This is a genomic window from Yoonia sp. SWMV100 (assembly GCF_056108365.1).
On sequence record NZ_JBWBAQ010000007.1, the window covers coordinates 1 to 111,934 of the forward strand.

Genomic DNA, 111,934 nt, shown 5'->3' on the forward strand with positions numbered 1-111,934 from the left:
TGTTCTATAACCCGAAACGCAAACATGCCAGAAACGGTATGCTGTCGCCCGTCGACTTTGAAAATAGACAGCATAATGCGAACCAAGAAGGTGTCTAGGAAACTAGGGGCTATTCAGAGCGGGAGATCCTAAAAAAGGCCACGGTGTTCTTCGCGAGCCAAAAGCCGTGAGGTTTAAGTTCATCGAAGAGCATCAATCTATGTTTTCCATTGGCCGGATGTGCCATGTCATGGATGTCAGTTCACGCGGCTTGCGTGCGTTCCGCAACCGCCCTGCCAGCCGTAGGCAGCGATCTGATTTGGTCACGCTGGCGCACTTCAAAGAGCAGTCGCGTTTCAGCCTGGGCAGTTACGGTCGCCCACGAATGACTGAAGAGCTGAAAGAGATTGGCCTGAATATCGGCCATCGCCGTGTCGGGCGTTTGATGCGCCAGAACGGCATATCAGTGATCAGAACCCGCAAGCACAAGGTGACGACGGACAGCAACCATAAGTTCAACATTGCGCCCAACCTGCTGGACCGAAACTTCATTGCAGATCAGCCAAACCAGAAATGGGCAGGTGACATCACCTATATCTGGACGCGCGAAGGCTGGTTGTATCTTGCCGTGATCCTCGACCTGCATTCTCGGCGCGTGATTGGCTGGGCGGTCAGTAACCGGATGAAGCGCGACTTGGCGATCAGGGCGCTGAAGATGGCGATAGCCTTCAGGTCACCGCCAAAGAACTGCATCCACCACACGGATCGTGGCAGCCAATATTGTTCGCATGATTATCAAAAGATCTTGCGCCATCACGGGTTCAAGGCGTCAATGAGCGGCAAAGGAAATTGCTATGATAATGCGGCGGTTGAGACGTTCTTCAAAACGATCAAAGCAGAGCTAATCTGGCGAGACACATGGGACACCCGCAGGCAGGCTGAGATGGCCATCTTCCAATACATCAACGGCTTCTACAATCCGAGACGCCGCCACTCAGCACTGGGCTGGAAAAGCCCTGTCGCCTTCGAACGAAAGGTGGCTTAAACGAGCACTTGGGGCGGCACTAAACCGCGACAGGTCCAGATGTCAGTTGATGGGCTTGCCAGCTACCAAGAGTACAAGATCCTCAAGCGTGACCTCATCACGCCTTCGATGCGTGTGATCAACAAGCTCTCGAATATCAACGTAGAGATGGAAAGCCGACTTCTCTATACGCTCGCATCGCCCGTCAGCAGTATTATTGGGCAGTCTGGCATCCTGGGAAGGTGGAGCGTCCGACCTTCTGGTGGCTTGCAACCAAGCCGTTTCGAGACCCGCAGTAGCGGGTTTTCTTTTTGCTTCCCTCTGGTAGTATCGCGTTGGCCTGAAGGGAGATAACATGAATTTGCTTAAAAAGATTATTTTGGTTGCAGCAGCCTTTGGAGCGACTTCTGTTGCTGCTATGGATATGACATATAAGCCCGCAGGAACTGGACAGGGCCGTATGGAGCAATGGCCGTCATCCATCACTCTGGAGGGGCCCGTCGAATGGGGTGATGACCAGAAGCTTCGGGAGATTTTGGCGCAGTATCCGGATGTGGAAGAAGTTGTTATTGGCCGCAGCCCGGGAGGAAGCCTTCATGCTGGCATCTACATGGCTGAAGTCCTCTACGAAGCAGGTTTACCGCTACGTTTGGAGGGACCAGCAGCCAGTGCCGCAACAGTAATTTCTCTCGGCGCAAAAAATCAGGTCACCTTTGGCGAGGCCAGCCAAAACTACAGAGGCACACAGCTCCTGTTTCATTGCGCTTACATACAAGGTGAAACTGTTTGTGACGGTCAAGCAACTAAAATTTTATCAGAAGCACTTGCCTCGTTCACACGACGAACCGCAGATGACTGGTATTCATTTCTGATGGAGGAAACGACACCTGACACAGTCGAACCCGTCAGAATGTTCTCACTGCTTAGCCGCTCGTGGCATTGTGCAAGTGAAGATCGGAGAGGAACAACTTGCTATCGAATTTTTGCGGATGAGGACCTTATCGGACCAATCGTAAGCCTTGGAAGGCAAGAGATCATTGAAGCCTCACGGCCAAGTCTTGATGAGGCGCTCGCTTATGTGTCTGAAACAGGTGTATCGGGTCGTTCAACGTTTAGGATTTTTGAGGCTTCCAACGGTTGGTTCGCGATTTCCCGCCAAGACACCAATGCGAGAATGTGCGCAGGATATCTTTCGGATTTTCGGGAGATGGAACTCGGTGGCTACCCCCCAGCCGATGCGTTTTGTTCATCTGGCGATAACTTCGTTCGTAAGTTTGATGGGGCGACTGGGGATGAAATTCCGGTAGGTAACGGGCAGATAATACCCGTTTACCAAGTTAAGAATGGCACGATGGATGGTTACATTCGTTTATACGCGACAAATAGCTTTAACGGAGAAATTTTGGCAAAAATTTCAGAAGGCGAAAGATTTTTTGTGGAGGTAGTTGGTGGCGACTTTTGGCGGGTACGTGACCAAGCTACTCGCAGTATAGGATGGATTTACGCAAACCATGAAATTGAGTCTCTCCACCGATAAAATTGACTAAAAATGTTTTTCTCGCACAATTCTCGCTGACCGCGTAACAGCGTTCATCAACCCACCAGTCTTTCGAGACTGGTGGACGCCAGCCTCGAAAGACTCCCCAAAATAGGGAGACGAGGCATGGACATCATGATTAGAGGAAGCTGCTGCTGCCAAGCCGTTCAATTTGAGTTGGCGAACCCACCGTCATTTGTTGGGACCTGCCACTGCTCGCGGTACCGTAAGGTTGGCGCGAGCACGAATGCATTTGTCAAACGCGAAGATGTGAAATAGATCGCAGGCAAAGACTGCGTGAATGTGTTCGAGGCGGTTGCGCCCTAAATCTACCCGCGCTCATTCTGCAAAATTTGCGGCACTCCTTGGGCGAAATACTATCGACTGAGCAAAGCTTTCCCATAGCCGCGAACACTCTGGATAGTGATCTGGGCCTCGTGAACCAATCTCACGAGTTTGTTGGTGAAAAGCCTTCATGGTATGAGATTTGCGATGATGCACCTCAGAATGGCGGGCACCCAAAGTCAGCATAGCGGACACTAAAGTCCTGCAGGTGATTGACCGCTTCGTCCCGCATAGCAGACGTTAATGCAGATTGCAGCGAACGGCAGGTATGAGCCCTTAGTGCCTTGTAGTATGTTTCGGCTACTCCCAACTCGACACGGTCTAAGCAAAGCCGCATATTCGTCAGCGTTTCGAACTAAGCCATTGGACTAATGCCTGATATCGCTTACAGTTCACCGTATATCGCCGTGCCACCTGCGCGACCGAAGCACCCTCAACCCGCGTTTGACCGGAAATCTCGCGCTTCTCGTCATCCGACCAAAATCGCTTCTTTCCCGTACTCATAGAGTGCCCCTAAGTGTCCACTATCGATGGTGGACACTTAGATCAGCAAAAATCAAACCGTCAGTGCGGGTTCGCCAAACGCTTACCACCGGACGCATACCCTGAAAGGAACAGACTGCAGTGATATCAGTCGAAGCGCGATCCATGCAACAACGCCTGGCCGCAGCATAAATCCGTCTGGGGTAAGGGGAAGTCCGTCAGTCAGCCGGTTTGTGCAACAAAGCCGCGCAAGACGAGATGTATCGTGCGCTTGGCGCTGAGTGATTGAACGCTCAGTGCGCCTCAGGCAGCTTGAACAAGCGTTTGGTAAGGCACTGAAGCGGGACAGTCTAACCCATCTGTGTCCTTCGAAACAACATTAGCTAAGACCTCTATTCTCACCAAATTCAACATATTGCCTGCGTTCGCTCTCGAAAATTTTAACATTTTGCCCTACATGGTCGGATGTGAAAAGTATCGGTTTCTCCAAATTTCGGTCGATAAACACATCAAAAGGATCAATACCCAACGAGGCTATATACTCAAACAAAATTGCACGATTTAGTCGATCTACTTTTCGTTTGCTTTGATAATAGTTTAAGTTTTCGAAAGGGAGTGCATCGCCGGTTTGCCGAAAAGACCAGCGATTGCTTTCTTTGCTCACGATAACCGATCTTTGCAGCGACTGATGCCACATTTGGAACATCGACTCTGGAAAAACAACCGGATGGTGCAGTTTTACTGGGGTCTGCAACATCTCGTTGGGACCCTCAGAACTCGAAATCTCCAAGACTGTCTTTGCGGTCCATTCATGCAGTGTCTGCGCCAGATAAGGCCAGCTTGAATTGCAAAATGTCTCAACAAAGACAAATTCTGGATTGCTTGACACTACCGAAACCCGGTGAGAGCCACGAAGTAGAAAATAGTCCTCCAACCACTCAATTGTCGGATAAAGATGACTATCAGGACCAAAGTAGTCGGCGACATTGGCCTCGTCGCCGTGTACTTCATAGAGTGGCCCATTACCTCGATACACAACATTTGCAGCCTCACCTCGAAAGTATGAAGCTACCTCTTCAATCGTGCTCTCAATGAAGATGCCCGACAAACAAGGATGGCTTGCAATCGTATCAAATGGATCTTTGGTGTTCATCTGCGCATCTGTCCGTCGTCAGTATTTTTGGAACCAAAGCGGGCCTAAACTGAGAGAGGGTCTGGCTCATCTGGTTGGTTTGATCATGCGGCGTGTTGGCGGTGATGCAAGCGTCGCGTTTCGAGTGTCTTTCGTTTGATCCTTTCGCGTTGTTTTAGAATGGCTTTATCACGGCCAAAATAGACGTCGGCAGGTGTGACGTTGTTGATGCTCTCATGATACCGCTGATGATTGTAGTGTTCGACGAAGGCTTCGATCTGAGCGTCAAGATCACCCGGCAGGAAGTCGTTTTCCAGCAGGATGCGGTTCTTGAGCGTCTGATGCCATCGTTCGATCTTACCTTGGGTTTGCGGATGATATGGCGCACCGCGAGAGTGTTTCATGCCTTTGTCGTTCAACCATTCCGCCAGATCCCCGGAGACGTAACTTGAGCCGTTATCGCTGAGCAAACGTGGTTTGTGAACAACGTGAACTTGGTCACAACCAGACGCCCGAAGAGCGAGATCCAGTGTGTCCGTCACGTCCGCATCTGAGACCTTGCCCTGCCTGGATTTGAAGGTCGGCTTTAGGATCGCCGCCATGAAAACCAGTAAAACGGGAGTCTCATCAATCAAAAATGCTAAGTTGTTGATTTCGCTGCACCCGCAGTCTCACTGTTTAGAAGTTCCGACACATAGATACGACGGCATCACCGTAATCCCCAGACCTGCGCGCATCATTTCCCACATGACAACCCCGCTGTCGGATGTCGCCTTAAACTGTTCCGGCATCAAATTGATCTGGTGCCCGGACAAAAATGAAATCAGTTCGGCATGTTCGCGCAAGCCAACAAACGCGTGCCCAGCCAGGTCTTCCGGTGTGCGCGGGCGGCCGATACGGTCAAGGTAGGATGTGGCCGCATATAACCCGGCGTCGAAATCACCGATCATCTTCGCGATCAGGTCGGGTTGGGTCGGACGCACATTGCGCACCGCAATATCGGCGTCGCGACGCGTCAGGTCCTCGATATGGTTGCTGGCAATGACCGTGACGTCGATCAGCGGGGCTATTTCACGCAGCTTGGCAAGGATCGGTGGCAGGTAGGCTGCGGCAAACAGATCGCTCGCGGTGATGGTCACCCGACCTGCGATATCTTGCGATTGACCGGATGCGACCATCGACAGGCGGCTGGCCGCGTCCCCCATCATTTTCACATATTCCAGCAATTCACGACCCGCGCTGGTGATCACAAGCGTTTTTCCGGCCCGTTCAAACAGCGTCACCCCCAATTCCGCCTCAAGCGCGGCAACCTGTCGGCTGAGGGTTGGCTGCGTCGCACCCATTGCACGCGCCGCCGCGCTCAGCGACCCTTCTTCGGCCGTCGCCCAAAACGCGCGGACCTGATTCCAGTCAAATGAGATCGCCTGCCAGTTCATACATTTATGTATATCAACCTTCCTAATTTAGGCAATTCATAGACAATAAAAGCATATGTAAACTCTCAGCCAATACGGAAAGCCATCCATAAGGACACCGCACATGACCTCTGCCATTTTCTGGGACAAAATCGCACCCAAGTACGCCCGCAAGCCTGTCGGCGACATCGCGGCGTATGATGCGACCCTGGACCGTACAAAAAACTATCTGACCGCCAGTGATCGCATTCTGGAAATCGGTTGCGGAACCGGCAGCACCGCGCTGCGTTTGGCACCTGCCGTCGCGCATGTGACCGCAACCGATATTTCTTCACAAATGATTGGAATTGCTGAAAACAAGCTGACGCCAGATGCCCCGCAGAACATCCGGTTTGTGCAGATGGACGCGCTCAGACCGCTTGCGGATGCGCCATTCGATGCTGTTTGCGCGTTTAACATTTTGCATCTGCTCGACGACCTTCCCGCTGCGGTCGCGCATTTGAAATCCCAAGTGAAACCCGGCGGCTACGTCATTTCCAAAACAAGTTGCGTCGGCGAGATGAACCGCGCACTTCCGTTTATCATTCGCATCATGCGTGCCTTTGGGAAGGCGCCCTTTGTCAATATTTTCACGATTGATACCCTTGAGACTGCATTCCGGCGCGCCGGATTCACGTTGATTGAAATCGGGCATTTCGGAAAAAATAAACCTGCGCATTTTATCGTGGCCCAACGCGCCCCATAAAAAAAGCGCGCCACCCTGAGGTAGCGCGCCCAATCTGGCCGTTTCAAACCAGTATCAATCGTCGTCGTTGTCGTCATCGTCTGGCAGGTTGAAGAAGCTTTCAGCGTCTTTGACGTCGCGCAGATCTTCTTCTTCCTCGTCGTCATCACCGCGTGGGTCAGACAGGCTGAATGTTTCGAGCCCCGACATCGACGATGGCATTTTTGGCTCTGGGGCCATGCCAAGCGATTGCTCTGTGCTGACCAGCTTGCGACGCTCGTCATCGGTCATCGCACCACCTTCGGCAGCCTTTTTCGCGTTGGCCTTTTGCACAGCGGCGTCCAGTTCAGACTGCTTACACAAGCCCAGCGCAACCGGATCAATCGGGTCGATGTTGTTGATATTCCAGTGCGTGCGCTCGCGGATCGCCTGGATGGTCGGCTTAGTGGTGCCCACCAGTTTGCTGACCTGGCCGTCGGACAGTTCGGGGTGGAATTTTACCAGCCAATAAATCGACGCCGGACGGTCCTGACGTTTGGACAGTGGGGTATAGCGTGGGCCACGGCGTTTTTCTTCGCCCGCAGACGCGGGGTTAAACAACAGTTTCAGCTTATGGCTTGGGTTCGCTTCGGCCTTGGCGATTTCGTCTTGGGTCAACTGTTTGTTGGCCACAGGATCAAAGCCTTTGACGCCAACGGCAACATCACCGTCCGCGATCCCTTGCACTTCCAATTCATGCAGGCCGCAAAAATCCGCGATTTGCTTAAAGGTCATTGTGGTGTTGTCGCACAGCCATACCGCGGTTGCTTTGGCCATAATCGGTTTATCGGACATCTTTCATCTCCATCGTCAGTAGTACAGACAAGCCTCTCCCGCGCCCTTAAGTTGGGCAGACTGCAGTGGCAGCCGGGTTCGCATTGTCGGGGAACTTGAAACCTATATAGTGAGCCAAACAAATTTAGGAAAGATCAAAATGCGCAGGCTTTTCGCCCTTATTTGCCTGATTGCGGGCCCATTGCACGCAGAAGACACCGCAGGCGACTTTGATTACTATGTGCTGTCGCTGTCTTGGTCCGCCAATTGGTGCGCCCTGCAAGGCGATGCCCAACAGTCGCCGCAGTGTGACGCGGCCCAAGATTTTGGCTGGGTCCTGCATGGGCTATGGCCGCAATATGACCGTGGGTATCCGTCGTATTGCCGGACGCAATTTAGCGCGCCAACGCGCGGGCAAACGAATGATATGGCAGACGTCATGGGAACATCGGGGCTGGCGTGGCATCAGTGGCGCAAACACGGCGTGTGTAGTGGATTGTCACCAGATGCATATTACGATCTGTCACGTGATGCCTATGCCCGCGTCATCCGTGCTGCCGTATTCCGGCAGATCGACCGGGAAATAACGGTGCCTGCAAGCGTCATCGAAGAGGCGTTTTTAAAAGAAAATCCAGATATGACAGCCGATCAAATCACCATCACCTGTCGTGACGGTTATATCCAAGAGGCGCGCATCTGCATGACATCCGACCTCGATTTCAGAACATGTGGCGCAGACGTCATCCGCGACTGCACTTTGTCAGACGCAACGTTCAGCCCCATGAGGTGAAATAAAAAAAAGCGCCGGATAACGGCGCCTTTTTCGAAATAGTGTGTCGTTTAGCTGGGCGGCGTCGGTTCTTGCTCTGCCAACATCGTGGTGCCGTCTTTCAAAACAATCACACCGCGCGTGTCCTGACAACGGGGGGTCCCGTCACGATTCAGGCGGGGTGACATGTACCCTTCGATACCGTCGTCAATGTACCAGTGCTGACAGCCGTCCGGATCGACCCAAATGTTAGCAAGCCCGTCGCGCAGCAAACCACCGCCGCCGCGACCGCCATCAAATCCGCCATCGGTAATACCAGATCCGTCGCTTGTTGCTTCACAACCAGCCATCACGCCAACTGCAAAAACCAAACAAGCTGCTTTCATCAAACCTGTCGTCATCATCATCGCCCTCATCACATGAATTGCCCATGGCAACTCATTACTGAAATATATTTATATCAGGTTAGCCCCTAACACGCAGTCCAATCGCTGGCTACATTGCTTTTTGTTGAAATAGTGTGGCTAAATGCACACCTCGTCCAATCCGACAACAGCGTGTGTCAGTGCGCTACTTGGGGCTGACAGTGCCTCGATCACGTCAAAATGGTGCTTGCCGGGTTCAATGGTCAACGCACAGCCCCACGCGCTGCCCAGTGATTTCGCCTGTTGAATAAAGACAGGACGTTCTTGCGCGCCGACCCATATTTTCACGGGTATTTGCGGCGCTGGCAGAAACACCGGGCTTTCACTTTTTGCTTCGGCGGGTGTGATTTTCAGATCGGCATTCATCGACGTTTGCATCAGGTCCGTCAAATCCGCCACCGGCGACACAGGCACAACACCAGCGCCCCGGCCTGACCACGGCGCAGTCGTGGCAGGGGATGCCATTCGCGCAACAAGCTGCCCACCGGCGGAATGCCCCACCAGGCGGATCGGCCCCAACACACGCGTACTTATCGCGTCAATCGCGCGGGAAATCTGTTCACCGATTTGCGCGATACCTACCGCAGGGCACAAATCATACGACGGCATCGCCACCGCCCAGCCATGCGCCAGCGGCCCCGCCGCCAAATGGGACCAAAACGATTTGTCGAACCGGAGCCAGTATCCGCCGTGCACAAATACGACCACCCCTTTGGCGAGGCGCGGTGGATGAAACAGGTCGTATTTCTGACGCGCGCCTTCACCGTATGGAATGTCTAATTCGCACAGCGCTTGCTGGCGAAAACTGCGCGCTTGGTTGGCCCACTTGTCCGGGTAGCTGTCGCCATCAGTGATGTACGCAGCGTTGGCAAAGGCATCATCAAAGTCCATATATCCCCCGGGTATCATTCACTGTTGCTACGTACCCCAGCCTAAAGGGATGCTGATGCAGCACAATGCCTGAATGTATCATTCCATTCACCACCAACCAAGCCAATGACGCCCAAAACTACCATGGAGCGAAATGTATTTAAGAATGCAAATCTAGGTTGATCAAATTTACATAAATGTCGCAAACTTGTAACATTTCTGTCCCCGAAGTCAGACAAAAGCACCGCAGCCAACCACTCACCGGTAGCGGCTTAATATCTGACACAAAGGCTCACTACATGCACCTCACCTACCCCCGCATTGCTCTCCTCGCTGTTGCTTTATGTACGAGTTTTCTGACACCCGCCGCCGCGCAAATGATCGAACTTCATACCGGTGACGGGCAACTATCGCTCAGAGGTGCGCTTCTCGACTTTCATAACGGCGTTTACACGATCAGCACTGATATCGGCGATGTACAAGTTCCCGCCACATTGGTCAGTTGCGTCGGCGACCCCTGCCCGATCATGGGTCAATTGCCGATTGATTTCACGATCAAAGGGTCCGACACCGTCGGTGCAGAACTTATGCCGCTTTTGGTGCGGGGCTATGCGGAAACCCAGCGCGCGGTTGTCGACAGCCGCACCGTGGGTGAACGCCAGTCACTTTTGACGGTGATCGGCGACGAAGGTCTGGGCGAAACCATTTTTACCACATTGATCGAGGATCTGGGTTCTAGCACCGGGTTTCGCGGGTTGCTGGATCAATCCGCACAAATCGGGATGTCATCGCGCCGGATCAAGACATCAGAAGTTACCGAATTTGCAGATGCCGGATTGGGCGACGCGCTGAGCTTTGAACAAGAGCACGGGATCGCCGTGGATGGTCTTTTGATGGTGGTCCACCCCGACAACCCCGTTGACGCCCTGACCGAACCACAAATTTCGGGACTTTTGTCCGGTGCAATCAGCAACTGGTCACAAGTGGGCGGTCCGGATTTGCCGGTCACTGTGTACTCTCGCGATGGCAATTCCGGAACTTACGCGACCGTGGCTGATCGTTTTCTGTCCCCGTTCAACACCGCGCTCGCGCAGGACGCACGCATCGTGACTGGCAATCTCGAAATGTCAGAATCGGTGTTTGGTGATCCCGGCGGTGTTGGCTATGTTGGGTTCGCCTTCAAGGGCGACACGAAACCTCTGGGTTTGATTTCGGCCTGTGGTATCGCGGCAGAAGCATCCGAATTTGCAGCCAAGACCGGCGAATACCCGTTGCAGCGCACCTTGTTCCTTTACACCACAAACGCAGAACTTCCCGCCCGCGCACAGGGGTTGCTGTCCTATGCAAAATCACCACAAGCGGACGGCATCATCGAAAAATCGGGCTTTATCGGCTTCAACATTGATACCCGTGATCTGCGCGTCGGCGCCGCGACCATTCGCAAAGAGATCGACAGCACCGAAAGCCGTCAAGAGGTGTCCGCCTTGCGCGAGCTGTACATCGACATGCTTGAATGGCGCCGCCTGTCGCCCACATTCCGGTTCCAAACCGGGTCATCAGACCTTGATAACGCGTCACGCCGTGACCTGTTGCGATTGGCAACCTATCTGTCGGAAACCCCAAGTATCGCAGAAATCGCATTGGTTGGTTTTACAGATACCGACGGCGCGTTTGAGGCAAACCGCACCTTGGGCTATGCCCGTGCCGAAACAGTATTGGGCAGCATCGCGGCACAGGTCGCGGGCACCGACTTCGACATCGAAAGCATAGCGATCAAAAGCTATGGCGAACTGAACCCGGTGGCCTGCAACACCGATTTCGCCGGGCAACGCCTGAACCGCCGCGTCGAAGTCTGGGTCCGTTAAGCAATTGCCGTGGGCAGGCCTGAACGCTGCCCGCGGCGCAACCACATTTCGGCCACGATCAGGTTTGGCACCCACGCCAGCCATGCAATGACGCTGTATGACGCATCAAACGGCAAACCTGTGGCGAAAACGATGGGAAGATACAACCGCAACGTCACCCCGCCAAAGGTCAGCGCAACGGATCGGATCATCCACTGGCGGTGCGCGTCGATCCGGCCTTGGACGGCCAGTATCACGGCGCGCGCCGTTATCGCCAGCCATAGAACTGCCAGAACACCAAACCCCCATGCCGCAACAGCGCCCGCCTCGGTCGTGACAGACATCACCAGACCGCCAATACCTGACACTAAAACCGCAACGCCGTACCCGCGCCCTATCCAGCGATGCACAGCAGGGCGGCGCATCCGCAGCCCACGCCAGAACTGAAACGGCGCAAGGGCCATCGCCACCGGGGCCAACCCGACATGGGCATAAAACGCGATCGGTCTTAGGTCTGCGTGATAGGCGACAAATTCGCCCGCGACCTCGGGCGACAGCACCCAAAACCGTGCTGACATCGCAGCAACCAAAAGCGAAAGCACCCAAAAAGCGCCACGGGAAATATATGTGAGAACCATAGAGACACCTTATTTTTGAATAGTAGCGTTAAACTTGACACTGTAAAGATCACAGCAAACTTGACACTGTCAAGTCATGTCTTCAAAACGGCGATATGACTGAAAAATCACCACACCATCACGGCAACCTCCGGCCCGCTCTTATCGCGGCCGGGATCGACATTTTGGAAACCGAAGGGTTACAGCACCTGTCATTGCGCCGGGTTGCCGCCAAAGTGGGCGTATCACATGCGGCACCGGCCCATCATTTTCACGGCAAAAACGGCCTTCTCGCTGCGATCGCCGCCGAAGGGTTCCGCACTTTCATACGCCTGATGAAAGAAGGTCGCAGCGCTGCCGGCCCCGACCCGCGTGCACAGTTGTTGGGGATTTGCGACGGATATATGACCTTTGCCCAAGACCACGCCGCGTTGTTCCAGCTGATCTTTTCACCCGAAATAAAAAACGATCCCGACGCCGATCTGCAATCGGTCGCCCAAGCGTCATTTGGCGTTCTGGTCGAAACCTGCGCCCTGTTTGAACCGGCCCCCAGCCACCCACTGGCAAATGAAATGATGATCTGGTCGCTGGTGCACGGTTTTGCCACGCTGCGGCGTTTTCATGGGTCCGTGCCACCTCAGTCGGCAACACCGATCACATTTGCAGACATCCTGCCGCAACTTACGCCCAGACGCCGCTAAAGATCGCGCGCCCCCCTGACGGCCAGGCGCTGCGAACACAAACGCGGCATACCCTGCATCTTTTGCGATCGCCTGCATCGCGGCCTGATCGGGCAGGCTGTCGGCAATCAGAACGCCCGCAGGGTTTGCGCCATCGGTCCCGTTTGAAATTGCGGCGTTACGTTGAAGTGGCATGGTCGTTTCGTATCTGTTGCGACGACGTTCATCAGCGCGAACCGCGCGGAATTGCATCTGCACAACGGCCCGCAAAAAATATTTCGCTGGCGACCAAGGATTGACGATCCAGCCGCGTCTCATCACGGTGATGCGCATGACAACCAGTGACGAAGATTTGGCCGACGCGGCCGCGAATGGGGATGGGGCGGCTTTTGCCAGCCTGCTTGATCGCCATTACGATCGGCTGTTTGCGTTTTGCTTTCGGCTGACCGGCGCGCGGGCAGAGGCAGAGGATCTGACCCAAGACATCTGCGCCGCCCTGCCCGCCAAACTAGGCAGCTACCAACGACGCGCCAAGGTAACGACATGGCTTTACCGGGTCGCGGTGAACGCGGCCCACGACCGCAGGCGCAAACGCGCCACCTATATCAGGGCCACCGCAGGGTGGGGTGATTGGGAAATCGCCCGCACCAACGCGGACCGCGAAACGCACGATCAAATCGACTGGCTGACCGCCGCGATGAACCAACTAAACGATGATCTGCGCGATACGCTTGCGTTGATCCTTGATGACATGACCCATGCCCAAGCCGCCGATATTCTGGGTGTGTCCGAGGGCACCATCAGTTGGCGCATATCCGAAGCCAAAAAGGCCCTGCGGGCCATCAAACAAAAGGAGGATGTCGCATGATGGATGATCTCGACGACCTCAAAAAGCTGATGCAAGACGCCACGCCACGGCCTGATGCCGCACGGCGCGCCGAAAATTTGGCTCTGGCTCGGAAAAACTTCGACGACCTCAAAGGATCGCGCCAACAGCCGCGTCCTACCCCTGTAACCGGCCGCCGCGCCCTTTGGACAGGAGTGACGACCATGCTGAACGCACTGACATCAAAGGCGGCCCTTGGCACCACCACCGCGCTTGTCGCTTGCGGATTTTTGTTTCTGACGCCGCAAGGCCAAAACCTGCTGACCCCGCCCGGTGCGACGGACCCGGTGATGGCCAAAGTGACCGAAACCGCGACGGATGATGCTTTGCCCGCAGCAGAGCAGCCGATCGCCGAACAAATTACCGCTGTCCCCGAGATAATGAACGCAGCGCCACCGGCGCCTGAAAGAATCGTGGCAGCACCAGACACCAACCTTCGCCCAATTGTACGTGGCATCCTTCCCGAAAACGCAGACGCAACAGCGGAGCAGGATATGCTCGCGGCGTCAGAGATCGCCCCATCAGTGTTGATGAGAGCGATGCCTGGCAGCGACCTCGCTGCGGAAGAGGTTTCGCCGCCACCTCCGCCTCTGCGCAGCCAAGCTCCTTCGGCACATCAAACCCTTGGCGTCGATGCCCTAACACGCGAACCACGCGTTCATATCATCCAGCCCGATGCCGAAGCCTTTGCCAGCTTTACACCAAATGCGTTGAAAATCACCTCTGATGACCCGGTTTCCACCTTTTCTATCGACGTGGACACAGCCGCCTATTCTGTGGTTCGGTCATCCTTGTCGCGGGGCCAACTGCCGCCCGCAGACGCGGTGCGGGTCGAAGAACTGATCAACTATTTCCCCTACGTCTACCCTGCCCCCGACGCAGGCGAGGGACCGTTCCGCACAACCGTCTCAAGCTTTCAGGCGCCGTGGAATGCGGAGACCCAATTGGTTCATATCGCGCTACAAGGGCAGATGCCCGCGTTGGACGACAGGCCACCGCTGAACCTTGTGTTTCTGATCGACACGTCAGGGTCGATGGACAGCCCCGACAAACTGCCGCTTTTGAAACAATCCTTCCGGCTGATGCTGGATCAGCTGCGCCCCGAAGATGAGGTCGCGATAGTGGAATACGCCGGCAGCGCAGGCCAAGTTCTGGCCGCGACCCCGGCGTCAGAACGCACCACAATTCTGCAAGCGATCCAATCCTTGGGCGCGGGCGGGTCCACCAACGGGCAAGGCGGGCTGGAACAGGCCTATGCGGTCGCGGGCGCAATGGCGACCGACGGCGAAGTCAGCCGGGTGATCCTGGCGACCGACGGTGATTTCAACGTCGGGATCAACAGCACGGACGGGTTGCAAGACTTTATCGCCAATAAACGCGAAACGGGAATATACCTGTCTGTCTTGGGCTTTGGGCGGGGCAACCTGGACGATGCGACGATGCAGTCGCTGGCGCAAAACGGCAACGGCACGGCGGCCTATATCGACACGCTGTCCGAAGCACAAAAAGTGCTTGTGGACCAGCTGTCCGGCGCGCTGTTTCCGATTGCGGGCGACGTCAAGGTGCAGGTCGAATTCAACCCGACCCAAGTCGCGGAATACCGGTTGATCGGCTATGAAACACGGGCGCTAGCGCGCGAGGATTTCAACAATGACCGCGCGGACGCGGGTGAACTTGGCGCCGGGCATTCGGTGACCGCGCTTTATGAAATCACGCCGGTTGGAAGCCCTGCACAGCTGTCTGACCCGCTGCGCTATGCGCCCGACACCGTCGCGCCCACCTCTGACGAGATCGGCTTTGTCAAACTGCGGTTCAAGGCCCCCGGCGAAAATGTCAGCCAACTGATCGAGACGCCAATCGTCGGCACAAGCATCCCCGGCACCGAAGCCAGTTTCGCCGCCGCCATCGCGGGATTCGGGCAACTTCTGCGGGGGGACACATACCTTGGTGATTGGGGATACGACGATGCCATCGCACTGGCCAACGCCAACCGCGGCGACGATGATTTCGGTTACCGAACCGAGGCCGTGCAACTGATGCGGCTTGCACAAAGCCTGTCGCAATAGGCGGATATGGGGAGGCTGGCGAACAAACTGTTTCAGGCGGCGACGCAGGTTTTTGTTGGTGCTTTCTGGATTTCGGTATGCACCCGGTCACCGCAAATACGCCTTGGTCTGCATGAAATCCCGCAGCGTCTGGCCCGTTACGGGCCGGACCGTCCCGGCGTCTTCGATGGTCACAATGCGGTCAAGCCGGAGCATGCGGAAATCTTTGCGCAGTTCGCACCAGCGCACGGCGGTCCAGACCCTTCCCCAGAACCAAACGCCAAGCGGGTGCAGGGTGCGGGTACTGCGGCCGGCTTCGTCGACATAGGTAATCGGCAGGCGCGTACGGTTTTCGGATGCCGCCCCATGTCTGTAAAATGCGCGCGCCAGCGACCAGCGCCACGATTTCATCTTGGGTGAACATCAACGGTGGCAATTCATAGCCATCGCGCATCAGGTAACAAACGACCGCCCCGATCAGATGCGCGATATCGCGATAGATCGTACGCGGCGATACCTCGATCCGTTCGGCCAATTGCGCCGCGGTGGTTAGCCGACCGCCTCGCGGCTGGGATACTGATCACCGGGCTGACCACAATGCCACCCGCAGCCTGGCAGCGCGCCATTGCAGCCTCAACGGTGTCCGGAACATGTAGATGGACGGTGTTGCCCCCATCTGACGCAGGTTTGCCCGGATAAAGGTGGCCGCCGACGGCCCGTTCTTGGGAAAACCGTGCGATCGGATTTGGTCCCATTGTGTCAATTTCCATCTTGAAGCCAAACACCTCATGATAAAAGCCTGCTGATGTTTCGAGGTCGGTCACTGGAATTTCTGTCCCTGCTACAACGTGGTTTACGGACATATATCATCGCGTTGTTGGGTCGATGGACAGCTTAGAACATACACCTCCTGACAGCGTTGTGTCAGGAGCTTGTCAGCAGGCCCAACAAATATTTTCAGGGCGCCGCCCCGCCCACTTGCAGGGCGCTGTCGCCACGCCCACCTAAGCTGTGCATTTCATCAAGGAGTTGCCAAATGCGTGTGCTTCTGACTTCTGCTGCCCTTATCGTCTCTGCCATTCCTGCACTTGCTGACAACACGTCTGGCACGGTCTTGGCCTTTGACCGCGTCGCCCATGTTCTTGTGCTGGATGACAAAACGGTCTGGAACCTACCGCCAGATTTGATGCTGCCCGAAAACCTAGCCGCAGGTGAAACCATTACCATTGAATATGATGGCGCCGGTGAAAACGGATACGGGGAAATAAACAGTATCACCCGAAATTAACTGGTAATGTGCAGGCTTGTACATCGACGCGGGCCTGCACATACCTTTGATCTCGAACGATTTCTGCCGATCAGCATATCCAACCCAAGCCCTGTGCGGTTTCAGCTTGTGGTTTGTATTCACCGCTGACCCACCGGTTATATCCATCCGCATCCAGTCGGGCAAAAAACGCGGGATAGTCGATCTCTCCGGCGTCAGGTTCGGACCGCGCGGGCGTTTGCGCAACTTGAACATGAACGACGCTGTCGCGCACCCGTCCCCATGTACCCATGACGTCACCCGTGATCCTGGCCGCGTGATACGCGTCGAATTGCAACCTCACATTCGGCGCATTCACGGCGGCGATCACATCGGTTGCCAAATTGAAATCGTTCAGGAAATAGCCGGGTATATCAACGGGGTTAATTGGTTCAATCGTGAGGCTTTGAGTCGGCGCTGCGGCTGCCGCCCAGCGCAAATTTTCAATGAATGTCGTTCTGGCCGCATCACCCGTGGCAGTGCCGGCCATGATATGCACGTGCGCGGCGCCCAAGGTCCTTGCATAGCGCACGGCGCGATTGAAATCGCTGCGAAACCGGTCTTGCAGCGCGGGCACAGCTGCCCATCCCGGCTCTGCGCCCGTGTAATTCGGTGGCGGGCAATTGATCAACGCCATGCGCAGTTCATAGCGGGCAAGCTGGGCGACCACATCTTGGGCATTCACATCGTAGGGAAACAATACCTCTACCGCATCGAACCCCGCGTCTTTGGCAGCGGCAAAACGATCAAGAAACGGGAGTTCCGTGAAAATCCACGTCAGGTTCGCGCAGAATTTCGGCATTCGTTTTCCTACTTTTCGGATTTCATACCGCGAAAAGGAGGACCTGCCAATCCAACTGTTGGAACGAATAAGCCCGCACAATGTGCGGGCTTATCACGTGTTTATCGCATCGATCGATCTTATCGTGTTGCGTTGAGCAATGACACCAGACCAGTCGCGCGGGAGTCATCAATTGCTGCCTGTGCAAACCGACGGTCCAACCGTTTGCGATCACCCAGTTCGTATGTCAGCGAGGCTTGAATGATTTCAATGCCGTCGATGTAAGTGTCGCCTCCAATCTGGCCATAGCTCGCATCGATCCACATACCATCCGTAATCTGATAGCCACCGCCGACGCTAAATGCATCCGCGTCGTCGGTGTCTTCACCGTACAGCGTTTGATAAGCGGCCGAGACGCGGAATTGCGCGCTGAACTGATAGCTTGCGGATAGACCGAACAAACCACCGTCCACTTCGTTGTTGCTGATGATAAACGTGCGGGCTTCGATCGCGCCCTGCTCATAATCCGCGCTGAAGTAGCTTGTTGTGCCGTCGAATTCAGATTCACTGTTGACCTGCACGCCCAACGTCAGCGCATCAGATGTCACAAATTCGCCGTAGATGTTTGTTGTGATGTTGTCTTGGTCGCTGTCTTGCTGCGATACGTGCACACCTAGCGCATATTGCGCTGTCTGGAACTGACTATAAACACCATAACCAGTTGTTGCATCAGCATCCTCGGCCTCGACGCCGAGCACTTCAAGACCAACAAGCGCTTCAGGCGAAAGCATGTAAGCTGCGCCAAAAGCATAAACGGTTGCAGATGAAGATTCAGAGTCAACTTCAACGTTCACATGCCGCACATCCGCCGACAGTAAAAACTGCGAAAATTCGTATTCAACCGCGCCTTGCAAGTTGCCGATGTTCAGGTCTTCGACACCATCAGCAGAGATGTTTGTGTAGTCATAGCCGATAAGGGCATAGTTGATGCCGTCGGCCATAGCTGGCCCTGCCAGAATTGCAGCGGCGGCGGTCAATGAAAGTGAACGAAGCATTGTAGCTCTCCAAATAATATACGTGTTAAAGCACCTAAACGCGCACCGAATAGTTGCAAGGTTCGCGTGAAAGACCACATCTGATGTAGGATTTTATGCAACATGTTTCGACAGATTTTGCATAGCTGCCATGCAATTTGCGCATACATTAAATCGAGTGACATCACCGAAACGGCTATAAAATTGCGCTGCGTAAAGCGATCAGGCTAAATCGGCGACCGGAATTACCGGAAAAAACGTCCCGCCCGACTTCACGCCAAGCCAGCGCGTACCGCCATGATCCGCCTCTTCACAGATATCAACCAAGCGATAAAACGATTTGCGGTCAATCAGCGCCTCAAGGTTTGTTCGGACCAAAACATATGGACTGGGCTCGCCTGTTTTTGGATCACGCGCGACGCGGATCGGATTGTCCGTTCCGGCCGTGACCGTATCCCCGACGTTGGTTTCAAACACCAGCGCGTCACCTTCGCGATTAAAATCGACCGCTACAAACGGGGCGTCATCGACCGTGATCCCGACCTTTTCCACCGGCGTCACCAGGACATAATCATCCCCGTCCTTGCGCAGAATCGTTGAAAACAGTTTGACTAACGCGGGCCGTCCAATCGGCGTGCCCATATAAAACCATGTGCCATCCCGCGCGATCCGCATGTCGATTTCGCCACAATGCGGCGGATTCCACAAATGTACCGGCGGCAAACCGCCCTTTTGGGCAGCGCGAGCGCTTTGGGCGATACTTTCTGCTGACGGGGTCACAATCTTTTGTGTGGTCATTGATTTTGCCATTGGGGTTCGGTGGAATATCTGTTGGTATAGTGATGATATAGTTCAATCGGAGGAAAGTCATGGCCGATCACGCCGATCTTGTTGCCCAAATCGAAAGTCTGGGCGCAAAACTGCAAGAAGCGCGCACCAGTATCGGCGCCCGATTTATTGGCCAACCGCGGGTTGTTGACCTGACCCTGACCGCGCTGATTTGTGGCGGCCATGCCGTTCTCATTGGGTTGCCCGGCCTTGGTAAGACGATGCTCGTGGATACGCTGTCAACCGTCATGGGCCTGAACGGCAACCGCATTCAGTTCACGCCAGATCTGATGCCTGCCGACATCTTGGGCTCGGAGGTTTTAGAAACCTCCGACACTGGCGCGCGCAACTTCAGGTTCATCGAGGGACCGATTTTTTGCCAGCTTTTGATGGCTGACGAAATTAACCGCGCCTCACCCCGGACCCAATCGGCGCTGTTGCAGGCGATGCAAGAAAAAGAAGTCACAATCGCGGGGCAGCACCGCCCGCTTGGGGTTCCGTTTCATGTTCTCGCCACGCAAAACCCGATTGAACAAGAAGGCACCTATCCGCTTCCCGAAGCCCAGCTCGACCGCTTTCTGGTACAGATTGACGTGCCCTACCCCGACCGCGCGACCGAACGCGATATCCTGATCGCCACCACCGGCGTCACCCAAGCAAAAGCAACAGCCGTCTTCACCGCGCAAGAACTGCTTGATGCGCAAACCCTGCTGCGCCGGATGCCTGTGGGCGAAAATATCGTCGAGATGATCCTTGATCTGGTGCGTGCTTGCCGCCCGGACGCTGATGCGCCAGACATCATTCGCCAAAACGTCAGCTGGGGACCCGGCCCGCGTGCGGCGCAGGCGTTGATGCTGACAGTGCGTGCGCAAGCCCTGCTTGATGGACGCTTGGCGCCCTCTGCCGAAGACGTGCTGGCGATGGCGGTCCCGGTTCTGGAACACCGGATGGCGCTGTCCTTCGCGGCGCGGGCGCGCGGTGAAAACATCGCAGACATCATTAACACCGTTGCGGCCCAGATCACGCAGGTCGCAGCCGCCGCATGACCGCACCGCTGACCCTTCGCGCCTCTGCCGAAACATTGGCCGCCCCGCTGCCCGCGCTGTTGGCGCAGGCAGAGCATTTGGCGACCACAGTTTTGCTGGGCGATCACGGACGGCGGCGCGCCGGGGTCGGTGATACGTTTTGGCAATACAGACCCGCGCAATCCCACGATGCCGCCCGCACGATTGATTGGCGGCGATCGGCGCGGTCGGACGCCAACTTTGTGCAAGACAAAGAATGGCAAATCGCGCAGTCCGTCCTGCTGTGGGTCGATCAAGCCGCCTCCATGCAATTTCAGTCCGGCGATCTGCCCAGCAAAGGCCACCGCGCCCGGATGCTGGGGCTTGCGACCGCGATTCTTCTGATCCGCGGTGGCGAACGGGTGGGATTAACCGGCCTACGTTTACCCCCCCGCCGGGGCGACGCGCAAATCATGCAGATGGCACAACTTCTGTCCGAAGACGGCGACACCGACTATGGCAGCCCTGAAACCCAAGGGATGCTGCCTCATTCGCGCGCCGTGTTTATCAGCGATTTTCTAGGTGACATCGCCCCCGTCGAAGACGCGCTGTTGCGCGCCGCCGACCGCGGTGTACGGGGTGCGTTGTTACAGGTTCTCGACCCGCAAGAGGAAGACTTTCCCTTTGATGGCCGCACGATATTCACGTCGATGACAGGCGCCGTCGAACACGAAACCCTGAAAGCTGGCGACCTTAAACAACGCTATCTGGCGCGAATTGCCGAACGCAAAGACCGCCTCGCGCAACTGGCACGCCTCACCGGATGGCAATTTCAGACCCACCATACTGGGCAAGCCGCCACAACCGCCCTGCTGTGGCTTTATGGCGCATTGGAACGGCACGCATGACACTCCTTTCTTTCCCTCGCTTTGTCCCAAATACTCAAAAGGGCCACGTCTGATGTGGGTGCTTGGTCCGATCGGGTTCACCGCCCCTTGGCTGCTTTTGGGTCTGGCCGCACTTCCGGTGCTGTGGGTTTTGCTACGCGCCGTCCCCCCCGCGCCGGTGCGGCGACGTTTTCCCGGTGTGGCTTTGCTGCTGGGACTGAATGACGATGACAGCCAATCAGACCGCACCCCTTGGTGGCTGCTCCTGTTGCGGCTTTTGGCGGTGGCAGCAATCATTATCGGCTTTGCTGGCCCGGTCCTGAACCCGCAAGCCGCACGCGACGGCAAAGGCGATCTTGTGATTGCCCTGGATGGCACCTGGGCCGGTGCTGCCAATTGGCAGGCACAAATCGACCGGGTTGATTCACTGTTGGCCGAAGCCGCCGTCGCAGATCGGCGTGTCGCGGTTATCACGCTCACCGACCTGCCCGCCGATGCGGTCCCGTTTGCGGCACCAACAGACTGGCAAAACAAGCTTCCCAACCTGAAACCACAGCCGTGGCAGCCTATTGATCCGGCTCCTTATTTCGCGACACAAGCGGGCAAGTTTGAAACCTATTGGGTCTCGGACAGCCTCGATTTCACCGGACGCGATACGCTCTTGGCCACGTTCGAAGCTGCCGGTCTGGTCACGGTCTTTCAAACGCCACGCCAAACGATCGCGCTGCGCCCCGCACGTTTCGAAGACGGTGAGGTCATCGTCTCAGCCACACGAACCCCTATCGGCGGCGCGGCTGAAACAACGATTGCGGCCATAGGGCTGGACCCCGCCGGGGTCGAACGACACCTTGCCACTGTCACTCTGGGCTTTGCGGCAGGCGACGGCGATGCGGAAACGGCCCTCGTGTTTCCCCCCGAACTGCGCAACCGCGTCACACGGTTTGAAATCACTGGCACGCGGTCAGCGGCTGCCGTCAGCCTCACCGACGATGCGCTCAAGCGGCGCGAGGTCGCGCTGATCGCGGGCAGCGATAACCGCGAAGCACTCGACCTGCTTTCACCGCTGTTCTACCTGCGCGAAGCCCTCGCACCCACCGCTGACCTGATCGACGGCACGATGGCGGATATTCTGGTCGCCAATCCGGATGTGATCGTGCTGGCGGATGTCGCGACAGTGCCCCAATCAGATGCGGTGCTGGACTGGGTCGAAAATGGCGGGATGTTGCTGCGGTTTGCCGGGCCACATCTGGCCGCCAGCGACCTTGGGCGCACCGCCGAAGACCCGCTACTGCCCGTCCGCTTGCGATCAGGCGGCCGCACCGTCGGCGGCGCAATGAGCTGGGGAGAGCCGAAGACCCTTGCGCCCTTTGACGAAAACAGCCCGTTTTTCGGATTGCCGGTGCCAGATGACGTTATGATCACCAGCCAAGTGATGGCGCAGCCCGATCCCAGCCTTGCCGACCGTGTGATTGCCCAACTCGCGGACGGAACCCCGCTAGTCACGCGCAAAACCGTTGGCCAAGGCCAAATTGTCTTGGTCCATGCCACTGCAAACGCTGAATGGTCGACCTTGCCGTTGTCAGGTCTGTTTGTGCAAATGCTGGAACGTCTGGCTGTTTCGACTCGCCCGGCAACCCCCGATGCGGCTGAACTGGACGGCACCACGTGGCTGCCCAACAAAGTGCTGGATGCCTATGGTCGCCTGAACGATGGCAGCGCACTGCCCGGTGTCGCAGGTGATCTGCTGGCAAGCGGTGTGACCGGCCCCGCGCTACCGCCGGGCCTTTATAATGGCGCGGATCGGCAGTTGGCGATCAATGTCATTCGCGCTGACACGGTTTTGAAACCTGCCGCGTGGCCGGCACGTATCCCGGTCGAAGGCATGGCCGCCGCGCGCGAAACCCGGCTCAAAGGGGGACTGATCGGCGGTGCAATTATGCTGCTACTGCTGGATGTCATCGCATCTCTTGCCGTCGGTGGCCGTCTGCGCGGTCCCCGTGCCGATGTGGCCGCTGCAATTGCATTAATGCTTATCTTTGCACCGGACGCGCAGGCACAAGTGTCCGATGATTTCGCAATCGGGGCCACGTCGCAGGTGGCATTAGCCTATGTCGTGACAGGCGATGACGCTGTCGACACTGTGTCCTTTGCGGGCCTGACAGGCCTTTCCCAAACGCTGTTTCAACGCACGACGATCGAACCGGCGACAGCCTTAGGTGTCGATCTGGAACGTGATGAACTGGCGTTCTTTCCGTTTATCTATTGGCCGATCACGGCGGATCAACCGCTGCCATCGCGCGAAGCCTATGTCAAATTGAACCGTTACTTGCGATCCGGCGGGATGATCATGTTTGACACCCGCGACGCAGACACCGCGCGTTTCGGGTCCGGATCACCCGAAGGGCGCAAACTGCAAGCGATCGCGCGGTCGCTCGACATTCCGGCGCTGGAACCGATCCCGTCGGACCACGTCGTCACCCGCAGTTTTTATCTGCTACAGGATTTTCCGGGCCGCTATGCCAGTCGCGATGTCTGGGTCGAAGCCGCGCCTTTGGATGCTGTCCAAACCGAAGGGATGCCGTTCCGCAACCTGAACGACGGGGTTACACCCGTTATCATCGGTGGCAACGACTGGGCCAGTGCATGGGCCGTTAATTCGAACGGCAGCCGTATGTTCCCCGTGGGGCGCGGCACGACAGGCGAACGCCAACGCGAAATCGCGCTGCGCTTTGGGGTTAACGTGATCATGCACGTGCTGACAGGCAATTATAAATCCGATCAAGTCCATGTGCCTGATCTGCTGGATAGGTTAGGGCAATGACACAAACGATCATCTTTGATCCGCTTTTGTCGTGGATCATCATTGCGATTGCGGCGGGGGTCGTCGCCTTGGGCTTTGGCGTTGCACTATGGCGCCGCTTACCCGGAAGCTGGATGCGCGGTTTGGCGGGGCTTGCGTTGATCGCGGCACTTGCAGGCCCGTCGCTGCAACAAGAAGACCGTGCTGCGCTGTCGGATATCGTGGTGCTGGTCGTCGACGAAAGCGCGAGCCAACGGATCGCGGGTCGCCCAGACCAAAACGCGGCAGCCATCGCCAACGTACAAGACGAAATCGCGCGCCAACCCAATACCGAACTGCGGATTGTGACGCTCGCTGATGGCGAAGGCGACACCGGCACCGCACTGATGACAAAGCTGTCCGAGGCATTGTCAGAAGAACCGCAAGCCCGCATCGCCGGAGTGATCCTGCTCAGTGACGGGCGGCTGCATGACATTGATCGCGCCCCCCGCCTGCCCGCGCCACTGCATCTGCTGTTGACGGGCACCCCTGACGATTGGGACCGGCGGCTGATCGTGTCGTATGCGCCGGCATTTGCGATTTTGGGCGAACAGGTCGTGCTGACCCTGCGGATCGAAGACCAAGGTGCCGCACCGGGCGACGCCTTTGCCGATCTTTCCATCGCGATCGACGGCGAAGCCCCGGTTGCGCTGTCGGTGCCCATTGGACGCGATATCGAACTGCCGATTGAACTGCCCCATGGCGGGATGAACGTGCTGCAATTTGCGACGCCCGGCGTTGATGGCGAACTGACGCCGCGCAACAATGCCGCTGTCGTGCAAATCAACGGCGTGCGCGATCGGTTACGCGTATTGCTGGTGTCGGGTGAACCACATGCAGGTGAACGCACGTGGCGCAACCTGCTAAAGTCCGATCCAACTGTTGATCTGATCCACTTTACCATTTTGCGCCCGCCTGAAAAGCAGGACGGCGTGCCAGTGAACGAATTATCGCTGATCGCCTTTCCGACCCGCGAATTGTTCCAAGACAAAATCGGCGATTTTGACCTGATCATTTTTGACCGCTACCGGCGGCGCGGCATTCTGCCCTCTGCTTATCTGGACAATATCCGGCAATACGTCGAAGACGGCGGCGCGGTTCTGATCTCGTCCGGTCCGGAATACGGTGCGGCAGAAAGCATTTATCGGTCGCCTCTGGGGCAAATTTTGCCCGGCGCACCGACCGCCCGCGTCTTCGAAGAAGGCTTTACCCCGCAGATCACCGATATTGGCGCCCGCCACCCGGTGACCGAAGGTTTGGCCGACCTATTTCCCAACGCCGCGGGCAACGGGCCGGGTTGGGGCCGCTGGTTCCGACTGGTTGACGTGCTGGTCCCGGCAGAGGCAACAACCGTGATGTCAGGGCTTGATGATCGGCCTCTGCTGATCCTCAACCGTGTCGGCGAAGGGCGCGTGGCGCTGATGGCCTCTGACCAAAGCTGGCTTTGGGATCGCGGCTATGAGGGGGGCGGGCCGCAGCTTGAATTGCTGCGTCGCCTCGCGCACTGGATGATGAAAGAACCCGAGCTTGAGGAAGAAGCGCTTTGGGCCGAGCCGACCGGTCAAACCATGCGGATTATCCGTCGCACACTTGGCGAAGACTCTGGCGATATAACGGTAACCCATCCTGACGGCACCGAGACGGTTTTGACGTTAGAGGAAGTGTCGCCGGGACGGTTTGAAACCCTGTGGAACGCGCCCGAAATCGGGCTCTATCGGTTGGATGATGGCACCTTGTCCGCCGTTATCGGCCTAGGGCCTGCGGCACCGCGCGAATTTGAACAAACCATCGCGTCGGATACGACACTGCGACCGCTGATAGATACGACAGGCGGCGGCGTCATGCCCGTGTCCGCGGGCGATATCAGCATCCGTGACGTTCGTCCCGGTCGCCCGGCATCAGGGCGTGGCTGGATCGGGATCACGCCGCGCGGGGCCTATCAAACCGCCGATATACGGATCACGCCCATCCTGCCCGCATGGGCATGGCTGCTGCTGGCGTCTGTACTGATTATCGGGGCGTGGCTGCGAGAAGGACGGCGTTAAACCGCAATACGTGGCGTCCCTGATACCGCTTTTTGATCTGCAAAAAACCGGAGTGTGACCGGGTGTTGGTATTGATCCGGATCGAACAGTTCGGCGCGTCAGTAAGGCCACGGGGTGCGGGTCGCGCCCAAATACCGCAATTTTAAAGTATTTTTCCCATCAAAATACTGCGCGGGATCGACGCGAATTCGCGGGTCCACACGATCCAGACCGCGACCGAGGTCGCGATCAACAATGCCGTCGGCCCAATCAACCACGCCAAAGCAGCAAGCGCAAAGTACATCGCCCGCAGCCCACGGTTAAAGTTCACCGCAGCACGAATGTTCAATTCACCGGCTTGGGCGGCGCGCGGGTATGCGCTGGGGTCCGCTGGGTCATTCGGGACAGCCGCCATCACCACTGCGCAATAGCCGAACACACGATTGGACCAGACAAATTTCAAAAACGCGTTGGCCAAAAACAGCACCACAAGGCCCAGCTTTACTTGCCAGATCACTTCGGGGATCGCGGTATCCGACACCTCGGCGGCGACCCCACGCAACGGATCGGTATTACCGATCAACGCCAAAACACCCCCCAGCGCCAGCAGACATGTCGACGCAAAAAACGACGTGCTTTGGCGCAAGCTGCCCAAAATCTGACTGTCAAAAATGCGCGGCTGACGTTCGACGAAAACCTTCATCCAGTCGCGTCGATGCTGCGACATAAGCACCGTGACCGATGGGAGCGTCCCACCAGAGCGGTCAATCAGCACGCCAAGGCTGTACCACGCCACGATCATCAGCGCGGCCGCAGCCCAGTCAAAGACGGTCAAAAGACCCAAGTGTTCGTATAATGTCATACGTTATCACTACCCATTCCCCAGAAGACTTGCCATATCCAAAAATTGGTAATATATTATTACCAATAACGGAGGCCACCCATGGAAATGCCCGCACCAAACGCCAGCGTCATCGCCCGCAAAGACCAAATTGTGCGACGTCTAGAGGCAGTTTTGCCCAAGGCCGCCGTCATTTCCGACGTCTCTGAAACACGCGCGTACGAATGTGACGCGCTGACCGCCTACCGCTGCCCGCCGCTGTGCGCGGTCCTGCCCAGCAGCACGGCAGAGGTCGCAGCCGTTCTTAAGATTTGCCACGAAATGGGTGTGCCTGTGGTGCCGCGCGGGTCGGGGACATCACTGGCGGGTGGCGCCCTGCCGACCGCTGATTGCGTGATTCTGGGCGTCGCCAAAATGAATGGTGTCATCGAAACCAATTATGCCGACCGCTATATCCGGGTACAAACCGGGCGCACGAACCTGTCGGTCACGGGCGCCGTCGAGGAAAACGGGTTCTTTTATGCCCCCGACCCGTCCAGCCAGCTTGCCTGTGCCATTGCGGGCAATATCGCAATGAACTCCGGCGGGGCGCATTGCCTGAAATACGGCGTCACGACAAACAACCTGCTCGGTGTCACCATGGTCTTGATGGATGGCACCATCATCGAGATCGGCGGCGCGCATCTGGATGCTGGCGGGCTGGATTTGTTGGGTGTGATCTGCGGATCCGAGGGACAATTGGGCGTCGTGACCGAAGCCACCCTGCGCATTCTCCCCAAACCCGAAGGCGCGCGACCTGTGCTGATGGGTTATGATGACAACGAAACCGCAGGCCAGGTGGTGACCGACATCATCAAGGCGGGCGTGTTGCCCGTCGCGATCGAATTCATGGACCGCCCCTGTATCGAGGCGACGGAAGCTTTTGCCAAAGCAGGCTATCCCATGTGCGAGGCCCTTCTTATCGTCGAGGTCGAAGGCTCAACAGCGGAAATCGACGCCCAACTGGCCCTGATCATGGACATCGCACGGTCCCACAACCCGGTAGAATTACGCGAAGCAAAATCAGCAGACGAAGCCGCACGGATTTGGCTGGGCCGCAAATCGGCGTTTGGCGCAATGGGCCAGATCAACGACTATATGTGCCTTGATGGCACGATTCCGGTGTCACAGCTGCCCTTTGTGCTGCGCCGCATTGGCGAAATGTCCAAGGAATACGGATTGGGTGTCGGTAACGTGTTTCACGCGGGCGACGGCAATATGCATCCGCTGATCCTGTTCGACGCCAACAAACCGGGCGATCTGGAACTTTGCGAAGCCTTTGGCGCGGATATTCTGCGGCTATGCGTCGAAGTCGGCGGCTGTCTGACCGGCGAACACGGGGTCGGGATCGAAAAACGCGACCTGATGACGGTGCAATATGACCCTGCCGACCTTGACGCGCAAATGGCGATCAAGGACGTGTTTGACCCAAAATGGCTGTTGAATGCGGCCAAGGTGTTTCCGCTGGCCAGTTCATCCGACAGACGTGCTGCATGACGGGGGCATTGCCCCCGGCCCTGACGGGCCTCCCTCAGGACATTTATACGCGAAAGAAGCCATGACCCCAGCAACAGAAAATGAACTGGCCGAGATGATCAAGGCGGCCGACGGCCCGTTACGTATCACCGGCGGCGGCACGCGCCCGATTGCCCCCACCGACGGCACGGCGCTGCACACCACCGGCCTGACTGGCATCTCGCTTTACGAGCCCGGCGCGCTGACCATTGTGGCCAAGGCAGGCACACCGCTGGCCGCGATCGAAACCGCGCTGGCCGCCGAAAACCAGCGCCTTGCGTTTGAACCGATGGATCACCGCGCGCTGTTGGGGACGACAGGCATACCCACCGCTGGCGGCATGGTTGCCGCAAATGTATCCGGCCCGCGCCGGATTTCAGTCGGTGCCTGCCGTGATTTTCTGCTGGGCGTGCGTTTTGTGGATGGGGCCGGACAAATCATCAAAAACGGTGGCCGTGTCATGAAAAACGTCACCGGGTATGATCTGGTCAAATTGCTGGCGGGGTCCTACGGCACCTTGGGCGTGCTGACCGAGGTTTCATTAAAAGTCCTGCCGGATGTCGCCACCCAAACCACAGTTGTGCTGGATGGGCTGGATGACGCGCGCGCCGTTGCCGCGATGTCCGCGGCGCTGGGGTCACCTTACGAGGTGACAGGCGTGGCCCATGATCCGGCAACAGGCAAAACACGGTTCCGCCTTGAAGGGTTTGACGCCTCGGTTGCCTATCGTAGCGACGCTTTGGCAAAGGTTTTAGCGCCCTTTGGCACCGCAACTTTGGTCGAAAACTTTGACTGGTCTGCGATCCGTGATGTCACCGCCTTTGCCGAAAAGCCCGGCGATGTCTGGCGCGTCAGTGTAAAACCATCAGACGCGCCCGCATTGGTCGCAAAGATGGGCGCAAAAGCCGTGCAATATGACTGGGGCGGCGGATTAATCTGGGCACTGACTGACGGCGGCGACCTGCGAGCGCGGCTGGGCGGGTTTGCGGGCCATGCAACATTAATGCGCGGCGGCGGTGGCCTGCCCGTTTTTCAACCCGAACCTGCCCCGATCGCAGCGATCACAGCGGGATTGCGGGCAAAATTCGACCCACGGGGCATTCTTAACGCAGGGGCAATGGGCTGATGCAAACAAACTTTACGCCACAACAGCTGTCCGATCCGGGCACCGCGCGCGCCAACGACATTCTGCGCGCCTGTGTCCATTGCGGGTTTTGCACCGCGACCTGCCCGACCTATCAGGTGCTCGGGGATGAGCTGGATAGTCCGCGTGGGCGGATCTACCTGATCAAGGACATGCTGGAAAACAATCGCACACCCGACGCAAAAACCGTCCAACATATCGACCGCTGTTTGTCATGCTTGGCCTGCATGACGACCTGCCCGTCTGGCGTGCATTACATGCATCTGGTGGATCATGCGCGTGCCTATATCGAAACGAACTATAACCGGCCGTGGTCGGACCGGGCCTTGCGCTGGATGCTCGCGCATATTCTGCCCTATCCAACGCGGTTCCGGCTGGCGCTGCTGGGTGCGAAAATCGGGCGGCCCTTTGCGCGTTTCATGCCGGACCCACGTTTGCGGGCGATGCTGGAAATGGCACCCAAAGTGATCCCGCCTGTCAGCCGCAATGACGACCCGCAGACCTTTCCAGCGCGCGATAAAAAGATGCGGGTGGCGCTGATGACGGGCTGTGCGCAAAAGGCGCTGAACACGGATATCAACGATGCCACCATCCGCCTGCTGACCCGTCTTGGCGCCGAAGTCGTGGTGGCCGAAGGTGCCGGGTGCTGCGGCGCGCTGACCCACCACATGGGCAAAGAATCCGAGAGCCACGCCGCGGCGGCAACAAACATTCGCGCGTGGGTGCGCGAAATGGACAACGGGCTTGATGCGATCGTGATCAATACCTCTGGCTGCGGCACAACGGTCAAAGATTACGGGCATATGTTCCGCAATGATCCGTTGGCACATGATGCCGCCCGCGTAAGCAGTATCGCGATGGATGTCTCTGAAATCCTGATGAAACTCGATCTACCGGTCGGCGCCGACAAAGACACCAAAGTCGCCTATCACGCGGCCTGTTCGCTACAGCATGGGCAAAAAATAAAAACTTACCCAAAAGACTTACTGAAGCGGGCCGGCTTCACTGTTCTGGAACCCGCAGACAGCCATCTGTGTTGCGGGTCAGCGGGAACCTATAATCTGATGCAGCCCGAAATTTCGGGGCAGTTAAAGACACGCAAGGTCGGCACCCTTGAGGCGTTGCAACCCGACATCATCGCGGCCGGCAATATCGGCTGCATGATGCAAATCGGTAGCGCGACACAGGTCCCCATTGTACACACAGTCGAACTGTTGGATTGGGCAACCGGCGGGCCAAAGCCACCCGCGTTATCAGGTGCAGGAAAAATGAAACACCCCGTGCCAATCCTGCGCTAACGCCACATTGCTGCCTTAACTGTCAGCGAAATTGATCCAAAGCAAAGGGGACAGCATGCGGCAATTGTTGATGTCAGCGCTTATGTTTTTGGCGACGGGCCTGCATGCGCAAGAATCCGACTTGGTCACCTTGCAAACGCGGCAAGACAGTCAAGGTTGGGAGGCCGTCGGCAGGCTTGATATTCGCGGAAAGGGGTTTTGCACTGCGGCCCTGATCCGCGAGCGATTGATTTTGACCGCCGCACATTGCCTGTTTGACAGCGATGGCAACGCCATTGACGCCAGCCGTTTTGAATTTCGCGCGGGTCTGCGCGATGGCCGCGCCGAAGCAACGCGCGATGTCATCCGCGCAATCGCACACCCCGAATATGTCCACAACCTGTCCTCCACAATCGGACCAGAGGTCGCGATGGATATCGCTGTTCTCGAGCTTGATCAGCCGATCCGAAGCACCCGCATACACCCCTATCTGATCGCGCAACGTCCGCTAACTGGCGATCAGGTTGGCGTGGTTTCTTACGGGCGCGGACGCGAAGAAGCGGCAAGTTTACAAGAAGTCTGTAGCGTCTTGGGCCGGCAAACCGGGATTATCGTGATGACATGTGATGTTGATTTCGGCTCGAGCGGTGCACCTGTATTTACGGTCCGCGACGGGGAAACACGGATCGCGTCCGTGGTGTCGGCCAAGGCGCAGGTGAATGGGCAAAAGGTTTCGCTTGGCACGTCGCTTGATGGTCCGTTATCTGCGCTGTTATCACATTTTGCGACCCTTGGGCCGGCACGTCCGGGCGGCACCCAACGCCTGCTCGGCACGATGGAACGCAATGAAACGGGCGCAAAGTTCGTGTCGGTCAATTAGCGCCACGTGGCCCTTGAAACCGTAAAACATGGTTCCCAAATACAATTTACCGAGGCGCCAATGCTGGGCCTCGCTAACTTTGGTCTGTCCCGATGGGAAGACCTTCAAAATGTTATCGCTTCAAAAAGGATGACCTGACATGCGTAGTTTTGATCTAACCCCCCTTTACCGTGCCACCGTTGGCTTTGACCAAATCGCTGATCTGATGGATCGTGCGCTTGCCTCTGATGTTGGCCAAAACACCTATCCCCCCTATAATATCGAAAAGACCGATGATGATGCGTGGCGCATCTCGATTGCGGTTGCAGGCTTCGCGGACAACGATCTTGCGATTGAGGTCAAAGATCGGTCGCTTCATGTCACCGCACGCAAGGCTGACGACGATGCGGATCGCAAATATTTGCACCGCGGCATCGCCACACGCGCGTTTGAACGCCGTTTCCATCTGGCAGACCATGTGCGCGTCACCGGCGCCAGCCATGAAAACGGGATGCTGCACATCGACCTGACCCGCGAAGTCCCAGAGGCCCTGAAACCGCGCAGGATCGCTATTACCTCTGCGGGGAAAACAGACGCAAACCTTGTCGAAGCAAAATCGGTAAACTGATAAAAAATGGGGGGCTCAGCAGAGCCCCCCATTTGCATTAGAACGCAATTGTTCCCTGCCAACCTGCATCCGGCTTTTCGTCGGTGATCGTGGCTTTGGCGATCTCATAGAAGAACTTGAATGGATTGTCTTCGGTCAGCGATACTTCGGCCAAGGTGGGCGTAAAGCAAAGCAAACGGACATCAGGGTCCTTTTTGCCGTCTTCGAACCACGCACCTGCGACCACGCTCCATACGTCGTCCAACACTTTTTCGTCGTGCGACATGGCCAGCACGCCGGCAATGTCGGCATAAATCGCGGCTGAGCGGTCAGCTACGATCAAGCGGGCGTCGGTCGCACCGGTTTCAGTGGCCTTTGCAAAGCTGGTGCCAGCAGCAGTGATAAACCAGATCTTGCCGTCTTCCGCATCGTCGCGGACCTGTGGGGACATCGGGGTAAACATTTTGCCACCGATGCTCAGCATGCCGTCGTTGACGTCTTCGATACGGTCCCAAAACTCTTTGCGCTGCTTGTCCATTGTTGTCTCTCCTAATCTGTTGGCCACGCGCACATGCGCGACCGTTCGGATGGACAACAGTTAAGTATCGATTTCGTTCCCTTTAGTGTGCTTCGGCCCAGTTTGCACCTTGGCCTGCATCCACCGCCAGCTTTACGTCCAGTTTAACGGCCGGATCGCTGGCGTTTTCCATCACATCACGCGCGGCAGTGATCAACGCATCGGCGCTGCCTTCATCCACTTCAAAGATCAATTCGTCATGGACCTGCAACAGCATTTTCGCTGGAATATCGCGGATCGCATCGGGCATCCGGATCATCGCGCGCCGGATCACATCAGCAGCCGTGCCTTGAATCGGCGCGTTGATCGCCGCACGTTTGGCAAAGCCAGCATGGGGGCCCTTGGCGTTAATTTCCGGCGTGTTGATCTTGCGGCCAAACAGGGTTTGCACATAGCCATGGTCTTTGGCAAAGGCGACAGTGTCGTCCATATAGGTGCGAATACCCGGGAACCGTTCAAAATAACGGTCGATAAACCCTTGGGCCTCGTTGCGGGGAATGCGCAGGTTACGCGCCAGCCCGAACCCCGAAATGCCGTATATGACACCAAAGTTGATCGCCTTCGCCTGCCGCCGGATGTCGGATGTCATCTGGTCCAGCGGCACATCAAACATTTCCGACGCGGTCATCGCGTGAATGTCGATGCCATCAACAAACGCCTGCTTCAGCGCATCGATACCTGCAACATGCGCAAGAATGCGCAATTCGATCTGGGAATAATCCAGACTGACCAAAACCTTGCCCGGTTCTGCAACAAAGGCTTCGCGAATGCGCCGCCCTTCTTCGGACCGGACCGGGATGTTTTGCAGGTTAGGATCGGTCGATGCCAAACGTCCGGTGTTTGCACCTGCAATAGAATAAGACGTGTGCACGCGCCCGGTATCCGCGTTGATATGACCCTGCAACGCATCGGTATAGGTTGACTTCAGCTTGGACAATTGCCGCCAATCCAGAATGCGGCGTGGCAAATCGTGGATCGTCGCCAGATCCTCAAGAACATCAGCCCCGGTCGAATAGGCACCCGTTTTACCCGTCGAAGGTTTTTTGCCATCCGGCATTTCAAGACCCATTTCGTCGAACAGGATTTCCCCCAGTTGCTTGGGTGATCCGACGTTAAACTTGCGGCCTGCCATTTCCTGAATTTCGTCTTCCAGCCCCGCCATTTTCTGCGCAAAAGCGTTCGACATCCGCGACAGCGTATCGCGGTCCACCTTGATACCGTGCATTTCCATTTGCGCCAGCACCGGGACCAGTGGCCGTTCCAACGTCTCATAAACGGTTGTCACTTGGTTCACGTGCAGCTGCGGCTTGAAATGTTGCCACAGTCGCAACGTGATATCCGCATCCTCTGCCGCATACTTCACCGCATCGGCAACAGGCACCCGGTCAAAGGTGATCGCCGATTTACCGGCACCCAACAGCGGCTTAATCGGGATCGGCGTATGCCCCAGATACCGTTCCGACAGCACATCCATCCCATGATTATGGATGCCTGCATGCATCGCATATGACATCAGCATGGTGTCATCAATCGGCGCAACCGTGATACCAACCAGGGCAAATATCTTGGCGTCGTATTTCATGTTCTGACCGATTTTCAGAATGCTAGCATCCTGCAAAACCGGCTTTAGCATTGCCAGACACCGGTCGATATTCATCTGCCCGGTGGCCGCGGCATCCGATCCAAACAAATCATCAGACGCAGAGGCCTTGTGAATCAGCGGGATGTAGCAGGCCTGCCCCGGTTCTACACACAACGAAATCCCGACCAAATCGACGATCATTTCGTCCAATCCGGTGGTTTCGGTATCCACCGCCACATAGCCCCGTTCGCGAATACGGTCGATCCAGACCTGCAACGCAGCCTCGTCAGAGACACATTCGTAAGTGTCCGCGTCAAACGGCACCGCCGCAGGGGTCGCAACATCTGCGACCTGTGGCGCGTCCTCGATCGTCGGGGCAACTGCCCCCAGTTTTTCGGCGATCCGCTTGGTCACAGTGCGGAATTCCATTTCCGCCAGGAAGCCCAGCAGAACCTCTGGATCAGGGTCGCGGATTTCAAGACTATCCAGATCAAACGGCAGATGCATATCACAATCAAGCTGCACCAGCCGTTTTGACAGTTCAATCTGCGCACGGTGTTCGATCAGCGTCTCGCGGCGTTTGGGTTGCTTGATCTCGCTTGCGCGGTCCAGCAGGCTTTCCAGATCGCCGTATTCATTGATCAAAAGCGCTGCGGTTTTAATCCCGATCCCCGGCGCACCGGGGACGTTATCAACCGAATCCCCCGAAAGCGCTTGCACATCGACAACACGCTCTGGCCCGACGCCAAATTTTTCGATCACGCCGTCACGGTCGATGCGTTTGTTTTTCATCGGGTCCAGCATTTCGACCCCGTCACCGACCAGCTGCATCAGATCCTTGTCGGATGAAATGATGGTCACCCTGCCGCCCGCATCGCGGGCTTGATGGGACAGGGTCGCAATAATGTCGTCCGCCTCGAAACCTTCGATCTCTTCGCAAGCGATATTGAATGCGCGTGTGGCTTGGCGGGTCAACGGCATTTGCGGGCGCAAATCCTCTGGCATCGCTTCACGGTTGGCTTTGTAAAGGTCATACATGTCGTTGCGGAAGGTGTGGCTGCCCTTGTCGAAAATCACCGCAACATGCGTCGCCGAATCCGGTCCGGCGTTGTTTTCAACATACCGCTGCAACATGTTTACAAAACCAGACACCGCACCCACCGGCAAACCGTCCGATTTCCGCGTCAGCGGCGGCAGCGCATGATAGGCACGAAAAATAAAAGCCGACCCGTCGATCAGGTGTAGATGACAGCCTTTGCCGAATTGCGTTGTCATGGTATCGCCCCTTATTGTCTGACGGAGTTTTGCCATGTTCCGACCGATCCTTCCAGTGATCATCTGCCTTGCCGGACCACTAAGCGCGCAATCCTCGGCGCCCTGCGGCCCGCACCAATGCGATTACGTGCTGGCATGTATCGGCATGGACGGGCTGCGGTATGATGGGGTGGCGATCGGAAACGGCCCGGTGAACACCATGCGCGGCCAGCTTGACACCGGTGTCACATGCACCGCCACGCGCATGCGATTCAACAAACCATATGCGGGCAAAATCACCCTATCGTGCGACGATGGTACACGCACGATGGCCAACTATGACGCGGCATATTTGGGCGCCGGGTACAGCTATGGGCAGTCTGTCACAGCCGACGGACGCCACGTGCGGATGTGGGTCGCACATGACATGATGGGCGCTCTACGCGATCAATCCGCCGATAGCCCTGCCAACGCATCCTGCACGGCGCAGACCGACTAAACCTTGCCCTCGAAATCCGCATGCACCAATTTGGCATCGCAATAGGGGCATTCAACAAATCCGACTTCATGCGGGATTTGCAGCCACACGCGCGGGTGGCCAAGGCCGGCTTCGCCACCGTCACAGGCAATACGCCAGTCGTGCACAATGCGAATCTCTGGGGCGGGTGTGGTCATGATTTCACCTGTCTGGTTGCCGCGGGGCGCTGCCCGCTTTAGATCAGTGCAGATATACCGCAGCGATGGCGCAGGGGAAAGACCAGCATGACCGACAACGCAATAGAAATTTCAGGCCTGAAAAAGACCTACGCCGCCACAGGGCGCAGCCCCGCCAAAGAGGCGCTGAAAGGCATCGATCTGAACATACCACGCGGGACGATTTTCGGATTGCTCGGGCCAAATGGCGCCGGAAAATCGACGCTTATCAATATTTTAGCTGGTCTGGTGGTGAAATCGGCCGGCACCGTGAACATCTGGGGGTTCGACCAAGACAAGAACCCGCGCCAGTCCCGCGCCTCTATCGGAATTATGCCACAAGAACCCCACCTTGACCCGTTTTTCACCCCTGCCGGGTCGCTTGACGTGCAAGCGGGGCTGTATGGCGTGCCAAAATCGCAACGCAAAACGGACGAAATATTGGAATTGATCGGGTTGACCGACAAGGCCAACGCCTATGCACGGTCACTGTCTGGCGGCATGCGCCGGCGGTTGCTGCTGGGTAAGGCGCTTGTGCATTCCCCGCAAATCCTTGTGCTTGATGAACCCACGGCCGGTGTCGACATCGAACTGCGCAACCTGCTTTGGCAGAACGTGCGCAAACTTAACAATGAAGGAATGACGATCATTCTGACCACGCATTACCTCGAAGAAGCAGAACAGATGTGCGACGACATCGCGATCATCAACCACGGAGAGGTGATCGTGCGCGACAGTACCGCCAACCTGCTGGGGCAACTCGACAGTAAAACGCTGGTGATCACCCCCGATCGGGCGGCGGACCTGCCTGCGCTGCCGCCGTCGATCATCGGTCAAAAGCACGCCAATGGCACGCTGACGTTTACCTACAAAAGCAGCACAACGCCCGCAGACGCGGTCCTGAACATTGTCCGGGAAGCCGGGATCAGCATCAAGGATGTAACCACCCAGCAAGCCGACCTTGAAGACGTGTTCTTGTCGCTCACGTCTTCGAAATAAAGGTCTTGTTTGCCCAATTACCCGCAGCGGGGTTAATTGGGCAACATCCGCCCCAGTTGTTTGCCGCCGATGATGTGCATGTGGTAATGCGGCACATCTTGCACGCCGTGGGTGCGTGTGTTCGACACGGCGCGGAATCCCTGCTTTAACCCTGTTAATTCACAGACCGCCGCAACCGCCTGAAAAAAACCCGCCTGCTCTTCGGCGGACGCATCCCGTGCAAAATGATCAAGGCTCATATAGGGGCCTTTTGGTATGACAAGCACATGCACCGGGGCTTGCGGCGTAATATCATGAAACGCCAAGGCGTGGGCGTTTTCAAAAACGGTGTTGTTCGGAATTTCGCCGCGCAAGATTTTCGCAAAGATATTCTGGTCGTCGTATGCATAGTCCATGGGGGCCTCAATCAACAAAAAGATAAGGGGTTTCGGCAAGGGTGCGGGCCAGGTCCGCATTCACACTCAGGAACTGACCAATCGCCGCCGCATTTTCATCAATGCTGGCGTTTTCACGCATACGCAGAGCGCCCGAAAACGCCGCATCACGCATGCTGTCGCGCTCATGAATAATATCACTTCGGATCGTGGGCAGTAGGCGCGCGACAACTGCGTCAGTGGTCGCAGGCCCCGCAAGACCCACACGTTTCGCATGGCCAGTCAGATAGTCGTCGTCAAAATTACATTCAATTTCCAGAAGGCGCACGTTCGCCCGATCCGCAAAGAAATCGGTGATCAGATCAAGGTTCGCAGTGTCCAGACAGATCACCAATCGGTCGGTTTGGTATTGATCAAACAGCATCCGCAACAGGGCGCGGCGATGACGGCCGCGCTTTTCGATCGTGGCTTCGATGCCGCCCAAATCAGGCAGTACCGTATCTTGTTCATTAAACAGGTATTCGACGGCGGCGATGTCCGTATGCGCACGAATGCCCGCAACAAGCCGCTTTGCCACATGCCATTTTTTACAGGCGATAATCATCAATTCGCGCGATCGGCCCAGCGTTGTCGCATTTTCCCAAAAGCGTGGCGCAAAACGGCGCCCATCCCGACCGCGGCCCGTCAAAAACTTAAACAGGTTCCGGCCTTCGTCCGAGATCACAAAGTCGGTGCGGTCGCTGGCATAAAGCGCACCAAGTTCGGTCCGTAATTGATGCGCGTCCGCGCTGATCTTGCGCGCGAACAACCCGTCCTGCCCCAGCAACAAATCAAAATGATCATTATAAAACGTGACCGGCATCCCGTAGTCAGTGAACATCAAAAATGTCAGGGTCCGGTTTTCCAGTTCGCGGTCTGGCACCAGATGGCGGACCAAGGTTTGGAAAAATGTCTCGTCGGGTATCCACGTGGTGCGGAAAAACCGCATCACATCGCGGCGGGTCGCGACAAATTCTTGCAAGGCTTCAACGGTGCGACGACGTAAACACCACCACTGACTGCCGATCATCACCTGAATATCATGGGGGATTTTGCGCGTCAGGCCCAGCTTTTGCTGCAAAGAAAGCGAGGTATAGAACTGCCATTTCTGGGTGCGTTCGTTAAAAAAGTGACGATAAATCAAACGCTCTTCGCGAAAGCCAGTTTTGATCCAGTTACTCTCGAAAAAGTCGTAGCTTTCGATAAAATCACGGTCATGCTGGTCCAGAAATTCGTGGACGTAAGCCGCGGATTTGATCGGCATGCAGTCGCCCGATACCATGTAGAAATGGCTGGCGCGCGGGAATGCGTCGACCGCCGCATTCACAGCATGCAACGTCGCCTGCACAAGGCTCCATTCGCCCCAGCCACATTTGATCCGTGTCTTGGCGAAAGCAACGTTCGGGTTGTCCGCAAGCCCAGCGCGGATCGCCGCAAAATCCGCCTGCGGGGCCGACGCATCAAAGTGTATCGCGATATAATCCCCTGCCGCCGTCAACTGTTGCGCCTGCTGCACAATCGCATCAGGGTTCTTGTGGCACAGAAGAATGAAGGCAATACGTGCCATCGCGGTTGCTTACTCCTAGATTTTATCGCTCGATTGCGGCTTCATACCGTGAACAGTCATTGAATAAACAGAGTTTCTTTGCTCTTAAAGGCGTATTGACAGCGACGTTTCCCAAAAGGAGATCACAATTGGCGAATTTTCCCGGAACGTGGATGACAACCAGCGAAAGCATGGTTTACCGGGTTGTACCCAAATGCGCATGCTCAACCATCGGCCAGATCATGTATTACTCAGACCATGGGCGGTTTTTTGATGGTGACATCCATGACGCTACAACAGGCATGCATAAATGGGCGCTGGACGACAGCCATGGCCCTATTGCCGACAACGTCGCCCACCACAAAAGCTATGCTTTTACCTGCGTTCGCAATCCCTACACCCGCATTTTGTCGTCGTTCTTTGACAAAATTTGCGGTGTCCAGCGGAACGGGAAATATTACCGGGGAAACCTTGTTCCTCTGTTAACCCAAAAATACGGGATCGAGGTCGGCAATCCAGAGACCGGGTTCGAATTCGACCAAATCAAAAGCTTTCGCCGGTTCCTGCTTTTTGCACGCGACAGCATCCGCTGGCGTCGTCCGATGGAGGCCGACATCCATTGGTCTGCCATGTCAGGCCATATTTCGACCTTTATCGTGAATGGCGGCAAATACGACCGGATATTCTGGACCGAAAAATTCAACGACGGAATGCAAGGGGTCTTGGACGACATTGAAACCCCGCATCAGATTGATCTCGCGACGATCCCGCGTTTCAACGAAAGCGAAGGTCACGGGCCCAAACGTCTGCATCCGGTGGAAGACTACTTTGACGACCTGTCGATGCATTTGATTTACGAGATGTATAAAAAGGACTTCCGCGTCTTCAAATACGACTTTGAAAATCCAGCCAACAAGATGCCTATCGGCGAAATTGATCTGGACGAAGTGCACGCCAAACTGGGTCAATAATTGCGCCTTTGGTGCCTAGAGCGGGGGCTTTGCGCCCCCCCTTGCACCGGCAGGCGTAGGCAGGACTGTCGATGACCGCCGCCGAAGACCCGGCCCCCCGACCCGAGGCGCCGGACACCCTAAGGTTGGGTGGCGTTGCAATCAATCCGACACCCCCCGACTGCTGAAACCCGGAAATCCGCTGGCCCTTTGACCAAGTGGCGCTAGCTATATCAATATCGTTAATGATCGGGAGCATCGCGTGACACTGGTATTGATCATGGGCAGTGGCCCCAACGTCATCGCATGCCGTGACTGGCAGCGTGATCCGTTTGATCAGATTGTAGCCATTAACAATGCCTGGCAGGTGCGCGCAGATTGGGATTTTCTGATCCACCCGGATGATTTCCCGAATGACCGTAAACCCGCCGCCATCACCGCGCAGCAAAAAGTTGTGACTGCCGCGGATTACGTTCCGCTGCAAAACAGTCGTGGCGGTTTTGTCTATGCGGGCGGGACGATGGCGTTTACTGCAGCCTATTGGGCACTTGCCGCGCTCAAACCCAAAGTTATGGCCTTTATCGGCTGCGACATGGTCTATCCGGCCCAGTCAAACACACATTTTTACGGATCCGGGACCGCTGATCCGTTGCGCAACGATGTGACGTTACGGTCGCTCGAAGCAAAGTCGGCCCGTTTTATGGTGATGGCCGCATATGACGGCTGTGCGGTGGTCAATCTGTCCGACCAGCACAGCCGCCTTGTGTATCCACGTGCGACACCAGCTGCCCTGACACACTGCGCCCCAGCCACATACGATTCGGCGACAATGGCGGCGGCCCTCAATGAAGAGAGACGCCTGAATTATTACGTCCCATCCGGCAAATACTGGAAAGAAGAAAGCCGCTTTGATCCCGCGGCCATCGACGCGCTTGACGCGCTTTGGCTTACAGCAGCCCGTGGTCCGCAAACAACGCCTTAAGGTCCGCTTCGGGGCGGGCGCCGATATGGCTGATCACCTCTGACGCGGCGAGGTTGCCCATTTTGCCGCAAGTTTCCAGATCATGGCCGTTGGACAGCCCCCACAGGAAAGCACCCGCGAACAGATCGCCGGCACCCGTTGCATCAACAATCTGCGTTGGCACGGCAGGCACCTGCCAACGTGCGCCGCCGGACACGATGTGCACGCCGTGTTCACTGTCGGTACAGGCCACAATCGCGACCTCGGACGCTGCCTGCGCTAGCGCGGCGTCGAAATCTTCGGTCTCGTACATCGACAGCATTTCGGCGCGGTTGCAAAACAGCAGGTCAACATGGTCCTTGATCATATCGCGGAACGCATCCCGGTGGCGCGATATACAGAATGGATCGGACAAGGTGATCGACACCTTCCCGCCCGCGCCTTTGCAGGCTGCAATCGCCTTGGCAAACGCTGCGTGGCTATCGGGCCCGTCAAAGCGGTAGCCTTCCAGATAGATCCATTCGGCGTCCGCCATCTGGGCGTCATCAATATCGTCAGGCGACAAAAACTCGGTCACGCCCAGATAGGTGTTCATGGATCTTTCGCCATCGGGCGTCACGATCACAATGCAACGGCCTGTTTCGGCCTCTTCGGTTTTTGCGGCCAACGCTGTTTCGTAAACGGCCCCCTGCGCGCGCAGATCATGGGCAAAAATTGCGCCTAATTGGTCGTCCTTCACCTTACCGACATAGGCGGTGCGGCCGCCCAGATGCGCGATCCCGGCAATGGTATTCGCCGCCGACCCACCGCTGATTTCTTTCGCAGGGCCGACGCGCGCATACAGCGATACGGCCCGGTCCATGTCGATCAGTTGCATAATGCCTTTGCCGATCCCGGCCTCGGCCAGAAACGCATCGTCAGCGCGCGCCAAAACATCAACCATCGCATTGCCGATCCCGACAACCTGAAACTTTTTCATAGGTTCTTTTCCTCAAACAGACACAGATCGCGGATTAAACAGGCCGCGCATTTTGGTTTACGAGCAACGCATGTATAGCGCCCGTGCAGAATCATCCAGTGGTGGGCGTGCTGCTGGAAATCAGCGGGAATATTGTCTTCGATGGCGCGTTCGACGGCATCGACATCTTTGCCGACGGCCACACCGCTTCTGTTGCCAAACCGGAAAATATGGGTGTCGACTGCCTGCGCTGGCTGACCCCACCACATGTTCAGTACCACGTTGGCGGTTTTACGGCCGACACCGGGCAGCGATTGCAGGGCGGCGCGGGAATTGGGCACCTTGCCGCCATAGTCATCAACCAAAATTTGGCTCATCTTGATGACGTTCTTGGCCTTTTGGCGGAACAGTCCAATGGTTTTTATATGCTCGGTCACGCCATCCAACCCAAGGTCCAGCATCTTTTGTGGCGTATCTGCGATTTTGAACAGCGCGCGTGTCGCTTTGTTCACACCTGCATCTGTGGCTTGCGCCGAAAGCGCAACAGCGACAACAAGCGTGTAGGCATTGACATGTTCCAGCTCACCCTTGGGTTCGGGCTCTGCCGCCTGAAAGCGCGCAAAGATCTCGCGGATCGTGTGATAATCAAGCTGTTTTACCATCCCGACCGTATGCCCTGCCGCGCCAAAGGGGGCAAGCGTCAGATGCGCAATATTCGGGTCGCGCCCGCCGCCTTATCCCCCTAATTTGATCCACATGGAACAGTCCGACACATATCATTACCACGTCATGCGCCGCGCGATTGCTGCGATTGATGCCGCAGGCGACACACAGCTTTCGTTGGCTGACCTCGCTGCCGACATGCAAATGAGCCCCGCGCATTTTCAGCGCCTTTTTTCCAGTTGGGTCGGCGTATCCCCCAAGCGGTATCAACAATATCTCACCTTGGCGCACGCCAAGTCCTTGTTGCGGGACCGGTTCACCACGCTGGACACCGCACACACTGTCGGGCTTTCGGGCAGTGGCCGCCTGCATGATCTATTTGTCCGCTGGGAGGCGATGAGCCCCGGCGACTATGCCCGTAACGGCGCGGATCTGGTAATATACTGGGGGTGGTTTGACAGTTTCTTTGGCCCTGCTTTGATCATGGGCACAAAGCGCGGCATCTGCGGCCTGGCCTTTGCTGCCGAATCAGGAACCGACGCGGCCATGGCTGACCTGCAATCGCGCTGGCCCGCGGCGCAGTTCACGCAAGATGCCGCATTTTTGCGGCCTTGGGCCGCGGCAACGCTGGGGATGGCGGGCGAAACGCAACTGCATATGATCGGCGCTCCTTTCCAGCTTAAGGTTTGGGAGGCCCTGCTGACCATCCCGTCAGGGCATGTCACCACCTATTCCGAAATCGCGAAATCCATCGGCAACGCCAAAGCGGTGCGCGCCGTCGGTACCGCCGTCGGGCGCAATCCGGTCAGCCTTTTGATCCCTTGTCACCGGGCGTTGCGCAAATCGGGCGCCCTTGGCGGCTATCATTGGGGGTTGCCGGTCAAGCGGGCGATTCTTGCTTGGGAATCCGCGCGTGCAGACGCTGCGCAACAATCCGCGGAAAATAATCTGGAACCAATCGGTCCATGACTGCGTTATTGGATAACAAAGCATAATGCGCCATACACCGCAGCATCTTGAACGGGTATTTTGCCCCAAATCAAATGGACCTAGATCGATGACATTTTCAAAACTTCCCCTGATCTTCGCAGCAGCCTCTTTCACTCTTGTTGCAGCATGTGAAGAAGGCGGCCCGAACGACTATCAGAAAACACAGCAAGGTGCGCTAATTGGCGCGCTGGGTGGTGCTGCGGTTGGCGCACTGACCAATAACGATGGAACAGTTCGCGACCGTAACCAGGCAGCGCTGATCGGTGCGGCACTGGGTGCTGGCGCAGGTGCGGCCATTGGCAACAACCTCGACAAACAAGCCGAAGAACTGCGCCGCTCTTTGCGGTCCGACATTGGCGTGTCCAACAACGGCACTGACCTGCGTGTTGTCCTGTCCCAAGACCTGCTGTTTGCCGTCGACAGCACATCGGTTTCCGGCGTGTCACAAAACGAACTTCGCATCGTTGCGCAGTCTTTGAACAACTACCCAAATACGACAGTCAACGTTGTCGGACATACCGATAACACTGGTGACGCCAGCTACAACTACGACCTGTCCCAGCGTCGCGCGCAGGCAGTTGCCGCTGTCTTGATGAGCGGTGGCGTGTCGTCGTCGCGTATCCGCGCCATTGGTGCCGGGGAAAACCAGCCGATCGCGAGCAACCTGAACGCCCAAGGTCGCGCCGCGAACCGCCGTGTTGAAATCATCATCACGCCAAACGGCTAAACCGCGCACAACGGTGACATCACAAAGGGGCCGCATGACTGAGGCCCCTTTTACGTTGTGAACCTGCGTCTGCGGTCATATAATTTGACCAATAGCGCGAGGCCCATCATGCCCTTTGAACCCATCCAACAAGAAAAGCTGTCCCATGGCGTCGTGCGCCAAATCGAAGGGCTGATCTTGCGTGGTATTTTGCGGCCCGGTGAGAGGCTCCCGTCAGAGCGCGAACTTAGTGACCGTATGGGCGTCTCGCGGCCCTCTCTGCGCGAAGCCTTGGCAGACCTGCAAGACCGCGGCCTGCTGGCGTCAAAAGCGGGCGCAGGGGTGTTTGTCGCGGATGTCCTTGGATCGGCCTTTGCGCCTGCACTGGTCAAATTGTTTGCAAGCCATGATGCTGCGGTGTTCGACTACATCGCCTTCCGCCGTGATATGGAAGGGCTGGCCGCCGAACGCGCCGCCCGTTTGGCCAGCGACACCGACCTGCAACTGATCGACACCATTTTCCAAAAAATGGAAGCCGCGCATAAGAAACGCAATCCCGCAGACGAAGCGCATCTGGACGCCGATTTTCACCTGTCGATCATCGAGGCAAGCCACAATATCATCATGTTGCACATGATGCGGTCGATGTATGAATTGCTGCGCGAAGGTGTATTCTACAACCGCTCTATCATGTTCAAACAGCGCACGACCCGCGACACCCTGCTTGATCAACATCGCAAGATCAACGACGCCTTGCAGGCCCACGACCCCGCTGCCGCCCGCGCCGCCGTCGAATCGCATCTGAATTTCGTCGAAACGTCTTTGACCGATCAGCAAAAATCCGAACGTAACGAGGTTTACGCCCTGAAACGTCTTGATCACGAAGTTTCGCGGTAGCGGGTCTTATCTTCGTCAACCAGACGCTTCCATAATACAATGCTGATCAACGCTTGGATCAAAATGCCGATCAGCACATAGGGATGCACCGCGCCGACCACGTGACTGGCATAGATCAACATATCCCAAAGCGCGTGCCAGATAATTACCACCCAAAGGCTCCCTGCGCGCAACGCAACGGGCGCAAGAAAGACCCCGACAAAAAACGCAAACGCGATTTGCTGGGCAACCGCATGCGCCACGGGCTGAACAATGGCGCTGGCCCCATGCAACAGGCCAAATAACACCGCTGATAACAACATTGCCGAAAACACGGGCAGCCGCTGCAACGCCGCGCGCAACAGAATGCCGCGAAACATGACCTCTTCGGTGAAACCGATCATGATGGGAACCGCCACGATCAGCACGGCGGTGTCCGCGCGTAAGGGCACCCCATCATTGATCTGCCATGCGCGCAGCGTGCCGATGCCGACCGCCCAAAGCAACGCGGCGGCTGGCAGCAACCAGAACAGGCCACGCCAACGCAAGCGCCCAAACCCGATGGCGGTCCAGCTGCTATAGCGGCGGACATAGACCACACAGATCAACAGCAGCAGCAGCTCTAGACCGAACAGCCGCCACAGCGCTGATTCAAGTCCCCCATTGGTCGCCGGCACGGAACTGCTCAACACTGCTACAGCACAAACAACACCGAAATAAACCGCAACAGCAATGAGCGCCCGGGACAGATGGGTCATGACCGCGCGTCCTTCGGCATGCGGGGTGTCATCGCAGACGCGCCAACAAAAAAGCCCGGCTGCGCAACGGCGACCGGGCTTTTAAAAACGCTGCAGGAAAGGGCCTGCTGCAATCTCACTTAGTGCATTTTTTCTGAGACGGTCGTGATTGCATCGTCAATCAACGTCCCCGCAGATTTTGCATCCATTTGCTGCGTAATCACGTCTTTTGCAGCACCGATCGCGACAGTAATGGCTTCGTCACGCACAGCTTTGACGGCAGCGGACTGCGCACTTGCAATCTGTTCCTCTGCCGCAGCAAGACGGCGGGTGATCGACGCGGCGATATCCGCTTTTGCAGCAATCGCAGCAGTTGTCGCCTCTTCCTTTGCAGCCGCAACAATGCGGTCAGCCTGGACCTGGACTTCTTTTTGCTTGCGCTCATATGCGGCGAGCAACGACTGGGCCTCTTCGCGTAGCGACTTTGCTTCGTTCAGTTCAGACCGGATCGCCTCTGCGCGCTTGTCGAGCATCGCACCAATCGCTGATGGCACCTTCATGTACAAAAGGATGCCCACAAAGATCAGGAACGCGATCAACACCACAAAGTTGGTGTTTTTCAATGACACGAATGGACCAGTCGCCGCCAAGGCAGGCGATGCGCCAAGGGCGAAGAGTGCGGTGAAAATCAAACGCATGACTTACCCTTTCATCCGTGCCGTCACCGCAGCGGTGATGGCCGTTGCGTCAGCCGTCGTACCCATCGCGGCAACCAATTCCTTGGCTGTTGCTTTGGCAACTTCGGTGACGGATTTAACAGCGCTCGCGCGAATTTCGGCAATCGCCGCTTCGCCTTCTGCTGCCTTGGCCGCAATTGTCGCATCTGCTTTTGCAAGCTCTGCATCCAATTCGACCTGAATTTCTGCTTTGGCTTCAGCAACGATTTGCTGCGCCTGAGCGCGCGCATCAACAAGGGCTTTTTCGTAAGCGGCCTCTGCGTCTGACGCTTTTATTTTCAGTTCTTCTGCGGCGGCCAGATCATTGGTGATCGTGCCGGACCGTTCTGCCAGAACCGCACTGATGCGCGGCAATGCGATGCGTGACATCACAAAGTAAGTCGCAGCAAGCGCAACAAGCAGCCAGAAAATCTGGTTTGGAATCCAATCCGCACAAAGCTGCGGCATACCGATAGCACCGCCTTGCGCATCTACGCAGGCTCCTACAACGGCGTCGTGTGTTTCTGTTGCCATAGTGGCCCCCGGATACCTTGTGATTTTACCGACTGGCGCGGATTACCGCACCAGTCAGCCGTAAGGATAACGGTGTGTTCTTATGCGAACTTCAGCAGAAGTGCTACGAGGAACGAGAAGATCCCCAGCGCTTCGGCGAATGCCAGACCGATAAACAGTGTCGCTGTCTGCGAAGCAGCAGCGGATGGGTTGCGCAGTGCGCCTGCAAGATAGTTGCCAGCAACGTTGCCAACACCAATAGCTGCAATGCCAGAACCGATAGCTGCCAGACCGGCACCAATGCTTGCGATATCGCCTTCCATGAGAATTCTCCTTACGATTGGAAGTTTAGAAATAGGTGGATGATCCCACCCATGTGGTAATTAGTGTGCGGGATGAAGCGCGTCTTTCAGATAGACACACGTCAAGATCGTGAAAACATAGGCCTGAATACCGGCCACAAGGACCTCCAGGCCGTAGATGGCGACGATCCCAAGGATCGCAGCCGGGCTTGCCAATGTCAGCGCGGCAAAGCCTGCGAATACTTTGATCACAACGTGACCAGCGGTGATGTTACCGGCCAAACGAACCGACAAGCTTACCGGACGCACGAAGTAAGAGATCACTTCGATGATCGCGATGACCGGGCGCAAGAACGCAGGCGCATCTTTCATCCAGAACAGACCCAGAAACGACGCGCCGTGCTTGACGAAACCCAGCACGGTGATCGCGATGAACACACCGAAACCCAGCACCGCAGTAATCGCGATCATGGATGTAGGGCTGTACGACATCGGCAGCAGGGCCAGATAGTTCGCAAACAAGACGAAGACAAACAGTGTCATGACAAAAGGAAAGTACTTCACGGCATCTTTGCCGGTCACGTCTTCGATCATCTTATAGACAAAGCCGTACATCAATTCGCCGACGGACTGGATACGCGATGGAATGATACCACGACCGCGGCTACCCAGAACGAAGATACCGATCACGCACAAAACAAGGATCGCCAGCCACAAGGTCAGTGTCGTTGGTGTGTACCAATGAACTTCGCCGTAACCAAACAGAGACTTGGGAATAAACTGATCCAGGGGATGGAAAACCAGACCACCTTCGGAATGTGCTTCAGTCGCCACGTGCGTCACCCTTTTCTTCGGCAGCCATCTGCTGCTTCATCTGAACCTCTTTGGCGGATCGCATCATGGTTTTTACGCCGGCTGCGAGGCCAAAAAATATGAACAGCACCAGAAAAATCGGCATGGTTCCCAGCAGGGTGTCCAGTCCGTATCCGATGCCAAAGCCGATCCCAAGACCGGCGACAAGCTCGATTACCATCCGCCACGCAAGCTGCGCCTGCGAATAGTGTTCTTCCGAATGATCCTTAATGATGTCCGGCTTTTTCAGCGCCGCGATCTTCGCATCAAGTGCCTTAAGGCGGTCAGCGTCGGACGGTTCAGACATCGTTATGGTCCCCTCGCAAGGTTGCGCAAGGTTTAGGCGGCGCCCACCTCAGAGTCAAGCAAAGGTGAACAGCCTCTATCATGCTGTATTATATGGATATTTTCGGAAATGCGGAACGATCAAGCAGCTTGAATCTGCCCCAAAGCCGCATAATCAATATTCAACCAAATGGTTGACGTTCGCATCACGACCCGCTTAATCAGCCTATGACCATGCACCTTGATCTTGTCTTTTCGGCGCTTGCCGACCCCACCCGCCGCGTCATCCTTGCGATGCTGCTAGAGGACGACATGGCCGTCACAGATGTGGCAGAACCATTTGCAATGTCACTTGCGGCGATTTCAAAACATTTGGGGGTGCTGACGGGGGCCGGCCTGATCAGTCAGGAAAAACGCGGACGCGTCAAATGGTGCAAACTGGAACCGGACGCGCTGCGTGAAGCGTCGGTCTGGATGCAGGCTTTTGGGCAGATGGCCGCCCTAGACCTCGACGCGTTCGAGGCGTTTTTGGAAAAAGAACTAGAGTGACCGGCGCCACGTTGATCGGGCACCGGCCATAAACTGTTTTAAAGTACGAATTGTACGATTGCCAAAACGATCACAACGAGGCCGACAAGATAAATAATATTCCGCATTTTTTAGTTTCCTTTTGCTTTCGCATTGATAACCTGCGGACCTGCCAAAAGGTTCCACAATTAATCACGCAATAATAAAAACAGAGCCACAATCGTTAACCCAAGGCCAATCAGGATCAACGCGGGCGGCGCGGCACCGCCCAATGCGACGTCCCACACGATCACCCATGACGGGGTCAGATACGTATAAGCCATCACCTTTGAGCTGGGCAGCCGCATCGCAGCAAACTGCAACAACGTGAACGTCGTGGCGCTTGCGAAAACAGCGGTATAGACAACTGTCACCCAGACAATTCCGGGCAGGCTTGACCAGTCGGTCGCCGCCAAGTCGCGCCAGCCAACCACTGTCAAAATCACCGCCCCTGCAACCAATGTGCCAAAGGTAAAGACCAGCGCGGGTTCGCCCCGGTTCAATTTGCGCACCAACGGCGTGTAAATCGCGTGCGACACACATCCACAAAACATGATCATCTCGCCGCGACCAATTTCAAAGCGCAGCAAGGCATCAAGATCCGCCCGAAAGATCACCCACATTGCCCCCAACGCGCCAATAGCCAGCGCCAAAGCCATGCGCGCCGTCAGGACTTGCCGTAACAACAGCCAGCCGAATCCGGCGGTCAAAACCGGCGTCAGGGTAAAGACCGCTGCCGTGCTGACCGGGGCTGCGGTTTTCAGCCCTTCGAACATCAAAACAAAATACGTGGTGAAAAATCCGGCTAAAACGACGTACCGCCATGGCGCCTGAAAGGCAGACTGCGGCACGCCGGTTGTCGCAAGTGCAATCGCACCAATGATTGCACCGGCAACCCAGAATCGCACGGCATTCAATGCCAATGGCGAAATTTCATTGGCCGACAACGCCCCCAACGCAAACGACCCGGCCACCAAAATCGAAAACGACAGCATCGCCAGATGCCCGGCACGTGACGGCATCATGCGCAATCGATGCCTTTGACCCGATCTTTGATGAACCGTAAAAAGGCCTGAACCTTGGTTGTGCGATGCAAATCGACATGGGTCACCAACCAGATCGGCGAACTCCAACTTTCATCGCGCGCGATTACCTCTGTCAGTTGCGGCAGATGACGCAGCATCGGGGCAAGGACAAACCCGATGCCAGCCCCTGCCAGCACCGCATCTTGCACATCGCGAAACTCGCTCGCGCGGTAAACCATCGCGTTTTCGGGCACATGTTCGCGCAGCCAGCGTGCGTCAGGGGCTCTGCTGGCCATATCGTCAGGGCCCACAAAAAAGTGGTTTTTCATATCATCGATGCCGGTCGGCATACCGTGACGCGCAATATAGCTGTCTGACGCCACAAGCGCGACCTGCAGCGGCATGAACGGCTGCACAACATTATCAGGTTCATCCGGCATGCGCCCGGCCCGCAAGGCCACATGCGCCTCGCCGTATTCCAGCCGAAAGACCCGCGTCCCCGTCCGGTAGCGCACCCGCACCTCGGGGTGGGCCGCCTGGAAATCGGCCATGACCGGCGTCAGGAACTCTGACAGCACGGACAATGACGTGATGACCAAATCCCCCGATACACCTTCGCCCTGCCCCTTGATGCGCCCGGCCAACTGGGTGAACTGATCATCGGTGGCTTGGGCGACCTGTAATAAATCTTGGCCCGCTTCTGTCGCGGTATACCCACGTGCGTGCCGCTGAAACAGCTTCACGCCCAGACGCTGTTCTAATGCATCAATGTGACGGATCACCGTGGCGTGGTGCACGCCCAACTCTTCCGCTGCACCACTTACGGTGCCTTTGCGGGCAACCTGAAAAGCTGTGCGAATTTCATCCCAATTGTCCATTGGCGCTCCTGTGCGTCAGAAAACATATCATCGCCAAAATCAGGTATTTCGTTCGCAGACACAAGGGTGATTCCAGACACACCCGATTTCGGCACGAAAGCACCCGCTCTGCAGCGGCAGCGCATGTTGACTCGTGGGCATCGCTCTATTAAACACAACGCAACACCCGGATAGCGCCAGCTTTCCGGTCCCCATATATCAGGGGATCGCCCTCCGTCAGCGCGTTGCGCCCACGGGGGCGCTACTGCATTAAGCTTTGCGTACTTATATACGCAGGGCAACCGAAACGACTAAGGGGCCATGGCCTATGTTTGAGAACCTATCTGACCGCCTGTCCGGCGTCTTTGACAAGCTGACCAAGCAGGGTGCGTTGTCTGATGACGACGTCAAAACCGCCCTGCGCGAAGTGCGTATCGCCTTGCTCGAGGCGGACGTGTCGCTGCCGGTCGCACGGGATTTCATCAAGGCGGTTCAGGACAAAGCCACTGGTCAGGCTGTTACGAAATCGATCACCCCCGGTCAGCAGGTTGTCAAAATCGTCCACGACGAATTGCAACATGTCCTGACAGGCGACGTTGAACCCGGTGCACTGAAAATCGACAACCCGCCCGCCCCGATCCTGATGGTCGGTCTGCAAGGGTCCGGTAAAACCACCACCACCGCCAAACTGGCGAAACGCCTAAAAGAACGCGAAGGCAAACGCGTGCTGATGGCGTCGCTTGACGTGAACCGCCCGGCGGCGATGGAACAGTTGGCAATCTTGGGTGTGCAGATCGGTGTTGACACCCTGCCGATCGTCAAGGGCGACGACCCGGTTGCGATTGCCAAACGCGCCAAAGTACAGGCCAGCCTGGGTGGTTATGACGTCTACCTGCTGGATACCGCTGGTCGCTTGCATATCGACGCCGAACTGATCGCCCAAGCCGCCGCCGTCCGCGATGTGGTCAACCCACGCGAAACGCTGTTGGTTGTTGATGGTCTCACCGGCCAGGACGCGGTGAACGTCGCACAAGAATTTGACGACAAAATCGGCGTGTCCGGCGTTGTCCTGACCCGGATGGACGGCGACGGGCGCGGTGGTGCGGCGCTGTCGATGCGGGCGATCACCGGCAAACCGATCCGTTTTGTCGGGATGGGTGAAAAGCTTGATGCGCTGGAAACCTTTGAACCATCGCGCATTGCGGGCCGTATTTTGGGCATGGGTGACATCGTCGCGCTGGTCGAAAAAGCCCAGGAAACCATCGAGGCCGAGCAAGCCGAACGCATGATGCGCCGTTTCCAAAAGGGTCGGTTCAACATGAATGACCTGAAAATGCAGCTTGAGCAGATGCTCAAAATGGGCGGCATGGAAGGGATGATGGGTATGATGCCCGGTGCCGCAAAGATGGGCAAACAAATGGCCGCTGCGGGCATGGATGACGGCATCCTCAAACGCCAGATCGCGCTGATCAATTCGATGACCAAAAAAGAACGGGCCAACCCCGATCTGTTGGCGGCATCGCGCAAAAAACGGATCGCGGCCGGGGCTGGTTTGGATGTGTCCGAACTGAACAAACTGGTGAAACAGCATCGGCAAATGGCCGATATGATGAAAAAGCTCGGCAAGGGCGGCATGTTGAAACAGGCGATCAAAGGGATGTTCAACAAAGGCGGCGACATGCCTGCCGGAATGCCCGACATGAACGACCCCAAAGCAATGGAAGCCGCCGCCAAGGCGCTTGGCGGCAAGATACCCGGCGGTCTGCCCGGTTTGGGTGGCGGCATGGGCCTGCCGCCCGGCCTGTCGGGTTTCGGGAAGAAAAAGTAACCGATGACCCCCGCCCCCACCCTTTCCACAGCACGGCTGGTCCTGCGCGGCCCGGAAAAACGCGACCTTGCGGCCTTTACCGCATGGGCAACGCGGTCCGTGCGTATGGAAACAGTGGGCGGGGCAGTGTCGGAACGCGATGCGTGGCGCGGATTCTTGGCCGGGATCGGTCATTGGAACTGGCACGGCTACGGTTTTTTCACCGTCACCGAAAAGAAAAGCGGCGTTGCTGCGGGCCGTGTCGGCATTTTGAACCACGTGGATTGGCCACAGCCGGAACTTGCGTGGCATATGTTCGACGGGTTTGAAGGACGGTCCTATGCGTTCGAAGCCGCCTGTGCGGTCCGCGAATGGGCGGGGCAAACTCTTGGTCTTGAACCGCTGATCTCGCTGATCGCGCCCGGCAACACACGCTCGCTTGCGCTCGCAACCCGGCTTGGCGCCACCGAAGAACGCCGCGATGTGATCGACGATGAAAAGGTGATCGTCATGCGTCACCTGCGCCACAACGACCCGCGCGCCACCGCCCAAGCTGCGGGGGCCATCACATGAGTCCAACACACAACGCACAAAAACGGGCGCTGCGCCGCCACGCCCATGTGACCCGCCCAACCGCAGGAGCATCCCATGTCTGACGCAACCCAACGCGCCGCCGAAGTGCTCAAAGCCCACCGTGAAAGCATCGACCGCCTTGACGCGATCCTTGTCTATACGCTGGGCGAGCGGTTTAAACACACACAAGCCGTGGGTCGCCTGAAGGCGGAACACGACCTGCCCCCGTCCGATCCTGCCCGTGAAGAACAGCAGATCGCACGGCTCACCGACCTTGCACATCAGGCCGATCTGGACCCTGAATTTGCCAAGAAATTTCTGAATTTCGTCATTCAGGAAGTTATCCAACACCACAAACAACACCAATCGTAGGGTGGATTTCAATCCACCCGCCCTGCCATCTAAGGAGAAAACACCATGGCTATGAAAATTCGTCTCGCACGCGGCGGCTCTAAGAAACGTCCTCACTATGCAATCGTTGCTGCTGACAGCCGCATGCCACGTGACGGCCGCTTTCTTGAAAAGCTTGGCACATACGCACCTATGTTGCCAAAAGACAGCGAAGACCGCGTGAAAATGGATATGGAGCGCGTGCAGTACTGGTTGGGTCAAGGCGCACAGCCAACAGACCGCGTTGCACGGATGCTTGAAACCGCTGGCATTCTGCCCAAGAAGGACCGCGCCAACCTGAAAAAAGGGACACCTGGCAAGGCCGCAACAGCACGCGCCAACGAAAAAGCCGCCAAAGCCGCGAAAGCAGCCGAAGCAGCAGCAGCGCCCGCTGAAGCACCTGCCGAAGAAGAAGCAGCCGCTGAATAAGCACACCTTTGCTGCCCGGCCCCGTGCCGGGCAGCATTTATAAAGGGACGCGTTATGTTTCGCCTGCTCCGCCTGCTGATTTTTACGGCAATCGCCTTTGTTGCGGGTACATTGACCGAACGAAACAACGCTCACACCGCTTGTCGCGACCAAGGCGGCGACTGGACCCAGAATTTTTGTGTAGGATCGGATATCCCATGACTGACCGCGTGATTGTTGGCACTCTTGGCGGCTCTTTTGGCATCAAAGGCGAAGTGCGTTTGAAATCCTTCTGCGCCGACCCGGCAGCCATCGCCGACTACACCCCGCTTTATACCGAAGACGGCCGCACCTTTACGCAGCTGATCCTGACCGGGCAGATGACCAACGGCTTTATCGCCCGCCTTGACGGCGTCACCACCAAAGAAGACGCTGACGCGCTGCGCAATGTCGCGCTATATGCCGAACGCGCCGCGATGCCGTCCCTGCCCGACGACGAATATTACTATGCCGACCTGATCGGCATGACCGTACTCGACACCGGCGGGGCCATGCTTGGCACTGTCAAACACGTGATGGACCACGGCGCGGGCGACCTGCTCGAGATCATCGTGCCCGGCCAATCCGAAACGGTTTTACTTCCATTCACGCAGGCGGTGGTGCCAACGGTGGACATAGCCGCGCGGCGGATCATCGCCAACCCGCCCGCAGGCAGCTTTCCCGAATAATCCACGCCCTAGGGCAGGTCGAACAGGCGGTCAAACGCCTGCCGCCCGTCGCGTGAAAACACGATAACGCGGGTGTCCCCGGCGCGCTTTGCCCAACCCAGCGCCTCGAATTGCTGCAAAAACGCGCGTCCCAAACTGCCCGCCAAATGGGACCGCCGGACGCTCCAGTCCAGACACTCACGACATAGCGGTGTGCGCCGCGCCTGCAACGCGGTCACATCAATATCAAAGTCCGTCGCAAAACGAACACCACTGTCAGTCAGGTGCAACCCGTCCGCCGCGAACGACAAATGCCCGCGCGCCAGCATACTATCATACAGCTGGGTGCCCAGATCGCCCGCCAAATGGTTGTAGCATACCCGCGCCGCGCGCAACGCTGTGTCTCTTGGCCCGGTGCGTTGGCGCAAGTGGCCCGCCCCGGCTGCCAGGCCCATCAGCCCTTCCAACACATGTGCCACGTCATCGCTCGCCAGTGAAAAATATTTGTGCCGGCCCTGCTTGCGCGGGCGCAACAACCCGCCGTCATGCAGCTTTGACAGGTGCGAACTGGCGGTCTGGATTGTGATCCCCGCCTCTTGGGCAAGCTCGCTGACGGTGAACGCCTGTCCGCCCATCAGCGCGGTCAACATATTCGCCCGCGCAGGATCACCGATCAGCGCGGCAATATGGGCAATATCAGGACCTTCTTTCATGGTTCGACCATAATCGAAGCATCACCGCCGATCAATATCGTAGTGTCCCATCATCGCCATACAAAAGGACATCCCATGCTGACCTGTGTCATCCGCTATCATATCGACCCGACCAAAAAGGCGCAGTTCGCGCAATACGCCCAAAACTGGGGGCAGGCGATCCCGCGTTGCGGCGCAGATTTGATTGGCTATTACGCCCCGCACGAAGGGTCCAGCACCCTTGCCTATGGGATATACAATATTGCCAGCCTTGCCGTTTACGAACAATACCGCACCCGTCTGGCCGTCGATCCGCTTGGTCGCGAAAACTATGCGTTTGCACAAAAAGAAAAGTTTCTGCTGCGCGAAGATCGCACGTTTCTGAAGCGCGTCAGCGATCCCCACGGGACAGGTGCCTGACATGATCGCCGTCATATTCGAGGTCATACCCGCCAAGGACCGCAAGGCCGATTATCTCGACATCGCTGCGCAGATGCGCCCGCTTTTGGATCAGGTTGCCGGGTTCATCTCGGTCGAACGCTTTCAAAGCCTGACGAACCCCGGCAAAATCCTGTCGCTGTCCTATTTCGAAAACGAGGCGGCAATCACGCAGTGGCGCAGGCTCGACGCACATCGCAGCGCGCAATCCAAAGGTCGTGATGGCGTTTTTGTCGACTATCGTCTGCGGATCGCGCATGTTGTCCGCGACTATGGCATGTTCGACCGGGCCCAAGCCCCCAAAGACAGCCAGACAGTGCATATCGTTGCTGACAAAACCCGTGGGGTGTGATCGGCGCGCGCGCGATCGGCCCCAACCCGCATGTTCCAATCGGCCGGACGCTTTGTCGCCGCACATGACCCAATAAAATAACGCATTCACCCATAATTGGCGGCACACCGCAGAAATAACTGTAGGGTTGCCGCCACAGCGCCCCACGTTCCCCCCTTTCCCCGCCGCGACGCATCGCCTAGAAACGCGCCATGTCAGACAAAACACCCCTTTCCCAAGGCAAAGCCGTTGGCCGCAAATCGATCCGCCCGACGTTGAAACCGCGCGAGCTGATGACGGACACGCCCGATATTGCGGGCGCATGGACCGCGCAAATCATCACGCTGTTCCCGCAGGCCTTTCCCGGTGTGTTAGGCGAAAGCCTGACCGGAAAGGCCCTGCATGACGGACGGTGGCAATTGCAAACCTATGATCTGCGCGAATACGGCATCGGCAAACACCGCAATGTCGATGACACGCCCGCAGGCGGCGGCGCGGGTATGGTGCTGCGCGCCGATGTGCTTGAGGCGGCGATTATCGATGCCCGCACAGCCGCGCGTGGGGTGATGCCAATGGTGTATCTGTCGCCACGCGGACGGCGGTTTGATCAATCCATGGCGCGACATTGGGCGCAGATGGATGGGGTGACCATGCTGTGCGGACGGTTCGAAGGTGTCGACGAACGGATCTTGCAGCATTTTGGAATTCAAGAAGTATCCTTGGGCGACTTCGTCATGACGGGCGGGGAGATCGCGGCACAAGCGATGATCGACGCCACTGTGCGCCTCTTGCCCGGTGTGCTGGGCAACGCCGACAGCGCCGTCGAGGAAAGCCATTCCAATGGCCTGCTGGAACACCCGCAATACACCAAACCCGCCGCATGGCAGGGGCACGCGATCCCCGATGTTTTAATGTCAGGCAACCACGCGAAGATCGCGCAGTGGCGGCGTGAAATGTCAGAAAAAATCACGCAAGAACGGCGGCCGGATTTGTGGGCCGCGCTTGAAGCATCTAAAAAAACATAACGCGTCGCGCAGGCGTATCCTTGCACTGTCACAAAACCTTGAGTTGCACCGCGCCCCAAAGCGCGTATCTCTCGGCATGTTACCTTGCGTAATGCGCGGGGCGTCTGACGGCGCTCGTTCTTATAAGGAATAAAGACATGCAACAGTTTTTAGGTGCGATCAGCCTGACATTGGCGACCATTGCGGCCGCAGATGCGGCGGCGGAAACATGGACTTTGGACCCGGCACAGTCGGTCGTGGCGTTCGGATCTGTGAAAAAAGACACCATCGGCGAAGCCCACACATTCCAGCGCCTGTCCGGCACAGTCGCCGACGACGGGACCGCGAACATCGACATCGACCTTACCTCGGTGCAAACGAATATCGATATTCGCAACGAACGGATCGCCGAAAATGTCTTTCAGGGCGCGACAACAGCGACCATGACAGCAAGCATCGACATGGGCGCGATGGCGACCCTTCAGGTTGGCGACAGTACAGTCACTGAAATCAATGGGGATTTGGCGTTTTTAGGGCAGGACATCCCGATCTATCTGGATGCGTTTGTGATGCGCACAGCAGATGATCAGGTCCTTGTCACCACCAATAGCATGATTTTTGTGACCACCGAAGAGGCTGGCATTGACGCAGGCCTGGACACGTTGATGCAACTGGCAGACCTGCCCAGCATCACCCGCACCTTCCCTGTGACCTTCCGTTTGGTTTTTGACGCCGCCGAATAGACCGGATCGCGCATCACACCTGTTGCGGTGCGCCATCCAATTTCCCCGCCGGCCCAAACATCACTTGATCACGCCGTCGGCTGGGCCTATACGACGCCAATCTACCGTCTTCGGCGCGTGGATTCGTTTGGCAATGTCACATGCGGTACGTTCTTCGATGCAACGCAGACCAGACCAAACGCAATAAACGAATGACGACCTGATCTCTGGCGGGCGCTGCGGCGGACCCGGACGAAGACCAAGAGCTCTCTGGTGGCACAGAAACATTGCGGAACACCGCAAGTATATCAAGGAGCCGATCAATGAACCTGATCGCACAAATCGAAGCGGAGCAAATCGCTGCGCTGGGGAAAACGATCCCCGACTTCAAAGCGGGTGACACCATCCGCGTTGGTTACAAGGTAACCGAAGGGACACGGACACGTGTCCAGAACTACGAAGGTGTCTGCATAGCACGCAAGAACGGCAAAGGCATTGCCGGTTCGTTCACAGTGCGCAAAATCTCTTTCGGTGAAGGCGTGGAACGTGTGTTCCCACTCTACTCCACCAACATCGACACCATCGAAGTGGTCCGTCGCGGTAAAGTCCGTCGTGCGAAGCTGTATTACCTACGTGATCGTCGTGGTAAATCGGCACGTATCTCCGAAGTCACCAACTACAAAGCGCCTAAGGGCGTCGAAGCGTAAGGACCCGCGTCATGAAAAACGGTATTCACCCAGATTATCACGTGATCGACGTCAAACTGACAGACGGCACAGTGTATCAAATGAAATCCACTTGGGGCAAAGAAGGCGATCAAATGTCGCTGGATATCGACCCATCCGTGCACCCGGCATGGACCGGTGGCGGCACCCGCTTGATGGATGCTGGCGGTCGCGTTTCCAAGTTCAAGAACAAATACGCTGGCTTGGGCTTCTAAACCCGCAGGTGGATCAATTTCCACCCTACGTATGACAAACGCCGCGCATGACTTTGCGCGGCGTTTTGCGTTTAAGCAATGCCGAGGAACCGAAGATGCCACATCCGCTGGAAAGCCTGATTGACCAGATCATTCAAAATGCCGAAAAGCGCGGCGCCTTTGACAACTTGCCGGGCGCGGGTCAACCCATAACGCAGTCTGACGCACCGCAAGACGCCGTCCTGAACCGTTTGTTGCGTGACGCAGAGGCAACGTCGCCCGTGGTGGTCTTGCGCCGTCAAATCCTTGCTGCGCAGGCGCACCTAAAGACGCTCGTCACCAAAGACGACATCAAAGCGCAAATGCTCATCCTGTCCGAACTCAACATGAAACTGGCCATCGAAATGGAGGCATTTCGAAAATACGGCTAAGGTTTTCGAGCAGGATTCATCGTTTGAAAGGATTTGGCGCTTACCCCTGATAGCACGATTCGACGATGATCGCGCTTAGGGAACCTCATGCATAGTATTCACGCCAAATTTTCACTCAAAGCCAGCTTGATTGCTGCGTCTACTTTTTTGATGCTTGCCCTGTTTGGGACGTTATTCTTTATCTTGCAGGCGTCAAATCATGCCGCCCTGATCGACGGGGCGCAACATCAACAAAGTGTGGCGCTCAAGGTTCTGACATCCACATTCAAGGGGGAATTTGACGATATCACCGTCAGTTACACCCCTGACGGTGATGTGCGTCGTGTACAGTGGGAAACCGTCCCTGACCTTCCTGACCACAGTTTGATCGACTCTGTCGGGCAAATCTCGTCTGAAACGGCGACGATCTTTGCATTTGACGCCGAAGCGGGGGATTTCATTCGACGCTCGACCAACATCATCAAGCCCGATGGCTCGCGGGCGGTTGGCACGTATCTGGGGCGTGACAATCCCGTGTTCGCCGCAATGATGCGCCAAGAAACCTACCGCGGAGAGGCCGTAATCCTGGGAAAGCCCTACCTGACGATTTATCAACCCATCGTCGGTGCATCCGGTAACGTCATTGGAATATTCTACGTCGGTGTAGAACGCACACGCATCGACACGCTTATCTCTGCGGGTCAACGCACCAGCATCATTACCGGCATCGTCGCCATCGGCATTGGGCTAATTTTGATGGCGATGGCCGTCTCTGTATTGCTGCGTCCCTTGCGCGAAATTGCAAAAACGATTGATCAGGTTGCAAGCGGGGATCTGGATGGCTACGTACCTTTCACCCAACGTCCGGATCAGATTGGCGCAATCGCGCAGCGTATTCAAAGCTTTCAAACCGACCTGAAAAAGGCGCATTCGCTTGAACAGCTATCAAAGGTCAAACAACACGATCAGGAAATGATCGTATCCAAGCTTCGGGACGCGCTATCGCGCCTTGCAGACAAGGACCTGACACCTCGAATCGAAGCGGAAAACGGGAAAGACTTCCCGCAGGACTATGACGGGTTGCGTGATGACTTTAACAACTTTGTCGGAAACCTTGCGACGATTATCCTTGAGATGGGAGAAATCGCAGAGAGCGTCGACCTCGCCTCCGATGGAATCGGCGCTGGGTCTGCAGAACTGGCGACACGTATTGAACGTCAGGCTGGCACGCTCGCCGACTCTGCCACAGCCCTGAACCAACTGACCCAAGCCAGCGCTGATATCGCAGCCAAAGCAGACGAGGCTGATTCTGTCGCAAAAACAAGCCAGACCCTGTCGGCGCAAAGCCGCAAGGCCCTGGACGAGGCGATGGGTTCCATTGGCAAAATCGAGGCGTCGTCCGGTGCAATCAACCAGATTATTACCGTGATCGAGGATATCGCGTTTCAAACCAATCTTTTGGCGCTCAACGCCGGCGTTGAAGCCGCCAGAGCAGGCGACGCTGGCCGCGGCTTTGCCGTTGTCGCATCTGAGGTACGTGGCCTGGCAAAGAACGCGACAGATTCAGCGCAGGAAATCAAAAAGCTTATCCTGACAAGCAATGACGAGGTGCGCGAAGGCAATCTTTTGGTCAGAAACACTGGACAGGCACTGGGTCAAGTGCTGGAGCATGTTGAAACGCTGGGCCATCTGGTTGCGGATATCGCGCACGAGGTACGCGGCCAATCGCAAGGTCTAGAGCAGGTGAACGGTGGCGTACGCCAGTTGGACAGCATGACCCAAGAAAACGCAGCCATGGTTGAAGAAACCAACGCCGCCGTGCAACAGCTGCGCGAAGAGGCGTCGCGACTTTCGGGATCGCTTGCCGGGTTTCAGGCAGGACAATCGCGCAAGACGGCACAGTTTACATCCCAGCGCGCGTCAGCGAAGGTCGCGCTGCTGCACACCACCCCAACCGTCCAATCCCAACCAAAGCTTGCGGCCGTCAGCCGACCGCGCGCAACTGGAACGGGACCAGCGACCACAGATTGGGAAGACTTCTAACATGCAAAAGGGCGGGAAAACCCCGCCCTTTCCTATCGAACAAATAGGGAATGAAACTTAAGCTGCGCCTGCACTGCGTGATCGGTTACCACCGCCGCCGCCACCTGTCCGACGACGCCCAGCAGATGGTTTCCCACCCCCACCAAATTTCGCGCCTGCTGGCCGCCCTGCACCACCGGCACCGCGTCCAGCATCACCGCCACGACGACCGCCGCCGCCGCCGCCATTCGGGCGTTTCTTTTGACCGGGCTGGATTTCCCACGCACGGCCCGACGCGACAGGAATCGTATCCTTCATCGCCTTTTCGATGTCTTGCAGTTCGATCATCTCGTCTGGAGCCACCAAAGCAATGGCAGACCCTTCTGCCCCGGCACGCGCCGTACGGCCGATGCGATGCACATAGTTTTCAGCCACGTTGGGCATGTCGTAGTTGTAAACATGCCGCACACCCGGAATATCGATCCCGCGCGCGGCAACATCAGTCGCGACCAACACCCGCACCTTACCAGACTTAAACGCCTCGATCGCGCGTTCACGTTGACCTTGGCTTTTGTTGCCGTGGATCGACGCAGCGGCAAACCCCTTGTTTTCCAGTACCTTGTACAGCTTTTCACAGCCATGTTTGGTACGGCCAAAAACCAGCGCCAGTTCGTCGCGGTGTTTGTCCAGCAATTCAATGAGCAAATCCGTCTTGGCGGCTTGGGCGACGAAATGCACCGATTGCGCGATTTTCGCAGCCGCCTGCCCCGGCGGGTTTACTTGCACGCGCACGGCGTCTTTCAAATACGTATCCGCCAGCTCTGACATCAGCTTTGGCATCGTTGCCGAGAACATCATCGTCTGGCGTTCTTTGGCCAACAACGGCGCAATCCGGCGCAGCGCATGGATAAAGCCCATGTCCAGCATCTGGTCTGCCTCGTCGAGGACGAGATAAATCGTTTCATCCAAACGCACGGCGCGACGGTCAATCAAATCGATCAACCGGCCGGGCGTTGCAACCAGCAGGTCAACCCCCCCGGCAAGACGTTTGGTCTGGGCCACAATCCCGGCACCGCCCACCACAAGCGTCACTTTCAAGTGGCTGCCTTTGGTGTAGGCGGTCAGGTTGTCAGCAATCTGTTTCGCCAACTCGCGCGTTGGTGCAAGAATCAGACCGCGTGCGGTTTTCGGGCTGGGGTTAACGCCAGCCTTCATCAACGCGTTAATCATCGGCAAACCAAAGGCCGCCGTTTTACCGGTCCCTGTTTGGGCAAGCCCCATAACATCGCGACCGTTCATCGCATGCGGGATGGCTTGGGTTTGGATCGGGGTGGGATCTGTGATCCCTTGTTCTTTCAAAATAGCAATAAGGCGGGGCGCAAGGCCCAACATATCAAAATCCATCGTATGGATATCCTGTGTGTTCTGCAGGCCGGTCAGGCCCGCGCATAAAATAACCGCATGGCCGAACGCCATGAAGCCAAAGCAAGGTTGCGCCTTATGCTGACAGCCAGAACCACATTGTCCGGGCGCCGATTTGGCGCGGGACCCCTGCGTGATGTGGGAACCTGAAGATAAACGATGCCTTGCGATAGGCCAAAAGGCCCCGCTCTGCTCACGCGGCAGGATGCATCGGTTGAGATGCATTTGCGCCTTTGTGGCGCAACTGTCAATAGACTGTGGAAAAGTCGCGGCCAGACAACACCTATGCTTTCCCTTACTTGCACCACACCATATAGTCACCCAAAGCACAGTTTGGTGAGGGACACACAGTGGCGCATATTATTGTTGTCGGTAATGAAAAAGGTGGCGCAGGCAAATCCACCGTATCGATGCATGTGGCCACTGCCCTGTCACGTATGGGCAAAAAGGTTGGCCTGCTAGACCTTGACCTGCGCCAGCGCACCTTGGCGCGCTACATCACAAATCGGGCCAATTTTCTTGAGAAAGCAGGGCTTGATCTGCCCTCGCCCGAATTCCAAGAACTGCCCGATATTGACCAAGACAGCCTGAAGCCCGGCGAAAATGCCTTTGACCACCGCCTGTCGATGGCCGTGGCCAAGATGGAAGGGGATAATGATTTCATCCTGATCGACTGCCCCGGGTCGCACACACGCCTGAGCCAAGTCGCGCACAGTTTGGCGGACACACTGATCACACCACTGAATGACAGCTTTGTCGACTTTGATTTGCTGGCGCATGTGGACAGCGACGGCGAAGAAATTACCGGGCCATCGGTCTATTCCGAAATGGTTTGGTCGGCGCGGCAATTGCGGGCGCAGGCTGGTCTGAAACCGATCGATTGGATCGTTGTGCGCAACCGCACCGGCGCCCAAGCCATGGTCAACAAAGAGAAAATGCAGCGCGCCATTGACAAGCTCGCCAAACGGGTCGGGTTTCGGACCGCAACCGGGTTCAACGAACGGGTAATTTTCCGCGAACTCTTTCCACGCGGTTTGACCCTGCTGGACCTACGCGACATCGGTGTCAAAGGTATGAACATTTCCAATGTCGCTGCACGGCAAGAACTGCGTGATCTGATCAAGGCGCTGAATTTACCGGGTGTAACCCCGAATTTCTAACAGATTTAACCAAATCTCTTCCCCGTTCGCGTATTGCCGCATAAGGTCCGATGACAACGTGGAGGAACCATCGTGCGCAATCTTCTAACACTCGAACGCTATCGTCCCTTGCTCATTGTCATGATCATGAGCCTGGTCACTTTGGGCGTGGGGTTCTGGCACCCTTGGGTGTTTTTCGTCTGCCTTGCGTTTGTTGCGCTGACCGCTGTCGGCCTTCATGATATTTCGCAACGCCGTCATTCGATCCTGCGCAACTATCCCATTTTGGGCCATATGCGGTTTATGCTGGAACATATCCGCCCTGAAATCCGCCAGTACCTGATCGAAAGTGACAAAGACGAACAGCCCTTTAGCCGCGAACAGCGGTCGTTGGTGTACCAACGCGCAAAGGGCGAGGAGGACAAGCGCCCCTTTGGCACACAGGCCGACGTCTATGAGGCGGGCTATTCATGGCTGACCCATTCGGTGCAACCCGTCCATTTCACCGACACCAATTTTCGCGTGCTGATCGGCGGACCAAACTGCACGCAACCCTACAGCGCGTCGATTTATAACATCTCTGCAATGAGCTTTGGCGCGCTTTCGGCCAACGCCATCACGGCGCTGAACACCGGCGCAAAACTTGGCGGGTTTGCGCATGACACCGGTGAAGGCGGGATTAGTCGGTATCACCGACAACCGGGTGGTGATCTGATCTATGAAATCGGGTCCGGCTATTTTGGCTGTCGTAACGATGACGGCAGTTTTAATGCTGAAAAATTTGCGGTGCAAGCCGCAGACGATCAGGTGAAAATGATCGAACTGAAACTCAGCCAAGGGGCCAAACCCGGTCACGGCGGCATGTTGCCCGCGTCAAAAATCAGCCCCGAAATCGCAGAGGCGCGCGGGATTCCCATGGGACAAGACTGCGTATCGCCTGCTGGGCACAGCGCATTTGCGACACCGCGCGAGATGATGCAATTTTTGGGGCAACTGCGCGCATTATCGAATGGCAAACCGATCGGGTTCAAGCTGTGTATCGGGCACCGGCGCGAATTTATGTGCATGGTCAAGGCGATGCTGGACACCGGGATTATCCCCGATTTCATCGTGGTTGATGGGTCTGAAGGCGGTACAGGTGCGGCCCCACTCGAATTTGCAAACCATGTCGGGATGCCGATGGTCGAAGGGTTGACCTTTGTGCACAACACCCTTCGTGGGGCCGGGATCAGGGATCAGGTGAAAATTGGCGCTGCGGGCAAATTGATCAGTGCCTTCGACATCGCGCGCGCCTTATCGCTTGGGGCAGATTGGTGCAATTCGGCCCGCGGTTACATGTTTGCTATTGGCTGTATTCAGGCGCAGGCCTGCCATACAAACCACTGCCCTGTTGGCGTCGCAACACAAGACCCCTTGCGTCAAAAGGCATTGGATGTCGGCGACAAAAGCCAGAGGGTGGCGCGGTTCCACGCGAATACACTGCGCGCACTGGGTGAAATGGCCGGCGCTGCTGGCCTCAGCGATCCCAGCGGGTTCCTGCCCTACCACTTTATGACCCGGCGCGGTGACGGCCAAATGACCGAGGCAGGCGACGTTTACAACGACCTGCCGATCGGCTTTCTGATGGACGAAAACAGCGATCAAACCATTTATAAGGAACGGTGGGCGCGGGCCAGCGCCGATACATTCGCCCCGCCAGAATCGCGCCGCTAATCGTTACGCGGCGGTGTCTGGCCAAATGCGCGCATGATCAGACTGACGCGTGGGCCTGCGCCGCTGCCTGCGCGTGTTCTGCTACGCAAAACGGGGGTATTTTCTGATGTGCCGCTTTTGCTTTCGCGCAGCACAATATAAAGACCGCTGGCAATAATAATGCCTGCACCGATACCCGTATTCAGATCAGGCGTTTCGTTAAAGAACAGCATTCCGAACAATGTCGCCCAGATGATCTGGCTATATTGCATCGGTGCAATGATCGCGGCCTCTCCCGCTTGATACGCCAAAATCACCAGAAAGCTCGCGATCCACGCAAAAAGCGCGATGACACCCAGCATCCCAAGATGCGTTACCGGCATCGGTTCATAGACAAATGGCAGCGCGATCCCCATCAGCAAAAAGTTGGCGACCATTGGGTAGATCAGCATCACAACAGGCCGCTCTTCAGATCCGATCTTGCGGACCACAATCGACGCTACCGCCCCACAAATCGCCGACGCCAAAGCCGCCAGATGTCCGGCAGTCAGTGCCGTTTGGCCCGGCCGCAACACCACCATAACCCCAACCAACCCGACAAGAACCGCCATCCAGCGCCGAAAACGCACGGTTTCGCCTAGGACGGGAATGGCCAAAACAGTGATCAACAGCGGCGTTGCGAATAAAATCGCATATACCTGCGCCAGCGGTAGCACCGAAAACGCATAAAATGCCGACACACCGGTGACCGTTGCCGCCGCTGTGCGCAGCGCCATCCACCACGGGTGGACAGGCACCAACGTCCCCGGCTTTGCGTCATGCATCAACATCACGGTCGCCAACGGGAAACTCAGGAGAACACTGAAGAAAACGATTTGAAATGGCGAATACGTCGCCCCAAGAATTTTGATGATCACATCATGCGTCGCAAAAACTGCGAACGCGATCAGGGCGAACATGGCGCCTTTGGCATTGTGTGACATTACGGCCCTCTCTCTTCGCTTTATACGAAAACGATAGCCAGAGACGCCAAAGGTCAACCTCTGCGGTGCAGATATTCACCAATTGGCGCTCCGGGCCTCGCATGTGCACATAATCGCGCCGGAACAGCGCGCTCAGTGATTATTCGATATTACAGCGATGCGTCCAATGCCGCCAGGATCACATCGCCCATTTGCGTGGTCGACAGCGGAACACCGCCCTCTGGTCCCATCAGGTCAGCGGTGCGTGCGCCGTCGGCCAGCACTTTTTCAATCGCTGCTTCCAGACGATCTGCTTCGGCGCCCATGTCGAACGAATAGCGCAGCGCCATCGCAAATGACAAGATGCAGGCAATCGGGTTTGCCTTGCCTTGGCCAGTGATATCTGGCGCGGACCCGTGGACCGGTTCGTACATCGCTTTGGGACGCCCGTTCGCCATCGGCACACCCAACGACGCCGACGGCAACATGCCCAATGACCCCGTCAACATCGCCGCACAATCCGAAAGGATGTCGCCAAACAGGTTGTCGGTATAGATGACGTCAAACTGCTTGGGGGCGCGCACCAGCTGCATGGCGCCGTTGTCGGCATACATATGGCTCAGTTCTACCTCGGGGTAATCCGCGTGCACTTCGGTCACGACATCGCGCCACAAGATACCCGATTCCATGACGTTGGCTTTTTCCATCGAACACAGCTTTTTACCGCGCTTCATGGCCAGCTCAAACGCCGCACGTGCGCCACGCTCGATCTCTGCCTCGGTATAACGCTGGGTGTTGATGCCCACCCGCATGTTGTCTTCCAAGTGAATGCCACGCGGTTCGCCAAAATAGACGCCGGATGTCAGTTCCCGCACAATCATGATGTCCAGACCTGAAACGATGTCCTTCTTCAACGATGAAAAATCGGCCAGCGCGTCAAAACACTGCGCCGGGCGCAGGTTGGCGAAAAGGTCCATTTCCTTGCGCAGGCGCAGCAGGCCGCGCTCTGGCTTAACGGAAAAATCAAGGTTGTCGTACTTCGGGCCGCCGACCGCGCCCAACAAAACCGCGTCGACTTCTTGGGCTTTGGCCATGGTGTCGTCGTGCAACGGCACGCCGTGTTTGTCGTAGGCCGCCCCGCCAACAAGATCTTCGGAGACGTCAAAAATGACACCGCGGTTATCGCCATACCAGCCGATGACCCGCTTCACTTCGTTCATAACTTCGGGGCCGATGCCGTCACCGGCGAGGATCAAAAGAGAAGGGTTTGCCATTGGTCTGGTCCTTGCTTGCATATGTTGCCAGTGGCCTAGCCTGCCCACGCAAAAGGTTCAAGATACTAAGGGCCGCAGACACCGGTCAGCAGGACCAAAACGAGCCTGAAGCGCTGTGTGTGTCGTGGTTTACATGCGCGCGAAATTCCCGGATTGGGCGATTACTTAACGACGGCGCAGAGCCTATCCGCAGCAAAATTCACCCGACTGCTCGCAGATTTTGAAGCCCGAGATCAGCGCAACGTGATGTTGCGCGGGCTACCGGCTGACATCAACCCACACCAGGCGATGCGGGCCAGCGGCTGAACCGTCATCACCTTGAAGCGTGTCACCGGAGGCTGGCACCACCACGCCAGCGTCCGTCACCGCCAAATCGGCGGCGGGCAAAACATAGCTGACCCGCAATGCCCCCGGCCCGCCCTCTGCGATAGGCCAGTTCGCAGTTTTGATCCGCGGCAGCGGGTCTTGCAGACGCGGGTCTGCCAGAAAATCAACCATGGCGGCACGCAACCCGTCCCCCGCCTCGGGGTCAAGATTGGCGTTTCCGGCGATCACAAAACTCTCAGGCGCGGATCCATACCCGCCATCCAAGACGTGGGTCCACAACCGTAGTTCATCGCGGTTGCGCAGCCCATTGCGATCCTCCGGTCCATCGAAAACCGGCGGTGTGGCCGAAAATGCCATGACAGCCAGCGGTCCGTCGGGCAGCAAAACGGGCACAATCCAATGCCCTGCCGTCGACAGTCTTTGTATATTTGCAATCTCTTCTGACATCGGCGGCAATGTCGCGCCCGGCAGATCACGCCACAACATGGCGGACAAATCGGTGACATCGCCGATGGGATACCGCGACAGGATAGCCATGCCGCCGTCCCCGGCAAACCGACCGTATCCTTGGGCATCGCGTGCATCCCCCAGATATCCGTTGCCATCCAGATCCAGATCCGTCGCCATGCCGGTATTAGGCTTTGCCGCGTAACGCGCGATATAATCGTCGGACAGCTGCGCGGCAAAGGCGGTCAAAGCGAACCCGTCCCGGTCATAATCGAAATCCGTCAACACCAACACATCTGGCGCGACCTGATCAATGATTGCGATGGTGGCCAATATCTGCGGGTCGTCTTGCGCCAGAATATCGCGCAGCAGCAAACCCGGGCCATCGCGGCTTAGCGGGGCTGCGAATGTCGCAACGCGGTAGGGGGCAGCGCTGGCCGCGAGACCGGTCAGCCAAAAAACTAGAGTGAGACCGCACCAGAAGACGCGGAACTGTCGTAGCTCATCGCGCGTTGTTGGCGGATCATCTGCGCAACACGGCTGAGCGCGACGCCGCGCATCAAAATGCTTGCTGGTAAAAACGCCCATGCGGTGACCATCCAGATCAGGGTTTGTGTATCGTCGAGACGGACAGGCACCCCTAAATTCGCCGCCAACTTCAACACCGCTGGCACCAGGAATGGCAGCAGAAACCCTAATACAACGTTAATGCGTCCGTCCCGCTCTAGCCGTTCGACAACATCACCGCCGGCAGCAGGATCAAATGTGGGTAAGTTGACCCAGAGGTTGAAAGGTCCGTTGCCCATGGGCCATTGCTGCACCCGCAACAATATCACGAACCACGCAATCGCAAGGATCGACACGACATAGCTAAGGCCGGCAGCATCCCGCAGACGCAAGACGGTCGCAGGGCTGCTATCATCATGCAACAACAGCACCATTAGACGCACCGGCGAATACGGAAAATCAATGGCCTGACCGATACTGGACCCAATGTTCTGGAAGAAATCGGTCAAAGGTGACGGCAACATATAGCCGCGAAAGATAACCGCCAGACAAAGGACCGTGGCGAACAGGGTGAAAAACCGAACCCGGTTAAACGGTGGCGCATCGCGAAATTCGATCAGGCTAGGACTGTTCGAGCTGTATTCGACAACCGTAAAAATCGCGGCGAATATGGCAACAAGGGTTAACATCTGAAAACTGTCTTGTGTTCCGCGCGGCAGCAGTAGTGTCGGCATGATGATCAAAATGACCACAAGAACCGCGCGCACCAAAGCACCTGAAAAGCGATTATACAAATCCAACGTCCCCATGCGGACCGTGCAAAAGTCCATTTTCCTCCGCGCCTCTCAGCGAGACGCCCACCATCATCTATCTATACGATGGATTAACAATGGTTCATCACACAACATCTGTTGCGTATCAGGGCGCATAATACGTTGATAACAAACAAAACTGATGCGTGTTTACAACGCGTCACACCCCGGAACGCCGCGCGACATCGTCTGAGAATACCATAAAAACGGAAATTTGTGGTAAAATTCCACACGCGCACAGGTTGTATGGCAGCAAACAAAAAAGGGCCGCACCAACGTGCGACCCCGTGCAGAAAATCAAGCTGTGATTAGACCCAAGGGCGATCAGCAGCTGCCTTCGCTTCAAAGCTGTCAATCGATGCAACTTTTTCCAGTGACAAACCGATGTCATCAAGCCCGTTCATGAGGCAATGCTTTTTGAAGGCATCAACATCAAAAGAGAACACATCGCCATCGGAAGACGTAATGGTTTGCGCCTCAAGATCGATTTCTATCCGCGCATTCGCGCCCTTCTCGGCGTCCTTCATCAGTACATCGACCTGCTCTTGCGGCAACGCAATCGGCAAGATGCCGTTCTTAAAGCAGTTGTTGTAAAAGATGTCGGCATATGAGGGCGCGATCACACAGGTGATCCCGAAATCTGCAATCGCCCAAGGTGCGTGTTCCCGCGACGACCCGCAGCCAAAGTTATCGCCGGTCACCAAAATCTGGGCTTCGCGGTACTGTGGTTTGTTCAGGACGAAATCCGCGATCTCATTGCCTTCACGGTCGTAACGCATCTCGTCAAACAGGTTCACGCCTAAACCCGACCGCTTGATCGTTTTCAGAAACTGCTTTGGGATGATCATATCGGTGTCGATATTGACCAACGGCAGCGGCGCGGCGATCCCGCTCAGTTTATCGAATTTTTTCATTACATCATCTCCCGGATGTCAGTCAGGTGGCCGGTCACGGCTGCGGCTGCGGCCATCGCTGGCGACATCAGGTGGGTGCGGCCCTTATAACCCTGACGCCCTTCAAAGTTACGGTTCGATGTAGACGCGCAGCGTTCGCCGGGCGCCAGTTGGTCTGGGTTCATCGCAAGACACATGGAACAACCCGCAAGCCGCCATTCAAAGCCCGCGTCGATAAAGATCTGCGCCAAGCCTTCTTTCTCGGCTTGCGCCCGGACAAGCCCCGACCCAGGCACAACCATCGCCCGCATGCCTTCGGCGATCTTTTTGCCTTTGACGACGGCGGCGGCTGCACGGAAATCTTCGATCCGGCCATTGGTGCAAGACCCGATAAATACGGTGTCGATTTTGATGTCGCTCAGCTTTTGACCGACGGTCAGGCCCATATATTCGATCGACCGCTGTACAGCGCCGACTTTCCCACCGGTAAATGACGCGGGATCAGGCACAACACCGGTGATCGGCAGCACGTCTTCGGGTGATGTGCCCCATGTGACCAACGGTGCAATGTCTTCCCCTTTGATGGTCAGCACTTTGTCAAAATGCGCGCCCTCGTCGGTGAACAGGGTTTTCCAATAGGCCAGCGCGGCATCCCAATCGGCACCTTTCGGTGCGTGTGGGCGGCCCTCGCAATAGTCGAATGTGGTCTGATCAGGGGCGATCAGGCCAGCGCGCGCGCCGCCTTCGATCGCCATGTTGCAGACCGTCATGCGGCCTTCCATCGACAGGCTCTCGATCGCCTCGCCGCAATATTCGATCACATAGCCAGTACCGCCCGCCGTGCCGGTCGCACCGATCACAGCCATGGTGACGTCTTTGGCGGTCACACCCGGCGCAAGCTTGCCCGTGATTTCGACCTTCATGTTTTTGGATTTTTTCTGGATCAACGTCTGCGTCGCCAGAACATGTTCGACCTCGGATGTCCCGATGCCGTGGGCAAGCGACCCGAACGCGCCGTGTGTCGCCGTATGGCTGTCACCACAAACAACGGTCATGCCGGGCAATGTCCATCCCTGCTCGGGCCCAACAATATGCACAACGCCCTGACGGACGTCGGACACAGGATAATAGTGCAGACCAAAATCCTTGGCGTTTTTATCAAGCGCTTCAACTTGAATACGGCTGTCTTCGGTCATGGTTGCCGCGTTCGCGCGGTCCAGAGTCGTAGGCACGTTGTGATCTGGCACCGCGATGGTTTTTTCAGGTGCGCGGACCGACCGACCCGCCATACGCAGGCCTTCAAATGCCTGCGGGCTGGTTACTTCGTGGACCAAATGGCGGTCGATATACAGCAAACACGTGCCATCTTCGGCCTCATGCGCAACATGCGCATCCCAGATTTTATCATAGAGCGTTTTGGGGGACATTGTCCTCTCCCGTATCAAATTTCAGATGTCTTCAGGCAGGCGGAAATTGTGCGCGGCTTATCGCTGCGCAAGAATTGTGCACGTCGCGCCAAAAAACCGCCAAGGCAGTCGTGCGCGGTCATCCATGTCAAAAACCTGTTTCATAGGCGCTCAGATACACATCGCGACTGAGTCTCGCAAGGGCTTCCACCTGCGAGGCTCTGTGCGAAACGCGGTTTATACGACCAATGCAGCCATTGTGCTTACTGGATCAAACAAATCGGCCTGATCGGTAACCTGTACATCAATATTTGCCGCTGACAGCGCATCCACCGTCAGGCCCTGCAGAAACGCAACTGCACCCTCGGATTCGGCGGGTATATCACCCGGTCCAACATAGACCGCTTCAACCAGCACACCGTTCACACCGTTGATCGATGCTTCGGTCATCGTCACATCAACATCAGGCGGGGTGCCACCATCCGGCACGTAATCCATCGTCAACGTCAAAGTATCGCGGCTGGGATCAAAATCTTCGATCGTTGCTTCGGTCATCTGGTCATCTGTGACGTTGGCCAGAACGTAAAAATGGTCACCAATACCTGCGCCAGCCTCAAGCGTGGCCGCGCCCGTCACAAGGATCAGATCATCTTCACCGTCATTCCCGCGCGCGACACCATCGCCGCCCCAGATGTAAATTGTGTCGTCGCCATCATCACCGCGAATAAGGTCCTGGCTTTGCAATGCGGGAACAATCTCTCCGTTCACATCGCGCGCATCAAAACCGCCAAAGATCGTGTCGTTGCCAGCACCACCGTGCAATTCATCAGATCCGTAGCCCCCATTGATATAATCATTATCAGCGCCGCCAGAGATCGTGTCGTTGCCCACTTCGCCGTAAAGCTCGTCTTCACCCGGACTGCCAAAAATCACATCGCGGCCAAGGCCTGCATATACGGTGTCATCGCCTTCACCGGGGCGGATTTCGTCATCCCCATCCAGCCCATCGATCGTGTCGTCACCCAACCAACCAAAGATCACATCGTCGCCTTCGGTGCCGGTCAACAGGTCATCGCCAAAGGTGCCGCGAATTTCATCGTCAGAACCATCGCCCTCTGGCTCTTCATCATCCTGACCGATCAGAACAAAAATACCCATCGTCGCCAATACAAGAGCCAATGCAGCATACATCGCGATTACCTTAGAAATTAAATACGTGTTAACTGATAATCGCGACAAAATGCGCGATCAAGCTTCAAAATTAGCGATCACCGAAACAACGTTAAGGCGTGTTAAATACCGCACGGTGATAGGCGGCACGCACTTCAGCCGGTCTTGCTCATTAAGGTCTGCCCGTGCAAAGTTACCTTAAGAGGAAAAGTTAGGGCATCAATGGCCGGGCACACCACCAACACCGTGGACGTTGATCAACAGATCGAACAGGTGCTGACCATCGGCACCGATGTGGTCAGTCAGATATCACGCTACGCGGACACGTTTATCCGGCCTTGGAACATCTATCAGGTTCTGATCGCACTGACGTTGTTCGGGCTGGCGCATATCTTGCGGCACTTTTTGGGACCGCGCATTCGCGCATGGATGGCGGCACGCGAAAACTGGCCCAAATGGCGGATCCGCATTCTGGTGGTTCTCAACCGCCGGGTCCGGGCAATTTTCTTTGTGATCCTGATCTGGGTCGTGATTTTAATCATGCGCGAGGCGACTTGGAACAGCCGCAGTTACCTGCTGTCGCTGATTGGCACGCTTGCCTTTGCGTGGCTGGCGGTTGTGCTGATCACCCGCCTGATCAAAAGCCCGTTCTTGCGCAAAATCGTCCGGTACAGCGCGTGGGCCTATGTTTCTCTGCGCATTCTCGGCCTGCTCGCCCCTGCCGAAGACCTGCTGCACAGCGCCGGGTTCACCGTCGGAGAAATCCGGTTTTCCCTGCTGCTGCTTGTGCAATCGCTGGTCATCCTTGGCGTGTTGATCAGCCTCGCGCGGTTCTTCACACAAACCACCGCCACCCGCATTCGCCAAAACCCCGACATCAGCCCGTCAATGCAAGTCCTGATCGTCAAGGGGGCGCAAATCGGCTTTTATGGCATGGCGTTCTTTTTCGGGGTGCGCGCCATCGGGATCGACCTGACCGGGCTTGCGGTGCTGTCGGGTGCCATCGGTGTTGGCCTCGGTTTCGGTCTGCAAAAGGTGGTGTCCAACCTTGTCTCGGGCGTGATCATCCTGCTTGATAAATCCATCAAACCCGGCGATGTGATCAGCCTGGGCGAGACATTCGGCTGGATCAACGCCCTTGGCGCGCGCTACGTGTCCGTCGTCACCCGCGACGGCAAAGAATACCTGATCCCGAACGAAGACCTGATCACCGGCCAAGTGGTCAACTGGTCGCACTCTAACGCCTTTGTCCGGCTCGATATCCATTTCGGGACGTCCTACAGCGACAATCCCCACGACGTGCGCCGCATCGCGATCGCAGCCGCCCAAGGCGTGCCACGCGTCCTGCACAGCCGCCCCACCGTCTGCCACATCACCGGCTTTGGCGACAGTTCGGTCGACTACATCCTGCGCTTCTGGATCGACGACCCGACCGGCGGCCTGACCAACATCCGCGGCAACGTCTTCCTCGCCCTCTGGGACGCCTTCCAAGAAAACGGCATCAGCATCCCCTTCCCCCAAAGAGAGGTGAAATTGCTGGATGATGAGAAGATGGATCAGGGGTGATTTGGGCGGAAACCGGACCTTCGCTGCGCTTCCAATCAGATCAGTCCAAACAATGGAAGCGGACGTTCAGAGTTGCTCCGAATCGAAGCTTTTAACGCTACGTGGTTTTAACGAGTTTACACGCCCGGAAGGGCGTTTTCACTTATGAATCAGGCACGGGCAGATGGCTGGCACCGGACATCATCTCATGATGTGGACCCTGTCCGTAGAATTCAAATACGCGACGGAAAACACTGCGAAGACGTTCGCCCGCATCTGCATTAAAGTAGAATTCCTCCGCGCCAAGGTAGCCATGTGACCCATCGTTGAGAGATCGTCGAAGTGCGCCGAAGGCAAAGGCGTCCGCTCCATCAAGGTTGTCGAGGCCTGACATCCAATCTCTGTCGCCGATAAACTTGAAGTAGTGCTCCAAAATGCGCCGCATCGCATTGCATAGAGCCACCGGGACTGTCGCTGGATCATTCACCTCGTCCCAAAGCGCACGATAGGCTGTCATGATTGGAGTATTAGTCCCATGACTCGTCACCGACGAAACTCCTGCGGGCTTTCGGAGGATCCAATGCTTTGGGTCTGGGGCTCTACCCTTCCAATAGCTACTGATCTCATGATGGAAATGTGCATTGTGTGTCAGGACAATGACTTGAGAGATCCGACCGCCCGACGCACACGCGTCCTCGAACAGTTTTCGGACCATGGCTGCGACCGTATGCACTGCGGCGGCGTCTTGGCTTGTCATCGGATCGTCGATCACCACGACACGTCCTAAGTTTTTTTCCGCTTCGTCGTGATCGCCCGCCAAATGGTGGTAGAGATATACGAAGGCAAGGAAAGAACGCTCACCTTCCGAAAGCGTGTCGCCAGTCGGCGACCCATCAGCGCGATGAACCGCGTAGGTGCCATCACCCGATGTGGGGCGAAGGTGAAAGCCATTATGCCCCTGTAGTCGCAGCAGCTCATTGATCGCGTCAGCGGTTGCCTCAATGCCCGTGATGCCGCGCCGAAGATCAGATATTTCTCCATTCAATTGTACGACTTTGGCTTCGCGCTGCGCAATTTTATCACTGAGACCCTCGACCTTTTTCAGAAGCGGCTCTCGTCGCGCAGCGTGGCCTATGTATTCGGACCGCGTGTCTGCGAGGAAACGGCACCATACCTCCTCCTGCCACACAGAGCGTTCACGGGCGAAATTCTCGGATAGATTCGTTTGATGATCAGCCTTGGCGTTAGCCCCATGCATTAATGACAGTACCATCCCGAACGCATCATCATCCGCTTCCAAATCGATTTCGGACGATGGAGCCGACAGCTTGCGATCAATGGCTTCGAGATTACGACGGTGGAGTTCTATCCATACGGAAAATGCCTTACCAGCATCTGCATCCCAAAATGGCGAGCCAGCCACCTCGGCAATCCATTCGTCAATGGCCTCGATATCTTTAGCATAGATGGCTCTTTCCCGACGGATCGCCTCAATTCCCCTTTCATAGGCAGCGTCGAAAATCGCAGCGATGCGAGTCGAAAGAGAGTGGTCGACAGGCTGTTGGCAGAATGGACACTGGCCGGAAGACTGCCGCAAAAAGGGGAGGCCCGCTTTCACCCAGTCAGCACTTCCGAGTTCTGCGACCAATTCAGCGATTGGTTGGTCGCTCGCCGGCACAAGAGGTCTGCGTAGGCGCTCTTGGATGGTTGCTTCGACCGACGGCCTGGGTGGAAAAGGCAGGCGCTCGGCTACCGCTGGCGGATTGCCAGCAAAGGTCTGCGCCTGCTCGAGAAGATCGGCGAGAGACGTCGGTTCTTCGCCAGACCACCTTTCCGCACGGTCATAGTATTCGGTTGCGAAGCGTGCCTCGGCGTTCCATGTGCCGGCGAACGTCAAAGATTTGTGCGGCGTCCATAATTCCTTTCTCTTATCCCAGATTTTCTTACTAAAATCCGCATTTTCAGCCTTAAGTGCAGGTTCACCTTCTGGTCCCTCCAAGCGCCCCTTTGCAGATTTCAATCTTTCATCTTCGTCATCTCGCTGGCCCTCCTTCCGCTCCACTTCCCGCGCCGCAACCGCGTCATCACCGAGAGTGTAAATGCCGGGCATCGCCCGTGATGGATGGCAGTTGCGGGCGATATAGTCTCTCCCAAAAACAATCACTTCCTTTGGTCCTGACGCCCATCCAGAGGCGCACAATGGATATGACATCAAGTCTGCGAGCACCCGACTGATGGTCGATTTACCCGAACCATTGGGTCCGAAAATGACGTTGCAAGGCCCAAGTTCGTCGAGCCGGATACCGGTATCGGAAAAAGACGCTTCAGAACAAATTTCAACAAAAGTCAGCATCGTTAAATGGTATTCCTCTAAATTTGTCAGCCCTCAACGAGCCGTTCCGCTCTAAAAACAGGCGCTATGAGTTGTCGGCGATATCGTCTCAAATTGGCCCTTTCGAAGACTGGGGCAAGAAACAACTCCTCACCGCCGAGGGGCCCCTCCAAGTAGGCCCAATAGACCTGATTTTTTTCGCCAATCGCGAAACTGCACTTTATCTACCACTCCAAGTTAGCTTGCCGTATTTTATGCTGCAAGATGCGACGGATGACCGGTTCGGGGAAGCTGTTCCGCAGCGTTGGTTCGAAATGCGAGCGGCAGGTCTGGGCCGTCCACGGAGACGACCCATGCCTTTAGATTTCGATAGCTTCGGCTATCGCCAGCGCATCTTCGAGCTCTACGCCGAGGTACCTGACAATGCTATCCATCTTGCTGTGACCCAATAGAAGCTGGACTGCCCTAAGGTTGCCAGTCTTTTTGTAAATCTGCGTCACCTTCGTGCGCCGCATCGAATGGGTGCCGTAGGCGCTGGCTTCCAGGCCAATGGATGTCACCCATTCTCGGACAATCCGCGCGTACTGGCGGGTCGAGATGTGAAGTCGTTCGTGAAAGCGTCCGGGCCAGAGGTACTCTGATCCGATCATGAGCGGCTCCTGCATCCACTGTACCAACGATGCTCGAGTGCCTTCAGAAATTTCGAAACGCACAGGCTTCTGCGTCTTGCTCTGCAGTATCGACGCGCGTTCCTTGATTTGGCCTGACGCCATGATATCGACAACCTTCATCTTCACTAAATCGCAGCCGCGCAGCTTGCTGTCGATGGCAAGATTGAAGAGGGCCAGATCTCGATGGTTGTCGGCCAGCTCCAGCCGCACCCTGATCGCCCAGACGTGTTTGGGCTTGAGTGGCCGTTTCTGGCCGACGATGCGGCCCTTGTTCCAAGCTGGACGCAGCGCGCGAATGGCGGGTAAGTTTGGTGTTTCCATGACGGATCCTCCGATCCACCACACCCTCCCACATCGACAACCCGACGTTGACAAGACATCATATCACATGTTGCTGCGCTGCACCCGAGGTCGGCTCTGAGCCCTTTTGTTGGATGCTGCGGCAACGTCCGACGTCCGCTCATTGCCGGCAGCCGTTCATCAAATGCGCGGTTTCGGGGACGGCTCCCGATCAGAATCGCCAGAGTTCGGTTCTCCTTTGGGTTCGATAAGAAGAACCTTCACCTCTTTTTCGGCCCGCGGGCGATGCACCACACCCTTCGGGACGACAAATAGCTCTCCGGCTCTGACGGTGCGCGCTGTCTCGCCCTGGATGTCCATCTTCAATTCACCTTCCAGCACATAGAAAAAGTCGTCCGTTGTATCGTGCTTGTGGAATGGGTATTCGCCCACGAACTTGACAACCATGATCTCGTTATTGTTGTGCTCTGCGACCACATGAGGGTCCCAGTGGCTGGTGAACTGACCGAGTTTTTCGTCGAGGTTTACCGATTTCATTTTGCGATGGCCTGCTGCGTAAGGAAGCCAGCCAAGTGACTGGTTCGCGTTTCAATTCTGGGGCGAGCGAGCTGAAAGGAGATGTTCGTGTCAGCCAAACCCGAAGCCTCAGCTGACAGAGCACGAAACCTGACGCCCGGTCTTGAACGTTCGTGCGCGTCCGACTGGGTGCGGACTGCCCCGTGGCAGACGGGCATCCAACGCATCGAAGCCTTCTTTTCCGGCGAAGCATATGCGCCACATCGGCATGACACCTACTCGATAGGCTATACGATCCAAGGGGTTCAGAGCTTCGATTATCGCGGTGTTCGATCGGACAGCGTGTCGGGGCAGATCATTGTCTTGCATCCTGACGAGGTTCATGACGGAGAAGCTGGTACAAGCGAGGGCTTTCACTACCAGATGCTCTATATCGAGCCGTCTCTACTGCGAGAGGCCCTCGATCCGGCAGTAAGAGCGTTGCCTTTCGTAAAGGAAGCTGTGCTCGGCGACCCGAACCTTCTGCACGCCATCAACACTGCATTTTCAGTTATGGATTCAGTGCTGGAGCCGGTTGCTCTCGCCGAAATCGTGACGCTTTTGGCAGATGGCCTGACGTCCAATGACGCCTCAATTGGCCGACCTGTGAAATTCTTGCCCGACCTTCCAGCTGTTCGCTCAGCGCGCGAATATCTCGATGCGAATTTTGCTCGTACGGTGGGATCGGATGAACTGGAAGCCGTAACCGACCTAGACCGATATTCGCTTTCTCGCCAGTTTCGCAAAGCCTACGGAACGAGTCCGTATCGCTATCTAACAATGCGCCGCCTTGATCGTGTCCGCGCAGAAATCTCGGCTGGCTCGGGCTTGGCCGAAGCAGCACTCAATGCCGGTTTCAGTGATCAAGCCCATATGACGCGTCGCTTCAAGGCAACTTTTGGCATCGCGCCCGGGCGCTGGCGACGTATGCTGCAAAGCGCCGAAAGCTGACCTCGGCTTGTTTGCTTCCAGCGTCTGCTTCGTCCGCGATGCCGCCGTCTGACAGCTATTTTGTTGCGCTACGCCGCCGCAGGTCCGTTTTGAGCCCAGAGTTAACGATGCTGCGCTCAGCATGAAGGGCGGCTTTGCTTATTGCCTCCTACTGTCAAGCTGACTAGTCTCCCAACAAAGGAGAAAGATCATGACCTTCAACTTCGTCGTCGTAGTAAGCAAGAGGTGCATGGTCCGATAAGGTTCTTCATATCCGTTTCCATGCGCCTCCGACATTCGCGGGGGCTTTTTTGTTTTTAGAGCTCAGAAAACCAGATGAACCGCGCAACAACACCTCCTCATTTGATCACATTGATCCTGCTGACTGGGTTTTCGCCCATGTCGCTCAACATGTTTCTGCCATCCCTTGCCAACATCGCTGTTGACCTCCAGACGGACTATGGCACTGTGAGTTGGGCAGTCTCTGGGTATCTGGCCATCACGGCTGCCATCCAACTCATCATTGGCCCCTTGTCAGACCGGATCGGCAGGCGGCCGGTACTTCTGGTGGCTCTGCTTGTTTTCACAATCGCCTCTGTAGGTTGCACTTTTGCGCCGAACGTCCAAGTTTTTCTGTTGTGCCGAATGCTTCAGGGCGGGATCATTGGCGGCTATGCGCTTTCGCTGGCAATCGTGCGCGACACAAGAACCGAGCGGGAGGCCGTGAGCCTGATCGGCTATATCGGGATGGCTATGGCAATCGCCCCGATGATCGGCCCGATGCTGGGAGGTGTGCTAGATACCTTCTTTGGGTGGCGGTCCGTCTTTGGATTATATGCCGTCGCGGGCTTTGGATTGCTCCTCCTTTGCTGGTTGGACCTCGGAGAGACGAAACCGCAAAGAGCAACAGATGGTGCCACGCCTGTGCCTGACACAACGACGCTATTCCGTGAGCCGCTGTTTTGGGCCTACGCACTCTGCGGCACGCTTTCTGTCGGTGCGTTCTACATCTTTTTGACTGGCGCACCGCTTGTCGCCCAGTCCTCTTTCAATATCGCGACCGCCGAACTTGGTTTCTACATTGGCACGATCACTGTTGGCTTTATGATCGGCGGTTTTCTGGCCGGTCGCCTCGGAAAGCACGTCAAACCGACGACCATAATGATCGCAGGAAGGGTCGTGGCCCGTGTGGGTCTTGCCGGTGGATTGGCGCTCCTCTCATCAGGGATAACATCAGCAGAGCTATTCTTCGCGAGCACGATTTTCGTGGGCTTAGGAAACGGAATTACCATGCCCGGATGTAATGCTGGTGCCATGTCGGTTCGACCTGACCTCGCTGGTAGCGCTGCCGGACTGAGCGGAGCGCTGATCGTTGCGGGAGGTGCTGTTCTTACTGCAGCCACAGGCTCCCTCGTGCCATCTACCAGCGGTGGAGTTGCGCTGCTGCTATTAATGTTCGCTGCTTCAGTACTGGCTCTGTTGTTCGCTGTTTGGGCGGCGTGGCTCAGGCGAGAAGCAGTTTAGAGCCAACAAACAGAAGCGGCCATTGGAACGCGTGCAGCGAATTCACCCTTAGTCCGCCCAGCCGACCTTCACCCGCGAAAATGCCGCGCGATGCACGAATGGCGGCTTCGGCGACGGTGCGTTGCAGCATTGAAGTACGCTTCAAACGGCAGGTCTGGGCCGTTCGCGACAGGCGGATTTATTTATCTTTGGCGCAGCGCTCGCTTGTCTCCGTACGCGGCTGGATGACTATAATGTTTCGGAAGTTTTCGATGGTCGGTCCACGCTGCTAACCCGCTAAGGGCGCCGGCCATGACTGACGCAGATCAGACGTTGTTCCGACGCCCTGCAGACCAACAATTTAACCATATAAGCCCTATTTAATATCCGCACAAAAGGCCGCGCAGGGTGTCGCGCGGCCTTTTGGGTTGGATGGGTGGGCTGGGTTAACCCTTGTTCATCCGGTTCGTGATCAGCTCTTCCACAACCGACGGATCAGCGAGGGTCGAGATATCGCCCAGCGTTGCGTGATCGTTTTCCGCGATCTTGCGCAAGATACGCCGCATGATTTTGCCCGACCGCGTCTTGGGCAGCCCAGGCGCCCATTGGATCAGGTCCGGCTTGGCGATCGGCCCGATCTCGGAACGGACCCAGACTTCCAGCTCTTTGCGCAGCGCATCAGTTGGCTCTTCGCCGCTCATCAGCGTGACATAGGCATAGATGCCCTGCCCTTTGATCGCGTGCGGATATCCGACCACGGCGGCTTCGGCGACCTTGGCGTGTGCAACCAACGCGCTCTCGACCTCGGCTGTACCCATGCGATGCCCGGACACGTTGATCACGTCATCGACGCGGCCCGTGATCCAGTAATACCCATCTTCGTCGCGCTTGCAGCCGTCACCGGTGAAGTAATAGCCTTTGTAATCCGCGAAATAGGTCTTTTCAAACCGGACGTGATCGCCCCAGACGGTGCGCATCTGGCCCGGCCAACTGTCTTTGATGCACAGCACACCTTCGGCGGCGGTATCGTGGATTTCTTCGCCGGATGTTGGCTCCAGAATGACAGGCTGCACCCCAAAAAACGGCAATGTCGCTGACCCCGGTTTGGTCGCTGTCGCGCCCGGCAGTGGTGTCAGCAAATGACCACCGGTTTCGGTCTGCCACCATGTGTCCACAATCGGCACAGTGCCTTTGCCGATGACGTCATTGTACCAATTCCACGCTTCGGGGTTGATCGGTTCGCCCACGGTACCCAGCACCTTTAGGTCCGACAGGTCGTATTTTTCCACAAAGCTCGTGCCTTGACCCATCAGTGCGCGGATAGCGGTGGGCGCTGTGTAGAATTGGTTAACCTTGTGCTTTTCGCACACCTGCCAGAACCGTCCTGCGTCAGGATAGGTTGGCACGCCTTCGAACATGACGGTCGTCGCGCCATTGGCCAGTGGACCATAGACGATATAGCTGTGCCCCGTGACCCAGCCCACATCCGCCGTGCACCAAAAGACGTCGCCGTCGTGATAGTCAAATGTGTACTGGTGCGTCATCGCCGCATAGACAAGATAACCGCCCGTGCAATGCACAACCCCCTTGGGTTGGCCGGTAGACCCCGATGTATACAGAATAAACAGCGGATCTTCGGCGTTCATTTCTGCGGGCGGACAGTCGGCGCTGACCTGTGCCTCCATTTCGTGCAGCCAATAATCACCTTCGGACCGCAACGCGATTTGCTGGCCAGTCCGCTTGACGACAAGGCATTTCACGTCGTGAAAGTCGTGCAGCAAAGCTTGGTTCACCGCATCCTTCAGGTTGGTCACCCGGCCACCACGCGGCGCGCCATCTGCGGTAATCACAACCTTTGCGTCGCACGCATTGACCCGCGATCCAAGTGCTTCGGCAGAAAATCCCGCAAAGACGATGGAATGGATCGCACCGATCCGCGCGCAGGCTAACATCGCATATGCAGCTTCGGGGATCATCGGCAGATATAGGACAACACGGTCGCCTTTGGTGACGCCCAGTTCTTTCAGCACGTTGGCCATTTTGCAGGTACGTGCGTGCAATTCTTTATAGGTGATATGCAGGGCATCTTCGTCGGGGCTGTCAGGTTCCCAAATGATCGCGGTCTGGTCGCCCCGTGTTTCAAGATGTCGGTCGATACAGTTTGCTGCCACGTTCAGCGTGCCGTCCTCGAACCATTTGATATCAATATTGCCGGGCGCAAAGCTGGTGTTTTTCACCTTTGTAAACGGCTTGATCCAATCGACGCGCTTGCCATGTTCGGCCCAGAAACCGTCCGGGTCAGAGATGGAAGCAGCATACATGGAATCATATGTTGCTTTGTCTGCGTGTGCCCCCTTAGCCATTTCTGAAGTTGGCGGATACATCTTGGATGTATGGTCAGTCATGGTATCTCCCCCCTTTGACGTGTCGTGTCGGCGCGGTTAAATGAAACGCGGCCGGCTTTAGAGACGCATCATGATCACAAAAGTTGCGAAGCCAAGCCGTAGGCGCATATTGGTGCAGAATTTGTCAATCTTAACACACGTGGGGCGCGAGGCATGTTAATAACTTTACAAAGCCATCACGGTACCACAAGATGACCGCCATCGTTGTTCTCGGTGCTGCAGTCTGGCCAGATGGCCCGTCACCCACACTGCGTCGCCGCACCGCGCATGCCGCCAAGATATGGCACGCCGGCCGTGCGCCAATCATTGTCGTCTGCGGTGGCATGGGGAAAAACGCCCCCACAGAAGCCGCGGCAATGCATCAAATATTGCGTGATCTTCGTGTCCCCGACAGTGCAATCGTGCAGGAAGACCGGTCTCAGACGACATACGAAAACATCCGCAACGCGGCTGAAATGATCACGCAGCGCGACATTATCATTGTCACCGATCGGTATCACAGCCTTCGCGCCCGGATGGTGGCACGCTATTTTGGGCTGACAGCAACATCATCATGCCCGGCACCGGCGGGGGCCCACGTGAAACAATATTTGCGTGAAGCAATCGCTTTGCCACTATATGCGCTTTGGCTTGCGCGGCAACGTAGTTAACGCGAAATTAATACCCGCGTGGCATCCTGTTCTTCACAAAAACAGGCCAGTTTATGCGTTTTATTGTCAATTTCATGATGTTTTTCAGCTTGGTGAACGCCGCCGCCGCTGGCCCGTGGACTCGCGAGGAACACCAGCTTTTTTATGCGACGGGGGGGAATTTTTTACTATCGGACGGCGCGCAACTGCCGGTCAACTACGACCCGACATTCTATGCTGAATATGGGCTGAACGGGACAGTCACATTAGGGACAGATTACCATACCGCCGACCAGGGGCGCATTCAGGCCGCTGTCATATTTATGGGGTTTCCGCTGGGTGAAACCAATGGCCGCGACGTGTGGTCGGCGCATATTGGTCTTGGCGGCCGGGTCGACCCGCTGAACCCGGTTGAATATTTGACCCGCGGCGGTGTGTCATGGGGGCGCGGGCTGGACACCGGGTGGCTTGCTGTTGATGCAAGCGCGACTTACGGCAATATCGATCAGGTATTTCGCCCCAAAGCGGACGTTACATGGGGGCATCGCCTGAGCGATCGCTGGACAACCATCATGCAGCTTCAGACCGGCGAAGGTTTCGAAGACGACCAGTACATAAAGATCAATCCGGCGATCACCTTTCGGTTCAACGATAAATATACGCTCAGCCTTGGCGCGGTTCATGCATTCACGGGCGATCGGGGCTCTGCGCTTAAGCTGGATTTGTGGACAACAACGACAATCCCCCAATTTGGCCGAGCAAACGAATGACATCATCCACACCTTTACCGTGGCGCAAGCTGGTAAAGACCACGGGCAAATCTCCGCGCATCCGCGCGGCATCACGTGCCATCACGTCAAGCGACGCACCGACGTAAGGGGCCAAATCGGTCTTATTGATCACCAGTATGTCGGAACGGGTGATCGCGGGGCCACCTTTGCGCGGGATTTCTTCGCCCGCAGCCACGTCGATCACGTAGATTGTCACATCAGCCAATTCGGGGCTAAAGGTGGCGGACAGGTTGTCGCCACCGCTTTCGATCAGCACCAATTCAAGCCCGGGATGGCTGCTGCGCATTTCGGCAATAGCCGCTAAATTGATCGACGCATCTTCGCGGATCGCTGTATGCGGGCATCCGCCCGTCTCCACACCCATCACACGGTCAGCAGGCAGAATTTGCATACGCATCAGCGCCTCGGCATCCTCTTGGGTATAGATGTCGTTGGTGATGACACCCAGACTGACCTGATCCTTTAGCGCCCGCGCAAGCGCCGCGGTCAGCGTTGTCTTACCTGCCCCGACAGGGCCACCAATTCCAACGCGCAAAGGTCCGTGCGGTGACATATATCTTGCTCCGATTTCTTATGAACGAAAAATGCGCGGCGACTGATCCGCGTGCTGCATTGATGCGATATCCACGGTGAAACTTGCGCTGCCAATGTCGTCAATGCCGGCCTCTGCGGCGGCGCCACCGACAGCGGTACACACAGGCGACAACGCCATCAAAATGCGCTGCCCCTTGGTTTGCCCCAACGGCATCAACCGCTGCGCTGCTTGAACCAAATTGCTGACAAAGCATTGGAGCCAAACCTGTGCCGTTGGCAAAACCGGCACCCCGATCAGCCCGGCAGCGCGCCCCACCGCAACCGGATAGGCCATATCAGGCAGATCAAGCCCCCAAACAGCACGCGTCGTCGCCGCAAAAGCAGCACCTTGCTGCATCGTTTCCATCCGTCGTTCGCGTGACGGCGCAAGCACAGCCGCAAGATCGGCAATAGGCGCGACATCATCAGCAGCGTGCGCCGCACACAGCAAAATCGCATCACTGCGTCCGGCGCCGTGTTCCAGCACGACCCGCAGCCAATCTGCCAATGTGTCTGCATCGATCACATCCCCGCGCTGGATGGCGCGTTCCAATCCATGCGACCAGGCAAACGCGCCAACTGGATAGGCGGGCGAAAGCCATTGGGTCAATGTCAGCAGGTGGTCAATGTGCATGACTGTGGCCATGGTCATGCCCCATGGTCCGGCCAAGACCATACGCGCCCCCCTCGGGCGTGAAAGGGCCGTCAAAATCGGTAACCGTCGCACCTAACTGTTCAAGCATTGCCCGCATCACCCTTTCACGCTGCACGATCAAGGCGTCCGGCGTAATCGCACAAGGCGCGTGACGGTTGCCAATATGCCACGCCAGCCGGACCAGATCACCGGTGACGCGCATCAGGGCCTCGTTTGCGGCGACCACCAAAATTTGTCGCCCATCATCCAGCACAAATACGTGCCCGGCATCGATCGATGTGGTCTGAGGCAAATCAACCATAAACGGCTCGCCTGCTTCTGTGGTCAACCGCTTACGTCGCAAGATACGGGCATCGTACGGCAGCTGTACGCGGCCAGAAATCGGGCCATGCGGATGCGAATGTGTTTGAAACGCGGTGGCAGTCATGGCTATTGCGCCACCACTGACATGGACACCAAACGATACACGTCGGGTTCTTCAAGCTCGTGGTCGTCAAAGCTGGCGAGGTATGCAAACCCTAAGTCTGGAAAGAAATGCAGACGTTCAGTATAGCTGTAATCGGCGGCGGCATAATGCATTGTTCCCGCAATCACGGTGTATGCACAGTCCCCGAATACCATTTTTGCGGCATCGTCCCATGATGCCGTCAGTTTTTCCTGATCCATCCGGTCAACGATCGTGCGTGCCCGCCATTTGGCGCCCGGTGATGGCACCGGCATTGCATCTGGCGTCATGTCAAATGCATAGGTCACACGTGAACTCGGGTCCGCCTCTCCGGCGACAAGGTCAACGACTTCAAGAAGGTAAACCCCCTGACCCAGCATCGCACGGCTTTCATAGCCATCCGAAAACGTCGAGGTCATTGCCACAACGGCAGGCCGCTGTTGGCGGTAAAGTTCTGCGGTACCATTTTCGTAAAGCAGGCGCACCCCACTATCGAGGTCGGCCGCAACAGGGCAGTCCGCCCACGCAGGCGCGCCCAGCGTCAATAAAAGTATCGTCCGCAACATCATCACAGTCCCTCCGGTTCGAAGAGACCGTAACGAGAATTCAGTGACGAGTCATCCGCCGCCGCAGGATTATCGCCAAGGTGACCGGCGCGCGTAGCAGCGCCAAACCAGCCACTTTGGCAAGTTCGCGCAGCATTTCGCGATTGGTGATCAGTGTATTGTCCGCATGGAAAGTCATGATGTGCCTCATTCAAAGCGATGTCTTTCCTCCCTGATCTCGATTTAAAATGCTGCGGCGCAGCATTCAATCCCTCACTACGCAACGTCACGCCAATCAAAACAGGAAATACCGCTGCGCCATAGGCAAAACTGTGGCGGGTTGACAGGTAAGAAGCTCGCCATCCGCACGGACTTCGTAGGTTTCAGGGTTTACCTCGACATGGGGCATCGCATCATTCAATTTCAGGTCGCGCTTTCCGATGGTTCGGGTATTTTGCACCGCCAGCGTCTGTTTGGCCAAACCTAGCTGGTTTCGCAGACCTGCATCTTGGGCTGCGGCGCTTATGAAGGTGACAGCCGAGTTTTCAACTGATCGTCCATAGGCGCCAAACATCGGGCGCGTGTAAACCGGCTGCGGTGTGGGGATCGACGCATTGGGATCACCCATTTGCGCAGCAACAATTGTGCCGCCCATCAGGATCATCTCTGGTTTCACACCAAAAAACGCAGGGTTCCACAGAACCAGATCGGCACGCTTGCCTTCTTCAATCGACCCGACATGCGCCGAAATCCCATGCGCAATTGCCGGATTAATCGTGTATTTTGCGATGTAGCGCCGCACACGAAAGTTGTCGTTGTCGCCGGTTTCTTCGGCCAGTCGTCCACGCTGTTTTTTCATTTTGTCCGCAGTTTGCCATGTACGGATCAGCACCTCACCGACACGGCCCATCGCCTGGCTATCGGACGCGATGATCGAAAATGCGCCCATGTCGTGCAAGATATCTTCGGCTGCGATGGTCTCGCGACGGATCCGGCTTTCGGCAAACGCGACATCTTCGGGAATGGACTTATCAAGATGGTGACAGACCATCAGCATATCGAGATGTTCATCGATCGTGTTGACCGTGAAAGGTCGCGTTGGATTTGTCGACGACGGCAAAACATGCGCCTCGCCACAAATTTTGATGATATCGGGGGCATGGCCGCCGCCCGCGCCTTCGGTATGGAAGGCATGAATTGTGCGGCCCTTCATTGCGCCAACGGTATGTTCAACAAAGCCAGATTCGTTCAGTGTATCCGTGTGGATCATCACCTGAACATCCCACGCGTCGGCCACCGAGAGACAGTTATCAATCGCCGCCGGGGTCGTCCCCCAGTCTTCGTGCAACTTCAGGCACGATGCGCCGCCCAAAATCTGTTCCTCAAGTGCGGCGGGAAGCGACGCGTTTCCCTTACCCGCAAAGGCAAGGTTCATCGGGAACGCATCTGCGGCCTGCATCATGCGCCCCAAATGCCACGGGCCGGGTGTACAGGTCGTGGCCAGCGTGCCATGCGCGGGGCCAGTTCCGCCACCAATCATCGTGGTCAAGCCGGAATACAGCGCGTCTTCAATCTGCTGCGGACAGATAAAGTGGATATGGCTGTCGATCCCGCCAGCAGTCAGAATGCGACCCTCACCTGCGATGACCTCGGTTCCCGGCCCCACAATGATATCGACGCCGGGCTGCGTGTCGGGGTTTCCTGCCTTGCCGACTTTGACGATACGCCCGTCTTTCAGACCGACATCTGCCTTGATAATCCCGGCCCAATCCACAATCAGGGCATTGGTGATCACGGTATCGACAGCGCCTTGTGCACGCGTTGCTTGCGATTGCCCCATACCGTCACGGATGACCTTACCGCCGCCGAATTTCACCTCTTCACCATAAAGCATGCCGTTGCGCCCGGCACTGCCCGTCATAGCGGCCCCCGCATATTCGGCGGTCAGGTCACGCTCTACCTCGATGATCAAATCCGTATCCGCAAGCCGAACGCGGTCGCCCACCGTCGGTCCAAACATTGCGGCATAATCACGCCTAGAGATGGTTGCTGGCATCTGTCCGTTCCCTTACTTCTTGGGTATTTTAAGGCCGCGCTTTTTCAAACGCTTGGCATTGGCACGGGTCTTTTGGCGAAACGGTTTGATCGCCGCCGCGGCAATTTGATCTGGCGTATGACCAGCAAATGCCGCGCGGGTGGCGTCACTGGACGCTTTTTGCATCGCATGGACCTTTTCGGAAACCATACGCGCATCTTCGCCATCGGCGACAGACCAAACGCCATACATACCCATCACACGCATGGCGACAACCGATTGGGCCTCTAACATCAAATGACTTAGCTGCACGGCATTGGCCCAATAGGCTAATGGGTTTGGGGCACCCGCCATTACAAATCTCCCATCACTGCTTGATTGAACCCGAACACTCTGCGCGCGCCGGCGATTGGTATCAACGACACCTCGCGCCGCTGGCCCGGCTCAAACCGGACAGCAGTGCCTGCTGCAATATCCAACCGCATTCCGCGCACCGCGGCGCGGTCAAATTCAAGCGCGGGATTTGTTTCAGCAAAATGGTAGTGCGACCCCACCTGCACCGGGCGGTCCCCTGCATTTGCGACTTCGATCACAACCGCCTTGGCGTTCGCATTCAAAACGATATCGCCCTCTGCAACAATCAGTTCACCTGGTGTCATCGTCTGCCCTCGCTTTGTTCCAAATACTCAAAAAATCAACGGATCGGGTCGTGGACTGTCACCAGCTTGGTGCCATCTGGAAACGTCGCTTCCACCTGCACGTCGTGGATCATCTCTGCGATGCCGTCCATCACCTGATCTCTGGTGATCACATGGGCACCCGCTTGCATCATATCCGCGACAGATCGGCCATCACGCGCCCCTTCGACAACCGCATCCGTAATCAACGCAATCGCCTCCGGATAGTTCAGCTTGACGCCGCGCGCCAAACGTTTGCGCGCGACTTCAGCCGCCATTGCGATCAGCAACTTGTCTTTTTCGCGGGGTGTTAATTGCATGGTTTACAGTCTCCAAACACGGGGGATCGGTGTTGCCGACAGCGTCTCGATGACGCGAATAAGCTGGCGGCGCAGGGTAAAACCGTCCTCTTCCAAAATACGTACAAGAAGCAGGTCGTTCGCAATCAGGCTTTTCCCGCACGTCGTCGGTAAATCGACCTTTGCACCGAATGCGGCGGCTTGCTGTCCGGCAAACAATACAGTGGCCATCGCCCCGGCGCCATTTGCAATTGCACGCTGCTGCATCATGCGTTTCGCATCGCCAATCATGCGAACGGCATCCGCGAAGACTATTTTTCCATCACGCCAAACACGCCACTGATCGGTAAAGTGCGCGGTGCGCACGGTCTCGCCCATCGCAGCCCGCCCAAAAATCACGGGCTCTACCAACAGCGCCGTCGCGCCAACGGCCAAATGGACGCTAAGACGTCGGTTCAATGCAGCGTGATCAAACAAAATTGTTTCTTGCGGAAGCCAATCGATACGCCCGCCCGGACCGGCGGTCAGGACAACATCACTTTGCGCGACTTGGCCCGGCATCGCGCGGTACACGCGTTCCGCAGCTTGGGAAGAAACGACCACATGGGCATCCGCTGCCGCTGTCACAGACAGCGACATCTTGTCCCCGCCGGTCAACCCGCCAGCTGTGTTTAAAAACACCGTATCCAATGCCGTGCCGCGCGCCTGCGGAAAAAGCGCCTTCAGCGACCCCTCTTGACGCAAATCAGAAATGACAGTCTGGGCGCCCCGACGCTTGGCAACCAGATGCAAAGCACCCTTGGCCCGAGGGGCCGAAACGGGGCCATCAGCGGCGCGAATGTCTGCAACAAAAGAAATGGCGGGCCTCGCAAAGTCGTTCTTTATCCGCAAAATGACCAATATCCATCAGGACATGCCAGTGCGCGTATCGAAATATGCACAAGATTTCACAGCATTCGCCTTGGCCGCCTAAAATAAAGGCATCAATGCTATAAAAAACGAAAAAAGGGGCGCAAACGCGCCCCTCGAACCTGTAACGGTAAACCTGACTAGACGGGAGAATCCATCCGAACCTGATAGCGCACGGTACCCTTAACGGCGCCCCCCCAATTCAGGTGAACCGAACGCTTATCGGCCCCCTGCTGTCCCTCGGCCCACGGCATAACATGAAACGGGCTACCGCCTGCGGTCGTAATCGGTCCGTCAGGCAATACAGCCTCCACATATCGTGCATGTCCTGCAAACGGCAGCGCTGTACCGGTAGGGATCAACCATGTCGCGCTCGCCGTCGCCTGTTCGTGCACCAACGCCGCAGGGTTCGCGACAGGTTCTTCAACGTTGTGAAACGTGTTGCCACGAAACTCGAGCCCACGCGTCCGGCTGTAATCCAGATTGGCGAAGGTGGTGTCGACATGCTCGACCCGGTCAATTTTGCCATTCAGCGACCGGAACACATTGCCTAGCACCGCAAAGCCGTTGATGTAGTGTCCAGCACCATATGGCTTAATGACGATAAAATGGAACCACGGCGCCACGTCGTTGGTGGTGAACATATTACCTGTGATTGTCAGCCCTCCAAAGGAAAACTGCGCCCCCAGCGCGGGTTCGCTGCTATGTTCGTTCGTCCACTCAATAAAGTTATTGTCGCAGTAATTTCCTGTGAAAATCGTCTTGGGGTTAGGCGAAGTAATGACAATTCCACCTTTACGTACCCCGTTTACCTCGTCGTCGCCGTGGAACCAATGGTTACCAGAAATCAGGCTGCCAGAACCGGCCAATACGCAGAAATGTTTGAACTTGCTGGTGCGGTTATCGCGAATTTTTACGTCATTGGCGTTGGCGTTGAAACCAATGCTGATGCGCCCCGCTACGGGCACTGATTGCTCTGCTGAAATCAACTGGCAGCGGTCGATCATCATGCCCTGACACCCCCACCCCGGAGAGGTGATGCCACGGTTTTTCGGCTTATTGATGAAACAGTCGCGGATGTGAAAGGTAAACCCTTCGGGCGCCAGCATAATGCAGCTGGCTTCGCCGAGACCTTGAAATTCGATATCATCCAGTACGAATTGGCTGAACTTTGTGTACCGCGAAAAATCGAGCAGATATTTAAACCGCGTAAAGGTGAACACTTGGCTCCCTTCGGCATCGAACAAGGCATTGCTGAGCTTCAGCGTCTTTGCGGGAACGTCGACCGATGTGACATAAATTTCACGACCGACACCGTTTCCGGTGACCAGCGCCCCGACTGGAATGCTCGCGATATTGGTCACGTTCGTCAGCGTGGTGTCGTTTGCTGCCGCATATGTCCCTTGCGATGTGACAACATCGTCATCCCACGCGGCGCCGGAAATCGGTTGGAACTGCCCATTCCGTATTACACGGCGGGTTTCATACCTGTCGCGCGATGGATCGCAAGCCTGCATATCGACAGGTTCCGAAAGTGAAATACGTCGACCGCATAAATCAAGCGACTCGTGGTCAGCAAAGTTAATCAGCGCCTGATAGGCTTTTTTGAATGCGGTTTCCTCGTCTTTGAACGCATCGAGGTAGGCATCGAAATTGTATCCACGTTGAAGAATAAATCGTTCTGACGCCGCCTGAAGAATACGGCCTTCGCATTTGATGTGATTTTCCATCGTGACACTCTCGGCAAGCAGATAGTCGCCAGCAGGAATGATGACAGTGCGTCCATTGGCAGCCGCATCAGCGGCCTCAAATGCAGCACTGTCATCGGTCACGCCGTCACCCTTGGCACCATAATCGCGCACATCAACAATCGCCAAAATATCGCGCATAAATACTGAAGACGCGTCCTCGATCCGGATATCATCAAGCCGGACCACCCCACCGGTTGGTCCAGTCAAATCAATACCAAAGTGCCCGTAGTGCGCGCCAGCCCATACCATATCAACGCCAATGCGGTCGCCTGTGCCGATAATCGCACTGATCTCCACAACCTGCCCATAGTTTGTCAATTGTGTTGCGGGACCAAATGCAGGTAATCCGACCGCCGGTGCGCCCCCCGCCTGCCCAGCCCAGCCAGAGATCCGCACCGCGGGCATCGGGCCTGATATCGCCTTCAGTTTCGCGGTTACCCGCAAATAGCATCCGGGGAGGATCGGCGTTTCGCCCATATACCGCACTTTTGTGATCGGATCTGTTTTCAGTACCTCGAGACACCCGGCAAAATCTGCATCAGCAGCGACAAAAACACCTGATCCGCTGATCGCATAGGTATCTGATCCGGGCGTCCCGTCCCCGCTCGCCCAAACGCCAAGCCCCGCCGAAAACGGCAGTGGCTGGAAGACAATCCCGTCTGTAATCGCTTTGTTCATGATTATTACCTTCTCTGGCAGCAGATGCATTTTGGCGCCGCGAAATGCGGCACCGCTGCCCTAGAGGTACGTGAAACTATTCAATCAGGTCTGACACCACCGTGACGGTGGGGGTGGCAACGCTAGGCGCCGATATCTGGCGCAATAAGAATTTGCACCGCCGCGATTTGCCATCCATCCGGTGTCGCCACCATCTGGTAATCCAAGGTGTGCAGCCCACCAGCCGCATCGCGCACGATCACTTTTTGCCACAATTGCCCATTGATATCGCGCAAATCCAGAAACGTAGTGTCAGCGTTGTTCCACACCATCGGATAGCCTCGTTCAACCATCGCGCCAAAATTCTGGGCGTCGCCGAAAATACGCTTGATATTGGGGGCAGCATACTGCCACGCGCGGTCCAAATCGCGCCCGTGAAACGCGTCTAATTGACTGCTGATCGTGTCATGAATTGCGCGGGGGTCTTGCGCAACCGCCGGCACAGCCCAAAGCCAAAACCCGATGAGCGTTATCAAAATCCTGTGCATCGCCGCCTCCACTTGCGTATCCTCTTACAAAGATACGCACCGAGGCGGCGATCAGTTTCATTATTTTAGCTTGGTTTCAATCAGGCTGATGGTTTCTTCAACGCCATAAAGCGCGATAAACCCACCAAAGCGTGGCCCTTGGGACGCCCCCAACAAAACCTCGTAGAGGGCGGTGAACCATCCGCGTAAAGGATCAAAACCATGCTCGGTTCCAACCGCAAAGACCATTGTTTGCAATGCCTCGGCATCCAAACCACCGTCCCAGACCTTTAAGCGGGCCACCAAATCTTCCATCGCTGCACGCTCTTGATCGGTGGGGGCGCGGAATACCTTGGTGGGCTTCACAAAGTCGTGATAATAGCTAACAGCGAAACCAGCGGCCTGATCCATCTGCGGATTTTTCGCAGCGGACGCATCTGGCGCATACCGCTGGATAAAGCCCCACAGCGTTTCCTTATCATTTGCTCCAGAGACAGACGCCAAGTTCAACAGCATGGCAAACGGCACCACCATATCCGAGGCTGGCACATCGTGGCCATGAATATGGAAGACCGGGTTATTCAGTTTGCCTGCGTCGTCTTGGGTTGGATAGGCCCGCAACTGCTGGTGATATTCGTCCACCGCTTTCGGGATCACATCAAAATGCATCCGTTTTGCCGTTTTTGGCTTCAAATACATGAAATACGAAAGAGTTTCTGTCGCAGCATAGGTCAGCCATTCGTCAATCGTCAGGCCATTGCCTGATGTTTTCGAAATCTTGTGACCGTCAGCATCAAGAAACAATTCGTAGGTAAAGTGCTCTGGTGGACGCCCCCCCAGCACCCGACAGATGCCGTCATAAATCGGCGTGTTGGTCGCGTGATCTTTGCCGTACATTTCAAAATCGACATCCAGTGCCGCCCAACGCGCCCCGAAATCGGGTTTCCACTGCAACTTGCAATTCCCGCCGGTGACAGGCACCGTCACGTCGGTGCCATCAACATCGGTAAATGTAATCATGCCGTCTTTGGTGACGTCCTTCATTGGCACATACAAAACCTGCCCCGTGGTCGGGCTAATCGGCAGAAAAATCGAATACGTCTGGCGACGCTCTTCGCGCAATGATTTCAGCATGATCGCCATAACATCATCATACTTTTCCGCCGACTTCAGCAGGATCTCATCCATCTTGCCGCTACGGTAATATTCCGTCGAAGACGCAAATTCATATTCGAACCCGAATGTGTCCAGGAAATTGTTCAGGCGCGCGTTCATATGGTCGCCAAAACTGCCATGTGTCCCAAACGGGTCAGGCACGGACGTCAGCGGCTTTTGCATAAATGGCTCGAGCGCGGCCGGGTCAGGTACGTTACCCGGGATTTTGCGCATCCCGTCCATATCATCGGAAAAACACAACAGCTTTGTGGGAATGTCAGAAATAATTTCGAACGCACGCCGGATCATTGTTGTGCGCCCGACCTCTCCAAAGGTGCCAATATGTGGCAGCCCAGACGGACCGTAGCCGGTCTCAAAAAGGACATATCCCTTTGCAGGATCCTTTTTTTCATAGCGTTTGAGCACACGGCGCGCCTCTTCAAAGGGCCAAGCCTTGGATGTCATTGCCGCGTCGCGCAAATTGGTCATTCTATCTCTCACGTCTCAAAGAGCACCCCGATGGCACCCGCACATCGCTCTCCCTATTGCGACAAAGGGGCAGCGTCAATAAATGGGTATGAAAGCAAAGGAAACACAATGACCGATGACGCCCCTATGACATCACAAGACGCGCTCGTGGCGTTGATGATTGCCGTGTCAGCATCAGATGGAAATATCCGCACCTCAGAGCTCGTCAAAATCACTGACGCGATTAATATGTTACCTATTTTTGCAGGCTACGATCCAGAACGCCTGCCGCGCATGTCGCGGATGGTGTTCGACCTGCTGGAACCCGAAGACGGGCTAGAAGCCCTGTTCGGCCTCATCCGCGATGCGCTGCCGAAGCGACTGTTTGAAACGGCCTATGCTCTGGCCTGCGACGTCGCGGCCGCAGACGGTATCATCGAAGGGCAAGAGGCAAGAATGCTCGAAGAGATTCGCGAAGAGTTGGACTTGGACCGTCTGCACGCCGCCGCGATCGAACGCGGCGCAAGAGCACGCCACCTAACCTTATAAAACAAAAAGCGGCCCTGATCAGGACCGCTTTTGATAACGTTAGTGTTTTATCTTACGATTCATCGTCGTCAAGAACACCATCATCTTCTGGTGGGGTAACCGAAAGCGTCGGCACCGAGATCGTTTCAGTCGTGGTCGAAACGTCCACATCAGGTACTTCGACTTCTACGTCAGTTTGGCCCAGCTCGACCGAACCCACATCGGCGTCGAACGCAGGAAGCTGACCGCCTTCTACTGATACGTCGACATCAGGCAATGCGCCTTCGCGGGTCTGATCGATATCGACCATGTAAAAGGCAAAAACCCCGACAACAATTGCAGCAGCAATACCCAGTACCGTTAATCCCGTTTTCATCTCATCATCTCCATTTAAGGGCGCCGCAATTCAAATAAGTTGCAGTGCGTTTTCAGAGTATGAACACCGGAAGTGCGTCTATGGTTCCAAAAAAAATCTAATTATCTAACAGCCAATGCCGCAACAGCTGTTGCTGAAGATCGCGCGCCTTGCGCGTCCATGCTGATGCACCACGCGGCGTTTCGTCACCTTCGGCTTTGCCACGTTCACGCGCGTCGACGTCGGCAGCAAATATCGCAAAGGCAAGGTCCCGCCCGCGCGACGTCCGCATGTATCCACCCAAATTTGACACGAAATTGAGCGTCCCCGTCTTCGCATGCACCTCTCCCTGTTGCGCAGAAAGGGCGTTGCCACTGTGATCAACCACTGTGATTGGCTTCATGATAGGGTGTAGCGTGCTTTGCACATCCGGTGACGTCAAAAACCTGACCATGTCACCCGCAGAAATCCTTGATGTGTCGCTTAGCCCCGAATGATCCGCGAAGAACGGGGTCACATCGCCTGCGCGTTGACGCGTCCAGCGCGCCATGCGGGCTGCCGATGCCTGAAGACCCCATTTTTGCCCAACGTTCTGCGCCGTTGTCCACAAACCGGCTGCTTCGGCGGTGATATTGGTCGAATATTTCAGCATATCGCGCATCAGGTCGTTCAACGGTGCGCCCCGCACCCCCGCAATAACCAAAGCTCCGCTGGGTACCTCTGCAATTTCGCGCGGTGGCTTCAGGACAATCCCATGACTGCGCGCAAATGTGGCAAAGACCTCTCCCGCATACAAGCCCGGGTGTCGCACTGGCAGCCAGCGAGAACCGGCATTGTTCAATGCCGAACGCGCCACCGTCCATGCGTCCGCATTCCCAAGATCGCGATACGCAAACACAGGCATATCGCGCGTAACCACCTCGATTTGTGATGTGGTGACCGCCGGGCGGTAATTGTCGCTACGCGCGTCCATGGTGGTGGCATACTGTCCCCCCTGAAGCTTCCATTCAAAATGGACACGGTTGAAGTTCAGGTTCAGCCCGGACACCGTCGGGTTATATCCAAGATAATCCAGCTGCGTGCTGTCGATTTCATCAAGATTGATCAGCGCTTCATCCCAGATCAGAAAATCACCTCTGACCTCGCGCAGGCCAGTACCCTGCAACTGCTGCGCCAACACCGCAAGGTCATCAGTCAACAGGTTGGGATCACCGCCCCCAACCAAAATCAAATTACCATCTAATATGCCGTCATGAATATCGCCATCAGCAAAAATACACGTTTCAAATTGAAATTGCGCTCCGAGATGCTCAAGAGCGTACAGCGCGGTGAATGCCTTGGTGACACTTGCTGGGGGTAGCGGCGCCTCGGGTAAAATCGCCTCGACCACTGTACCCGTCGCCGCGTCCGCGACAACAAAACCAACAGCGCCGCTCAATCCGACCGCATTGATCAACTGTTGTGTCGGACTTACGAATGTTGGACGGGCGACCGGACGCAACACTGGCGTCTTTACGTCGGCCCATACGCCAGTAGCGACCGACGCAGCCGTACCTGCCAACATTGCGCGCCGGGTCAGATGCATCACCATTCACCTCGCGCACGGATCGCGCTCGATGATTGGCCCGACATCGGTAGGTTGACGAATGACCATGCAGGCGCGGTATGGTGTCCCAATATATGACTCGCGGCCCCGGGAATTTGATACGACGCGTAAACACGCGCAGCCTTAGATAATCGTGCCGCGATCCTGTCCCCCGGTCGCGCCATAACGCCGACAGGCACGTGATCCATGATCCATCGCCAATCCTGCCAACGATGAAACTGCGCAAGGTTATCTGCACCCATCAACCACACAAAGCGCACGCCGGGATATCGCCCTTGCAAGGCGCGCAAAGTTTCCGCGGTGTAACGCGTGCCCAATTGCGCCTCGATCCCTGTGACCGTGACGCGGGGGTGCCGCATCAACGCGCGCGCAGCTAGAACTCTGTCGGCAAGCGGCGCAGGGCCATGCTTTTTCAGGGGGTTCGCCGGACTGACCAGCCACCAGACGTGATCCAAGCCAAAGCGTTTCAAAGCAGCTTTTGTGATATGCACATGTCCCGCATGCGGTGGATCAAAAGACCCCCCGAGCAAGCCAATCACCTGACCCGGTTTTGCAACTGGAAATCCGTTCACCCGCGCACCCTCGTAACCCAGTTTCAAAAAGCAAGGGTCGCGCGCAAATGTAAACCCCTATCAGGCGACAAAACGCATGAAAGCAAAGCGTCGACTGTCTGGCGACCAGCAAGGCACATTTATTGTGCCCTGCCCGCCATACAAGCGGATCAGCTCGACACCGGCTCCTCCATCCGACGGCATCATGCGCAACGCGACATCGAGGCCTCCGGGATGACCTTCCGTGCCCTCAGGATAGGCCAGATAAAGCACCTGCCGACCGTCAGGTGAAGGGTGCGGAAACCAGTTGACCAAACTGTCGTCGGTCATCTGTTCCAAATCCGTGCCATCAGGCCGGATACGCCACAGATCAACGGACCCAGCGCGTTCACCATTAAACCAAATCCACGCGCCATCCGGCGTATAGTCTGGCCCGTCTATATGATCAAAATCGTCGGTCACACATGTCTCGGCACCTCCATTTGCCGGACAGGTGTATAACGCGAACGGGCCGCCCCGCTTTGCGACATAGGCCAGCGTCACGCCATCGGGCGACCAGCCGTGCCAATACGATGGGGTATCATCAGTCACACGTGATGGCGTACCTCCGGCAATTGGCAGCGTATAAATACAGCTTCCTGTGGTGCGGCTGCTATCACTGATGACCAGATGCAATCCATCTGGAGAAATCCCGTGATCATTATTGCAGCTGTCCGCAAAACCTGTGTCAATCAGGTGTAAATCGGGTGCATCAAGCGGCACCCGAAACAAGCGACCGCCGCCATTTACGACAAGGTAATCATCAGCATGCCAATTCGGCGCCTCGATATGACCGACGTGATCCAGCAGGACCGTGGCGGTCCCGCTGTTGAGATCGTACACACAAAGCTGGCTGCGTAGAATGGGCTTCAACCCAGCACACCCGGCAGATAATCGAACCGCGTGAACTGCGCCTCTTGGCCTTTTCCGGTGATGTCAAAGGCGACCATACCAACAAAAGCACCGGTGAATGATCCATGCTCACCACGTCCGCCCTCGTCAGAAATGACCGAAGCATCAAGCGCTGGACCAAACGCCACCCAGTCACCGCCTTGGCGATAATAGAACTGCTGCGTGGCGCCGTTTACATCGACGGCAAGATCAACAGGTCCATCAACGAGCGCCACATCCTCCGCCGGAAAACTGAGTGCCGCATCGGGCCAATCGCCCGGACAAGACATCAACGACAAAACCCGCCCAACACCTTGTTTGTCTGTGACCAGCGCTGCGTGGAACTTGTGACGGTTATAATATGTCGTCAACCCGGCGGCCTGCTGATAGGTTTCGGGTGTAATATCCACAGTGGTTTCAGCGCGGTAGGCATGATGCTCCTGCCGTCGTGCGACCAGCGCCTGTTCGAACCAACTGCCGATGCTTTCACGGCCAATCAAGGTCAGCGCGTCGGGATCCTCGCGGAAAATACGCGCCGTATCAGGCGTACGCAGCCACTGGAATTCGACCGGCAATTTGCCACCCAATTTACGCAGAACCGGCGTGGCAGCGCGCGGCGGAACATCAACCGGCGCAGGGACCGAAACGCGTGGAACCATGCCGCCTGACTTCAAGTAAAGCCAATCATCGCGCCAAACCACCTCTTCGATTCCTGTCTCGCGACCTAGTGCGCAAAACGGACCGTGCGGCCCCTGCAATGGACGCCCCATCAGGAAGGTGTGGTAATGTCCCCCCCAATGCGTTTCAACATATTGTCCGTGACCTGTGCGTTGAATGGGTCCGTCCGACCCTTCGGCACAGATGACGTGCAAATCAGGGTGGTTTTCATACGGGCCCCAAATGTCCCGCGACCGCGCCAAAGACACCGCGTGGTTATACCCCGTACCGCCTTCGGCAGTGGTCAGATAGTAATAGCCGTTGCGCTTAAAGATATGTGGGGCTTCGGTCAGGCCTCTCGGGGTGCCAGCATAGATATTTTTGACCGGGCCAAACAACCCTTTATCGGGCGACCATTCCTGTAACAAAATTCCGTCAAACGACGCATGTGCGGGGTTGCCACCTGTGCCAGGGCCACGGTGGTTCCACTGCATATTCATGAAATACTTGCGGCCATCGTCGTCGTGGTACAACGACGGGTCAAAGCCAGAGGAATTAACGTACCAAGGGTCGGTCCATTCGCCGTCAATTGTGTCGCAAGTGGTGATATAGTTTGGCGCGTCTTTAAATGCGCCATCCAGCCGCTTCACGTCTGTGTAAACCAGCCAGAACTTGCCGTCTGCATGGGACAGGCAAGGCGCCCAGATCCCGCAACTGTCACCGTTCCCGCGCATATCTAACAGCGCCGCGCGGTTCAGCGGCCGCGCCACCAGATCCCAATTCACCAGATCGCGCGAATGATAGATTTGGACCCCCGGGTACCATTCGAACGTGGACACCGCGATATAGTAATCTTCGCCCACGCGACAAAACGAAGGGTCGGCATTAAAGCCAGGTAAAATTGGATTCTGTATCATTTCTTGCGCTCCGCAGCACCTTTGGTTTGTTCGGCAGACTTAGCCCAAAGATTGATCTGTTCTTCGTCCGCATATTGATCGATCAGCGCCAGTTCGTCGGCCGAAAATTCCAAATTCTGAATCGCACCAACGCAATCCAACACCTGGCTCGGTTTTGACGCACCAATCAGGGCCGTCGTGATACCGCCATCACGCAAAACCCATGCAATGGCCATCTGCGCGAGGGTCTGCCCACGGCCCTCCGCAATTTCGTTCAGCTTGCGAATGTTGGCGATTGCATTGTCTGTCAGCATCGTCGGCGCAAGCGATTTGCCTTGGCTTGCACGGCTGCCCTCGGGGATACCACCCAAATACTTCTTGGTCAGCATGCCCTGTGCCAGCGGCGTAAACGCAATAGAGCCCACGCCCAATTCCTGAAGCGTGTCTTTCAGACCATCACGTTCAACCCAACGGTTCAGCATATTGTAACTGGGTTGATGGATCAGGCAGGGCGTGCCCAAATCCTTGAGGATCGCAACAGCTTCGCGGGTGCGTTCGGTGTTATATGACGAAATACCCGCATAAAGCGCACGACCGGACCGCACGATATAATCCAGTGCGCCCATGGTTTCCTCAAGCGGGGTATCCGGGTCGAACCTGTGGGAATAAAAGATATCAACATAGTCCAGCCCCATCCGCTTAAGCGACTGATCACAGGACGCGATCAGGTACTTGCGGCTGCCCCATTCACCGTAGGGGCCCGGCCACATATCATATCCAGCCTTAGAGCTGATGATAAGCTCGTCGCGATACCCTTTGAAATCTTCGGCCAATATCGACCCGAACGCGTGTTCGGCTGATCCCGGCGGTGGTCCATAGTTGTTGGCCAGATCGAAATGGGTGATGCCATTGTCGAATGCCGTCCGGCAAATGTCGCGTTTGGTATCATGCGGTGTGTCGTGGCCAAAGTTGTGCCAAAGGCCAAGCGAGATCGCCGGAAGCTTGACCCCAGATGCGCCACACCGGCGATAGGTCATCTTTTGATAGCGATCTGCTGCAGGTACATAAGTCATGCGTTATCCTCCCCTATAACGTTTACGCTGCAAGCGACCACGGCGGGGCGGTGATGTCAACGGCCAAGGTCAACCAAAGCCGCTGCCCGCGCTGCCGCACCAGTCGTGAACCAATGGCTATCCCCACTTTCCATTGCTTGATTGCCGTGCAAATCTAACCAAATGAAACCATTGATCACGCAAAACGGCAAACCCGTATCCGCTCTTACCTTTGGCACGATGCAGTTTGGCGGCAAGGCCGACGAGACACAAAGCCGTGCCATGTTTGACGCCGCAATCGCTGCAGGCATCAATCATTTTGACACGGCTGTCGGGTATAATGACGGGGCATCTGAATCAATTCTGGGGCAGATGATAAAAGACCAGCGCGCTGATCTCTTTATTGCGACGAAGGTTGGATTTGATGGCGGTGCGACCCGCGCCAACATAACGGAACAGTTCGACCGCAGCCGCCGACAAAGCAATCAGGAATACATCGATCTGCTTTATATGCATCGATTTGACCCGGAAACTTCTCTCGAGGAAACCTTTAGCACCTTGGCTGAAATGCAGTCTGCTGGGCTGATTCGCTATATCGGCGTATCCAACTACGCCGCGTGGCAGGTGATGAAGGCGCAGTCGATAGCACAGACCTTTGGGACGCGGATTGATGCGGTCCAACCGATGTACAGTCTTGTAAAGCGCCAGTCAGAGGTCGAGATTTTTCCCATGGCGCAGGATCAGGGCGTCGCGCTTATTCCTTATTCGCCGCTCGGGGGCGGTTTGCTGACTGGAAAATATGCCAAGGGACAATCCGGGCGACTAACTGAAGATCAGCGTTATAAAGCGCGCTACGCACAGCAATGGATGCACGATACCGCACGCGATCTCACCGATGTGGCAGCCGATGTTGGCACGGATGCCGCAACGCTTGCGGTGGCGTGGGTTAAATCACACCCCATGCGCCCATCTCCAATCATTTCGGCACGGTCGTTGGCGCAATTGCGCCCCTCGCTTGCCGCACAGCAGTTTGACATGGATGCCGCGCTTTATGATCGCATCACCGCGCTTAGCCAGACACCGGCCCCCGCGACAGACAGGTTGGAAGAAACATGATTGATTTCATCATTATTGGCGGCGGAATTGCAGGGATTTCAGCCGCCGCACGTCTGTCGGATCTTGGCAGTGTCACGCTGTTGGAAAGCGAAGACGCGCTGGCGTACCACGCGTCGGGTCGGTCGGCCGCGCTTTACGAACGAAACTACGGCAAGCCATCGACAGTTGCCCTAAACGCTGCATCCTATGACTTCCACAGCACCGCTGATGTGCTAGGCCCGCGCGGGCTGATGCTAGTCGGGCGCGGCGACGACAAGGTCCTTTTTGACGCGGACTTTGCACAAATGGGCCTGCAACGGCTTTCGGTCGCCGAGGGGCGTGAAATCTTTCCCATCCTTGACCCTGCTGTGATTACACAAATCGGGTATGATGATCGTGCGAAGGATATCGACACCGATCGATTGGTTCAGACCTTTGCGCGCATGGCGAAAAAAAACGGTTCCCAGATTATAACCAAAGCAGAGGTCAAAGAAATCAAGCGGACCGCCACAAGCTGGATCGTACAGACCAAATCTGACCGATACGAAGCCAAAAATATCGTCAACGCAGCGGGGGCATGGGTCGACGGCATCGCGCAGATGGCAGGCATCCCGCCGATCGGATTCAGCCCTCTGCGCCGGTCGATGGCCCGAATTCCTGCGCCTGTCGGACACGATGTCAGCGCATGGCCCATGGTTTTTGCCGCAGGTGAAACTTGGTATGCGAAACCTGATGCCGGTGCGCTGATCGTATCACCCGCAGACGAAGACCTGATGCCGCCGCATGACGCCTATGCCGATGACATGGTGCTTGCCGAAGGGCTTGCGCGGTTCGAAGACAACGTCACAATGTCCGTCACACGCCTGCTCGCGTCTTGGGCGGGGCTGCGCACATTTTCGCCCGACCGCACGTTGGTGCTTGGTCCTGATCAGGCAGATCCCACCTTTTTGTGGTGTGCCGGTCAAGGCGGATACGGCATGCAATCGTCCCCTGCCGCAAGTCGGCTTTTGGCAGATTTAGTTGCGGGGCGCGCACCTGAATTATCCGCACCAGACATTGCGGCGCTATCCCCTGCGCGCTTTGGTCAGAGTTAAGGCGCCATGTTGCGCTATTGGCAAATCCACCGATAAAATTTTGCGTTCAGCATTTGAAAATCAACACATGCACACCACTTGATAGCAATGGACTATGATCGAGATCACCAACCCCACCACCGGTTCGAGCGCGAATTCGCGCGGGTTGCGGCCCTTGCGCCCTGGATAGGAAAGCTGCGTCAGCCGGGATGGACGCTGCTGCGCGTGCTAATCGCCGTCATGCTCATCTTTGGCGGCATGCTTGCGGTTTTACCGGTGTTAGGCCTATGGATGATCCCGCTTGGCCTCATGTTACTGGCCATCGACATCCCGATTCTTCAAGAACCACTTGCCGCACTGATTATTCGCGGGCGGTGGATTTGGCACAACCTTCGCGCGCGCTGGCGTCGTAAATAGCGCGGGCGACATCCGGCGCACGTTTAGTTTGGGCGCAGCCCCCCGGAACACCGAAAGCCGCGCCGGATAAAAACCTGAGGGGGTTTATCCCTCAGGTTAACGCCCCCTATCCGTCAACACGGATTGCGGTGTTCTTTGGGTCATAGGGGCTGTCTTCGACAATCTCGGCCGGCCAAAGCTGATCCAACATCTTGACCTGCAGCTTCGTCCCCACCTGCGCCAAGGCCGGACGCACATACCCCATCCCGATGCTTTTCTCGAACGCGACCGAATATCCGCCCGAGGTCAGGCGGCCAACGCGGGTGCCATCCATGTCGTACAGCGCTTCGCGGCCCCAAGGGTCGGCATCAGCAGGTCCATCAATCAGCAAGGTCACGCATTTGGAACGGATACCCTTTGCTTCCATTGCGGTTTTGCCGTGAAATTCCTTGCCCAAATCAACGAAGCGCGGCAAATCCGCCTCAAGCGGGGTGGCGTCGCGGCCCAGCTCTGTACCAAAAGCGCGATAGGATTTCTCTTGCCGCAACCAGTTTTGCGCGCGTGCACCTACCAGCTTCATGCCGTGCGGTTCGCCCGCTTTTTCCAACAGATCGAACAAATAGTTCTGCATCTCGATGGGATGATGCAGCTCCCAGCCAAGTTCACCGGTATACGCCACACGGATCGCATTGACGGGGCACATGCCCAGTTCGATCTGTTGTGCCGACAGCCATGGGAACCGCTTGTTCGATAGCGCGGTTGCCGGATCTGCATCCTTGATGACCGCGTTCAAAACGTCACGCGATTTGGGGCCAGCGATTGCAAAGACGCCCCATTGCGTTGTCACGTTTTGCACGTCGATGCGGCCAAAAGCAGGCTCCATGTCCGCGACCGCCTTGCGCAGATAATCCGCGTCATAGGCGGTCCATGCACCAGCGGACACAAGGTAATACTCGTCCTCTTTCATCCGCACGATGGTATATTCGGTGCGGGTGGTCCCGTGGGCTGTCAGCGCGTAAGTCAGGTTGATCCTGCCCACGCGTGGCAGCTTGTTGGTCGTGAACCAATCAAGGAACGCCGTCGCGCCCGGCCCTTTGACGATATGTTTGGTAAAGGCGGTCGCGTCGATCAGGCCGACACCTTCGCGGATCGCCTTTGCCTCTTCAACTGCGTAGGTCCACCAACCACCGCGCCGGAACGACCGTGCGTCGTGGTCGCTGAACCCGATTGGTGCGAAATAGTTGGGCCGTTCCCACCCGTTCACGAAACCAAACTGCGCACCGCGTGCTGCCTGACGGTCATAGGCGGGCGAAGTCCGCAATGGACGGCAGGCTGGGCGTTCTTCGTCCGGGTGATGCAGAATGTAGACGTGGTCGTAACATTCTTCGTTTTTGCGCGCGGCAAACTCGGTCGTCATCCAATCGCCATACCGTTTGGGGTCAAGCGACGCCATGTCGATTTCAGCCTCACCATCGACCATCATCTGCGCCAGATAATACCCCGTGCCGCCCGCCGCCGTTATTCCAAAGCTGAACCCTTCTGCCAGCCACATATTCCGCAGCCCCGGTGCAGGACCAACCAGCGGGTTTCCATCTGGCGTATAGCAGATCGGGCCGTTGAAATCATCCTTAAGGCCACTTTCTTCGCACGAAGGGATACGATGGATCATCGCCATGTATTGATCTTCGATCCGCTCCAGATCTAGCGGAAACAGGTCCGCGCGGAAGCTGTCAGGCACACCGTATTCAAACACCGCTGGCGCGTTCTTTTCATAGACGCCCAAAATCCATCCGCCCCGCTCCTCGCGGACGTATGATTGCGCATCGGCATCACGGATCACGGGGTGTTCGACATGGCCTTGCGCACGAAATTCAACCAGCGCCGGGTCTTGATCCATCACAATAAACTGGTGTTCGACCGGAATAGCCGGAATTTTGATTCCCAACTTTTTCGCCGTGGTCTGGGCGTGGTTACCCGATGCCGTAACGACATGTTCGGCTGTAATCACAATCTGTTCCTCCGACGGCACCAGATTTCCGCCCTTTTCGACCATCTTGGTGCAGGTCACTTCCCAATGCGTGCCGTTCCAATGAAACGCATCTGCCTGCCACTTGCGGACGATGTCCACCCCACGTTGACGGGCGCCCTTGGCCATCGCCTGTGTCACATCAGCGGGGTTAATGTAGCCATCGGTATTGTGATAGAGTGCGCCCTTTAGGTCGTCGGTCTTGATCAGTGGCCATTTCGCCTTGATCTCGTCCGGGGTCATCCAGACATAAGGCACATCGCAAGTTTCGGCGGTCGACGCATAAAGCATGAACTCGTCCATGCGTTCCTGGGTCTGCGCCATGCGCAGGTTGCCGACCACGGCGAACCCCGCGTTCAGACCGGTTTCGGCCTCAAGGGATTTATAAAATTCGACTGAATATTTGTGGATGTGGGTGGTGGCGAAAGACATGTTGAAAAGCGGCAGCAGACCCGCGGCATGCCAGGTCGAGCCCGAGGTCAGCTCGTCGCGCTCCAACAGCATGACATCATCCCAGCCCGCCTTGGCCAAATGATAGGCAATCGACGTGCCGACGGCCCCGCCGCCCACAACCAATGCTTTGACCTGCGTTTTCATTCCGGCGACTCCTTTGACACGTGTTGGGCGTAATCTGCGTCAAACCGCGCGATAACGAAAGAACCAGCCGACGCCTCATCGCACAATTGCGACAGCGCAGCACAAAGGTCTGGCTTTGCGCACCGACATGGCAAGACGAGAAGCGGTTTTATAATCTTAGCAGGATCGTAAATGACCCTATTTCCGGGCGCAGACGCCGCTACCCGCGCTTATGCGCGTTACGCCAGCACCGTCAGCTGAAAGTGTACCTTGGGAGATCGCCATCAATCTGCCACGTCAGCGGTCTGCTGTTAGTTCCCACCAATTACGCAGCGTCGAACGCCATTTTCGATACGACAATCCGGCGAAGACGTGCGCACCGCCGGGGTGCTATTTGTGTTGCCAGATGAAGGCAGAACAGCCGCCTCAGGACGCTCGGTCGGCAGTTGGCCTATCAACGCCATCACTTCCGGGGCCACGTCATATTCCTGCGAAAAATAAATCTCCAAATCCGCCTTTTCGGTCGCCGGGTTCGCAACCTTCGTCAGAATATAGTGTTCATGATCGTTCCAGTCGCGCCCGCTATCCAACATCTCTTGGGCGAAATACCGCACGACATTTGTGACGGTCCCGTCATCGAGCACCGTCAATAGCGCGAATGGCACTGTTTCAATATCATCGGGGTAGGCTTCTGTCAGTGCAGACCACCGATCAATTTCACCGGATTTGATGCGCTCCAATGCTTCGTGCCAAGGCGGGTCAAACGCTTCGTTGCCACGCAGCAACTCTGCAGCCCTATAGGCAAAACTGGGCGGCGGGGGTGTCTGTGAGAGCGGCATTTGATCTAGGGTCTCGATACCAGCCGCCATCGAAATATCCGGCCACGGATTCGGCAAACGGTCGTTCGCCTCTTCCATGTTAATGCCACGCAAAGCCCCTGCAACATCTGCGTCGCTCCCATTGGTCAGCACCGCGATATCGACGACTTCGCCAATTTCTTGCCCCCCGATCGTGCCGATAAAATGCCGATATAACACGGGCTCCGCACTTGCTGGGTCAGGCGTCTTAGAGATGCGCGGCGTAACCAAAAACGGGACGCCAGAAATTGTAGCAACTAAAACATTGGGGCTCTGCGTTGACGGCTTTGGCGACAAGCCCAGCTCTTCGGCAATACCCACCTTGCGCGGGCGGTGCTCGCCAAACGTCATGGCAACCGCAACCATTTTGTCATCGCGCGCAAACGTCCACGCAGCGCCCGCAATCGGGTCTGAAGAGGCGGCATCAAACTGCGCTAAAATCCGCCCGGTCGTATCAACTGGCGTGTCGCTGGAAACCACATTTGTCTGCGTAATACCAAGCCCGTCAGCCGGTTTGTACGGGGCAACAACCCAATTATCCGGTGCGGTTACAGTGACACTGGTTAGGCTGCGGGCTGTTACATAGTCATCCATAAAGCCCTTGAATATCACCAAAATTGCGGCTGCGACCACAACCATGCCTACGCCCATCCCGATAAGTAGTCGCATATCAATTTATTCCTTGGACCCTAGTGTCCCCTTTGGCGATACATTCAGAGCATCGCCGGCACAACCAAGTCAGGCGGGCGGTGACCATCAGCAAAGGTTTTGATGTTCACGATCACCTTTTCGCCCATCTCGATCCGGCCCTCTACGGTAGCCGACCCCATATGTGGCAACAAAATCGCATTGGGAAGTTCCTTTAGCCGGGGATTGATTTCTTTCCCGCGTTCAAACACATCCAGACCGGCGCCAGCAATTTCGCCTGCGCGCAACATCCGGGTCAATGCATTTTCGTCGATCACCTCGCCGCGCGATGTGTTCACGATCACGGCCGTCGGTTTCATGAGCTTCAGTCTGCGCGCGTTCATCAAGTGAAAGGTCGATGGCGTATGCGGGCAGTTGATGGAAATCACATCCATGCGCGCCACCATCTGATCAAGGCTTTCCCAATAGGTCGCTTGCAAGGTTTCTTCGACTTCAGGGCGCAGACGCTTGCGGTTGTGGTAATGGACCTGCATCCCAAACGCGTTGGCGCGGCGGGCGACCGCTTGGCCAATCCGGCCCATCCCAAGAATACCAAGCTGCCGCCCCCGAATGCGACCACCCATCATTGCCGTCGGAGACCAGCCCTGCCAATCGTTCGATTGCGCCAACCGCAGACCTTCGGCCAAACGGCGGGTCACACCCAAGATCAATGCCATGACCATATCGGCCGTGTCTTCGGTGACGACACCGGGCGTGTTCGACACGTGGATTCCACGTTCGCGGGCAGTCGCCACGTCGATATTGTCAACGCCAGCCCCATAATTGGCGATCAGTTTCAACTTGGCGCCTGCACGCGCCAGTAATTTTGCGTCGATTTGATCCGTGATGGTCGACACCAGAACGTCCGCGTGCGCCATTGCGTCGGCCAGCTCTTCACGGGTCATCGCAACATCGTCCGGACGCAGTGTTACATCAAACAATTCCTGCAACCGGGCCTCGACAACCTGCGGCAACCGTCGCGTGACAACAACACTCAGCTGTTTGCGATGCATGTGATCTCTCCCCCGGGTTTCCAAATGCGCCGTTCCGTGCCAAGTTGCGCCAAAGGGACGCGCAGCACAAGAACCGCGCGCCATATTTGAGCAGTAAGGGTAAACTATGCGTGTTGCGGTGCGGTGGTTCAAGCTGGGTCGGCTAGCGATTTTGGCGCTTTGTGTCAGTGCGGGCATGGGCAGTGCACAAGACATCAACGATGCGCCGGCAGTCGGCCCTGAAACCAATCTGCCGCTGCCGCGCTATGTCTCGCTCAAAGCGTCCGAAGTAAACGTGCGCCGTGGCCCATCGCTATCGCACAGGATCGACTGGGTTTTTCAACGCCGCAGTATGCCACTGCAAGTCGTTGCAGAATACGGCCACTGGCGGCGCGTGATCGATCGGGACGGGCAAGGCGGCTGGGTGCACTACACGATGCTATCAGGGGTGCGCACAGTGTTGATTGACGGCGATGACACGCCCCTGCGCGCCCATGCGTCCGACGATGCTTCCGAAAATGCCGTCCTAGAGCACGGAGTGATTGCCAGTCTTGGCGACTGCACCCCATCGTGGTGCGAACTTTCCGCAGGTGGTTACAAAGGGTGGGCGCCAAAATCCGTCCTTTGGGGCGTCTCGGAATCCGAAGTGCGCGACTAAACCAAGGTTGCGAGATCGCGTAAATCGGCCTAGCAGGGGCTTATGTCTCATCAGCACACCACCCGCCTGAACCTTTCTGCCGGATTGTTGTCCGTCACCGTCGCGCTCGCGCTGGTGTTGGCAAAGGTCTGGGCTTTGGGACAAACCGGATCGCTGGCGATCGCAGCCACATTGGCCGATAGCGCGATGGACCTGATGATGTCGCTTGGCGGGCTAGCGGCCATTGTGTATGCCGCCAAACCTGCGGATGACGACCACCAATTCGGGCATACATCAGCCGAAGATCTGGCCGCGCTCGCCCAGTCCGTATTGATCCTGATCTCGGCGGGCGTGATTGCTGTTTCGGCGATGCTGCGCCTTTTGGACAATACGGTCAGCCTGCCAGACCGCGAGTTTCAGGGAATATCCGTGATGGTATTTTCCATCGCGGTAACGCTGGCGCTTGTGCTTTGGCAGCGTCACGTCGCCGCCAAAACGGGAAGCATGGTCGTTAAGGCCGACAGCCTTCATTATCTGGGCGACTTAATCCCCAATATCGGTGCGATCGTCGCTTTGTGGGTATCAGCCAGGTTT

General features: G+C 56.5%; 116 protein-coding genes and 3 pseudogenes (1 of these 119 cut by a window edge). 55 read left to right on the forward strand and 64 right to left on the reverse strand.

Annotation, left to right across the window (positions count from 1 at the left end; translation table 11 throughout):
- Nucleotides 1-130: 130 nt before the first annotated feature.
- The 4 genes and pseudogenes from ACXJGX_RS14415 to ACXJGX_RS14430 form a co-directional block, all read left to right on the forward strand.
- Nucleotides 131-1,024 (forward strand): annotated as a pseudogene (locus ACXJGX_RS14415) (IS3 family transposase); the annotation flags it as partial.
- A gap of 39 nt (nt 1,025-1,063) precedes the next feature.
- A complete protein-coding gene (locus tag ACXJGX_RS14420) occupies nt 1,064-1,357 on the forward strand; it encodes a hypothetical protein (RefSeq protein WP_474782893.1) in 294 nt (97 codons plus the stop codon).
- A gap of 1 nt (nt 1,358) precedes the next feature.
- Nucleotides 1,359-2,540 (forward strand): hypothetical protein, encoded by a 1,182-nt coding sequence (locus ACXJGX_RS14425; protein WP_474782895.1) that lies wholly within the window; start codon nt 1,359-1,361, stop codon nt 2,538-2,540.
- 135 nt (nt 2,541-2,675) lie between these two features.
- Nucleotides 2,676-2,819 (forward strand): GFA family protein, encoded by a 144-nt coding sequence (locus ACXJGX_RS14430; protein ID WP_474783256.1) that lies wholly within the window; start codon nt 2,676-2,678, stop codon nt 2,817-2,819.
- A 928-nt stretch (nt 2,820-3,747) separates the two neighbouring features.
- Here the strand turns inward: ACXJGX_RS14430 and ACXJGX_RS14435 are convergent.
- From ACXJGX_RS14435 to ACXJGX_RS14445, 3 genes and pseudogenes are all read right to left on the reverse strand, one after another.
- Nucleotides 3,748-4,521: a hypothetical protein gene (locus ACXJGX_RS14435; RefSeq protein ID WP_474782897.1), complete on the reverse strand. Its 774-nt coding sequence runs from the start codon at nt 4,519-4,521 to the stop codon at nt 3,748-3,750.
- Nucleotides 4,522-4,604: 83 nt separating this feature from the next.
- Nucleotides 4,605-5,045, reverse strand: a pseudogene (locus ACXJGX_RS14440) (transposase); the annotation flags it as partial.
- Nucleotides 5,046-5,171: 126 nt separating this feature from the next.
- Nucleotides 5,172-5,936, reverse strand: a complete 765-nt coding sequence (locus tag ACXJGX_RS14445; protein ID WP_474782899.1) for a LysR family transcriptional regulator — start codon at nt 5,934-5,936, stop codon at nt 5,172-5,174.
- A gap of 103 nt (nt 5,937-6,039) precedes the next feature.
- Here ACXJGX_RS14445 and ACXJGX_RS14450 point away from each other — a divergent pair, with 103 nt between their 5' ends.
- Nucleotides 6,040-6,660 (forward strand): class I SAM-dependent methyltransferase, encoded by a 621-nt coding sequence (locus tag ACXJGX_RS14450; RefSeq protein WP_474782901.1) that lies wholly within the window; start codon nt 6,040-6,042, stop codon nt 6,658-6,660.
- Between the two features lie 54 nt (nt 6,661-6,714).
- Here the strand turns inward: ACXJGX_RS14450 and ACXJGX_RS14455 are convergent, their stop codons facing one another.
- Nucleotides 6,715-7,473, reverse strand: a complete 759-nt coding sequence (locus ACXJGX_RS14455) for a DUF1013 domain-containing protein (RefSeq protein WP_474782903.1) — start codon at nt 7,471-7,473, stop codon at nt 6,715-6,717.
- A gap of 139 nt (nt 7,474-7,612) precedes the next feature.
- Here ACXJGX_RS14455 and ACXJGX_RS14460 point away from each other — a divergent pair, with 139 nt between their 5' ends.
- Nucleotides 7,613-8,242, forward strand: a complete 630-nt coding sequence (locus ACXJGX_RS14460; RefSeq protein ID WP_474782905.1) for a ribonuclease T2 family protein — start codon at nt 7,613-7,615, stop codon at nt 8,240-8,242.
- A 50-nt stretch (nt 8,243-8,292) separates the two neighbouring features.
- Here ACXJGX_RS14460 and ACXJGX_RS14465 read toward each other — a convergent pair whose 3' ends face one another.
- Both ACXJGX_RS14465 and ACXJGX_RS14470 read right to left on the reverse strand, forming a co-directional pair.
- Nucleotides 8,293-8,628 carry a hypothetical protein gene (locus tag ACXJGX_RS14465; protein WP_474782907.1) on the reverse strand — a complete coding sequence of 112 codons (336 nt, stop codon included), beginning with the start codon at nt 8,626-8,628 and terminating at the stop codon, nt 8,293-8,295.
- A gap of 117 nt (nt 8,629-8,745) precedes the next feature.
- Complete coding sequence (locus tag ACXJGX_RS14470; RefSeq protein WP_474782909.1) at nt 8,746-9,537, reverse strand: alpha/beta hydrolase; 792 nt, start codon at nt 9,535-9,537, stop codon at nt 8,746-8,748.
- 278 nt (nt 9,538-9,815) lie between these two features.
- Here ACXJGX_RS14470 and ACXJGX_RS14475 point away from each other — a divergent pair, with 278 nt between their 5' ends.
- A complete protein-coding gene (locus ACXJGX_RS14475) occupies nt 9,816-11,381 on the forward strand; it encodes a phosphate ABC transporter substrate-binding/OmpA family protein (RefSeq protein WP_474782911.1) in 1,566 nt (521 codons plus the stop codon).
- On the opposite strand, the gene ACXJGX_RS14480 is transcribed toward ACXJGX_RS14475, so the two are convergent.
- Nucleotides 11,378-11,998 (reverse strand): DUF2306 domain-containing protein, encoded by a 621-nt coding sequence (locus ACXJGX_RS14480; protein ID WP_474782913.1) that lies wholly within the window; start codon nt 11,996-11,998, stop codon nt 11,378-11,380. The two genes, ACXJGX_RS14475 and ACXJGX_RS14480, sit on opposite strands and share 4 nt — an antisense overlap.
- A 95-nt stretch (nt 11,999-12,093) precedes the next feature.
- Between ACXJGX_RS14480 and ACXJGX_RS14485 the strand changes: the two genes are divergently transcribed.
- From ACXJGX_RS14485 to ACXJGX_RS14495, 3 genes are all read left to right on the forward strand, one after another.
- Entirely contained in the window at nt 12,094-12,678 is a 585-nt protein-coding gene (locus tag ACXJGX_RS14485; protein WP_474782915.1) for a TetR/AcrR family transcriptional regulator, read from the forward strand.
- A 310-nt stretch (nt 12,679-12,988) separates the two neighbouring features.
- Nucleotides 12,989-13,525: an RNA polymerase sigma factor gene (locus ACXJGX_RS14490; RefSeq protein WP_474782917.1), complete on the forward strand. Its 537-nt coding sequence runs from the start codon at nt 12,989-12,991 to the stop codon at nt 13,523-13,525.
- A complete protein-coding gene (locus tag ACXJGX_RS14495; RefSeq protein ID WP_474782919.1) occupies nt 13,522-15,609 on the forward strand; it encodes a vWA domain-containing protein in 2,088 nt (695 codons plus the stop codon). Before ACXJGX_RS14490 ends, ACXJGX_RS14495 begins: the two co-directional genes overlap by 4 nt.
- An 87-nt stretch (nt 15,610-15,696) precedes the next feature.
- On the opposite strand, the gene ACXJGX_RS14500 is transcribed toward ACXJGX_RS14495, so the two are convergent.
- Nucleotides 15,697-15,999, reverse strand: a complete 303-nt coding sequence (locus tag ACXJGX_RS14500) for a helix-turn-helix transcriptional regulator (protein WP_474782921.1) — start codon at nt 15,997-15,999, stop codon at nt 15,697-15,699.
- 185 nt (nt 16,000-16,184) lie between these two features.
- Nucleotides 16,185-16,451: pseudogene (locus ACXJGX_RS14505) on the reverse strand (VOC family protein); the annotation flags it as partial.
- Between the two features lie 173 nt (nt 16,452-16,624).
- Here ACXJGX_RS14505 and ACXJGX_RS14510 point away from each other — a divergent pair.
- A complete protein-coding gene (locus ACXJGX_RS14510; RefSeq protein ID WP_474782923.1) occupies nt 16,625-16,876 on the forward strand; it encodes a hypothetical protein in 252 nt (83 codons plus the stop codon).
- A 70-nt stretch (nt 16,877-16,946) separates the two neighbouring features.
- On the opposite strand, the gene ACXJGX_RS14515 is transcribed toward ACXJGX_RS14510, so the two are convergent.
- The 3 genes from ACXJGX_RS14515 to ACXJGX_RS14525 all read right to left on the reverse strand — a co-directional run bounded on the left by ACXJGX_RS14515 (nt 16,947) and on the right by ACXJGX_RS14525 (nt 19,507).
- Nucleotides 16,947-17,696 (reverse strand): hydroxypyruvate isomerase family protein, encoded by a 750-nt coding sequence (locus ACXJGX_RS14515; protein ID WP_474782925.1) that lies wholly within the window; start codon nt 17,694-17,696, stop codon nt 16,947-16,949.
- A gap of 119 nt (nt 17,697-17,815) precedes the next feature.
- Nucleotides 17,816-18,730: a hypothetical protein gene (locus ACXJGX_RS14520; RefSeq protein WP_474782927.1), complete on the reverse strand. Its 915-nt coding sequence runs from the start codon at nt 18,728-18,730 to the stop codon at nt 17,816-17,818.
- A 201-nt stretch (nt 18,731-18,931) separates the two neighbouring features.
- Nucleotides 18,932-19,507 carry a DUF1285 domain-containing protein gene (locus tag ACXJGX_RS14525; RefSeq protein ID WP_474782929.1) on the reverse strand — a complete coding sequence of 192 codons (576 nt, stop codon included), beginning with the start codon at nt 19,505-19,507 and terminating at the stop codon, nt 18,932-18,934.
- A 71-nt stretch (nt 19,508-19,578) separates the two neighbouring features.
- Between ACXJGX_RS14525 and ACXJGX_RS14530 the strand changes: the two genes are divergently transcribed.
- Genes ACXJGX_RS14530 through ACXJGX_RS14545 form a run of 4 tightly spaced genes read left to right on the forward strand, consistent with a single transcriptional unit; the run spans nt 19,579 to nt 26,312 of the window.
- Entirely contained in the window at nt 19,579-20,583 is a 1,005-nt protein-coding gene (locus ACXJGX_RS14530) for an AAA family ATPase (RefSeq protein ID WP_474782931.1), read from the forward strand.
- Nucleotides 20,580-21,449, forward strand: coding sequence for a DUF58 domain-containing protein (locus ACXJGX_RS14535; RefSeq protein ID WP_474782933.1), 870 nt, complete (start codon nt 20,580-20,582; stop codon nt 21,447-21,449). Before ACXJGX_RS14530 ends, ACXJGX_RS14535 begins: the two co-directional genes overlap by 4 nt.
- 52 nt (nt 21,450-21,501) lie before the next feature.
- Entirely contained in the window at nt 21,502-24,249 is a 2,748-nt protein-coding gene (locus ACXJGX_RS14540) for a DUF4159 domain-containing protein (RefSeq protein WP_474782935.1), read from the forward strand.
- A complete protein-coding gene (locus ACXJGX_RS14545; RefSeq protein ID WP_474782937.1) occupies nt 24,246-26,312 on the forward strand; it encodes a hypothetical protein in 2,067 nt (688 codons plus the stop codon). The genes ACXJGX_RS14540 and ACXJGX_RS14545 overlap by 4 nt, the downstream gene beginning before the upstream one ends.
- A gap of 142 nt (nt 26,313-26,454) precedes the next feature.
- Here the strand turns inward: ACXJGX_RS14545 and ACXJGX_RS14550 are convergent, their stop codons facing one another.
- Nucleotides 26,455-27,153, reverse strand: a complete 699-nt coding sequence (locus ACXJGX_RS14550; protein WP_474782939.1) for a DUF599 domain-containing protein — start codon at nt 27,151-27,153, stop codon at nt 26,455-26,457.
- An 81-nt stretch (nt 27,154-27,234) separates the two neighbouring features.
- On the opposite strand from ACXJGX_RS14550, the gene ACXJGX_RS14555 reads away from it, so the two are divergent.
- The 5 genes from ACXJGX_RS14555 to ACXJGX_RS14575 all read left to right on the forward strand — a co-directional run bounded on the left by ACXJGX_RS14555 (nt 27,235) and on the right by ACXJGX_RS14575 (nt 32,594).
- Nucleotides 27,235-28,668, forward strand: coding sequence for an FAD-linked oxidase C-terminal domain-containing protein (locus ACXJGX_RS14555; protein ID WP_474782941.1), 1,434 nt, complete (start codon nt 27,235-27,237; stop codon nt 28,666-28,668).
- A 61-nt stretch (nt 28,669-28,729) separates the two neighbouring features.
- On the forward strand, nt 28,730-29,812 hold the full coding sequence (locus ACXJGX_RS14560) for an FAD-binding protein (RefSeq protein ID WP_474782943.1): 1,083 nt from the start codon (nt 28,730-28,732) through the stop codon (nt 29,810-29,812).
- Complete coding sequence (gene glcF, locus ACXJGX_RS14565; protein WP_474782945.1) at nt 29,812-31,128, forward strand: glycolate oxidase subunit GlcF; 1,317 nt, start codon at nt 29,812-29,814, stop codon at nt 31,126-31,128. The genes ACXJGX_RS14560 and glcF overlap by 1 nt, the downstream gene beginning before the upstream one ends.
- Before the next feature lie 55 nt (nt 31,129-31,183).
- A complete protein-coding gene (locus ACXJGX_RS14570; RefSeq protein ID WP_474782947.1) occupies nt 31,184-31,987 on the forward strand; it encodes a trypsin-like serine peptidase in 804 nt (267 codons plus the stop codon).
- A 139-nt stretch (nt 31,988-32,126) separates the two neighbouring features.
- Nucleotides 32,127-32,594, forward strand: coding sequence for an Hsp20 family protein (locus ACXJGX_RS14575; RefSeq protein WP_474782949.1), 468 nt, complete (start codon nt 32,127-32,129; stop codon nt 32,592-32,594).
- A 37-nt stretch (nt 32,595-32,631) separates the two neighbouring features.
- Here ACXJGX_RS14575 and ACXJGX_RS14580 read toward each other — a convergent pair whose 3' ends face one another.
- Together ACXJGX_RS14580 and polA are read right to left on the reverse strand one after the other, a co-directional pair.
- Nucleotides 32,632-33,111 carry a pyridoxamine 5'-phosphate oxidase family protein gene (locus ACXJGX_RS14580; protein ID WP_474782951.1) on the reverse strand — a complete coding sequence of 160 codons (480 nt, stop codon included), beginning with the start codon at nt 33,109-33,111 and terminating at the stop codon, nt 32,632-32,634.
- Between the two features lie 82 nt (nt 33,112-33,193).
- Entirely contained in the window at nt 33,194-36,007 is a 2,814-nt protein-coding gene (gene polA / locus ACXJGX_RS14585; protein WP_474782953.1) for a DNA polymerase I, read from the reverse strand.
- Between the two features lie 34 nt (nt 36,008-36,041).
- On the opposite strand from polA, the gene ACXJGX_RS14590 reads away from it, so the two are divergent.
- Nucleotides 36,042-36,485 (forward strand): hypothetical protein, encoded by a 444-nt coding sequence (locus ACXJGX_RS14590; protein ID WP_474782955.1) that lies wholly within the window; start codon nt 36,042-36,044, stop codon nt 36,483-36,485.
- Here the strand turns inward: ACXJGX_RS14590 and ACXJGX_RS14595 are convergent.
- On the reverse strand, nt 36,482-36,661 hold the full coding sequence (locus ACXJGX_RS14595; protein ID WP_474782957.1) for a zinc-finger domain-containing protein: 180 nt from the start codon (nt 36,659-36,661) through the stop codon (nt 36,482-36,484). The two genes, ACXJGX_RS14590 and ACXJGX_RS14595, sit on opposite strands and share 4 nt — an antisense overlap.
- Nucleotides 36,662-36,748: 87 nt before the next feature.
- Between ACXJGX_RS14595 and ACXJGX_RS14600 the strand changes: the two genes are divergently transcribed.
- Nucleotides 36,749-37,678 (forward strand): ABC transporter ATP-binding protein, encoded by a 930-nt coding sequence (locus ACXJGX_RS14600; RefSeq protein WP_474782959.1) that lies wholly within the window; start codon nt 36,749-36,751, stop codon nt 37,676-37,678.
- A gap of 32 nt (nt 37,679-37,710) precedes the next feature.
- Here ACXJGX_RS14600 and ACXJGX_RS14605 read toward each other — a convergent pair whose 3' ends face one another.
- A complete protein-coding gene (locus tag ACXJGX_RS14605; RefSeq protein WP_474782961.1) occupies nt 37,711-38,073 on the reverse strand; it encodes an HIT domain-containing protein in 363 nt (120 codons plus the stop codon).
- 7 nt (nt 38,074-38,080) lie between these two features.
- Nucleotides 38,081-39,658, reverse strand: a complete 1,578-nt coding sequence (locus tag ACXJGX_RS14610; protein WP_474782963.1) for a DUF5928 domain-containing protein — start codon at nt 39,656-39,658, stop codon at nt 38,081-38,083.
- A gap of 152 nt (nt 39,659-39,810) precedes the next feature.
- Here ACXJGX_RS14610 and ACXJGX_RS14615 point away from each other — a divergent pair, with 152 nt between their 5' ends.
- Together ACXJGX_RS14615 and ACXJGX_RS14620 are read left to right on the forward strand one after the other, a co-directional pair.
- Entirely contained in the window at nt 39,811-40,608 is a 798-nt protein-coding gene (locus ACXJGX_RS14615; RefSeq protein WP_474783258.1) for a sulfotransferase family protein, read from the forward strand.
- Nucleotides 40,609-40,867: 259 nt separating this feature from the next.
- Nucleotides 40,868-41,569, forward strand: a complete 702-nt coding sequence (locus ACXJGX_RS14620; RefSeq protein ID WP_474783260.1) for a hypothetical protein — start codon at nt 40,868-40,870, stop codon at nt 41,567-41,569.
- On the opposite strand, the gene ACXJGX_RS14625 is transcribed toward ACXJGX_RS14620, so the two are convergent.
- Nucleotides 41,535-42,527: an adenosine kinase gene (locus ACXJGX_RS14625; RefSeq protein WP_474782965.1), complete on the reverse strand. Its 993-nt coding sequence runs from the start codon at nt 42,525-42,527 to the stop codon at nt 41,535-41,537. The genes ACXJGX_RS14620 and ACXJGX_RS14625 overlap by 35 nt on opposite strands.
- Entirely contained in the window at nt 42,524-43,168 is a 645-nt protein-coding gene (gene nth, locus ACXJGX_RS14630; RefSeq protein WP_474782967.1) for an endonuclease III, read from the reverse strand. The genes ACXJGX_RS14625 and nth overlap by 4 nt, the downstream gene beginning before the upstream one ends.
- A 94-nt stretch (nt 43,169-43,262) precedes the next feature.
- On the opposite strand from nth, the gene ACXJGX_RS14635 reads away from it, so the two are divergent.
- From ACXJGX_RS14635 to ACXJGX_RS14645, 3 genes are all read left to right on the forward strand, one after another.
- Nucleotides 43,263-44,138: a methylated-DNA--[protein]-cysteine S-methyltransferase gene (locus ACXJGX_RS14635; RefSeq protein ID WP_474782969.1), complete on the forward strand. Its 876-nt coding sequence runs from the start codon at nt 43,263-43,265 to the stop codon at nt 44,136-44,138.
- 88 nt (nt 44,139-44,226) lie between these two features.
- Nucleotides 44,227-44,886 (forward strand): YiaD family glycine zipper/OmpA-like lipoprotein, encoded by a 660-nt coding sequence (locus ACXJGX_RS14640; protein ID WP_474782971.1) that lies wholly within the window; start codon nt 44,227-44,229, stop codon nt 44,884-44,886.
- Between the two features lie 108 nt (nt 44,887-44,994).
- A complete protein-coding gene (locus ACXJGX_RS14645) occupies nt 44,995-45,762 on the forward strand; it encodes a FadR/GntR family transcriptional regulator (protein ID WP_474782973.1) in 768 nt (255 codons plus the stop codon).
- Here the strand turns inward: ACXJGX_RS14645 and ACXJGX_RS14650 are convergent.
- The 6 genes from ACXJGX_RS14650 to ACXJGX_RS14675 all read right to left on the reverse strand — a co-directional run bounded on the left by ACXJGX_RS14650 (nt 45,744) and on the right by ACXJGX_RS14675 (nt 49,168).
- Nucleotides 45,744-46,499, reverse strand: a complete 756-nt coding sequence (locus ACXJGX_RS14650; protein WP_474782975.1) for a lysostaphin resistance A-like protein — start codon at nt 46,497-46,499, stop codon at nt 45,744-45,746. The two genes, ACXJGX_RS14645 and ACXJGX_RS14650, sit on opposite strands and share 19 nt — an antisense overlap.
- Before the next feature lie 119 nt (nt 46,500-46,618).
- Nucleotides 46,619-47,176 (reverse strand): F0F1 ATP synthase subunit B, encoded by a 558-nt coding sequence (locus ACXJGX_RS14655; protein ID WP_474782977.1) that lies wholly within the window; start codon nt 47,174-47,176, stop codon nt 46,619-46,621.
- Between the two features lie 3 nt (nt 47,177-47,179).
- Nucleotides 47,180-47,728, reverse strand: a complete 549-nt coding sequence (locus ACXJGX_RS14660; protein WP_474782979.1) for a F0F1 ATP synthase subunit B' — start codon at nt 47,726-47,728, stop codon at nt 47,180-47,182.
- Between the two features lie 80 nt (nt 47,729-47,808).
- A complete protein-coding gene (locus tag ACXJGX_RS14665; protein WP_045996757.1) occupies nt 47,809-48,030 on the reverse strand; it encodes a F0F1 ATP synthase subunit C in 222 nt (73 codons plus the stop codon).
- Between the two features lie 60 nt (nt 48,031-48,090).
- A complete protein-coding gene (locus tag ACXJGX_RS14670) occupies nt 48,091-48,843 on the reverse strand; it encodes a F0F1 ATP synthase subunit A (RefSeq protein WP_474782981.1) in 753 nt (250 codons plus the stop codon).
- Complete coding sequence (locus ACXJGX_RS14675) at nt 48,833-49,168, reverse strand: AtpZ/AtpI family protein (RefSeq protein WP_474782983.1); 336 nt, start codon at nt 49,166-49,168, stop codon at nt 48,833-48,835. The genes ACXJGX_RS14670 and ACXJGX_RS14675 overlap by 11 nt, the downstream gene beginning before the upstream one ends.
- A 206-nt stretch (nt 49,169-49,374) precedes the next feature.
- Between ACXJGX_RS14675 and ACXJGX_RS14680 the strand changes: the two genes are divergently transcribed.
- Nucleotides 49,375-49,695 carry an ArsR/SmtB family transcription factor gene (locus ACXJGX_RS14680; RefSeq protein WP_474782985.1) on the forward strand — a complete coding sequence of 107 codons (321 nt, stop codon included), beginning with the start codon at nt 49,375-49,377 and terminating at the stop codon, nt 49,693-49,695.
- A 167-nt stretch (nt 49,696-49,862) separates the two neighbouring features.
- Here the strand turns inward: ACXJGX_RS14680 and ACXJGX_RS14685 are convergent, their stop codons facing one another.
- Entirely contained in the window at nt 49,863-50,738 is an 876-nt protein-coding gene (locus tag ACXJGX_RS14685; RefSeq protein ID WP_474782987.1) for a DMT family transporter, read from the reverse strand.
- The gene (locus ACXJGX_RS14690; RefSeq protein WP_474782989.1) at nt 50,735-51,616 is read right to left on the reverse strand and encodes a LysR family transcriptional regulator; all 882 of its coding nucleotides are present in this window, start codon (nt 51,614-51,616) and stop codon (nt 50,735-50,737) included. Before ACXJGX_RS14690 ends, ACXJGX_RS14685 begins: the two co-directional genes overlap by 4 nt.
- A gap of 307 nt (nt 51,617-51,923) precedes the next feature.
- Here ACXJGX_RS14690 and ffh point away from each other — a divergent pair, with 307 nt between their 5' ends.
- The 5 genes from ffh to rimM all read left to right on the forward strand — a co-directional run bounded on the left by ffh (nt 51,924) and on the right by rimM (nt 55,501).
- A complete protein-coding gene (gene ffh, locus ACXJGX_RS14695; RefSeq protein ID WP_474782991.1) occupies nt 51,924-53,423 on the forward strand; it encodes a signal recognition particle protein in 1,500 nt (499 codons plus the stop codon).
- Nucleotides 53,424-53,426: 3 nt separating this feature from the next.
- Nucleotides 53,427-53,975 (forward strand): GNAT family N-acetyltransferase, encoded by a 549-nt coding sequence (locus tag ACXJGX_RS14700; protein WP_474782993.1) that lies wholly within the window; start codon nt 53,427-53,429, stop codon nt 53,973-53,975.
- A gap of 75 nt (nt 53,976-54,050) precedes the next feature.
- Nucleotides 54,051-54,347 carry a chorismate mutase gene (locus ACXJGX_RS14705; RefSeq protein WP_474782995.1) on the forward strand — a complete coding sequence of 99 codons (297 nt, stop codon included), beginning with the start codon at nt 54,051-54,053 and terminating at the stop codon, nt 54,345-54,347.
- A 45-nt stretch (nt 54,348-54,392) separates the two neighbouring features.
- Nucleotides 54,393-54,794 carry a 30S ribosomal protein S16 gene (gene rpsP / locus ACXJGX_RS14710; protein WP_474782997.1) on the forward strand — a complete coding sequence of 134 codons (402 nt, stop codon included), beginning with the start codon at nt 54,393-54,395 and terminating at the stop codon, nt 54,792-54,794.
- A 197-nt stretch (nt 54,795-54,991) separates the two neighbouring features.
- Entirely contained in the window at nt 54,992-55,501 is a 510-nt protein-coding gene (gene rimM / locus ACXJGX_RS14715) for a ribosome maturation factor RimM (protein WP_474782999.1), read from the forward strand.
- 8 nt (nt 55,502-55,509) lie between these two features.
- Here rimM and ACXJGX_RS14720 read toward each other — a convergent pair whose 3' ends face one another.
- On the reverse strand, nt 55,510-56,193 hold the full coding sequence (locus ACXJGX_RS14720; protein ID WP_474783001.1) for an ArsR/SmtB family transcription factor: 684 nt from the start codon (nt 56,191-56,193) through the stop codon (nt 55,510-55,512).
- Between the two features lie 75 nt (nt 56,194-56,268).
- Here ACXJGX_RS14720 and ACXJGX_RS14725 point away from each other — a divergent pair, with 75 nt between their 5' ends.
- The 8 genes from ACXJGX_RS14725 to ACXJGX_RS14760 all read left to right on the forward strand — a co-directional run bounded on the left by ACXJGX_RS14725 (nt 56,269) and on the right by ACXJGX_RS14760 (nt 62,039).
- A complete protein-coding gene (locus ACXJGX_RS14725; RefSeq protein ID WP_474783003.1) occupies nt 56,269-56,592 on the forward strand; it encodes an NIPSNAP family protein in 324 nt (107 codons plus the stop codon).
- 1 nt (nt 56,593) lies between these two features.
- On the forward strand, nt 56,594-56,962 hold the full coding sequence (locus ACXJGX_RS14730) for an antibiotic biosynthesis monooxygenase family protein (protein WP_474783005.1): 369 nt from the start codon (nt 56,594-56,596) through the stop codon (nt 56,960-56,962).
- Nucleotides 56,963-57,153: 191 nt separating this feature from the next.
- On the forward strand, nt 57,154-57,966 hold the full coding sequence (gene trmD, locus ACXJGX_RS14735; protein WP_474783007.1) for a tRNA (guanosine(37)-N1)-methyltransferase TrmD: 813 nt from the start codon (nt 57,154-57,156) through the stop codon (nt 57,964-57,966).
- Between the two features lie 137 nt (nt 57,967-58,103).
- Complete coding sequence (locus tag ACXJGX_RS14740) at nt 58,104-58,688, forward strand: YceI family protein (RefSeq protein WP_474783009.1); 585 nt, start codon at nt 58,104-58,106, stop codon at nt 58,686-58,688.
- Nucleotides 58,689-58,990: 302 nt separating this feature from the next.
- Complete coding sequence (rplS, locus tag ACXJGX_RS14745) at nt 58,991-59,374, forward strand: 50S ribosomal protein L19 (protein WP_474783011.1); 384 nt, start codon at nt 58,991-58,993, stop codon at nt 59,372-59,374.
- Between the two features lie 11 nt (nt 59,375-59,385).
- Complete coding sequence (gene rpmE, locus ACXJGX_RS14750; RefSeq protein ID WP_474783013.1) at nt 59,386-59,607, forward strand: 50S ribosomal protein L31; 222 nt, start codon at nt 59,386-59,388, stop codon at nt 59,605-59,607.
- Between the two features lie 95 nt (nt 59,608-59,702).
- Nucleotides 59,703-60,017 (forward strand): DnaJ family domain-containing protein, encoded by a 315-nt coding sequence (locus tag ACXJGX_RS14755; RefSeq protein ID WP_474783015.1) that lies wholly within the window; start codon nt 59,703-59,705, stop codon nt 60,015-60,017.
- Nucleotides 60,018-60,104: 87 nt separating this feature from the next.
- Nucleotides 60,105-62,039: a methyl-accepting chemotaxis protein gene (locus ACXJGX_RS14760; RefSeq protein ID WP_474783017.1), complete on the forward strand. Its 1,935-nt coding sequence runs from the start codon at nt 60,105-60,107 to the stop codon at nt 62,037-62,039.
- 57 nt (nt 62,040-62,096) lie between these two features.
- Here the strand turns inward: ACXJGX_RS14760 and ACXJGX_RS14765 are convergent, their stop codons facing one another.
- Nucleotides 62,097-63,422 (reverse strand): DEAD/DEAH box helicase, encoded by a 1,326-nt coding sequence (locus ACXJGX_RS14765; RefSeq protein ID WP_474783019.1) that lies wholly within the window; start codon nt 63,420-63,422, stop codon nt 62,097-62,099.
- A 368-nt stretch (nt 63,423-63,790) separates the two neighbouring features.
- Between ACXJGX_RS14765 and ACXJGX_RS14770 the strand changes: the two genes are divergently transcribed.
- Together ACXJGX_RS14770 and ACXJGX_RS14775 are read left to right on the forward strand one after the other, a co-directional pair.
- Nucleotides 63,791-64,600, forward strand: a complete 810-nt coding sequence (locus ACXJGX_RS14770) for a division plane positioning ATPase MipZ (RefSeq protein WP_474783021.1) — start codon at nt 63,791-63,793, stop codon at nt 64,598-64,600.
- 126 nt (nt 64,601-64,726) lie between these two features.
- A complete protein-coding gene (locus ACXJGX_RS14775) occupies nt 64,727-66,292 on the forward strand; it encodes an FMN-binding glutamate synthase family protein (protein WP_474783023.1) in 1,566 nt (521 codons plus the stop codon).
- Here the strand turns inward: ACXJGX_RS14775 and ACXJGX_RS14780 are convergent.
- From ACXJGX_RS14780 to ACXJGX_RS14810, 7 genes are all read right to left on the reverse strand, one after another.
- Nucleotides 66,289-67,254 carry a DMT family transporter gene (locus ACXJGX_RS14780; protein WP_474783025.1) on the reverse strand — a complete coding sequence of 322 codons (966 nt, stop codon included), beginning with the start codon at nt 67,252-67,254 and terminating at the stop codon, nt 66,289-66,291. The two genes, ACXJGX_RS14775 and ACXJGX_RS14780, sit on opposite strands and share 4 nt — an antisense overlap.
- A 149-nt stretch (nt 67,255-67,403) precedes the next feature.
- Nucleotides 67,404-68,507, reverse strand: coding sequence for a 3-isopropylmalate dehydrogenase (leuB, locus tag ACXJGX_RS14785; RefSeq protein ID WP_474783027.1), 1,104 nt, complete (start codon nt 68,505-68,507; stop codon nt 67,404-67,406).
- 258 nt (nt 68,508-68,765) lie between these two features.
- The gene (locus tag ACXJGX_RS14790) at nt 68,766-69,653 is read right to left on the reverse strand and encodes an endonuclease/exonuclease/phosphatase family protein (protein ID WP_474783262.1); all 888 of its coding nucleotides are present in this window, start codon (nt 69,651-69,653) and stop codon (nt 68,766-68,768) included.
- A gap of 89 nt (nt 69,654-69,742) precedes the next feature.
- Nucleotides 69,743-70,618, reverse strand: coding sequence for a hypothetical protein (locus ACXJGX_RS14795; protein ID WP_474783029.1), 876 nt, complete (start codon nt 70,616-70,618; stop codon nt 69,743-69,745).
- A gap of 290 nt (nt 70,619-70,908) precedes the next feature.
- The gene (gene leuD, locus ACXJGX_RS14800) at nt 70,909-71,514 is read right to left on the reverse strand and encodes a 3-isopropylmalate dehydratase small subunit (RefSeq protein WP_474783031.1); all 606 of its coding nucleotides are present in this window, start codon (nt 71,512-71,514) and stop codon (nt 70,909-70,911) included.
- Nucleotides 71,514-72,920, reverse strand: a complete 1,407-nt coding sequence (gene leuC / locus ACXJGX_RS14805) for a 3-isopropylmalate dehydratase large subunit (protein ID WP_474783033.1) — start codon at nt 72,918-72,920, stop codon at nt 71,514-71,516. The genes leuD and leuC overlap by 1 nt, the downstream gene beginning before the upstream one ends.
- A gap of 216 nt (nt 72,921-73,136) precedes the next feature.
- The gene (locus ACXJGX_RS14810; RefSeq protein WP_474783035.1) at nt 73,137-74,090 is read right to left on the reverse strand and encodes a calcium-binding protein; all 954 of its coding nucleotides are present in this window, start codon (nt 74,088-74,090) and stop codon (nt 73,137-73,139) included.
- Nucleotides 74,091-74,291: 201 nt separating this feature from the next.
- On the opposite strand from ACXJGX_RS14810, the gene ACXJGX_RS14815 reads away from it, so the two are divergent.
- Nucleotides 74,292-75,635 carry a mechanosensitive ion channel family protein gene (locus tag ACXJGX_RS14815; RefSeq protein ID WP_474783037.1) on the forward strand — a complete coding sequence of 448 codons (1,344 nt, stop codon included), beginning with the start codon at nt 74,292-74,294 and terminating at the stop codon, nt 75,633-75,635.
- A 142-nt stretch (nt 75,636-75,777) separates the two neighbouring features.
- Here the strand turns inward: ACXJGX_RS14815 and ACXJGX_RS14820 are convergent, their stop codons facing one another.
- The 3 genes from ACXJGX_RS14820 to ACXJGX_RS14830 form a co-directional block, all read right to left on the reverse strand.
- On the reverse strand, nt 75,778-77,967 hold the full coding sequence (locus tag ACXJGX_RS14820) for an AAA family ATPase (RefSeq protein WP_474783039.1): 2,190 nt from the start codon (nt 77,965-77,967) through the stop codon (nt 75,778-75,780).
- Nucleotides 77,968-78,305: 338 nt separating this feature from the next.
- The gene (locus ACXJGX_RS14825; protein ID WP_474783041.1) at nt 78,306-78,938 is read right to left on the reverse strand and encodes a tyrosine-type recombinase/integrase; all 633 of its coding nucleotides are present in this window, start codon (nt 78,936-78,938) and stop codon (nt 78,306-78,308) included.
- Nucleotides 78,939-79,097: 159 nt separating this feature from the next.
- Nucleotides 79,098-79,454 (reverse strand): cupin domain-containing protein, encoded by a 357-nt coding sequence (locus ACXJGX_RS14830; protein ID WP_474783043.1) that lies wholly within the window; start codon nt 79,452-79,454, stop codon nt 79,098-79,100.
- 87 nt (nt 79,455-79,541) lie between these two features.
- Between ACXJGX_RS14830 and ACXJGX_RS14835 the strand changes: the two genes are divergently transcribed.
- Together ACXJGX_RS14835 and ACXJGX_RS14840 are read left to right on the forward strand one after the other, a co-directional pair.
- The gene (locus ACXJGX_RS14835; RefSeq protein ID WP_474783045.1) at nt 79,542-80,423 is read left to right on the forward strand and encodes an AraC family transcriptional regulator; all 882 of its coding nucleotides are present in this window, start codon (nt 79,542-79,544) and stop codon (nt 80,421-80,423) included.
- Between the two features lie 315 nt (nt 80,424-80,738).
- Nucleotides 80,739-81,926 carry a multidrug effflux MFS transporter gene (locus tag ACXJGX_RS14840; RefSeq protein ID WP_474783047.1) on the forward strand — a complete coding sequence of 396 codons (1,188 nt, stop codon included), beginning with the start codon at nt 80,739-80,741 and terminating at the stop codon, nt 81,924-81,926.
- Here the strand turns inward: ACXJGX_RS14840 and ACXJGX_RS14845 are convergent.
- Nucleotides 81,907-82,056: a hypothetical protein gene (locus tag ACXJGX_RS14845; protein WP_474783049.1), complete on the reverse strand. Its 150-nt coding sequence runs from the start codon at nt 82,054-82,056 to the stop codon at nt 81,907-81,909. The two genes, ACXJGX_RS14840 and ACXJGX_RS14845, sit on opposite strands and share 20 nt — an antisense overlap.
- A 295-nt stretch (nt 82,057-82,351) precedes the next feature.
- Complete coding sequence (gene acs / locus ACXJGX_RS14850) at nt 82,352-84,310, reverse strand: acetate--CoA ligase (protein ID WP_474783051.1); 1,959 nt, start codon at nt 84,308-84,310, stop codon at nt 82,352-82,354.
- Nucleotides 84,311-84,501: 191 nt separating this feature from the next.
- On the opposite strand from acs, the gene ACXJGX_RS14855 reads away from it, so the two are divergent.
- Together ACXJGX_RS14855 and ACXJGX_RS14860 are read left to right on the forward strand one after the other, a co-directional pair.
- Entirely contained in the window at nt 84,502-84,960 is a 459-nt protein-coding gene (locus ACXJGX_RS14855; RefSeq protein WP_474783053.1) for a YdcF family protein, read from the forward strand.
- 53 nt (nt 84,961-85,013) lie between these two features.
- Nucleotides 85,014-85,709 (forward strand): hypothetical protein, encoded by a 696-nt coding sequence (locus tag ACXJGX_RS14860; RefSeq protein ID WP_474783055.1) that lies wholly within the window; start codon nt 85,014-85,016, stop codon nt 85,707-85,709.
- Here ACXJGX_RS14860 and ureG read toward each other — a convergent pair.
- From ureG to ACXJGX_RS14910, 10 genes are all read right to left on the reverse strand, one after another.
- Complete coding sequence (gene ureG / locus ACXJGX_RS14865; protein ID WP_474783057.1) at nt 85,651-86,283, reverse strand: urease accessory protein UreG; 633 nt, start codon at nt 86,281-86,283, stop codon at nt 85,651-85,653. The genes ACXJGX_RS14860 and ureG overlap by 59 nt on opposite strands.
- An 18-nt stretch (nt 86,284-86,301) precedes the next feature.
- Nucleotides 86,302-86,955, reverse strand: coding sequence for an urease accessory protein UreF (locus tag ACXJGX_RS14870; RefSeq protein WP_474783059.1), 654 nt, complete (start codon nt 86,953-86,955; stop codon nt 86,302-86,304).
- Entirely contained in the window at nt 86,927-87,385 is a 459-nt protein-coding gene (locus tag ACXJGX_RS14875) for an urease accessory protein UreE (protein ID WP_474783061.1), read from the reverse strand. Before ACXJGX_RS14875 ends, ACXJGX_RS14870 begins: the two co-directional genes overlap by 29 nt.
- A 2-nt stretch (nt 87,386-87,387) precedes the next feature.
- Nucleotides 87,388-87,972, reverse strand: coding sequence for a hypothetical protein (locus ACXJGX_RS14880; RefSeq protein ID WP_474783063.1), 585 nt, complete (start codon nt 87,970-87,972; stop codon nt 87,388-87,390).
- A gap of 37 nt (nt 87,973-88,009) precedes the next feature.
- Nucleotides 88,010-88,147 (reverse strand): hypothetical protein, encoded by a 138-nt coding sequence (locus tag ACXJGX_RS14885; protein WP_474783065.1) that lies wholly within the window; start codon nt 88,145-88,147, stop codon nt 88,010-88,012.
- A 96-nt stretch (nt 88,148-88,243) separates the two neighbouring features.
- Nucleotides 88,244-90,004, reverse strand: a complete 1,761-nt coding sequence (gene ureC / locus ACXJGX_RS14890) for an urease subunit alpha (RefSeq protein WP_474783067.1) — start codon at nt 90,002-90,004, stop codon at nt 88,244-88,246.
- A 12-nt stretch (nt 90,005-90,016) separates the two neighbouring features.
- Nucleotides 90,017-90,337, reverse strand: a complete 321-nt coding sequence (locus tag ACXJGX_RS14895; RefSeq protein ID WP_474783069.1) for an antifreeze protein — start codon at nt 90,335-90,337, stop codon at nt 90,017-90,019.
- Entirely contained in the window at nt 90,337-90,642 is a 306-nt protein-coding gene (locus tag ACXJGX_RS14900; RefSeq protein WP_474783071.1) for an urease subunit beta, read from the reverse strand. The genes ACXJGX_RS14895 and ACXJGX_RS14900 overlap by 1 nt, the downstream gene beginning before the upstream one ends.
- 35 nt (nt 90,643-90,677) lie before the next feature.
- Nucleotides 90,678-90,980 carry an urease subunit gamma gene (locus ACXJGX_RS14905; protein ID WP_474783073.1) on the reverse strand — a complete coding sequence of 101 codons (303 nt, stop codon included), beginning with the start codon at nt 90,978-90,980 and terminating at the stop codon, nt 90,678-90,680.
- A gap of 3 nt (nt 90,981-90,983) precedes the next feature.
- Nucleotides 90,984-91,751, reverse strand: coding sequence for an urease accessory protein UreD (locus ACXJGX_RS14910; protein WP_474783075.1), 768 nt, complete (start codon nt 91,749-91,751; stop codon nt 90,984-90,986).
- Between the two features lie 46 nt (nt 91,752-91,797).
- Between ACXJGX_RS14910 and ACXJGX_RS14915 the strand changes: the two genes are divergently transcribed.
- Nucleotides 91,798-91,932, forward strand: a complete 135-nt coding sequence (locus ACXJGX_RS14915; RefSeq protein ID WP_474783077.1) for a hypothetical protein — start codon at nt 91,798-91,800, stop codon at nt 91,930-91,932.
- Nucleotides 91,933-92,008: 76 nt separating this feature from the next.
- Here the strand turns inward: ACXJGX_RS14915 and ACXJGX_RS14920 are convergent, their stop codons facing one another.
- The 3 genes from ACXJGX_RS14920 to ACXJGX_RS14930 all read right to left on the reverse strand — a co-directional run bounded on the left by ACXJGX_RS14920 (nt 92,009) and on the right by ACXJGX_RS14930 (nt 96,447).
- A complete protein-coding gene (locus ACXJGX_RS14920) occupies nt 92,009-94,297 on the reverse strand; it encodes a glycosyl hydrolase family 28-related protein (protein WP_474783079.1) in 2,289 nt (762 codons plus the stop codon).
- A 122-nt stretch (nt 94,298-94,419) separates the two neighbouring features.
- Nucleotides 94,420-94,824, reverse strand: coding sequence for a DUF4864 domain-containing protein (locus ACXJGX_RS14925; protein WP_474783081.1), 405 nt, complete (start codon nt 94,822-94,824; stop codon nt 94,420-94,422).
- 60 nt (nt 94,825-94,884) lie between these two features.
- A complete protein-coding gene (locus ACXJGX_RS14930) occupies nt 94,885-96,447 on the reverse strand; it encodes a lysine--tRNA ligase (protein ID WP_474783083.1) in 1,563 nt (520 codons plus the stop codon).
- A 108-nt stretch (nt 96,448-96,555) separates the two neighbouring features.
- On the opposite strand from ACXJGX_RS14930, the gene ACXJGX_RS14935 reads away from it, so the two are divergent.
- Nucleotides 96,556-96,975: a tellurite resistance TerB family protein gene (locus tag ACXJGX_RS14935; protein WP_474783085.1), complete on the forward strand. Its 420-nt coding sequence runs from the start codon at nt 96,556-96,558 to the stop codon at nt 96,973-96,975.
- Nucleotides 96,976-97,027: 52 nt separating this feature from the next.
- Here ACXJGX_RS14935 and ACXJGX_RS14940 read toward each other — a convergent pair whose 3' ends face one another.
- The 6 genes from ACXJGX_RS14940 to mgrA all read right to left on the reverse strand — a co-directional run bounded on the left by ACXJGX_RS14940 (nt 97,028) and on the right by mgrA (nt 103,022).
- Nucleotides 97,028-97,330, reverse strand: coding sequence for a hypothetical protein (locus ACXJGX_RS14940; protein WP_474783087.1), 303 nt, complete (start codon nt 97,328-97,330; stop codon nt 97,028-97,030).
- A gap of 97 nt (nt 97,331-97,427) precedes the next feature.
- Nucleotides 97,428-98,894, reverse strand: a complete 1,467-nt coding sequence (gene dacB / locus ACXJGX_RS14945) for a D-alanyl-D-alanine carboxypeptidase/D-alanyl-D-alanine endopeptidase (protein WP_474783089.1) — start codon at nt 98,892-98,894, stop codon at nt 97,428-97,430.
- Nucleotides 98,894-99,487 carry a nicotinate-nucleotide adenylyltransferase gene (locus ACXJGX_RS14950; protein ID WP_474783091.1) on the reverse strand — a complete coding sequence of 198 codons (594 nt, stop codon included), beginning with the start codon at nt 99,485-99,487 and terminating at the stop codon, nt 98,894-98,896. The genes dacB and ACXJGX_RS14950 overlap by 1 nt, the downstream gene beginning before the upstream one ends.
- A 60-nt stretch (nt 99,488-99,547) precedes the next feature.
- Nucleotides 99,548-100,378: a TolB family protein gene (locus tag ACXJGX_RS14955; RefSeq protein WP_474783093.1), complete on the reverse strand. Its 831-nt coding sequence runs from the start codon at nt 100,376-100,378 to the stop codon at nt 99,548-99,550.
- Entirely contained in the window at nt 100,375-101,970 is a 1,596-nt protein-coding gene (locus ACXJGX_RS14960; protein WP_474783095.1) for a glycoside hydrolase family 43 protein, read from the reverse strand. The genes ACXJGX_RS14955 and ACXJGX_RS14960 overlap by 4 nt, the downstream gene beginning before the upstream one ends.
- Entirely contained in the window at nt 101,967-103,022 is a 1,056-nt protein-coding gene (mgrA, locus tag ACXJGX_RS14965; protein WP_474783097.1) for an L-glyceraldehyde 3-phosphate reductase, read from the reverse strand. Before mgrA ends, ACXJGX_RS14960 begins: the two co-directional genes overlap by 4 nt.
- Before the next feature lie 162 nt (nt 103,023-103,184).
- Here mgrA and ACXJGX_RS14970 point away from each other — a divergent pair, with 162 nt between their 5' ends.
- From ACXJGX_RS14970 to ACXJGX_RS14980, 3 genes are all read left to right on the forward strand, one after another.
- The gene (locus ACXJGX_RS14970) at nt 103,185-104,117 is read left to right on the forward strand and encodes an aldo/keto reductase (protein WP_474783099.1); all 933 of its coding nucleotides are present in this window, start codon (nt 103,185-103,187) and stop codon (nt 104,115-104,117) included.
- Entirely contained in the window at nt 104,114-105,190 is a 1,077-nt protein-coding gene (locus tag ACXJGX_RS14975; protein WP_474783101.1) for an NAD(P)/FAD-dependent oxidoreductase, read from the forward strand. The genes ACXJGX_RS14970 and ACXJGX_RS14975 overlap by 4 nt, the downstream gene beginning before the upstream one ends.
- Nucleotides 105,191-105,277: 87 nt before the next feature.
- Nucleotides 105,278-105,586, forward strand: a complete 309-nt coding sequence (locus ACXJGX_RS14980) for a hypothetical protein (protein WP_474783103.1) — start codon at nt 105,278-105,280, stop codon at nt 105,584-105,586.
- Between the two features lie 106 nt (nt 105,587-105,692).
- Here ACXJGX_RS14980 and ACXJGX_RS14985 read toward each other — a convergent pair whose 3' ends face one another.
- From ACXJGX_RS14985 to ACXJGX_RS14995, 3 genes are all read right to left on the reverse strand, one after another.
- A complete protein-coding gene (locus ACXJGX_RS14985; RefSeq protein WP_474783105.1) occupies nt 105,693-108,188 on the reverse strand; it encodes a GcvT family protein in 2,496 nt (831 codons plus the stop codon).
- A gap of 290 nt (nt 108,189-108,478) precedes the next feature.
- Nucleotides 108,479-109,693: a hypothetical protein gene (locus ACXJGX_RS14990; protein ID WP_474783107.1), complete on the reverse strand. Its 1,215-nt coding sequence runs from the start codon at nt 109,691-109,693 to the stop codon at nt 108,479-108,481.
- Nucleotides 109,694-109,737: 44 nt separating this feature from the next.
- On the reverse strand, nt 109,738-110,724 hold the full coding sequence (locus ACXJGX_RS14995; protein WP_474783109.1) for a 2-hydroxyacid dehydrogenase: 987 nt from the start codon (nt 110,722-110,724) through the stop codon (nt 109,738-109,740).
- A gap of 106 nt (nt 110,725-110,830) precedes the next feature.
- Here ACXJGX_RS14995 and ACXJGX_RS15000 point away from each other — a divergent pair, with 106 nt between their 5' ends.
- Together ACXJGX_RS15000 and ACXJGX_RS15005 are read left to right on the forward strand one after the other, a co-directional pair.
- A complete protein-coding gene (locus ACXJGX_RS15000; RefSeq protein ID WP_474783111.1) occupies nt 110,831-111,361 on the forward strand; it encodes an SH3 domain-containing protein in 531 nt (176 codons plus the stop codon).
- A gap of 42 nt (nt 111,362-111,403) precedes the next feature.
- On the forward strand, nt 111,404-111,934 hold the 5' portion of the coding sequence (locus ACXJGX_RS15005; protein WP_474783113.1) for a cation diffusion facilitator family transporter. The gene runs 378 nt beyond the window's last position; only the first 531 of its 909 coding nucleotides appear in the window; its start codon is at nt 111,404-111,406; its stop codon lies off the right edge, out of view.

Bases quoted from the DNA above. Each gene is read 5' to 3' on its own strand.
- ACXJGX_RS14740 (WP_474783009.1), top strand. From the start codon at position 58,104: ATGCAACAGTTTTTAGGTGCGATCAGCCTGACATTGGCGACCATTGCG.
- ACXJGX_RS14975 (WP_474783101.1), top strand. From the start codon at position 104,114: ATGATTGATTTCATCATTATTGGCGGCGGAATTGCAGGGATTTCAGCC.
- ACXJGX_RS14680 (WP_474782985.1), top strand. From the start codon at position 49,375: ATGACCATGCACCTTGATCTTGTCTTTTCGGCGCTTGCCGACCCCACC.
- ACXJGX_RS14545 (WP_474782937.1), top strand. From the start codon at position 24,246: ATGACACAAACGATCATCTTTGATCCGCTTTTGTCGTGGATCATCATT.
- ACXJGX_RS14960 (WP_474783095.1), bottom strand. From the start codon at position 101,970: ATGATACAGAATCCAATTTTACCTGGCTTTAATGCCGACCCTTCGTTT.
- ACXJGX_RS14570 (WP_474782947.1), top strand. From the start codon at position 31,184: ATGCGGCAATTGTTGATGTCAGCGCTTATGTTTTTGGCGACGGGCCTG.
- ACXJGX_RS14875 (WP_474783061.1), bottom strand. From the start codon at position 87,385: ATGACTGCCACCGCGTTTCAAACACATTCGCATCCGCATGGCCCGATT.
- ACXJGX_RS14605 (WP_474782961.1), bottom strand. From the start codon at position 38,073: ATGGACTATGCATACGACGACCAGAATATCTTTGCGAAAATCTTGCGC.
- ACXJGX_RS14425 (WP_474782895.1), top strand. From the start codon at position 1,359: ATGAATTTGCTTAAAAAGATTATTTTGGTTGCAGCAGCCTTTGGAGCG.
- ACXJGX_RS14420 (WP_474782893.1), top strand. From the start codon at position 1,064: ATGTCAGTTGATGGGCTTGCCAGCTACCAAGAGTACAAGATCCTCAAG.
- ACXJGX_RS14435 (WP_474782897.1), bottom strand. From the start codon at position 4,521: ATGAACACCAAAGATCCATTTGATACGATTGCAAGCCATCCTTGTTTG.
- ACXJGX_RS14615 (WP_474783258.1), top strand. From the start codon at position 39,811: ATGACAACCAGCGAAAGCATGGTTTACCGGGTTGTACCCAAATGCGCA.
- ACXJGX_RS14470 (WP_474782909.1), bottom strand. From the start codon at position 9,537: ATGGACTTTGATGATGCCTTTGCCAACGCTGCGTACATCACTGATGGC.
- ACXJGX_RS14600 (WP_474782959.1), top strand. From the start codon at position 36,749: ATGACCGACAACGCAATAGAAATTTCAGGCCTGAAAAAGACCTACGCC.
- ACXJGX_RS14580 (WP_474782951.1), bottom strand. From the start codon at position 33,111: ATGGACAAGCAGCGCAAAGAGTTTTGGGACCGTATCGAAGACGTCAAC.
- ACXJGX_RS14930 (WP_474783083.1), bottom strand. From the start codon at position 96,447: ATGACCAATTTGCGCGACGCGGCAATGACATCCAAGGCTTGGCCCTTT.
- ACXJGX_RS14775 (WP_474783023.1), top strand. From the start codon at position 64,727: ATGAGCCTGGTCACTTTGGGCGTGGGGTTCTGGCACCCTTGGGTGTTT.
- ACXJGX_RS14575 (WP_474782949.1), top strand. From the start codon at position 32,127: ATGCGTAGTTTTGATCTAACCCCCCTTTACCGTGCCACCGTTGGCTTT.
- ACXJGX_RS14815 (WP_474783037.1), top strand. From the start codon at position 74,292: ATGGCCGGGCACACCACCAACACCGTGGACGTTGATCAACAGATCGAA.
- ACXJGX_RS14995 (WP_474783109.1), bottom strand. From the start codon at position 110,724: ATGCATCGCAAACAGCTGAGTGTTGTTGTCACGCGACGGTTGCCGCAG.
- ACXJGX_RS14690 (WP_474782989.1), bottom strand. From the start codon at position 51,616: ATGGACAATTGGGATGAAATTCGCACAGCTTTTCAGGTTGCCCGCAAA.
- ACXJGX_RS14925 (WP_474783081.1), bottom strand. From the start codon at position 94,824: ATGCACAGGATTTTGATAACGCTCATCGGGTTTTGGCTTTGGGCTGTG.
- nth (WP_474782967.1), bottom strand. From the start codon at position 43,168: ATGGTAAAACAGCTTGATTATCACACGATCCGCGAGATCTTTGCGCGC.
- ACXJGX_RS14780 (WP_474783025.1), bottom strand. From the start codon at position 67,254: ATGTCACACAATGCCAAAGGCGCCATGTTCGCCCTGATCGCGTTCGCA.
- ACXJGX_RS14990 (WP_474783107.1), bottom strand. From the start codon at position 109,693: ATGCGACTACTTATCGGGATGGGCGTAGGCATGGTTGTGGTCGCAGCC.
- ACXJGX_RS14465 (WP_474782907.1), bottom strand. From the start codon at position 8,628: ATGATGATGACGACAGGTTTGATGAAAGCAGCTTGTTTGGTTTTTGCA.
- rpsP (WP_474782997.1), top strand. From the start codon at position 54,393: ATGGCTATGAAAATTCGTCTCGCACGCGGCGGCTCTAAGAAACGTCCT.
- ACXJGX_RS14820 (WP_474783039.1), bottom strand. From the start codon at position 77,967: ATGCTGACTTTTGTTGAAATTTGTTCTGAAGCGTCTTTTTCCGATACC.
- ACXJGX_RS14840 (WP_474783047.1), top strand. From the start codon at position 80,739: ATGAACCGCGCAACAACACCTCCTCATTTGATCACATTGATCCTGCTG.
- ACXJGX_RS14460 (WP_474782905.1), top strand. From the start codon at position 7,613: ATGCGCAGGCTTTTCGCCCTTATTTGCCTGATTGCGGGCCCATTGCAC.
- ACXJGX_RS14645 (WP_474782973.1), top strand. From the start codon at position 44,995: ATGCCCTTTGAACCCATCCAACAAGAAAAGCTGTCCCATGGCGTCGTG.
- ACXJGX_RS14900 (WP_474783071.1), bottom strand. From the start codon at position 90,642: ATGACACCAGGTGAACTGATTGTTGCAGAGGGCGATATCGTTTTGAAT.
- ACXJGX_RS14675 (WP_474782983.1), bottom strand. From the start codon at position 49,168: ATGTCTGAACCGTCCGACGCTGACCGCCTTAAGGCACTTGATGCGAAG.
- ACXJGX_RS14885 (WP_474783065.1), bottom strand. From the start codon at position 88,147: ATGACTTTCCATGCGGACAATACACTGATCACCAATCGCGAAATGCTG.
- trmD (WP_474783007.1), top strand. From the start codon at position 57,154: ATGTCAGACAAAACACCCCTTTCCCAAGGCAAAGCCGTTGGCCGCAAA.
- ACXJGX_RS14880 (WP_474783063.1), bottom strand. From the start codon at position 87,972: ATGATGTTGCGGACGATACTTTTATTGACGCTGGGCGCGCCTGCGTGG.
- ACXJGX_RS14480 (WP_474782913.1), bottom strand. From the start codon at position 11,998: ATGGTTCTCACATATATTTCCCGTGGCGCTTTTTGGGTGCTTTCGCTT.
- ACXJGX_RS14685 (WP_474782987.1), bottom strand. From the start codon at position 50,738: ATGATGCCGTCACGTGCCGGGCATCTGGCGATGCTGTCGTTTTCGATT.
- ACXJGX_RS14725 (WP_474783003.1), top strand. From the start codon at position 56,269: ATGCTGACCTGTGTCATCCGCTATCATATCGACCCGACCAAAAAGGCG.
- ACXJGX_RS14705 (WP_474782995.1), top strand. From the start codon at position 54,051: ATGTCTGACGCAACCCAACGCGCCGCCGAAGTGCTCAAAGCCCACCGT.
- ACXJGX_RS14625 (WP_474782965.1), bottom strand. From the start codon at position 42,527: ATGAAAAAGTTTCAGGTTGTCGGGATCGGCAATGCGATGGTTGATGTT.
- ACXJGX_RS14535 (WP_474782933.1), top strand. From the start codon at position 20,580: ATGACCGCACCGCTGACCCTTCGCGCCTCTGCCGAAACATTGGCCGCC.
- rpmE (WP_474783013.1), top strand. From the start codon at position 59,386: ATGAAAAACGGTATTCACCCAGATTATCACGTGATCGACGTCAAACTG.
- acs (WP_474783051.1), bottom strand. From the start codon at position 84,310: ATGACTGACCATACATCCAAGATGTATCCGCCAACTTCAGAAATGGCT.
- ACXJGX_RS14765 (WP_474783019.1), bottom strand. From the start codon at position 63,422: ATGGATTTTGATATGTTGGGCCTTGCGCCCCGCCTTATTGCTATTTTG.
- ACXJGX_RS14940 (WP_474783087.1), bottom strand. From the start codon at position 97,330: ATGAAAACGGGATTAACGGTACTGGGTATTGCTGCTGCAATTGTTGTC.
- ACXJGX_RS14445 (WP_474782899.1), bottom strand. From the start codon at position 5,936: ATGAACTGGCAGGCGATCTCATTTGACTGGAATCAGGTCCGCGCGTTT.
- rimM (WP_474782999.1), top strand. From the start codon at position 54,992: ATGACTGACCGCGTGATTGTTGGCACTCTTGGCGGCTCTTTTGGCATC.
- ACXJGX_RS14895 (WP_474783069.1), bottom strand. From the start codon at position 90,337: ATGGCGGGTGCCCCAAACCCATTAGCCTATTGGGCCAATGCCGTGCAG.
- ACXJGX_RS14475 (WP_474782911.1), top strand. From the start codon at position 9,816: ATGCACCTCACCTACCCCCGCATTGCTCTCCTCGCTGTTGCTTTATGT.
- ACXJGX_RS14490 (WP_474782917.1), top strand. From the start codon at position 12,989: ATGACAACCAGTGACGAAGATTTGGCCGACGCGGCCGCGAATGGGGAT.
- ACXJGX_RS14510 (WP_474782923.1), top strand. From the start codon at position 16,625: ATGCGTGTGCTTCTGACTTCTGCTGCCCTTATCGTCTCTGCCATTCCT.
- ACXJGX_RS14540 (WP_474782935.1), top strand. From the start codon at position 21,502: ATGTGGGTGCTTGGTCCGATCGGGTTCACCGCCCCTTGGCTGCTTTTG.
- ACXJGX_RS14825 (WP_474783041.1), bottom strand. From the start codon at position 78,938: ATGGAAACACCAAACTTACCCGCCATTCGCGCGCTGCGTCCAGCTTGG.
- ACXJGX_RS14870 (WP_474783059.1), bottom strand. From the start codon at position 86,955: ATGACCATGGCCACAGTCATGCACATTGACCACCTGCTGACATTGACC.
- polA (WP_474782953.1), bottom strand. From the start codon at position 36,007: ATGACAACGCAATTCGGCAAAGGCTGTCATCTACACCTGATCGACGGG.
- ureG (WP_474783057.1), bottom strand. From the start codon at position 86,283: ATGTCACCGCACGGACCTTTGCGCGTTGGAATTGGTGGCCCTGTCGGG.
- ureC (WP_474783067.1), bottom strand. From the start codon at position 90,004: ATGCCAGCAACCATCTCTAGGCGTGATTATGCCGCAATGTTTGGACCG.
- ACXJGX_RS14520 (WP_474782927.1), bottom strand. From the start codon at position 18,730: ATGCTTCGTTCACTTTCATTGACCGCCGCCGCTGCAATTCTGGCAGGG.
- ACXJGX_RS14530 (WP_474782931.1), top strand. From the start codon at position 19,579: ATGGCCGATCACGCCGATCTTGTTGCCCAAATCGAAAGTCTGGGCGCA.
- ACXJGX_RS14590 (WP_474782955.1), top strand. From the start codon at position 36,042: ATGTTCCGACCGATCCTTCCAGTGATCATCTGCCTTGCCGGACCACTA.
- ACXJGX_RS14500 (WP_474782921.1), bottom strand. From the start codon at position 15,999: ATGAAATCGTGGCGCTGGTCGCTGGCGCGCGCATTTTACAGACATGGG.
- ACXJGX_RS14430 (WP_474783256.1), top strand. From the start codon at position 2,676: ATGATTAGAGGAAGCTGCTGCTGCCAAGCCGTTCAATTTGAGTTGGCG.
- ACXJGX_RS14635 (WP_474782969.1), top strand. From the start codon at position 43,263: ATGGAACAGTCCGACACATATCATTACCACGTCATGCGCCGCGCGATT.
- mgrA (WP_474783097.1), bottom strand. From the start codon at position 103,022: ATGACTTATGTACCTGCAGCAGATCGCTATCAAAAGATGACCTATCGC.
- ACXJGX_RS14915 (WP_474783077.1), top strand. From the start codon at position 91,798: ATGTCTGCAACAAAAGAAATGGCGGGCCTCGCAAAGTCGTTCTTTATC.
- rplS (WP_474783011.1), top strand. From the start codon at position 58,991: ATGAACCTGATCGCACAAATCGAAGCGGAGCAAATCGCTGCGCTGGGG.
- ACXJGX_RS14730 (WP_474783005.1), top strand. From the start codon at position 56,594: ATGATCGCCGTCATATTCGAGGTCATACCCGCCAAGGACCGCAAGGCC.
- ACXJGX_RS14560 (WP_474782943.1), top strand. From the start codon at position 28,730: ATGACCCCAGCAACAGAAAATGAACTGGCCGAGATGATCAAGGCGGCC.
- ACXJGX_RS14650 (WP_474782975.1), bottom strand. From the start codon at position 46,499: ATGACCCATCTGTCCCGGGCGCTCATTGCTGTTGCGGTTTATTTCGGT.
- ACXJGX_RS14455 (WP_474782903.1), bottom strand. From the start codon at position 7,473: ATGTCCGATAAACCGATTATGGCCAAAGCAACCGCGGTATGGCTGTGC.
- ffh (WP_474782991.1), top strand. From the start codon at position 51,924: ATGTTTGAGAACCTATCTGACCGCCTGTCCGGCGTCTTTGACAAGCTG.
- ACXJGX_RS14610 (WP_474782963.1), bottom strand. From the start codon at position 39,658: ATGGCACGTATTGCCTTCATTCTTCTGTGCCACAAGAACCCTGATGCG.
- ACXJGX_RS14920 (WP_474783079.1), bottom strand. From the start codon at position 94,297: ATGAACAAAGCGATTACAGACGGGATTGTCTTCCAGCCACTGCCGTTT.
- leuC (WP_474783033.1), bottom strand. From the start codon at position 72,920: ATGTCCCCCAAAACGCTCTATGATAAAATCTGGGATGCGCATGTTGCG.
- ACXJGX_RS14795 (WP_474783029.1), bottom strand. From the start codon at position 70,618: ATGGACTTTTGCACGGTCCGCATGGGGACGTTGGATTTGTATAATCGC.
- ACXJGX_RS14860 (WP_474783055.1), top strand. From the start codon at position 85,014: ATGCGTTTTATTGTCAATTTCATGATGTTTTTCAGCTTGGTGAACGCC.
- ACXJGX_RS14515 (WP_474782925.1), bottom strand. From the start codon at position 17,696: ATGCCGAAATTCTGCGCGAACCTGACGTGGATTTTCACGGAACTCCCG.
- ACXJGX_RS14485 (WP_474782915.1), top strand. From the start codon at position 12,094: ATGACTGAAAAATCACCACACCATCACGGCAACCTCCGGCCCGCTCTT.
- ACXJGX_RS14985 (WP_474783105.1), bottom strand. From the start codon at position 108,188: ATGAAAACGCAGGTCAAAGCATTGGTTGTGGGCGGCGGGGCCGTCGGC.
- dacB (WP_474783089.1), bottom strand. From the start codon at position 98,894: ATGCATCTGACCCGGCGCGCAATGTTGGCAGGTACGGCTGCGTCGGTC.
- ACXJGX_RS14620 (WP_474783260.1), top strand. From the start codon at position 40,868: ATGGGCAGTGGCCCCAACGTCATCGCATGCCGTGACTGGCAGCGTGAT.
- ACXJGX_RS14855 (WP_474783053.1), top strand. From the start codon at position 84,502: ATGACCGCCATCGTTGTTCTCGGTGCTGCAGTCTGGCCAGATGGCCCG.
- ACXJGX_RS14665 (WP_045996757.1), bottom strand. From the start codon at position 48,030: ATGGAAGGCGATATCGCAAGCATTGGTGCCGGTCTGGCAGCTATCGGT.
- ACXJGX_RS14495 (WP_474782919.1), top strand. From the start codon at position 13,522: ATGATGGATGATCTCGACGACCTCAAAAAGCTGATGCAAGACGCCACG.
- ACXJGX_RS14810 (WP_474783035.1), bottom strand. From the start codon at position 74,090: ATGTATGCTGCATTGGCTCTTGTATTGGCGACGATGGGTATTTTTGTT.
- leuB (WP_474783027.1), bottom strand. From the start codon at position 68,507: ATGGCAAACCCTTCTCTTTTGATCCTCGCCGGTGACGGCATCGGCCCC.
- ACXJGX_RS14450 (WP_474782901.1), top strand. From the start codon at position 6,040: ATGACCTCTGCCATTTTCTGGGACAAAATCGCACCCAAGTACGCCCGC.
- ACXJGX_RS14905 (WP_474783073.1), bottom strand. From the start codon at position 90,980: ATGCAATTAACACCCCGCGAAAAAGACAAGTTGCTGATCGCAATGGCG.
- ACXJGX_RS14980 (WP_474783103.1), top strand. From the start codon at position 105,278: ATGGACTATGATCGAGATCACCAACCCCACCACCGGTTCGAGCGCGAA.
- leuD (WP_474783031.1), bottom strand. From the start codon at position 71,514: ATGAAAAAATTCGATAAACTGAGCGGGATCGCCGCGCCGCTGCCGTTG.
- ACXJGX_RS14755 (WP_474783015.1), top strand. From the start codon at position 59,703: ATGCCACATCCGCTGGAAAGCCTGATTGACCAGATCATTCAAAATGCC.
- ACXJGX_RS14935 (WP_474783085.1), top strand. From the start codon at position 96,556: ATGACCGATGACGCCCCTATGACATCACAAGACGCGCTCGTGGCGTTG.
- ACXJGX_RS14760 (WP_474783017.1), top strand. From the start codon at position 60,105: ATGCATAGTATTCACGCCAAATTTTCACTCAAAGCCAGCTTGATTGCT.
- ACXJGX_RS14655 (WP_474782977.1), bottom strand. From the start codon at position 47,176: ATGCGTTTGATTTTCACCGCACTCTTCGCCCTTGGCGCATCGCCTGCC.
- ACXJGX_RS14845 (WP_474783049.1), bottom strand. From the start codon at position 82,056: ATGCTGCAACGCACCGTCGCCGAAGCCGCCATTCGTGCATCGCGCGGC.
- ACXJGX_RS14970 (WP_474783099.1), top strand. From the start codon at position 103,185: ATGAAACCATTGATCACGCAAAACGGCAAACCCGTATCCGCTCTTACC.
- ACXJGX_RS14525 (WP_474782929.1), bottom strand. From the start codon at position 19,507: ATGACCACACAAAAGATTGTGACCCCGTCAGCAGAAAGTATCGCCCAA.
- ACXJGX_RS14660 (WP_474782979.1), bottom strand. From the start codon at position 47,728: ATGGCAACAGAAACACACGACGCCGTTGTAGGAGCCTGCGTAGATGCG.
- ACXJGX_RS14830 (WP_474783043.1), bottom strand. From the start codon at position 79,454: ATGAAATCGGTAAACCTCGACGAAAAACTCGGTCAGTTCACCAGCCAC.
- ACXJGX_RS14640 (WP_474782971.1), top strand. From the start codon at position 44,227: ATGACATTTTCAAAACTTCCCCTGATCTTCGCAGCAGCCTCTTTCACT.
- ACXJGX_RS14595 (WP_474782957.1), bottom strand. From the start codon at position 36,661: ATGACCACACCCGCCCCAGAGATTCGCATTGTGCACGACTGGCGTATT.
- ACXJGX_RS14700 (WP_474782993.1), top strand. From the start codon at position 53,427: ATGACCCCCGCCCCCACCCTTTCCACAGCACGGCTGGTCCTGCGCGGC.
- glcF (WP_474782945.1), top strand. From the start codon at position 29,812: ATGCAAACAAACTTTACGCCACAACAGCTGTCCGATCCGGGCACCGCG.
- ACXJGX_RS15000 (WP_474783111.1), top strand. From the start codon at position 110,831: ATGCGTGTTGCGGTGCGGTGGTTCAAGCTGGGTCGGCTAGCGATTTTG.
- ACXJGX_RS14550 (WP_474782939.1), bottom strand. From the start codon at position 27,153: ATGACATTATACGAACACTTGGGTCTTTTGACCGTCTTTGACTGGGCT.
- ACXJGX_RS14720 (WP_474783001.1), bottom strand. From the start codon at position 56,193: ATGAAAGAAGGTCCTGATATTGCCCATATTGCCGCGCTGATCGGTGAT.
- ACXJGX_RS14555 (WP_474782941.1), top strand. From the start codon at position 27,235: ATGGAAATGCCCGCACCAAACGCCAGCGTCATCGCCCGCAAAGACCAA.